99 protein-coding genes, 1 tRNA gene and 1 pseudogene (2 of these 101 running past the window's edge) are annotated in these 115,343 nt (G+C 73.1%); 36 read left to right on the top strand and 65 right to left on the bottom strand.

Annotated elements, in window-relative coordinates; all coding sequences use genetic code 11:
- The 5 genes from IGA62_RS17715 to IGA62_RS17695 form a co-directional block, all read right to left on the bottom strand.
- Positions 1–711 carry the 5' portion of an ABC transporter permease gene (locus IGA62_RS17715; RefSeq protein ID WP_145819774.1) on the bottom strand. It extends 90 nt beyond the left edge of the window, so only the first 711 of its 801 coding nucleotides appear in the window; it begins with the start codon at positions 709–711; its stop codon lies beyond the left edge, outside the window.
- A 233-nt stretch (positions 712–944) separates the two neighbouring features.
- Positions 945–1,859 (bottom strand): ABC transporter permease, encoded by a 915-nt coding sequence (locus tag IGA62_RS17710; RefSeq protein ID WP_186500036.1) that lies wholly within the window; start codon positions 1,857–1,859, stop codon positions 945–947.
- 40 nt (positions 1,860–1,899) lie between these two features.
- Entirely contained in the window at positions 1,900–3,054 is a 1,155-nt protein-coding gene (locus tag IGA62_RS17705; protein ID WP_145819776.1) for an ABC transporter ATP-binding protein, read from the bottom strand.
- Positions 3,051–4,235, bottom strand: coding sequence for a polyamine ABC transporter substrate-binding protein (locus tag IGA62_RS17700; RefSeq protein ID WP_145819778.1), 1,185 nt, complete (start codon positions 4,233–4,235; stop codon positions 3,051–3,053). The genes IGA62_RS17705 and IGA62_RS17700 overlap by 4 nt, the downstream gene beginning before the upstream one ends.
- A 266-nt stretch (positions 4,236–4,501) precedes the next feature.
- A complete protein-coding gene (locus tag IGA62_RS17695; protein ID WP_091457460.1) occupies positions 4,502–4,873 on the bottom strand; it encodes a DUF3499 domain-containing protein in 372 nt (123 codons plus the stop codon).
- Positions 4,874–5,070: 197 nt separating this feature from the next.
- On the opposite strand from IGA62_RS17695, the gene IGA62_RS17690 reads away from it, so the two are divergent.
- The gene (locus IGA62_RS17690; protein ID WP_088980571.1) at positions 5,071–5,520 is read left to right on the top strand and encodes a metallopeptidase family protein; all 450 of its coding nucleotides are present in this window, start codon (positions 5,071–5,073) and stop codon (positions 5,518–5,520) included.
- Between the two features lie 65 nt (positions 5,521–5,585).
- On the opposite strand, the gene IGA62_RS17685 is transcribed toward IGA62_RS17690, so the two are convergent.
- The 3 genes from IGA62_RS17685 to IGA62_RS17675 form a co-directional block, all read right to left on the bottom strand.
- A complete protein-coding gene (locus IGA62_RS17685; RefSeq protein WP_088980572.1) occupies positions 5,586–5,843 on the bottom strand; it encodes a WhiB family transcriptional regulator in 258 nt (85 codons plus the stop codon).
- A gap of 727 nt (positions 5,844–6,570) precedes the next feature.
- Positions 6,571–9,129, bottom strand: coding sequence for a bifunctional FO biosynthesis protein CofGH (locus IGA62_RS17680; RefSeq protein ID WP_145819780.1), 2,559 nt, complete (start codon positions 9,127–9,129; stop codon positions 6,571–6,573).
- Positions 9,130–9,425: 296 nt separating this feature from the next.
- On the bottom strand, positions 9,426–10,487 hold the full coding sequence (locus IGA62_RS17675) for a hypothetical protein (RefSeq protein WP_232624680.1): 1,062 nt from the start codon (positions 10,485–10,487) through the stop codon (positions 9,426–9,428).
- A 101-nt stretch (positions 10,488–10,588) separates the two neighbouring features.
- On the opposite strand from IGA62_RS17675, the gene cofD reads away from it, so the two are divergent.
- Positions 10,589–11,545, top strand: coding sequence for a 2-phospho-L-lactate transferase (gene cofD / locus IGA62_RS17670; RefSeq protein WP_145819782.1), 957 nt, complete (start codon positions 10,589–10,591; stop codon positions 11,543–11,545).
- Positions 11,542–12,630 (top strand): coenzyme F420-0:L-glutamate ligase, encoded by a 1,089-nt coding sequence (locus tag IGA62_RS17665; protein WP_145819784.1) that lies wholly within the window; start codon positions 11,542–11,544, stop codon positions 12,628–12,630. Before cofD ends, IGA62_RS17665 begins: the two co-directional genes overlap by 4 nt.
- A gap of 115 nt (positions 12,631–12,745) precedes the next feature.
- On the opposite strand, the gene IGA62_RS17660 is transcribed toward IGA62_RS17665, so the two are convergent.
- On the bottom strand, positions 12,746–13,747 hold the full coding sequence (locus IGA62_RS17660) for an ArsR/SmtB family transcription factor (RefSeq protein ID WP_145819786.1): 1,002 nt from the start codon (positions 13,745–13,747) through the stop codon (positions 12,746–12,748).
- A 200-nt stretch (positions 13,748–13,947) separates the two neighbouring features.
- Positions 13,948–14,991 carry a DUF4185 domain-containing protein gene (locus IGA62_RS17655; RefSeq protein WP_145819788.1) on the bottom strand — a complete coding sequence of 348 codons (1,044 nt, stop codon included), beginning with the start codon at positions 14,989–14,991 and terminating at the stop codon, positions 13,948–13,950.
- 39 nt (positions 14,992–15,030) lie between these two features.
- On the opposite strand from IGA62_RS17655, the gene IGA62_RS17650 reads away from it, so the two are divergent.
- A complete protein-coding gene (locus IGA62_RS17650) occupies positions 15,031–15,675 on the top strand; it encodes an NUDIX hydrolase (protein ID WP_145819790.1) in 645 nt (214 codons plus the stop codon).
- On the opposite strand, the gene IGA62_RS17645 is transcribed toward IGA62_RS17650, so the two are convergent.
- Positions 15,644–16,735 (bottom strand): mannose-1-phosphate guanylyltransferase, encoded by a 1,092-nt coding sequence (locus IGA62_RS17645; protein WP_145819792.1) that lies wholly within the window; start codon positions 16,733–16,735, stop codon positions 15,644–15,646. The genes IGA62_RS17650 and IGA62_RS17645 overlap by 32 nt on opposite strands.
- A gap of 78 nt (positions 16,736–16,813) precedes the next feature.
- A complete protein-coding gene (locus IGA62_RS17640) occupies positions 16,814–17,959 on the bottom strand; it encodes a glycosyltransferase family 4 protein (protein WP_145819794.1) in 1,146 nt (381 codons plus the stop codon).
- 137 nt (positions 17,960–18,096) lie between these two features.
- Here IGA62_RS17640 and IGA62_RS17635 point away from each other — a divergent pair, with 137 nt between their 5' ends.
- Positions 18,097–18,777 (top strand): TIGR03089 family protein, encoded by a 681-nt coding sequence (locus IGA62_RS17635; protein WP_145819796.1) that lies wholly within the window; start codon positions 18,097–18,099, stop codon positions 18,775–18,777.
- Between the two features lie 222 nt (positions 18,778–18,999).
- Here the strand turns inward: IGA62_RS17635 and IGA62_RS17630 are convergent, their stop codons facing one another.
- The 6 genes from IGA62_RS17630 to IGA62_RS17605 all read right to left on the bottom strand — a co-directional run bounded on the left by IGA62_RS17630 (position 19,000) and on the right by IGA62_RS17605 (position 25,690).
- Positions 19,000–19,662, bottom strand: a complete 663-nt coding sequence (locus tag IGA62_RS17630) for a hypothetical protein (RefSeq protein ID WP_145819798.1) — start codon at positions 19,660–19,662, stop codon at positions 19,000–19,002.
- On the bottom strand, positions 19,652–20,932 hold the full coding sequence (locus IGA62_RS17625; protein WP_145819801.1) for a hypothetical protein: 1,281 nt from the start codon (positions 20,930–20,932) through the stop codon (positions 19,652–19,654). Before IGA62_RS17625 ends, IGA62_RS17630 begins: the two co-directional genes overlap by 11 nt.
- Positions 20,929–21,672 carry an ATP-binding cassette domain-containing protein gene (locus IGA62_RS17620; protein ID WP_232624679.1) on the bottom strand — a complete coding sequence of 248 codons (744 nt, stop codon included), beginning with the start codon at positions 21,670–21,672 and terminating at the stop codon, positions 20,929–20,931. Before IGA62_RS17620 ends, IGA62_RS17625 begins: the two co-directional genes overlap by 4 nt.
- A gap of 797 nt (positions 21,673–22,469) precedes the next feature.
- Positions 22,470–22,670, bottom strand: coding sequence for a hypothetical protein (locus IGA62_RS17615; RefSeq protein ID WP_145819803.1), 201 nt, complete (start codon positions 22,668–22,670; stop codon positions 22,470–22,472).
- Between the two features lie 291 nt (positions 22,671–22,961).
- Positions 22,962–24,950: an acetoacetate--CoA ligase gene (locus IGA62_RS17610; protein ID WP_145819805.1), complete on the bottom strand. Its 1,989-nt coding sequence runs from the start codon at positions 24,948–24,950 to the stop codon at positions 22,962–22,964.
- A gap of 221 nt (positions 24,951–25,171) precedes the next feature.
- On the bottom strand, positions 25,172–25,690 hold the full coding sequence (locus IGA62_RS17605) for an acyl-CoA thioesterase (RefSeq protein ID WP_145819807.1): 519 nt from the start codon (positions 25,688–25,690) through the stop codon (positions 25,172–25,174).
- A gap of 23 nt (positions 25,691–25,713) precedes the next feature.
- Between IGA62_RS17605 and IGA62_RS17600 the strand changes: the two genes are divergently transcribed.
- From IGA62_RS17600 to IGA62_RS17585, 4 genes are all read left to right on the top strand, one after another.
- The gene (locus IGA62_RS17600; protein ID WP_145819809.1) at positions 25,714–26,361 is read left to right on the top strand and encodes a hypothetical protein; all 648 of its coding nucleotides are present in this window, start codon (positions 25,714–25,716) and stop codon (positions 26,359–26,361) included.
- Positions 26,362–26,540: 179 nt separating this feature from the next.
- Positions 26,541–27,380: a hypothetical protein gene (locus IGA62_RS17595; protein WP_145819811.1), complete on the top strand. Its 840-nt coding sequence runs from the start codon at positions 26,541–26,543 to the stop codon at positions 27,378–27,380.
- On the top strand, positions 27,377–28,327 hold the full coding sequence (locus IGA62_RS17590; protein ID WP_145819813.1) for a hypothetical protein: 951 nt from the start codon (positions 27,377–27,379) through the stop codon (positions 28,325–28,327). The genes IGA62_RS17595 and IGA62_RS17590 overlap by 4 nt, the downstream gene beginning before the upstream one ends.
- Positions 28,327–30,606: a BREX system ATP-binding domain-containing protein gene (locus tag IGA62_RS17585; protein ID WP_145819815.1), complete on the top strand. Its 2,280-nt coding sequence runs from the start codon at positions 28,327–28,329 to the stop codon at positions 30,604–30,606. The genes IGA62_RS17590 and IGA62_RS17585 overlap by 1 nt, the downstream gene beginning before the upstream one ends.
- On the opposite strand, the gene IGA62_RS17580 is transcribed toward IGA62_RS17585, so the two are convergent.
- The 4 genes from IGA62_RS17580 to IGA62_RS17565 form a co-directional block, all read right to left on the bottom strand.
- A complete protein-coding gene (locus tag IGA62_RS17580; RefSeq protein WP_145819817.1) occupies positions 30,587–31,723 on the bottom strand; it encodes a cation:proton antiporter in 1,137 nt (378 codons plus the stop codon). The two genes, IGA62_RS17585 and IGA62_RS17580, sit on opposite strands and share 20 nt — an antisense overlap.
- A 131-nt stretch (positions 31,724–31,854) precedes the next feature.
- Positions 31,855–33,021, bottom strand: coding sequence for a hypothetical protein (locus IGA62_RS17575; RefSeq protein ID WP_145819819.1), 1,167 nt, complete (start codon positions 33,019–33,021; stop codon positions 31,855–31,857).
- Positions 33,018–36,800: an FxSxx-COOH system tetratricopeptide repeat protein gene (gene fxsT, locus IGA62_RS17570; RefSeq protein WP_145819821.1), complete on the bottom strand. Its 3,783-nt coding sequence runs from the start codon at positions 36,798–36,800 to the stop codon at positions 33,018–33,020. Before fxsT ends, IGA62_RS17575 begins: the two co-directional genes overlap by 4 nt.
- A 27-nt stretch (positions 36,801–36,827) precedes the next feature.
- A complete protein-coding gene (locus tag IGA62_RS17565; RefSeq protein ID WP_145819823.1) occupies positions 36,828–37,076 on the bottom strand; it encodes a hypothetical protein in 249 nt (82 codons plus the stop codon).
- 170 nt (positions 37,077–37,246) lie between these two features.
- On the opposite strand from IGA62_RS17565, the gene IGA62_RS17560 reads away from it, so the two are divergent.
- Complete coding sequence (locus tag IGA62_RS17560; RefSeq protein WP_145819826.1) at positions 37,247–38,530, top strand: aKG-HExxH-type peptide beta-hydroxylase; 1,284 nt, start codon at positions 37,247–37,249, stop codon at positions 38,528–38,530.
- Here the strand turns inward: IGA62_RS17560 and IGA62_RS17555 are convergent.
- The gene (locus tag IGA62_RS17555; RefSeq protein ID WP_145819828.1) at positions 38,502–39,665 is read right to left on the bottom strand and encodes an acyl-CoA dehydrogenase family protein; all 1,164 of its coding nucleotides are present in this window, start codon (positions 39,663–39,665) and stop codon (positions 38,502–38,504) included. The genes IGA62_RS17560 and IGA62_RS17555 overlap by 29 nt on opposite strands.
- Before the next feature lie 244 nt (positions 39,666–39,909).
- On the opposite strand from IGA62_RS17555, the gene IGA62_RS17550 reads away from it, so the two are divergent.
- Together IGA62_RS17550 and IGA62_RS17545 are read left to right on the top strand one after the other, a co-directional pair.
- Positions 39,910–41,337, top strand: a complete 1,428-nt coding sequence (locus tag IGA62_RS17550; protein ID WP_145819830.1) for a UDP-glucose dehydrogenase family protein — start codon at positions 39,910–39,912, stop codon at positions 41,335–41,337.
- 195 nt (positions 41,338–41,532) lie between these two features.
- On the top strand, positions 41,533–46,467 hold the full coding sequence (locus IGA62_RS17545; RefSeq protein WP_145819832.1) for an SCO7613 C-terminal domain-containing membrane protein: 4,935 nt from the start codon (positions 41,533–41,535) through the stop codon (positions 46,465–46,467).
- 198 nt (positions 46,468–46,665) lie between these two features.
- On the opposite strand, the gene purE is transcribed toward IGA62_RS17545, so the two are convergent.
- The 3 genes from purE to IGA62_RS17530 all read right to left on the bottom strand — a co-directional run bounded on the left by purE (position 46,666) and on the right by IGA62_RS17530 (position 50,597).
- Positions 46,666–47,157, bottom strand: coding sequence for a 5-(carboxyamino)imidazole ribonucleotide mutase (gene purE, locus IGA62_RS17540; protein ID WP_145819834.1), 492 nt, complete (start codon positions 47,155–47,157; stop codon positions 46,666–46,668).
- A 53-nt stretch (positions 47,158–47,210) separates the two neighbouring features.
- Positions 47,211–48,371 (bottom strand): 5-(carboxyamino)imidazole ribonucleotide synthase, encoded by a 1,161-nt coding sequence (locus IGA62_RS17535; RefSeq protein ID WP_145819836.1) that lies wholly within the window; start codon positions 48,369–48,371, stop codon positions 47,211–47,213.
- Between the two features lie 174 nt (positions 48,372–48,545).
- Positions 48,546–50,597, bottom strand: coding sequence for a thioredoxin domain-containing protein (locus IGA62_RS17530; protein ID WP_145819838.1), 2,052 nt, complete (start codon positions 50,595–50,597; stop codon positions 48,546–48,548).
- A gap of 188 nt (positions 50,598–50,785) precedes the next feature.
- Here IGA62_RS17530 and IGA62_RS17525 point away from each other — a divergent pair, with 188 nt between their 5' ends.
- Positions 50,786–51,817, top strand: a complete 1,032-nt coding sequence (locus IGA62_RS17525; protein ID WP_145819840.1) for a phosphatidylinositol-specific phospholipase C domain-containing protein — start codon at positions 50,786–50,788, stop codon at positions 51,815–51,817.
- A 93-nt stretch (positions 51,818–51,910) separates the two neighbouring features.
- On the opposite strand, the gene IGA62_RS17520 is transcribed toward IGA62_RS17525, so the two are convergent.
- From IGA62_RS17520 to mca, 3 genes are all read right to left on the bottom strand, one after another.
- Entirely contained in the window at positions 51,911–54,442 is a 2,532-nt protein-coding gene (locus tag IGA62_RS17520) for a putative bifunctional diguanylate cyclase/phosphodiesterase (protein WP_145819842.1), read from the bottom strand.
- Positions 54,443–54,671: 229 nt separating this feature from the next.
- The gene (locus IGA62_RS17515) at positions 54,672–54,914 is read right to left on the bottom strand and encodes a hypothetical protein (protein WP_145819844.1); all 243 of its coding nucleotides are present in this window, start codon (positions 54,912–54,914) and stop codon (positions 54,672–54,674) included.
- A 48-nt stretch (positions 54,915–54,962) separates the two neighbouring features.
- Positions 54,963–55,844, bottom strand: a complete 882-nt coding sequence (mca, locus tag IGA62_RS17510; RefSeq protein ID WP_145819846.1) for a mycothiol conjugate amidase Mca — start codon at positions 55,842–55,844, stop codon at positions 54,963–54,965.
- A 205-nt stretch (positions 55,845–56,049) separates the two neighbouring features.
- Between mca and IGA62_RS17505 the strand changes: the two genes are divergently transcribed.
- Together IGA62_RS17505 and greA are read left to right on the top strand one after the other, a co-directional pair.
- Positions 56,050–56,484 carry a DUF4307 domain-containing protein gene (locus tag IGA62_RS17505; RefSeq protein ID WP_145819848.1) on the top strand — a complete coding sequence of 145 codons (435 nt, stop codon included), beginning with the start codon at positions 56,050–56,052 and terminating at the stop codon, positions 56,482–56,484.
- A gap of 131 nt (positions 56,485–56,615) precedes the next feature.
- Positions 56,616–57,116: a transcription elongation factor GreA gene (gene greA, locus IGA62_RS17500; protein WP_091457378.1), complete on the top strand. Its 501-nt coding sequence runs from the start codon at positions 56,616–56,618 to the stop codon at positions 57,114–57,116.
- A gap of 108 nt (positions 57,117–57,224) precedes the next feature.
- Here greA and ilvA read toward each other — a convergent pair whose 3' ends face one another.
- The 3 genes from ilvA to IGA62_RS17485 form a co-directional block, all read right to left on the bottom strand.
- Positions 57,225–58,445 carry a threonine ammonia-lyase gene (ilvA, locus tag IGA62_RS17495; protein ID WP_145819851.1) on the bottom strand — a complete coding sequence of 407 codons (1,221 nt, stop codon included), beginning with the start codon at positions 58,443–58,445 and terminating at the stop codon, positions 57,225–57,227.
- Positions 58,446–58,529: 84 nt separating this feature from the next.
- Positions 58,530–59,939 carry an amidase gene (locus IGA62_RS17490; RefSeq protein ID WP_145819853.1) on the bottom strand — a complete coding sequence of 470 codons (1,410 nt, stop codon included), beginning with the start codon at positions 59,937–59,939 and terminating at the stop codon, positions 58,530–58,532.
- A 16-nt stretch (positions 59,940–59,955) separates the two neighbouring features.
- The gene (locus IGA62_RS17485) at positions 59,956–61,098 is read right to left on the bottom strand and encodes a cystathionine gamma-synthase (RefSeq protein WP_145819855.1); all 1,143 of its coding nucleotides are present in this window, start codon (positions 61,096–61,098) and stop codon (positions 59,956–59,958) included.
- A gap of 92 nt (positions 61,099–61,190) precedes the next feature.
- Between IGA62_RS17485 and IGA62_RS17480 the strand changes: the two genes are divergently transcribed.
- On the top strand, positions 61,191–61,622 hold the full coding sequence (locus IGA62_RS17480) for an HIT family protein (protein ID WP_145819857.1): 432 nt from the start codon (positions 61,191–61,193) through the stop codon (positions 61,620–61,622).
- Here the strand turns inward: IGA62_RS17480 and IGA62_RS17475 are convergent.
- Positions 61,571–62,146 carry a GNAT family N-acetyltransferase gene (locus tag IGA62_RS17475; protein ID WP_186500037.1) on the bottom strand — a complete coding sequence of 192 codons (576 nt, stop codon included), beginning with the start codon at positions 62,144–62,146 and terminating at the stop codon, positions 61,571–61,573. The genes IGA62_RS17480 and IGA62_RS17475 overlap by 52 nt on opposite strands.
- Before the next feature lie 292 nt (positions 62,147–62,438).
- Here IGA62_RS17475 and msrA point away from each other — a divergent pair, with 292 nt between their 5' ends.
- The 6 genes from msrA (at position 62,439) to IGA62_RS17445 (ending at position 70,045) form a co-directional block, all read left to right on the top strand.
- A complete protein-coding gene (msrA, locus tag IGA62_RS17470) occupies positions 62,439–63,101 on the top strand; it encodes a peptide-methionine (S)-S-oxide reductase MsrA (RefSeq protein ID WP_145819861.1) in 663 nt (220 codons plus the stop codon).
- A 308-nt stretch (positions 63,102–63,409) separates the two neighbouring features.
- Positions 63,410–65,194 carry an N-acetylglutaminylglutamine amidotransferase gene (locus IGA62_RS17465; RefSeq protein WP_145819863.1) on the top strand — a complete coding sequence of 595 codons (1,785 nt, stop codon included), beginning with the start codon at positions 63,410–63,412 and terminating at the stop codon, positions 65,192–65,194.
- 2 nt (positions 65,195–65,196) lie between these two features.
- Positions 65,197–67,077 (top strand): N-acetylglutaminylglutamine synthetase, encoded by a 1,881-nt coding sequence (gene ngg, locus IGA62_RS17460; protein ID WP_145819865.1) that lies wholly within the window; start codon positions 65,197–65,199, stop codon positions 67,075–67,077.
- A complete protein-coding gene (locus tag IGA62_RS17455) occupies positions 67,074–68,279 on the top strand; it encodes an osmoprotectant NAGGN system M42 family peptidase (RefSeq protein WP_145819867.1) in 1,206 nt (401 codons plus the stop codon). Before ngg ends, IGA62_RS17455 begins: the two co-directional genes overlap by 4 nt.
- Before the next feature lie 318 nt (positions 68,280–68,597).
- Positions 68,598–69,530 (top strand): ribonuclease Z, encoded by a 933-nt coding sequence (locus tag IGA62_RS17450; RefSeq protein ID WP_145822163.1) that lies wholly within the window; start codon positions 68,598–68,600, stop codon positions 69,528–69,530.
- Positions 69,527–70,045 carry a GNAT family N-acetyltransferase gene (locus IGA62_RS17445; protein ID WP_145819869.1) on the top strand — a complete coding sequence of 173 codons (519 nt, stop codon included), beginning with the start codon at positions 69,527–69,529 and terminating at the stop codon, positions 70,043–70,045. The genes IGA62_RS17450 and IGA62_RS17445 overlap by 4 nt, the downstream gene beginning before the upstream one ends.
- Before the next feature lie 237 nt (positions 70,046–70,282).
- On the opposite strand, the gene IGA62_RS17440 is transcribed toward IGA62_RS17445, so the two are convergent.
- Entirely contained in the window at positions 70,283–70,537 is a 255-nt protein-coding gene (locus IGA62_RS17440) for a Txe/YoeB family addiction module toxin (protein ID WP_145819871.1), read from the bottom strand.
- Positions 70,534–70,818, bottom strand: coding sequence for a type II toxin-antitoxin system Phd/YefM family antitoxin (locus tag IGA62_RS17435; protein ID WP_145819873.1), 285 nt, complete (start codon positions 70,816–70,818; stop codon positions 70,534–70,536). The genes IGA62_RS17440 and IGA62_RS17435 overlap by 4 nt, the downstream gene beginning before the upstream one ends.
- A 164-nt stretch (positions 70,819–70,982) precedes the next feature.
- Between IGA62_RS17435 and IGA62_RS17430 the strand changes: the two are divergent.
- Positions 70,983–71,216 (top strand): annotated as a pseudogene (locus IGA62_RS17430) (HIT family protein); the annotation flags it as partial.
- Positions 71,217–71,360: 144 nt separating this feature from the next.
- On the opposite strand, the gene IGA62_RS17425 reads toward IGA62_RS17430, so the two are convergent.
- Together IGA62_RS17425 and IGA62_RS17420 are read right to left on the bottom strand one after the other, a co-directional pair.
- Positions 71,361–72,731, bottom strand: a complete 1,371-nt coding sequence (locus IGA62_RS17425) for a cystathionine beta-synthase (RefSeq protein ID WP_145819877.1) — start codon at positions 72,729–72,731, stop codon at positions 71,361–71,363.
- A 74-nt stretch (positions 72,732–72,805) separates the two neighbouring features.
- Complete coding sequence (locus IGA62_RS17420) at positions 72,806–73,162, bottom strand: YkvA family protein (RefSeq protein WP_145819879.1); 357 nt, start codon at positions 73,160–73,162, stop codon at positions 72,806–72,808.
- A 174-nt stretch (positions 73,163–73,336) separates the two neighbouring features.
- Between IGA62_RS17420 and IGA62_RS17415 the strand changes: the two genes are divergently transcribed.
- The 3 genes from IGA62_RS17415 (at position 73,337) to IGA62_RS17405 (ending at position 76,658) form a co-directional block, all read left to right on the top strand.
- Positions 73,337–74,506, top strand: coding sequence for an SGNH/GDSL hydrolase family protein (locus IGA62_RS17415; RefSeq protein ID WP_145819882.1), 1,170 nt, complete (start codon positions 73,337–73,339; stop codon positions 74,504–74,506).
- Complete coding sequence (locus IGA62_RS17410) at positions 74,503–75,306, top strand: SGNH/GDSL hydrolase family protein (RefSeq protein WP_145819884.1); 804 nt, start codon at positions 74,503–74,505, stop codon at positions 75,304–75,306. The genes IGA62_RS17415 and IGA62_RS17410 overlap by 4 nt, the downstream gene beginning before the upstream one ends.
- 89 nt (positions 75,307–75,395) lie before the next feature.
- A complete protein-coding gene (locus tag IGA62_RS17405; RefSeq protein WP_145819886.1) occupies positions 75,396–76,658 on the top strand; it encodes an acetyl-CoA C-acetyltransferase in 1,263 nt (420 codons plus the stop codon).
- 29 nt (positions 76,659–76,687) lie between these two features.
- Here IGA62_RS17405 and IGA62_RS17400 read toward each other — a convergent pair whose 3' ends face one another.
- The 3 genes from IGA62_RS17400 to IGA62_RS17390 form a co-directional block, all read right to left on the bottom strand.
- Positions 76,688–77,023: a hypothetical protein gene (locus IGA62_RS17400; protein WP_232624678.1), complete on the bottom strand. Its 336-nt coding sequence runs from the start codon at positions 77,021–77,023 to the stop codon at positions 76,688–76,690.
- A 263-nt stretch (positions 77,024–77,286) separates the two neighbouring features.
- Positions 77,287–78,117, bottom strand: coding sequence for a Bax inhibitor-1/YccA family protein (locus IGA62_RS17395; RefSeq protein WP_091457282.1), 831 nt, complete (start codon positions 78,115–78,117; stop codon positions 77,287–77,289).
- Between the two features lie 105 nt (positions 78,118–78,222).
- Positions 78,223–78,306 (bottom strand) — tRNA-Leu (locus IGA62_RS17390).
- A 104-nt stretch (positions 78,307–78,410) separates the two neighbouring features.
- Between IGA62_RS17390 and IGA62_RS17385 the strand changes: the two genes are divergently transcribed.
- The gene (locus IGA62_RS17385) at positions 78,411–80,207 is read left to right on the top strand and encodes a hypothetical protein (RefSeq protein ID WP_232624677.1); all 1,797 of its coding nucleotides are present in this window, start codon (positions 78,411–78,413) and stop codon (positions 80,205–80,207) included.
- 49 nt (positions 80,208–80,256) lie between these two features.
- On the opposite strand, the gene IGA62_RS17380 is transcribed toward IGA62_RS17385, so the two are convergent.
- The 14 genes from IGA62_RS17380 to eccB form a co-directional block, all read right to left on the bottom strand.
- Positions 80,257–81,588: an NAD(P)/FAD-dependent oxidoreductase gene (locus IGA62_RS17380; RefSeq protein WP_145819890.1), complete on the bottom strand. Its 1,332-nt coding sequence runs from the start codon at positions 81,586–81,588 to the stop codon at positions 80,257–80,259.
- 103 nt (positions 81,589–81,691) lie between these two features.
- Positions 81,692–82,252 carry a hypothetical protein gene (locus IGA62_RS17375; protein WP_145822165.1) on the bottom strand — a complete coding sequence of 187 codons (561 nt, stop codon included), beginning with the start codon at positions 82,250–82,252 and terminating at the stop codon, positions 81,692–81,694.
- A gap of 65 nt (positions 82,253–82,317) precedes the next feature.
- Positions 82,318–83,697: a DUF58 domain-containing protein gene (locus tag IGA62_RS17370; RefSeq protein ID WP_145819892.1), complete on the bottom strand. Its 1,380-nt coding sequence runs from the start codon at positions 83,695–83,697 to the stop codon at positions 82,318–82,320.
- Entirely contained in the window at positions 83,694–84,701 is a 1,008-nt protein-coding gene (locus tag IGA62_RS17365; RefSeq protein WP_145819894.1) for an AAA family ATPase, read from the bottom strand. The genes IGA62_RS17370 and IGA62_RS17365 overlap by 4 nt, the downstream gene beginning before the upstream one ends.
- Before the next feature lies 1 nt (position 84,702).
- On the bottom strand, positions 84,703–85,293 hold the full coding sequence (locus IGA62_RS17360) for a hypothetical protein (protein ID WP_145819896.1): 591 nt from the start codon (positions 85,291–85,293) through the stop codon (positions 84,703–84,705).
- A complete protein-coding gene (locus tag IGA62_RS17355) occupies positions 85,290–86,027 on the bottom strand; it encodes a DUF4129 domain-containing protein (protein WP_145822166.1) in 738 nt (245 codons plus the stop codon). The genes IGA62_RS17360 and IGA62_RS17355 overlap by 4 nt, the downstream gene beginning before the upstream one ends.
- 20 nt (positions 86,028–86,047) lie before the next feature.
- The gene (locus IGA62_RS17350; RefSeq protein ID WP_145822167.1) at positions 86,048–86,761 is read right to left on the bottom strand and encodes a uracil-DNA glycosylase; all 714 of its coding nucleotides are present in this window, start codon (positions 86,759–86,761) and stop codon (positions 86,048–86,050) included.
- Between the two features lie 19 nt (positions 86,762–86,780).
- Positions 86,781–87,467 (bottom strand): dienelactone hydrolase family protein, encoded by a 687-nt coding sequence (locus tag IGA62_RS17345; RefSeq protein WP_145819898.1) that lies wholly within the window; start codon positions 87,465–87,467, stop codon positions 86,781–86,783.
- A 140-nt stretch (positions 87,468–87,607) separates the two neighbouring features.
- Positions 87,608–88,228 carry an LppU/SCO3897 family protein gene (locus IGA62_RS30170; RefSeq protein ID WP_232624676.1) on the bottom strand — a complete coding sequence of 207 codons (621 nt, stop codon included), beginning with the start codon at positions 88,226–88,228 and terminating at the stop codon, positions 87,608–87,610.
- Between the two features lie 202 nt (positions 88,229–88,430).
- Positions 88,431–89,465, bottom strand: a complete 1,035-nt coding sequence (locus IGA62_RS17335; protein WP_145819900.1) for an HAAS signaling domain-containing protein — start codon at positions 89,463–89,465, stop codon at positions 88,431–88,433.
- Positions 89,462–89,794: a PadR family transcriptional regulator gene (locus IGA62_RS17330; RefSeq protein WP_091457254.1), complete on the bottom strand. Its 333-nt coding sequence runs from the start codon at positions 89,792–89,794 to the stop codon at positions 89,462–89,464. Before IGA62_RS17330 ends, IGA62_RS17335 begins: the two co-directional genes overlap by 4 nt.
- Positions 89,795–89,985: 191 nt before the next feature.
- The gene (locus tag IGA62_RS17325) at positions 89,986–91,218 is read right to left on the bottom strand and encodes a WXG100 family type VII secretion target (protein ID WP_145819902.1); all 1,233 of its coding nucleotides are present in this window, start codon (positions 91,216–91,218) and stop codon (positions 89,986–89,988) included.
- Positions 91,211–91,579, bottom strand: coding sequence for a hypothetical protein (locus IGA62_RS17320; protein WP_145819904.1), 369 nt, complete (start codon positions 91,577–91,579; stop codon positions 91,211–91,213). The genes IGA62_RS17325 and IGA62_RS17320 overlap by 8 nt, the downstream gene beginning before the upstream one ends.
- A 97-nt stretch (positions 91,580–91,676) precedes the next feature.
- Positions 91,677–93,257, bottom strand: coding sequence for a type VII secretion protein EccB (gene eccB / locus IGA62_RS17315; RefSeq protein ID WP_145819905.1), 1,581 nt, complete (start codon positions 93,255–93,257; stop codon positions 91,677–91,679).
- A 159-nt stretch (positions 93,258–93,416) separates the two neighbouring features.
- Between eccB and IGA62_RS17310 the strand changes: the two genes are divergently transcribed.
- The gene (locus tag IGA62_RS17310; RefSeq protein WP_145819907.1) at positions 93,417–94,577 is read left to right on the top strand and encodes a type VII secretion protein EccE; all 1,161 of its coding nucleotides are present in this window, start codon (positions 93,417–93,419) and stop codon (positions 94,575–94,577) included.
- Here IGA62_RS17310 and eccD read toward each other — a convergent pair.
- Complete coding sequence (gene eccD / locus IGA62_RS17305; RefSeq protein ID WP_232625097.1) at positions 94,567–95,955, bottom strand: type VII secretion integral membrane protein EccD; 1,389 nt, start codon at positions 95,953–95,955, stop codon at positions 94,567–94,569. The two genes, IGA62_RS17310 and eccD, sit on opposite strands and share 11 nt — an antisense overlap.
- A 172-nt stretch (positions 95,956–96,127) precedes the next feature.
- Between eccD and eccCa the strand changes: the two genes are divergently transcribed.
- Positions 96,128–100,084, top strand: coding sequence for a type VII secretion protein EccCa (eccCa, locus tag IGA62_RS17300; protein ID WP_145819909.1), 3,957 nt, complete (start codon positions 96,128–96,130; stop codon positions 100,082–100,084).
- A gap of 217 nt (positions 100,085–100,301) precedes the next feature.
- Here eccCa and IGA62_RS17295 read toward each other — a convergent pair whose 3' ends face one another.
- Genes IGA62_RS17295 through IGA62_RS17285 form a run of 3 tightly spaced genes read right to left on the bottom strand, consistent with a single transcriptional unit; the run spans position 100,302 to position 101,789 of the window.
- Positions 100,302–100,730, bottom strand: a complete 429-nt coding sequence (locus IGA62_RS17295) for a YbaB/EbfC family nucleoid-associated protein (RefSeq protein WP_091457233.1) — start codon at positions 100,728–100,730, stop codon at positions 100,302–100,304.
- A 32-nt stretch (positions 100,731–100,762) separates the two neighbouring features.
- Entirely contained in the window at positions 100,763–101,434 is a 672-nt protein-coding gene (locus IGA62_RS17290; RefSeq protein ID WP_145819911.1) for a WXG100 family type VII secretion target, read from the bottom strand.
- A 49-nt stretch (positions 101,435–101,483) separates the two neighbouring features.
- Positions 101,484–101,789 carry a hypothetical protein gene (locus IGA62_RS17285; RefSeq protein ID WP_091457225.1) on the bottom strand — a complete coding sequence of 102 codons (306 nt, stop codon included), beginning with the start codon at positions 101,787–101,789 and terminating at the stop codon, positions 101,484–101,486.
- 321 nt (positions 101,790–102,110) lie between these two features.
- Here IGA62_RS17285 and IGA62_RS17280 point away from each other — a divergent pair, with 321 nt between their 5' ends.
- The 5 genes from IGA62_RS17280 (at position 102,111) to IGA62_RS17260 (ending at position 106,155) form a co-directional block, all read left to right on the top strand.
- On the top strand, positions 102,111–102,419 hold the full coding sequence (locus tag IGA62_RS17280; protein WP_091457222.1) for a WXG100 family type VII secretion target: 309 nt from the start codon (positions 102,111–102,113) through the stop codon (positions 102,417–102,419).
- Between the two features lie 25 nt (positions 102,420–102,444).
- On the top strand, positions 102,445–102,723 hold the full coding sequence (locus IGA62_RS17275; RefSeq protein WP_091457218.1) for a WXG100 family type VII secretion target: 279 nt from the start codon (positions 102,445–102,447) through the stop codon (positions 102,721–102,723).
- 80 nt (positions 102,724–102,803) lie between these two features.
- Complete coding sequence (locus tag IGA62_RS17270; RefSeq protein ID WP_198501078.1) at positions 102,804–104,228, top strand: S8 family serine peptidase; 1,425 nt, start codon at positions 102,804–102,806, stop codon at positions 104,226–104,228.
- A 48-nt stretch (positions 104,229–104,276) separates the two neighbouring features.
- Entirely contained in the window at positions 104,277–104,837 is a 561-nt protein-coding gene (locus tag IGA62_RS17265; RefSeq protein ID WP_091457214.1) for a hypothetical protein, read from the top strand.
- 16 nt (positions 104,838–104,853) lie between these two features.
- On the top strand, positions 104,854–106,155 hold the full coding sequence (locus IGA62_RS17260; protein ID WP_145819913.1) for a WXG100 family type VII secretion target: 1,302 nt from the start codon (positions 104,854–104,856) through the stop codon (positions 106,153–106,155).
- Between the two features lie 124 nt (positions 106,156–106,279).
- On the opposite strand, the gene mycP (IGA62_RS17255) is transcribed toward IGA62_RS17260, so the two are convergent.
- Positions 106,280–107,545 (bottom strand): type VII secretion-associated serine protease mycosin, encoded by a 1,266-nt coding sequence (gene mycP, locus IGA62_RS17255; RefSeq protein ID WP_269780451.1) that lies wholly within the window; start codon positions 107,543–107,545, stop codon positions 106,280–106,282.
- A 134-nt stretch (positions 107,546–107,679) separates the two neighbouring features.
- On the opposite strand from mycP (IGA62_RS17255), the gene mycP (IGA62_RS17250) reads away from it, so the two are divergent.
- The gene (gene mycP / locus IGA62_RS17250; RefSeq protein ID WP_145819915.1) at positions 107,680–108,834 is read left to right on the top strand and encodes a type VII secretion-associated serine protease mycosin; all 1,155 of its coding nucleotides are present in this window, start codon (positions 107,680–107,682) and stop codon (positions 108,832–108,834) included.
- 176 nt (positions 108,835–109,010) lie between these two features.
- Here mycP (IGA62_RS17250) and IGA62_RS17245 read toward each other — a convergent pair whose 3' ends face one another.
- The 6 genes from IGA62_RS17245 to eno form a co-directional block, all read right to left on the bottom strand.
- On the bottom strand, positions 109,011–109,949 hold the full coding sequence (locus IGA62_RS17245; RefSeq protein WP_145822171.1) for a Ppx/GppA phosphatase family protein: 939 nt from the start codon (positions 109,947–109,949) through the stop codon (positions 109,011–109,013).
- A gap of 22 nt (positions 109,950–109,971) precedes the next feature.
- Positions 109,972–111,339: a hypothetical protein gene (locus IGA62_RS17240; protein ID WP_186500038.1), complete on the bottom strand. Its 1,368-nt coding sequence runs from the start codon at positions 111,337–111,339 to the stop codon at positions 109,972–109,974.
- A gap of 112 nt (positions 111,340–111,451) precedes the next feature.
- Positions 111,452–111,964 (bottom strand): amino-acid N-acetyltransferase, encoded by a 513-nt coding sequence (locus IGA62_RS17235; RefSeq protein ID WP_145819917.1) that lies wholly within the window; start codon positions 111,962–111,964, stop codon positions 111,452–111,454.
- Positions 111,961–112,518 carry a DUF501 domain-containing protein gene (locus tag IGA62_RS17230; protein WP_145822172.1) on the bottom strand — a complete coding sequence of 186 codons (558 nt, stop codon included), beginning with the start codon at positions 112,516–112,518 and terminating at the stop codon, positions 111,961–111,963. The genes IGA62_RS17235 and IGA62_RS17230 overlap by 4 nt, the downstream gene beginning before the upstream one ends.
- A 160-nt stretch (positions 112,519–112,678) precedes the next feature.
- Complete coding sequence (locus IGA62_RS17225; RefSeq protein WP_145822173.1) at positions 112,679–113,314, bottom strand: FtsB family cell division protein; 636 nt, start codon at positions 113,312–113,314, stop codon at positions 112,679–112,681.
- A 35-nt stretch (positions 113,315–113,349) separates the two neighbouring features.
- Positions 113,350–114,633 (bottom strand): phosphopyruvate hydratase, encoded by a 1,284-nt coding sequence (eno, locus tag IGA62_RS17220; protein ID WP_145819919.1) that lies wholly within the window; start codon positions 114,631–114,633, stop codon positions 113,350–113,352.
- Between the two features lie 218 nt (positions 114,634–114,851).
- Between eno and IGA62_RS17215 the strand changes: the two genes are divergently transcribed.
- On the top strand, positions 114,852–115,343 hold the 5' portion of the coding sequence (locus tag IGA62_RS17215) for a hypothetical protein (RefSeq protein WP_145819921.1). Its footprint extends 201 nt past the window's final position; only the first 492 of its 693 coding nucleotides appear in the window; it begins with the start codon at positions 114,852–114,854; its stop codon lies off the right edge, out of view.

The following is a 115,343-nucleotide window of genomic DNA, read 5'->3' as shown; positions in this document are numbered from 1 at the left end:
GTTGACCTGTGGCGGGATGCCCCGCTGGGCGGCGCCCCACACGTACATCGGAAAGGTGACCGTGGTCCCGGCGTTGAAGTTGGTGACGATGAAGTCGTCGAAGGAGAGGGAGAAGGCGAGCAGCGCGGCGGCGACGATCCCGGGCAGCGCCAACGGCAGGGTGACCCGGCGGAAGGTCTGCCACTCGCTGGCGTAGAGGTCCATCGCCGCCTCCTCCAGCCGCCGGTCCATTCCGGCGAGCCGCGCCTTGACCGTCACCACCACGAAGGACAGGCAGAACATGACGTGGGCGATGACGACGGTCCAGAAACCCTGTGGCACGCCGGCCGAGACGAAGAGGGCGAGCAGGGACGTCCCCATCACCAGCTCGGGGGTGGCCATCGGCAGGAAGATCAGCACGTCGACCGCGGACCGGCCACGGAACCGGTGCCGGGCCAGGGCGAACGCCATCAGCGTGCCGAGGACGGTGGCGGCCACCGTGGCGAGGAAGCCGATCTGCACGCTGCGGACCACCGCGTCGCACATCTCGACGCTGGCGCACGGGTTACGCCAGTTGTCGAGGGTGAACTCCTGGAAGTCGTAGGAGAGGCGGCTCGCCGGGCGGTTGAGCGACAGGGCGGCCACCACGACGACCGGCAGGAGCAGGTAGCCGAGGACGAGCAGGGCCAGGCCGACCACCCAGCGGTCGGCCAGCCAGCGACTCGCGCTCACCGGAGCCGACCTTCGATCGCGACTGCGGGGCTCCGCTGCGCTGCACTCCTCGCGCTTCACGGAGCCATCCCCCGATCGCGACTGCGGGGCTCCGCTGCGGTGCACTCCTCGCGCTTCACGGAGCCATCCCCCGATCGCGACTGCGGGGCTCCGCTGCGGTGCACTCCTCGCGCTTCACGGAGCCATCCCCCGATCGCGACTGCGGGGCTCCGCTGCGCTGCACTCCTCGCGCTTCACCGGGAATCCCCGGTGCGGCGCAGGTAGGTGAAGACCACCGCGAGGACGGCCGCCATCAGCAGGAACGACAGCGCGGCGCCCTGCGGGTAGTCCAGCCGGACCAGGAACGCCGAGTCGATCACGTTGCCGATCATGTACTCGTTCGGCGTGCCGAGCAGCTCCGCGTTGATGTAGTCGCCGCTGGCCGGGATGAAGAACAGCAGCGTCCCGGCGGTCAGGCCGGGCATGGACAGCGGCAGCACCACCCGGCGGAACGCCTGCACCGGTCCGGCGTACAGGTCGCTCGCCGCCTCCAGCAGCCGGGGGTCGAGCCGCTCCAGGCTCGCGTACAGCGGCAGCACCAGGAACGGCAGGAAGTTGTACGTCAGCCCGAGCACCACCGCGAACGGCGTGGCCAGCAGTCGCCCGTCGACGTCGAGGAGGCCGACGTCACGCAGCAGCCCGACCAGGGGACCGTGGTCCGACAGGATGGTCTTCCAGGCCAGCGTACGGACCAGGAAACTGGTGAACATCGGGGCGACCACGCACACCAGCAGGACGTTGCGCCAGCGTCCCGCCTTCCGGGCGATCGTGTACGCCAGCGGGTAGCCGAGCAGCAGCGCCAGCGCGCACGCGGCCCCGGCGTAGCCGAAGGAGCGTCCGAACTGCGGCCAGTAGGCCGCCACCGCGTCCGGATAGTTGCCGAACGCCCAGGTCATCGCGTACCCGGTGGCCAGCGAGCCGGCGGGGTCGTACAGGCTGGCGGCGGCGAGCTGGCCCAGCGGCACGATGAAGAAGACGACCAGCCAGGCCACCCCCGGCAGCAGGAGCAGGTAGGGCAGCAGCCGGTGCCGCCCGGGGCGGGTCGGGGCGGCCGGGCTGGTGCCGGTGGCCGGTCCGGCACCGCCCGGCAGGTGGACGAACGCGGTCACGGACGGACCCGGCGGGCACCGGTACGACGCGGCGAGCCGGTCACCGGGACACCGCCACCGGCTCGTCGCGCACCGTGCCGCTCCGCTCGGCCTCCCCGGGTACGCGGGGCAGCAGGAAGGCGTGCTCCGGCCGCCAGTACGCGACCACGGACGAGCCGACGGGGTGCCGTCCCTCGGTGCCGTTGTTGGCCGCGAAGACCGACAGTTCACCTCCCGCACCGGTGTGGACCTGGTACTGGGTGCTCACCCCGACGTAGGCGGCGTCGGCGACCACCCCGACGACGTGCTGGTGCCCGTCGGGCACCTCGTCGGTGGACGCGGCGAGGCGCAGCTTCTCCGGGCGTACCCCGAGGTGGACCGGGCCCCGGTCGGCGCGGGCGCGGGCGACGGGCACCGTGAAGCGCGCGCCGTGCGCGGTCACCGCGACCTCGCCCCGGGTCGGCCCGGCCGCCTCGGCGACGAGCAGGTTGGACTGGCCGAGGAAGTTCGCCACGAACACGGTGGCCGGGAACTCGTAGAGGTCAGCGGGGGCACCGACCTGTTCGATCCGCCCGGCGTTCATCACCGCGACCGTGTCGGCCATCGTCATGGCCTCCTCCTGGTCGTGGGTGACGTGGACGAAGGTCGTGCCGACCTCGGTCTGGATCCGCTTCAGTTCGCCCTGCATCTGCCGGCGCAGCCTGAGGTCGAGCGCGCCGAGGGGTTCGTCGAGCAGGAGCACCTGCGGCTGGTTGATCAGGGCGCGGGCCAGCGCGACCCGCTGCTGCTGCCCGCCGGAGAGCTCGGCGGGGCGACGCCGTCCGTACCCGTCGAGCTGCACCAGGCCGAGCATCCGCTCGACCGCAGGGCGGACCTGGCGGATGCCCCGTCGGCGCAGGCCGAAGGCGACGTTCTCGGCGACGTCCAGGTGCGGGAAGAGGGCGTAGCTCTGGAAGACGGTGTTGACCGGCCGCCGGTACGGCCGCAGCCGGGTGATGTCCTCCGCACCGAGGAGGACCTGACCGGCGGTCGGTTCCTCCAGCCCGGCGATCATGCGCAGGGTGGTGGTCTTGCCGGAGCCGGACGCCCCGAGCAGGGCGAAGAACGAACCCTGCGCGACGGCGAGGGTGAGGTCGTCGACGGCGGTGACGGCACCGAACCGCTTGGTCAGGTCGACCAGCCGCAGGTCACCGACAGGTGTCCCGGTCCCCATCACGCCCCGATGACCTGTTGGAACTTCGACTCGTACGTCTTCTCCTGCTCCTCGCTGAGCGCCATGAAGACGCCTGACTTCGCGAGCATCGCGTCGTCCGGGAAGATCAGCGGGTTGGCGGCCAGCTCCGGATCGATCTTCTCCATCTCCGCCTGCGCGCCCTGCACCGGGCAGATGTAGTTGACGTGGGCGGCGAGCTTCGCGGCGACCGCCGGCTGGTAGTAGTAGTTGATCAACTGTTCGGCGTTGGCCCGGTGGGTCGCCCGGTTCGGCACCAGCAGGTCGTCGGAGTACAGGATGGCACCGGAGTCCGGGACCACGAACCGGATCTTGTCGTTGTCGAAGCCGAGCTGGATGATGTCGCCGGACCAGCCGATGCAGGCGGCGATGTCACCCCGGGCGAGTTCCGGGGCGTAGTCGTTGCCGGTGAACCGGCGGATCTGCCCGCTGTCCACCGCCCGCTTCAGCGTGGCGAGGGCGTCGTCGAACTGCGCCTCGGTGAAGTTCGTCGGGTCGTGCCCCTTGGCCTGGAGCAGCAGTCCGATCGTGTCGCGCATCTCGCTGAGCGCGGTGACCCGGCCCTTGAGGTCGGGGCGGGTCAGCAGCTCGTCGAGGGTCCGGATCTCCCGGGTGACGCCGCCGTTGTAGGCGAGCCCGGCGAGGCCGGTCTGCCACGGCACGGCGAGCTGGTTCTCCGGGTCGAACGAGCGCCCCTTGAGCGACGGCAGCAGGTTCGCCTGGACGTTGGGCAGCTTCGCCGGGTCGAGCTTCTGGATCCAGCCGAGCCGGATCATCCGGGCGGCCATCCAGTCGGTCAGCACGATGAGGTCCCGGTCGATGCTCTGGCAGCCGGCGAGCTGGTTGCGCACCTTGCCGAAGAACTCGTTGTTGTCGTTGATGTCCTCGGTGTAGGTGACCTGGATCCCGGTCTCGGTCTGGAACGCGTCCAGGGTCGGTCGCTTCGACTCGTCGGCGGCGTCGACGTCCAGGTACTGCGGCCAGTTGGAGAAGATCAGCTTCTTCTCGCTGGCGGAGTGGTCCTCGCTGACACAGCCCTCATCGGTCTGCCGCGCCGCCTCGGTGCCGCAGCCGGCGAGGGCACCGCCTCCGGCGAGCAGCGCGGCCGAGCCGAGCGCACCGGAAAGCAGGCCACGCCGGGAGACCGTCCGGGGGTGACTACGCATGTGACGGCTCCTTGGGGTCGTCGTCGGCGAGGGGCGAGGGTGACCACCGTCCACCGGGAGGAAGTCCGCGATGACCAACCGCCAACAGGATAGTTCCGGCCCCGCGCGGCGGATCTCCGCCGTCCGCCGGGTCCGTCTGCGGGCTCCGTCGGCTCCACGACCCCGGCCCCTCGGCGTCCGTGCGCCCGGGGCCGGGGCGCGGCAGAGGACGGCGCGCGGGGAAAGACGGCGCGCGCGGGGAAGGACGGTGCGCGGGAGAGGGTGGGTCAGTGGGTGGGCGGGATGACGCGGAGGTGGCCCCGGCGCCCGGTCTGGGGCGTCTGGGGCTGGTCCTGGCGTGAGGGCTCCTGGGGCGGGCGGGGCGCGGGGCGCGCGGCCTCGCGGACCGCCTCGGCGAGGGCCACCAGGTCGTCGGTGGTGGGCGGAGGCGGTTCGAACTCACCCTCGTGCCGGACGACGTCCCAGCCCCGGGGGGCGGTGAGGTTCCGGGCGTGCGGCTCGCAGAGGTCGTACGTGTGCGGCTCGGCGAAGGCCGCGAGCGGACCGACGACGGCGGTCGACTCGTTGTAGACATAGGTCAATGTGGCGACCGCTTGCCGGGGGCAGCCGTTTCTGGAGCAGCGCCGTGGTGACCTCACGGCGGCAGGGTATCTCCATTACCGGGTCCGCCGCACTGGTTCACGGTGCGACACGCCCGTCACCGAGATCACAATTCGGCCGCCGGAGGCGCCGAGGGCGGGAGAGATCGCCGCACAACGGGCGCGACACACCCGGGCCGGCGCTCCCGGGAGTGCCGGAGCGGCAGGCCAGCGGGGATGGGGACTACCCTTGCCCCATGACCAGTCCGGAACACCGCCGCCCCGGCTCCGGTCGGCGGGTGCACCGCGACCGGCACGGCCGCGGTCTGCGCGGGCGGCTGGTCCCGGCGACCGTCCCGCTGGCGCGGACGAAGGCGGAGGTCTTCGACGACCTGGTGCTGGACACGGTGGAGACGTTGGAGCGCCGCTTCGCCAAGGAACTGGCCGGGGTCGAGTTCGCCGTCGAGGACGTGCCCCCGGATCTCAACGTCTACGACTCGGACGTGCTGGAGGACGGGGAGGTACCCCTCGCCCGACTGCTGCCGGGGCGTCCCGGCCGGCAGGAGATCCCGCCGCGGATCGTGCTCTACCGACGTCCACTGGAGTTCCGCGCGATGGACCGGGAGGATCTCGCCGATCTGGTCCACGATGTCATCATCGAGCAGGTCGCGAATCTGCTCGGGGTCGACCCCGACGAACTGGCCTGAGTGGTCGACTCGCCGGTCCACCGGGGGCCGGACCGGGCGGCCCCCACCGCCCGGCACGGAAATCGTCAGGCCACCCGCCGCTTGAGCTTGCGGCGCTCCCGCTCGGAGAGCCCACCCCAGATCCCGAACCGCTCGTCATGACCGAGCGCGTACTCCAGGCACTCCGTCTTGACCTCGCATCGGGAACAGATTCGCTTCGCCTCGCGGGTCGAGCCGCCCTTCTCGGGGAAGAACGCCTCCGGATCGGTCTGCGAGCACAGCGCCCGCTCCTGCCACTCCGGCGCGTTTCCGAGCAGGTCGGCCACCTCAAGCTGGCCGTCCATCGAATGCCTCCTTGTCGCGCACCGGCGTCATCGCCGCTGCAACCCCCACGCGGAAAGGCGCGTTTGTCCCTCCGGTACCGATTTGCTGCGCTCGGTGTAGACAACCCCATTCAAATTACACGCGTGTAATGCGTGCGCCGTCAAGCCGAACTTGATAATGGAGTCGCCCTCCCGACACGCTCCGGACGGCCATCCGCGCCGCCCGACCCCGCAACCTGCCCTATCGATTCAGACCCCTGAGGAGTAACGCCCTCTCCGGCGAGTTGGCCGAGATTTCTCCCGTGGCGCTCCACCGTCCGGCCCGGACCGCGCCGCCGACGAGGACGGTCGGAGAACCCGTACCAAGATCAGCGATCTTGGTGGGGCACAGGTTAACGCGACTTCCGCGACACCGCCCGTCGAGGCCCCGGCCGGTACTCACGCGCAGCCCACCATGTGGACGGATGCTTCGGACCCGCACCGCATCCGACAGCACGAGTTCCCTGCTGATGGCGACCGTTTTCCGGGCCGGATCCGGGCCGGGCCAAGCTGGCGTGAGACGCGCTTCGTCCCACATAGTGGTACGGACCATCCGGAGAGCGGGTCGGCACGCCGACAGCGGACCGTCCCGCGCGGGAATACCGTCGTTCAGATTTCCCGTCCAGAACGGATGACGAGGCGCACGACCTTCCCGGCCTCCCCTTCCCGGCGGTGCCGTAACCGTCGCCGGCCCGGGAAGGTTCACCAGTCAGGACGGTCGACCGTAGGCCGTGCTCCGCCGCCGGGCCGGACGACCCGCCGCGGCGGCGATCGCGCGCAACTGTTCCTCGGTACGCGCCGACCCGTTGCCGGAGCCGGCCATCCGGGAAATCGTCTCCTCCATCAACGTGCCACCCAGGTCGTTGCAGCCGCCGCGCAGCATCGCCACCGTGCCCTCGTCGCCGAGTTTCACCCAGGAGCACTGGATGTTGCCGATCCGACCGTGCAGCAGCAGCCGGGCCATCGCGTGCACCACCCGGTTCTCCCGCCAGGTCGGGCCGGGGCGGGCGATGCCGGCGAGGTAGATCGGCGCGTTGGTGTGGACGAACGGCAGCGCCACGAACTCGGTGAACCCGCCGGTGCGGTCCTGCACCCCGGCCAGCACCCGGAAGTGGGCCAGCCAGTGCGCCGGGTGGTCGACGTGGCCGTACATCATCGTGGAGCTGGACCGGATGCCCAGCTCGTGGGCGGTGGTCACCACCTCGACCCAGGCGGCGGTGGGCAGTTTTCCCTTGGTGAGCACCCAGCGCACCTCGTCGTCGAGGATCTCCGCGGCGGTGCCCGGGATGGTGTCCAGACCGGCCTCGCGCAGCTGCCCCAGCCAGTCCCGGATGGACACGCCCGCCTTCGCCGCGGCGGTGACCACCTCCATCGGGGAGAAGGCGTGCACGTGCATCCCCGGCACCCGTTGCTTGATCGCCCGGACCAGGTCCGGGTAGACGCTCACCGGCAGCTTCGGATCGATGCCGCCCTGCATGCAGACCTCGGTCGCGCCGGCCGCCCATGCCTCCTCGGCCCGGTCGGCCACCTGCCCGACGGAGAGGCGGTAGGCGTCGGCGTCCCGCTCACGCTGGGCGAACGCACAGAACCGGCAGCCCACATAGCAGACGTTCGAGAAGTTGATGTTGCGGTTGACCACGTAGGTCACGTCGTCGCCGACGGTGTCGCGGCGCACGTCGTCGGCGAGCCGGCAGAGCGCGTCCAGCGCCGCGCCGTCCGCCGCGAACAGCGCCAGCGCCGCGTCGGCGTGCCGGGGGTCGAGCAGCGCCGCCGGATCGTCGGCGGCCAGCCGCAGTCCGGTACGCAGGTCCGCGTCGCCGCCTGCGGCGGTGACCGCCGCGGTGACCCGGGTGGCGACCTGCGCCCAGTCGCCGTAGACGCTGTCGAAGTCGCCCCGCCGGTCGCCGGTCCGGCCGGTGGTGTCGATGGTGGCGTGCAGGTCGACCCGCCCGCCGTTGGTCTCCTCCGGCTCCTGCCACGGCAGGCCCACCGGGCGGACCGCCTCGACGGCGAGCCCGGTCTCCGGGTCGGCGAGAGCGGTCACGTGCGGCAGCAGGCGCGGATCCAGCCACGGGTCACCGGCCCGGACGTACTCCGGGTAGACCGTCAACCGCTCGCGCAACGTGAACCCGGCGGCGGCCGTGTGCTTGGCCAGCTCGTCGAGCTGCGGCCAGGGGCGCTCCGGGTTGACGTGGTCCGGAGTCACCGGGGAGACCCCGCCCCAGTCGTCGATTCCGGCCCGCAGCAGCAGGTCGTACTCGCCGGCGATGAGGTTCGGCGGAGCCTGGATGCGGGCCTTCGGGCCGAGCAGCACCCGGGCCACCGCCACCGTGGCGGCGAGGTCGTGCAGCTCCGCGTCGGGCATGCCGCGCATCGCGGTGTCCGGCTTGGCGCGGAAGTTCTGCACGATCACCTCCTGGAGGTGGCCGTACTCGCGCTGCGCCCGCCGGATCGCGAACAGCGCGTCCACCCGCTCGGCGAGGGTCTCGCCGATGCCGATCAGGATGCCGGTGGTGAACGGGACCCCGACCCGCCCGGCGTCGTCGAGCACCCGCAGCCGCACCGCCGGCTCCTTGTCCGGCGAGCCGAAGTGCGGGCCCCCGGGCTCCGACCAGAGCCGGGTGGCGGTGGTCTCCAGCATCATGCCCATGCTCGGCGCGACCGGCTTGAGCCGTTGCAGCTCCGACCAGGAGAGCACGCCCGGGTTCAGGTGCGGCAGCAGCCCGGTCTCCTCGAGCACCGCCACCGCGCAGGCCCGCAGATAGTCCAGAGTGGAGTCGTAGCCGCGCTCGTCGAGCCACCGCCGGGCCGCCGGCCAACGCTCCTCGGGCCGGTCGCCGAGGGTGAAGAGGGCCTCCTTGCAGCCCTGCGCCGCGCCCTCGCGGGCGATCGCCAGCACCTCGTCCCGGTCGAGGAAGGCCGCCGGGAGCCGGTGCGGGACGGTGGCGAAGGTGCAGTAGTGGCAGCGGTCCCGACAGAGCCGGGTCAACGGGACGAAGACCTTCTTGGAGAAGGTGATCACACCGGGACGGCCAGCCTCGCGCAGCCCGGCGTCGCGGATGCCGGCGGCGACGGCGAACAGTTCCGCCAGGGCGTCGCCGCGAGCGGTCAGCAGTGCGACCGCCTCGTCGACGTCCAGCGCCCGGCCGGTCGACGCGCGGCGCAGGGCTCGGTGCACGCCCGTCCCGGTCACCGTGGGCGCGGTGGCCGACCCGCCGGCCACCCTGTCCGCCCCGCCGGTCGCGCCCGCCTCGGTGTCCTCCCGCATTCCACAACCCTATTCCGGTTCGCTTCCCCGGCCACGCCGTCCTCCCCCACCACGTCGCACCGGTCGGAGGCCGCACCGGGCCCGGAGCCGCACAGAGGTCCCGGACGTCCCGGGCCGGTCGAGGTGCGGAGCCGCACAAGGCCCGGGGCCGGTCGAGGTCCGGGACCCGAACAAGGCCCGGGGCCGGTCGAGGCCCGGGACCCGAACGAGGTCCGGGGCCGGTCGAGGTCCGGTGGGACGTCGACCGGCCCCGATCGGGCCGCGACAGCGGGAGGTGCGTCAGATGGAACCGGGGATCAGCGGGCCTCGGATCCGGGGTCGCGCGGAACGGCCTGGGTACGGTCACCGTCCGCACCCGGCGCGACGACCTGGGTACGGTCGCTGTCCGCGCCCGACCCGACGACCTGGGTACGGTCGCTGTCGTCCCCCGTGGCCGGGGCCGGGGTGGACTCGGTCGCCTGACGCGGAATCGCCTGCGTCGGGTCGGCCGACGGCGGCTGCCCGAAGGGGGGCGCGGACGGGGTACCACCGGCCGGGGCCGGAGCGAAGCTGCCCGTCGGCGCGGCACCGTACGACGGGGTCGTGCCGCCGAAGGGCGGCGGGGTGCCCGGCTGACCGAACGGCGGAGCGGACTGCGGTGCGGCGCCGAACGGCGGAGCCGACTGCGGCGCGGCGCCGAACGGCGGAGCGGACTGGGGGTTCGGCTGGCCGTACGGCGGGGCCGGGTAGCCGGGCTGGGCACCGTACTGGCCGGGCTGCGTGCCGTACTGGCCGGGCTGCGCCGGGTAGGTCGGGTAGCCCTGCTGCTGTTGCTGCTGCGGCCAGCCCGGCTGGGGCTGCCCGTACACGCCCGGCTGCGGCTTCGGCTTGGGGACGTGGTACTGCGCCCGCCACACCTTGTGCACCACGACCGCGGCGACCGCGAGCACCGCCAGGAAGGCGACCGACTCCAGCAGGAGCAGGAAGGCGTTGCCGACCTCGCCCTCGGCGAGCTGGCCGATCACGCCGATCAGGAAGGCCAGTACGCCGAGCAGGGCGCTCACCGCGTACTCGACGAGGGCGATCAGGGTGATCTGCTTGGCCTTCGACACCGCCGGCAGGACGTGGGTGGCGAGCAGGAACGCCAGCACCGGCAGGACGATCGCCTCGACGCCGAGGAAGGTGTGGACGGCGCCCACCGCGCGGCCGGTCAGGGTGCTGTACTCGGACATCGGCACCAGCAGCCGGATCAACCCGACGAAGAGCAGCACTGCGTTCGCGCCGAGGAGCACGAGGGCGACGAGTTCGCGGAGTGGTTTGGTGTGCTGGGCGGCCTGCGGCGCGTCGGGAGGCGACGCGGGCTCGGCGGGGCTGGTCAAGGGGCTCCCCCTCTTCGGGCGATGTCGGACAGGTGCGACGTGAGCCTAGTCTCTCCGGACCAGGCCCGATCGACGACGTCACGTGCGCGAGGATGGTCGGCATGCGCATCGTGGTTCTGGCCGGTGGCATCGGGGGGGCCCGATTCCTGCTCGGCGTCCGGGCGTACGCCCGTGAGGTGGGTGCCGAGGTGACCGCCGTGGTCAACGTCGGCGACGACCTCTACCTGCACGGACTCAAAATCTGCCCGGATCTGGACAGCGTGCTCTACACCCTCGGTGGGGGCGCGGACCCCCAGCGCGGCTGGGGGCGGGCCGACGAGACCTGGACGGTGAAGACGGAACTCGCCGCGTACGGAGCGGAGCCGACCTGGTTCGGCCTCGGCGACCGGGACATCGCCACGCACCTGGTCCGCACCAACATGATCAACGGCGGGTACCCGCTCTCCGCCGTCACCGCGGCGCTGGCCACCCGCTGGCAGCCGGGCGTACGCCTGCTGCCGGCGACCGACGACCGCCTGGAGACCCACGCGGTGGTCGACCTCGACGGCGGCCAACGGGCAATCCACTTCCAGGAGTGGTGGGTACGGCACCGGGCCGAGATCCCCACGCACCGGTTCGTCTTCGTCGGCGCGGAGAGCGCGAAGCCGGCGCCCGGGGTCCTCGACGCGCTCGGTGCGGCCGACCTGGTGCTGGTCGCGCCGAGCAACCCGGTGGTGAGCATCGCACCGGTCCTTGCGGTACCGGGGCTGCGGGAGGCGGTGGCCGCCACCCCCGGACGGGTGGTCGGGGTCTCGCCGATCATCGGCGGCGCGCCGGTGCGCGGGATGGCCGACCGGTGTCTGGCCGTGCTCGACGTGGAGTGCAGCGCCGCCGGGGTGGGTCGCCTCTACGGCGGGCGACGCTCCGGCGGGCTGCTGGACGGCTGGCTGGTCGCCCCGGAGGACGAGGGCGCGACGGTCCCGGAGGTGGCGGTACGCGCGGTGCCGTTGTGGATGACCGACGAGGCGACGACGGCGGAGATGGTCCGCGCCGCCGTGGAGTTGGCGGGGCTGGCATGAGGTTGGAGATCCTGCCGGTGCTCGGGATCGGCGACGTGACCGCCGGCGACGACCTGGCCGCGCTGATCGCGACCGCCGCGCCGTGGTTGCGCGACGGCGACGTGCTCGTGGTGACCAGCAAGATCGTCTCGAAGGCGGAGGGCCGGCTGGTCGACGTCCCGGCGGACGGGCCGGAGCGCTTCGCCGCCCGGGACGAGGTGCTCGCCGCCGAGACCGCCCGGGTGGTGGCGACCCGGGGAGCCACCCGGATCGTGCAGACGCACCACGGTTTCGTGCTGGCCTCGGCCGGCATCGACGCGTCCAACGTGGAGAAGACCCGGCTGGTGCTGCTCCCCGAGGACCCGGACGCCTCGGCCCGCGCGCTGCGCGCGGCCCTGCGGGAGCGGTACGACGTGGACGTCGCGGTGATCGTCAGCGACACCATGGGTCGCCCCTGGCGCAACGGCCTGACCGACGTGGCACTCGGTGTCGCCGGCCTGCCCGCCATCCGCGACCACCGGGGCGAGATCGACCCGTACGGCAACGAGCTGCACGTCACCCAGATGGCGGTGGTCGACGAGCTGGCCGGCGCGGGTGAGCTGATCAAGGGCAAGTGCGACCAGGTGCCGGTGGCGGTGGTGCGCGGCTACCTCACCGGCGGGGGCGCGGCGGACGGGCCGGGCGCACGGGCACTGGTCCGGGACGCCGAGCAGGATCTCTTCGCGCTCGGTACGGCCGAGGCGAAGGTCGCCGGCATGCTCGCCGCCGCCACGCTGGCCGACGGCCCCGGCCCGGAGCCGGCCGACCCGGCCGCGGTGCGCCGGGCGATCGACGCGGTGGCCGACTCGCTCGCGCCCGGCACGGTCTTCACCCTGGTCACCGACGAGGAGGCACGCGCCGTGCTGACGGCCGCCGTCCCCGGCTGGCCGGCGACGGCGACCGGACTGGTCCTCGGCGAGGCGGCTCCCCCGGTCAGCCAACCGGACCTGGTGCGGTTCGGTGCCGACACGCAGCGACTGCGGGCCGCGCTGGCCGCCCACGGGGTGCCGTCGCTGCTGCTGCCGCCCCCGGCCGACAGCACCGCCAGCGCCGCCCTGGCAATCTGAGGCGCACCACCTGGTTGGTAGCAGGGGTCCCTTGTTACCCATTAATGGGTAACAAGGGACCCCTGCTACCTCCGCGACGCACTCCCAGCGCGACCCGGCCCGGCGGGCGGGCGGCTCAGCCGTCGAGCACGGCGCGGCCGAGCGGGGTCAGCGTGTGCAGGACCGTGTTGCGGTCCCGGTGGCTGACCAGCAGGCCGGCGTTGCGCAGCACGGTGGTGTGCTGGCTGACCGCGGCCGGGGAGATGTCCAGTCGGCGGGCCACCTCGCCGGTGGTCAGCCCGGCGTCGCTGGCCTCCAGCACCGCCGCCCGGGTCCGGCCGAGCAGGGCGGCGAGCGCCGTCCGGCCGTCGCCGCCGGTCGGTCCGCCGGCCGGTCCGGTGGCCGGGACGAGCGCGCCGAGCCGGTCCACCGGGTAGACCAGCACCGGCGGCCGGGTCGGGTCGAGGAGGGCGACCGGGGTCCGGGCACAGAAGAAGGAAGGCACCAGCAGCAGCCCGCGCCCGTCGAGGTGCAGCTCCCGGCTGGCCGGGTAGTCGGGCACCTCCAGCACCCCGGACTCCCAGCGCATCGCCGGGCGCAGGCTCTCCAGCAGCCCCTCCGCGCCGCCGTCGAGCATGGCCCGGGCCCGACGGGTACGGTCGGCCTCCACCGCCGCCTGGATCCGACCCCAGTACGGGCGCAGCGCCAACGACCGGTACCGCTGCAACGATTCGGCGAGGTGGTGCAACGCCTCCGGCTCGCCCCGGGCCAGCGCGGCGGCCGGGGCGGGCAGTTCCCGTCCGCCCGCCAGTGTGGTCAGGTCCCGCCGGAGCAGTTCCGGCGAGGTGGCCCGGACCGCGTCCAGCCCGGCCTCGAACCCGTCGACGCTCTGGTACGGCGTGAGGAAGTCGGGAAAGTAGCCCCTCGGCGGGTTGAGGGCGAGCAGCAGACGCAGCCGGTCGGCGTCCTGTTCCCGGCGCAACCGGGCGGCGACGGCGCGCCGCCACCCGTTGACCAGCGGGTCGGCATGGCGCTCCTGCAACAGGTGCAGGCTGAGGACCAGTTCCCACAGCGGGTCCGCCGAGGGCGCCACCCGGGTCCGGAGGACGTCCTCGCGGGAGAAGTGGATTGTCAGCATTGCCAGCGCTCCCGTGAACGCCGGACAGCGCTTACCGTCCGGCGAACGTCTGCACTGTACCGGCCGTGATCTCGGCTTTTAAGTGTGAGCTGAAAAGCATCGACGTCCGGTAACCACTTCGGCATGCTGGTGTGCGGCCGGGCGACGGCACGAGGGTCTGCGGCCATCGCGTCCGCAGGGACGTCGCCCGGCCCCGGGGCTCATCCACGCTCCCAGAGCGCTACCCGGTGGTCCTCGTCGGTGACGTAGAAGCACCGGCCGTCCGTCTCGGCGATGCCCTCCACGTGGTGGAACGGGGCCAGGTCGGCGACGAGTTCGCCAGGGATCAGGTGGTGGGGCTCCACCGGCAGCCGGAACCGGACGTGCCGTGAGGTCACCTCGCCGCCGTGCGGGTAGTCGTCGAGCAGCACCGACCCCTTGCCGAGCGCGTCGATGGAGCCGATCACCGCCGTGTAGCCGCCGTCGTCGGTCGAAGCGAGGGCCCGGAAGCCGGTGAGCACCCCGGGCGGGGTCACCCCGGTCAGCGCGTACGCCCGCACCGCCCGGGGCCAGGCCCGGGGCTCGGCGAACATGTCCGCCACCCCGGTCACCTCGACCAGGATCGGCTCGCCGTCGGTCGTGACCGGGAAACGGAGCCCGAGCAGGACGGAGCCGGTCGGGGTGAACGCGGCGCCCTCGACGTTCAGCGGCAGGTCCCCCTCGGCCAACCGGCTCACCCAACGCTTGGCCCGGGAGGTGCCCCGGGCCAGTGTCTCCACGATGAACCGGGTGCGGACCTGCTCCCCCGGCGGCAGGGTGGCCAGGTCGGCGGCGACGAGCGCGTCGTTGATCACCCGGTGCAGCCGGAACGAGTTGCGGACCACTCGCACCGGCAGCGGGGCGTCGGGGGTCGCGTCGTCCTCGCGGAACCGGGCGACGAAGGCCCGGCGGGGACGCAGCGGTCCGCCCTTGGAGCCGAAGTGCGAGCCGAAGACGTAGACCCAGCCGTCGTGGTGGGCCAGGGCCTCACCGTCCTCGGTACGACGGTTCTCCGCTCCGGCGTCGGCGCGTACGTGCTCGGCGGTCCACTTACCGTCCTCCCGCTCCAGCAGCAGGGCCAGACACTCCTCCACCGGCCCCTCGTCCAGCACGGTCCAGAAGCCCCGGCGTGCCCCGTACCGGCGCAGCAGCGCGGCGGAGCGGACCGGCAGCAGATCGCTCGCCTCGTTACCGGCGACGACGAATTCCAGCAGCTCAAGTGTCACCCGGCCAGGGTAGAGACCGGGTGCTCGTAGAGTGTCCGGATGCCCGACGCCCGTGACGACACCACCGCCCCGCGCACCGACCCGACGCCGTCCGGCGACACCGCCGGGTCCGGCGACACCGCCGCCGCCCTGCACGCCGACACCACCGCGGTGCTGACCCGCTGGGAGCCGACCAGCCCGGCCGCCGCCGAGGCCCGCGACCGTACGCTCGCACTGCTCGCCGCCGGGCCGGTGGCGGTGACCCGGGCGCACCGCCCCGGTCACGTCACCGCGAGCGTGCTGATCGTCGACGCCACCGGCGAGCGGCTGCTGTTCTGCCTGCACGGCAAGTTCAAGCAGTGGGTGCAGCTCGGCGGGCACTGCGAGCCGACCGACCGGACGCTGGCCGGCGCCGCCCTGCGTGAGGCGACCGAGGAGTCCGGCATCGCCGGCCTGCGGATCGACCCCGTCCCGATCGACGTGGACATCCACCCGGTGCCCTGTCAGGGCGGCTCGTTCCACCACGACGTCCGGTTCGCGGTGGTCGCCCCGCCGGGGGCGGTGGAGCGGGTCAGCGACGAGTCCGACGCGCTGGGCTGGTTCCCGCCGGACCGGTTGCCCATCCCCCGGCTCGGCGGGGTCGACCAGCTCCTCGCCCCGGGGCTGGCCGCGCTCAGACGTGGCCTTCTTCGCCCCGCTCCTTGAGGTCGTCGACGAGCTTCTTGACGTCCTGGGCCCGGTCGCGGGGGCAGACCAGCACGGCGTCGTGGGTGTCCACCACGATGAGGTCCCGGACGCCGAGCGCGGCGACGAGCCGGCCGGACTGGGCCACCACCACCAGGTCGTCGCTGTCGTGCAGCAGTACGCCCGGCTTGGTGTCGCCGCCGAGCACCACGTTGCCCCGCTCGTCGGCGGGGAGCACCTCGCCGAGCGTGTGGAAGTCGCCGACGTCGTTCCACCCGAAGTCGCCGGGGACGGTGGCGACCCGCCCGGCGGTGGCCGCGCCCTCCATCACCGCGTAGTCGACGGAGATCTTCGGCAGCGTCGGCCAGACCGTGCCGAGCACGTCGTCCTGCTCGGGGGTGCCCCAGGCGGCGGCGATGGCGGAGATCCCGGCGTGCAGGGCCGGCTGCTGCCGGGCCAGCTCGGCGAGGAAGACGTCCACCCGCCAGACGAACATGCTCGCGTTCCACAGGTGCCGGCCGGAGCGCAGGTACGCCTCGGCCACCGCGGCCTCCGGCTTCTCCTTGAACTCGACGACCGGGCGCAGCGGCCCGCCGTCGACCGGGTCGCCGGTCTCCAGGTAGCCGTAGCCGGTCTCCGCCCGGGTGGGGGTGATGCCGACCGTCATGAGCAGGCCGCGCTCCGCGCCGCGTACCGCCTCGCGGACCGTGTCCGCCCAGCGGTCCGGCTGCCCGATCAGGTGGTCGGCCGCGAACGATCCCATCACCGCCTCCGGGTCGCGCGCCGCGATCACGGCAGCGGCGAGCGCGATGGCCGCGCACGAGTCCCGGGGCGAGGGCTCCACCAGGATGTTCTCCTCCGGCAGGCCGGTGAGCTGCCGGGCCACCGCCGCGACGTGCGCGGCTCCGGTGACCACGAGGGTCCGCTCGGCTGTGGTGAGCGGCGCGAGCCGGTCCACGGTGGCCTGGAGCAGTGACCGGGTGGAACCGGTGAGCGGGTGGAGGAACTTGGGATGCCCGGCACGGGACAGCGGCCACAACCTCGTGCCGCTGCCTCCCGCCGGAATGACGGCGTAGAGCATCAGCACATCATGCCCGAACCGCCACGGGACGGACGCCTGCCGCACCGACCCGGTCGTCGCGCAGGAAGGGCGGACCGGTCAGGACCGGGCCCGGGTCCACGCCGCGATGTGCACCTCGGCGCTGGACTCCCAGGTGAACTCCTTGGCCCGGTCGAAGCCGGCCTTGGCCAGCGCCAGCCGGCGGGACTCGTCGTCGAGCAGGGCGGCCAGGTCGGTGGCGATCTGGTCCGGGTCCTCGCTGGTGTAGGCGACCGCGTCGCCGCCCACCTCGGGCAGGGAGAGCCGGGGCGTGGTCAGCACCGGGGCGGCGCAGGCCATCGCCTCCAGGATCGGCAGGCCGAAGCCCTCACCGTACGAGGGGTAGGCGGCGACCAGCGCCCCGCCGAGGAAGCCGGGCAGGTCGGCGTAGCGCAGGTAGCCGGGGCGGAGCAGGCGCAGGTGCGACGGGACCTCGGCCACCGCGCGGTCGATGTCGTCGTCGTGCCCCTGGCCGCCGGCCACCACCAGGGCCGGCGGGTCGGCCCGGTCGGCCACCGCCCGGGCCCAGCCCCGGATCAGATTGGGTACGTTCTTGCGTGGCTCCTTCGCGCCGAGGAAGGCGACGTAGCTGCTGGAGCCGAGGCCGAGCCGGGCGCGGACCCGGGCCTTCTCCTCGTCGCTCGGGGCGTGGAAGGCCGCGTGGTCGACACCGTGGTACGCCACGTCGATCCGGGTCGGGTCGGCGTCGAGGAGGCGGATCAGCTCGTCGCGGGTCGCCTTGCTCGGCACGATCACCCGGCTGGCACGCCGCAGCGACGTCTTGATCGCACTGCGGAAGAAGGTGCGCCGGGACTTGTCGTAGTGCTCCGGCTCGGTGAAGAACGTCGCGTCGTGCAGGGTCACCGTGACCGGGCAGCCGGCCCGCAGCGGGCAGGTGTAGAAGGGCGAGTGCAACACCTGCGCACCGACCTGCTGGGCCAGCATCGGCAGGCCGGTCTGCTCCCAGGCGAGCCGGGCCGGCCGGTGGGCCACCGCGGCCGGCGCGGGGATGACCTCGGCACCCGGCAGCATCCGGGCGTAGCGCTCCTGGTCGGTGCGGAGACTCACCACGGCCAGGTCCACCCCCGAACCGGTGACCTTGCCGAGGGCTCCGAGCAGACCATCGACGTATCTACCGACGCCCCCACGGTCGGCGGGGACACTCGTGGCGTCGATGAGCACGCGGGGCGGGCGACCGGCGGTCACGGGGCAACTCCTTTGTGGGGAACAACACTCGGTGCAAGCCTACGCCGCCGGCCGCCCGCCGCGGTGACTGCGACCCGACGCTCGGACGGTCTCGAGTTGGCGTCGAGTGCGGATGGCGGGGGCGTATCGTTCGCCCGATGGCCGATGACATTCCCCGGGTCTTCGCCGACGCGATCGCGGCCGACCCGACCCGACCCCTGCTGACCTGGTACGACGACGCCACCGGGGAACGCACCGAACTCTCCGGGGCGACGTTGGCGAACTGGGTGGCGAAGACCGCCAACCTGCTCGTCGACGATGTGGCCGCCGGCCCCGGGAGCGCTGCCGGCGTGCTGCTCCCGCCGCACTGGCAGACCGCCGCCGTGCTGCTCGGCTGCTGGTCGGCAGGATTGACGGTGGCCGGGGAGCCGGGGCCGGTGGACGTGCTCTTCGCCGCCGCCGACCGGGTCGCCGAGGCGGACGCCTGGTCGGCCGGGGAGCGCTACGCGCTGGCGCTCGCCCCGTTCGCCCTGCCGCTGCGCGAGGTGCCGGCCGGCTTCGCCGACTACGTGGTCGAGGTGCGCGTGCACGGCGACCACTTCGCCCCGTACCCGGGCGGGGGTGCCGAGCTGGTGGCCCGCGCGGCGCACCGCGCGGAAGAACTCGGCCTCGCCCCCGGTGACCGCGTGCTGGTCGACGCGGCCCGCCACCCGGAGCCGGTGGACTGGCTGCTCGCCCCGCTGAGCGTGGGGGCGAGCGTGGTGCTCTGCGGCAACCTCGACCCGACCCGCGTCGAGTCCCGCCTGACGTCGGAGAAGGTCACCCGGTCGCTGGCCTGACGCCCCCTGGCCGGTCAACGGGGCAGCCGCCGGGCGCAGTCGCCGTCGTGGCCGGCCGCGAGCAGGCATCGCCGGCCGGCGGCCATCCGTCGGTCACAGAACACCCGATGCCGTACGCAGGTGATGATGGGTGCATGGCTCCGTTCGTGCAGGCCAACACTGGCTGCTGGCGATCACCGACAAGTTCGAGAGGGTGCTGGTCGACAACCTTCCGATCCGTAGTCAAGACCCTCTGACCCCTCGGAGGAATTGGGTGACGCGATGTATCCGCCAGGGTGAGAGGGCGTACGCCGTAAGACCGGCCGTCAACAGGATGCCTGCGAGAACCATGCTTGGCAGGTGACCAACCGGATGGGCGGTGAATTCCCACCAGCGGTAAGTCCGGCCGGTTCGGTCGTGTCCCCAGTAGAGCAACACACACATGACCGCTGACGGCAACACCCAGGAATAGCTCCAAGCCAGCACCCGTCCGGAGACAAGGGCCAGGCCGAACCAGGCCAGCAGCGCCCGGACGATCACGGGTGCCACGGCCACGTCCATTCCTACCGTTGCAGCGGTGAGGATGCACGCACTGGAGATCGCGAGGGCACCCCAGAGTACGAAGCAGCGAGTCCGGTGGTACGGCAGGCCTGCGGCCGCCTCAAGCGCCTGAAGCGGGCTGGCCAGTGTGAGGACAGGCAGCAAGCCTGACCCGACGGCTAGCAGCCGCCAGATCGGAACCTGCGACCCCCCGGAGTCGGTGGCAGCCGGGGTGGACGCCTCAAGCGACCCCCAGCCCCCGACGACGACTCCTATGACGATCATCGCGGCCAGCAACCATCGCCAGTTGCGGGTCATGAGATAGGCGCCAATCACCCACAGACGCAGCTTGGCTTCAAGCGGCATTGCAGTAACGGTTCTTCTCTTCGGCGATGAGCTTGATCACCCACCCAGCTTGATCTTGCTCGGACTTGCGCTGAGCAGTTTGGCGACCAACCGACCAGGCTGCCTGGAGATCGCTCGGAGCGTTCGTGCTGTAATCGTGCGTTCCTCCACCGGCCAGCCGCCACTCCAGCCAGGCGTGAAGCTGGTCCCAACGGTGGTCGGGATCCGGCTGCGTCCGGTGACCGCAGTCGGCGAACGTACTGTCCAGAATCGCCGCTGCTATCCCGCGCGCCAGGGCCCATCGGCTTCCCGTCGATATGTCAAACTCTGGAGGGAACGCCCCTGGAAGCTCGACCTCGATTTCCTCGTCGATCCATTCGGTCGAGCCAGAAAGCGCGTAGTCTACAACCCGTTCAGGCGCTGGCAACTGGACGGGAAGCGCAGCCAAACGGCGGTCCAGGTCCTGAATCATAGGTACATACTTTGCATGCTCAGGCCACAGGCAGTATTCCATCACACCCTGGATGCAGAGTGGCTTTGCGACGGGAGCACGGTGACCGACCACGCTTGTATTTACGAATGAAGTGACGGTGCCGACGAGAGCTAGCAGCGCCACCCACACCCACCGCCCAAACGAGCCTCGCCAATCCGCCCTCCAAGGAAGCGCGCAGACCACTGCAGCGAAGAGGAGAACGGCGGCAAGTCGCACCCCGACAGCGCCGAACCGGACTTCCATCCAGGGCGGCCCTGACATGACCGCCGCTCCAGCGGTGCTGGCGAGAAACGCCGCCCCGATGAACCAGCTGAGCGCGGCGCAAACGGCGGCCAGCAGCGGTGTGAGTAATCGACCCACCAGCCAACCCCAGGCCGTTCCGAAGACGATCATCGCAGCACCGATCAGCACGTACTCGAAGTATATTCCGACGCCGGGTGGAAATAGTTTTACTGCCGTGGCCACAAACCCGGCGATGACCACAATCAGGTATGGCGAGGCCAGCCACAGCAGTGCCGCGGTGAATCGGGACAACTCGATGACGAATGGCCTAATCGCGGCAGCAGCCGCTTGCTCATGCAGGCCTCGGCTTTCCACTCTGGCAGCGATCAAAGCGGCGACACCAGCGGCAAAAATGCTGAGGAAGACAGCGCTTACCTGAACGGCTGCACCGGACTCGGGCCAGATGCCGATCCAGAATCTGTTGCGACCAAAAAGAATGACGATGCCCAGGAGAGCCAGCGGGATGAATCCCATTCGGGCGATGCTGAACCGCATTTGCAGCCACAGTGCGCTCACCGGTTGCGGCCCTCCTCCGGCAGGAGGCTTACGTAGGCCCGTTCCAATGGGGTATGGCCTGGGGCGGACGGATCGTCCAACGCCTTGAGTTCATCGGTGAGGCCCGCGAAGCGAATCTTTCCTTCGTGCATGACGACGATGCGATCACAGACGGCATCCACGTCGTCGATGAGGTGGGTGCTTAGCAGTATGGTAGTATCGGTCAGTCCGGCAATGATGTCTCGAAACCGAAAGCGCTGCTGGGGATCGAGGCCCACCGTCGGTTCATCGAGCACGACGAAACGCGGCTTCCCGACGACCGCCCAAGCGATGGCCGCCCGCTGGCGCATTCCGCCGGACAAGCTGCCCATCTTTTTCCTGGCCTCGTTGGCCAGTCCGACGTGATCAAGTGCGGTTGCCGACGCGCTCGACCAATCGCGCGGCGGTATGCCGCGAAGCCAGGCCCCGTACCGTACGAAATCCCGGACCCGCATGCCGGGCTCGTATCCGAATCGCTGCGGGAGGAACCCAATCTGCCGCCTGGCCGCCCTTGCTTCAGCTTCCGACTTCACCTCCCGCCCGTCAATCGTCAGGCGCCCTTCGCGGGGCGGCTGCACGGTGGCGAGGGTCCGCAACAGGGTAGTTTTGCCAGCGCCATTCGGCCCGAGCAACGCTGTGACCCCCGGCTGAAGTTCGAGGTCGAGGGAACGAAAGACAATGTGACGTCCGTAACCTTGGCCGAGCTGCTTGGCAGTGATCAAGATGAGCCTTTCATACGTGCACGGACGCTGATGCTGTCGAGACACCGAAGACCGGAACCGCCTCGGCGGCTCCGGTCGGTCAGCTTCGGCAAGAATGGCGAGTTACTGAACTAGCCCGCTATCCCCTGAACCAGGTCGTAACCATCCAGACGTCGTTCAGGCAGTCCTCTCCGTCGTAACTCGCCGTGCTGCCCTGGAGTCGGTACTTTTCCACATCCTTGTCGTCCGACCAAGTGCAGTCGGCGGTGGACTTGTAGGTACCCGTTGGCAGCAGCGCCGCCACTACCACACTCCTGGTTCCAGTCGGTGTCCCAGAAGACCCCGTAGCAGTTGTTGGTCTTGTTGCCGTACTCGGCTGCCCATGCGGGAGCTGCCAAAATGCTACCCGCGCCGCCGACCAACATAAGCACCATAGCGCTCTTCGCGATTCCGCGTACCACGTTCCGGCCAGACAAGTAATCCTCCTTGTTAGTTGGAGTGGCCGCAACTAACCCGAAGCGTCCCCCGAGCACTGTCACGCACCGTTCGCCGCATCCAGCTGCCAGCGATCGATACGCTGTCACGACGATCACTTCAGCGTGACCCCTCTATCACCCTCCGCGCAAGAGCCTAACGTCGTAGCGCGCCTAGGATGCCAAGCCCGAGGCCGAAAGTAGCCATGAAGGCGGCACCGGCAAACAGCGCCGCCCCGGCCGCTGAAGAGCCGACGCCGGTTTCCGGCATTGCGGCCACGAGCACCGCAAAGAGTGATGCGAGTCACGCAGCAAGAATCCACCCATGAATCGTGCTTAAGCGTTTCACAGGGCTTTCCTGTCGGTGAGGACAATGGTTCCGACGGTGAGGTGCCGACCGAAGGCGGTCCGGACGTGGGAGCCGTCGATCACCGCCCGCGACATGTCCAACTGGCCACTGGCGCGGAGCATGCTTAGCAACACCTCGTGCAGCCGCTGCCAGACGCCCGTGTCGTGCCGGTCCCGCAGCCTGCGCCAGTAGGTCATTCCCGACCCGAATCCGACCTCTTGGGGCAGGTACTCGAAGGGATCGCGGTGTCGAACACGAACAAGATCCTGCACAGCACCTTGCGCCCGGGGTAGCGGTACCGCCTGGTGGGCGCGGTTGCAGCAGCGACGCGACCTCGGCCCACAGGTCGTCCGAGACGATCCACGGCGGCTGCTGACCCTTCCTCGCCTTGAGACAGCACGATCCTCACATCCCGAGGACACGCCCACCGTCATTCCGTCAGGAGAGTTAGCGAAACGCCGCCGGCGGGCACTCCGAGGGGCGGCAGCTCAGCCGACGGTGGCGTCCTCGTCGCTCACGCGACGTTGAGCGAAGGCGGCGAACGCGGTCAGTGACTCCGGGTTGGCCAGCGCCCCCTTGGCGGCAGCGGAGTCCACCGGCGTACCGGTGAGGATCTTCTTCACCGGCACCTCCAGCTTCTTGGCCGACAGGGTGCGCGGCACCGCCCGCACCTGGTGGATCTCATCGGGCACGTGCCGGGGGGAGAGCGCGGTCCGCAGCTCGCGGGCGATCTCCTTCCGCAGGTCGTCGTCCAGCTCCCGCCCCTCGGCGAGCACCACGAAGAGCAGCAGCTCGCCGGGGCCGCCGTCGGCGTCCTCCAGGTGCACCACCACCGAGTCGACGACCTCGTCCAGCCCCTCGACCACCGAGTAGAACTCGGCGGTGCCGAGCCGGACGCCGCCCCGGTTGAGGGTGGCATCCGAGCGGCCGGTGATCACGCAGCCGCCCCGGGAGTTGACGGTGATCCAGTCGCCGTGCCGCCACACGCCCGGGTAGAAGTCGAAGTACGCCTCCCGGTAGCGCTTGCCGTCCGGGTCGTTCCAGAACCCGACCGGCATGCTCGGCATCGGCGCGGTGATCACCAGCTCGCCCAGCTCACCGATGACCGGGCTGCCGTCGGCCGAGCGCGCCTCGACCTTCGTGCCGAGCGCGCGGCAGGCGATCTCCCCGGGGTACACCGGCAGCAGCGGCACGCCACCGACGAAGCCGGTGCAGACGTCCGTGCCGCCGGAGAGCGACTGGAGCTGGAGCGTCTCGCCGACGGCCTCGTACACCCAGGTGAAGCCCTCGGGCGGCAGCGGCGCGCCGGTGGAGCCGAGCCCGCGCAGCGTGGAGAGGTCTGCCACCTCCTTCGGCACCAGGCCGGCCTTGCGGCAGGCCAGCAGGAACGGCGGGGAGGTGCCGAGGTACGTCATGCCGGTCTCCTCGGCCAGCCGCCACAGCGCGCCGAGATCCGGGTGGCCCGGGTTGCCGTCGAAGAGCACGATCGCCGCGCCGACCGCCGGCCCGGAGACGAGGAAGTTCCACATCATCCAGCCGGTGGTGGTGAACCAGAAGAACCGGTCGCCCGGACCGAGGTCGTGGTGCAGGGCGAGCATCTTCAGGTGTTCCAGCAGGATGCCGCCGTGGCCGTGCACGATCGGCTTGGGCAGGCCGGTGGTGCCGGAGGAGTAGAGCACGTAGAGCGGGTGGTCGAACGCCACCGGGGTGAAGGTCAGCGGCTCGTCGGTCTCGGCGGCCAGCTCGGCCCAGCCGATCGCCCCCTCGGGCGGCGAGCCGGCCGGGTCGAGGTACGGAATCGCGACGGTGTGCCGCAGCGACGGCAGGGCAGCCCGGATGGCGGCCACCTCGCCCCGCCGGTCGACCGGCTTGTCGCCGTACCGGTAGCCGTCCACGGCGACCAGGACCGTCGGCTCGATCTGCTGCCAGCGGTCGGTGACGCTGCGGGTGCCGAACTCGGGGGCGCAGGACGAGAAGACCGCGCCGAGGCTGGTGGTGGCGAGCATCAACACGAACGTCTCGGGGATGTTCGGGGCGTACGCGGCCACCCGGTCGCCGGTGCCGACACCGAGCCGGCGCAGCCCGGCGGCCACCCGGCGGACCTGTTCGCGCAGGCCGGCGGCGGTCAGCGTCTGCGGGGCGCGGGTCTGCCCGTGCGCGATCACCACCGGGGCGTCGTCGGCCAGGCCGGGCATCCGCAGTACGTGCTCGGCGTAGTTGAGGGTGGCGCCGGGGAACCAGCGCGCCCCGGGCATGGTGGCGTCGGCCAACACATCGGTGGCCGGGGTGTGGGAGATCACCTGGAAGTAGTCCCAGATCGAGCCCCAGAACGCCGACAGGTCGGTGACCGACCACTGCCACAGCTCGTGGTAGTCGGTGAACTCCAGCCCCCGCTCGGCCCTCAGCCAGCGCAGGTAGTCGCCGATCCGGGACCGCTCGAGTACGTCCGCCGGCGGCGTCCAGAGCACGTCAGGCACGGTTCCATCCCTCCCCGCGACCCGTCACGACGCTGTGCGTGGGCCGTGACGCCATCTTGCCCTACCTCAACCCCACCATTCTCCGCCGCCATCGCCTTGATCGACGTGTGCGCATCCCACATAAAGTGCATGCAGGGGTCCCCGGTTACCGCTTTTTGTCGAACAAGGGGCCCCTGCAGACACCTCAGTGAGCGGGCGGGCGGGCGGGCGGGAAGGCGCGGTCAGTTCTCCCGGTGGGCCTGGATGGCGCGGCGACGGGCCAGCCGGTGCGCCCGCCGGATCTCCGCCTCCCGGAACCGGCGTTCGTCCTCCGGGGTCTCGGGCAGCACCGGACGGACCGGACGCGGCGCGCCGCCCACGTCGACGGCGACGAAGACCAGGTAGGCGGTGGCGACGGGGACCGGCTCGTCCTCGGCCGAGTCCCACCGTTCGGCGACGACCCGGACGCCCACCTCCATCGAGCTGTGCCCGGTCCAGTTGACCTGGGCGTGGGCGTGCACGAGGTCACCCACCCGGACCGGCTCGGCGAAGACGATCTCGTCGATCGCGGCGGTGACCGCCGTGCCACCGCTGTGCCGGGCCGCCGCCGCCCCGGCGACGTCGTCGACGAACTTCATCAGGACGCCGCCGTGCACGGTGCCGTAGAGGTTGACGTCCACGGCGGTCATGATCCGGCTCAGGGTGACCCGGGAGTAGGAGGTCGCCTTGCCCGGGGGCGCGGCGGTGGGGTGCTCGGTCATGACGAAGACGGTACGGTGCGCGGATGCGACATCTCTGGAGCTTCCTCGCCGGTCTGGTGGTGGCACCGGTCACCTGGGTACTGGTCGCCCTCGGTCAGGACGGATCAGGCCGGACGATCGACCGCTGGGTGGAGTTGGGTACGTTCAACACGGCCAACCTGATCGAGCCGGCGGTGTACCTCGGGGTCGCCGGCCTCCTGTTCGGGCTGGTCGGCATGCTGCGGGTCTCGCCGCTGGGGCCACTCGTCGCCGGGCTGCTGCTGGTCGCCCCGTACGTCGGCATGTTGGTCGCGCCGTTCGACGTGCGCGACCAGGTACCGGCCGACTGGAAGGTGTTCGGCGACCCGCTGCCGTTGCTGCTGCCGGTGCGCAACGGCACGCTCTTCCTGATCGGCGTCGCGCTGCTGATGGCCGTGTTCAGCGGGGGGCGCTGGCGACGCTGGCCCCGGCCGGTTCCCGCCCCGGTCGCGGAGACCGGACCGGTAACGGAGGAGCCGGCCTTCGCCCTGACCGACTTCGACAACCCGGCCCGCCCGGACGAGCGGGACACTGCCCCGCTCAGCCTCGGCTACCCGGACGAGCCGCCCACCGATCCGCTGCCCCGGCGCACCGCTGGCGCGTCGCCCTGGTCCCAGCCACCCGGGGCGGGCCAACGCGACGACACCGCCTGACCCGGGCCCCGGCCGGACGACGCCGACCGGCACGGGCCACGTAGGACGACGCGACCGACGACACCGGCTGGCCCGGTCTCGGCCACCGTCCCCAGTGGACGGACGGACGCCCGCCCGGTCGGATCTCCGGCCGGGCGGGCGGTACCCCGGCCGGCCGTCGTTTACTACAGTCAGCCGCTATGCGAGTGCCATCCGTCATCGGCCGGCGGGCGGTGGCCGTCACGGTGGCCTCCGCCCTGGTCGTCGCGGTGGTCGCCGGTGTCTGGGCGTACCGGCGGCACCGGGCGGGCACGGTCGACGACGCCGCCGCCGTCTGGTGTCTGGCTGCCGACCGGCGTCCCGCCCTGGTCCAGGCCGCCCGCAGCCTCGGGGTGGTCCGTCCCGAGTCGACCGTCGAGCGGTTGGGCTGGCCGGGCGGGGGCGGCGGCGCGGAGCGGTGGCGCGGCGAGCGCCCGGCGGACTTCGCCCGGACCTGCCGGGCGCTGATCGGCGCCGAGCAGCGGGTGCCGTCGGGTGGTGGTTCGTCGCCCTGGTCCGGCTTCACCCCCGCGCTGCTCCTCGCCGTGGTCAGCGCCGCGTTGGCCGCCTGGTTCAGCCGGCGGTCGGCCGTGGCGGGTGCCCGGCGGGTCGAGGCCGAGGAGCTGCGGGCCGCGGCCCGCGCCTACCGGGTGGCGGTCGAGCGACTGCTGCGCGAACTGGAACAGCGGCGTCCCGGGGTGGCCCCGGACGAGGGCGAGGTGCAGGACCGGCGGCTGGAGCTGGCGACCCGGCTGCGGGCGGTGGCGGCGGCGCACCGGCGTTGGCCGTTGCCGCGTGCGCTGGGCGAGACGCTCGACCGGGAGCCGCTCGGCGCGGGCCTGGCGGCGCGGTGGACCGCCCGGCCCCCGCAGGAGCGGTCCGGCTGGGCCGCCGAGACGCGGGGGGCACTGGGCCGACTGGAGGCGGAGGTGGCACAGGTGGCAGAGGTGATGCAGGAGCCGGGCCTGTTCCGGACGCGGACCTCGGCGGGCCGGCGATGACCGGGGTGATCAGCCGCCGGCACGAGCCGGCCGAGAAGGTGCCGACGAACCCGTTCGCGGTGCCGGGACTGATGCGGGACGTGGACCCGCTCAACCCGGTCCGCAACGACGGGCACCTGTCGCTCTACGTGCCGGTGGACAACACCGAGACGGCCTTCGCGCGCTGCCGGGAGGAGTTCCGGGACGCGTCGTACCTGGTCGACACCGGACGCCTCGTGGTGGTCACCGGCGACCGGGGATGCGGCAAGACCGCCCTGATCAACCGCTGCGCGTACTGGCTGCGGGAGCAGTTGTCCACTGTCGGCCTGCGGGGCGAGATCGTGGACGTGACCCGGCAGGCCCGGGAGAACGAGCCGATGGCCGAGCGGCGCGCCAAGGTGTGCCGGGCACTGGTCGACACGGTGTTCCAGCGGCAGCTGTTCACCTCGGAACTGGCCCACCAGATGCGCGAGCAACCCGACGACGCGTACTTCAACCTGGCCAGCTGCCTCCCGACGGACCTGGTGCTGATCGTGCTGCTGCCCCGCTCGGCGGACCTGACCGAGGAGCTGGTCACCTACGCCACCGACGCCCGGGCCCAGATCGTGTTCTTCGGCGAGACGTCGTACCAGTTGCCGGACGAGCGCCGCCAGCGGCTCGACCACGCCGGCCACGCCCCGCCGGTCTACCTGGAGGTGGGTGGGCTGCGGGAACACGACGCGGCCCGGTTCGCCGAACAGCGCCTCGGTGCCGTGCCCGACGGGGAGCTGCCCCGGGTCGATCCGAAGGCTCTTGACGACTACACGACGTTCCGTCGACATGTGTCCATCGGTGAGGTGCAGCGGCTACTCTACGGCATGTACGAGAAACTCCGCGTACAAGCTGACCGACCGGACGAGGTGACCTACCAGCACATCAGTCAACACTTTTTGAGTATCGCCGTGAGTCTGCTGGAGAATCCGCGCTGATGGACGCCTTCGACCACCTGGACCTGAGCGGTGAGGTGAATCCTTATCCGTCGAGCGCCGTCGCCCAGATCGCGGACGCGGGGTCGACCTCGGTCACGATCCCGACCGTCGCCGTCCGGCGGGCCGTCAACGCCATGGACGCCTACCTGTCCACCGTCCGGGCCCGTCCGGAGACCCCGTCGGGGCAGGTGCTGGCGATCGTCGGCGACTACGGCACCGGCAAGACCCACCTCGCCTCGTACCTGATCCGGCACGCCGCCACCAGCCTGGGCGGGGCGGTGCAGTCGGTGCACCTGAACGCCCCGCCGGACACGTTCGTCTCGCTCTACCGGGCCTTCGCCGACAAGCTGGCCGAGCGGCGCGAGCTGGTCCACGAACGGGTCCGCAGCCTCTATGCCGAGATCCTCGCCGACGAGCTGCGCGCCTCCTCGGCGACCGCGCCGGTGGCCGAGCAGCTGCGCGCCGGGGCGATCGACCCGGTCGCGCTGGTGGAGATGTTCGGGCTGATGGAGAGTGCCTTCCTGCGGCAGCTGCGGGAACGGCTCCGGGAGGTCACCGACAACGCCGAGTTCAGCCAGGCGCTCACCCTGCTGCTGCGCGGCGGTTTCGAGGACGCGGTCTGGGAGTGGTTCAGCGGCGCGGCCCCGTCCGACGTGCTCCGCGAGCGGGGCATCACCGAGGCGATCACCAGCAGCGAAGCCACCGCCCTCCAGGCGATGGGGGTCTTCGCCCTGCTCATCGGGCACGGCGACCATCCGTTCGTGGTGGTGATCGACGAACTTGACCAACTACTCACCGCCGCCGGCCGGCGCTCCGCGATCGACGCGTTCAAGGAGATGCTGCGCGTCTTCGCCGCCTCCAACACCTTCCTGATCCTGGCCGGGCTGCCCGACCTGCTCAGCTCCCTGCGGCGGGACGTCCGCGACCGGATCACCGAGCACATCACGATGTCCCCGCTGACCGCCGCCGAGGTCCAGGACTACGTCCTGACCCGGCAGGGCGGCCAGCTGGAGCCGTTCACCGAGCAGACGATCGCGCAGATCGTCGACCTGACCAACGGGGTGCCGCGTCAGGTGATCTCGCTCTGCCACCGGCTCTGGCGACGCGCGCACGACCAGCAGGCGCTGGTCACGCCCCCGATGGTCCGGCAGACCGCGCGGGAGATCTACGACGCCGGCAACGCGCAGAACGTCCGCGCCGAGATCCGCCAGGTCCTGGTCGGCACCGGGTACGACACGTACGTACCCGACCATTTCCTGGACAGCGGCACGGACAGCCGGGTGGACTACTGGGTGCCGGTCGGGTCGAACGAGGTGGGCTGCGCCATCCTGCTCTCCGAGCCGCTGCTCGACGAGACCGACATCGCCGCCCTCGAACGCCGGTGCCGGTCGATCCGCGCGCACCGCGACTGCGAGCTGCTGCTGGTCGCGCTGGAGCCGCCTCCCGCCCGGTACGGTCAGCGGCTGCGCGAGGCGGTCGGCCGGGAGCCGTTGACCTACCACCCCCGTTCCTTCGTCGACCAGTTCGCGCTGGAGTTCAAGGCGATGGCGACCCGGCTGGAGGAGCGGTACCCGCAGGAGGGGCCGCTCGCCGCGGTCGCGCCGCACCTGACCCGGCTCGACCGGCGGCAGTCGGCCACCCAGCACCTGCTGACCGTGCTGACCGGCTCGCTGGAGGAGTTACGGGGTCGCAACGACCGGCAGCTCGCCGCGATCTACCGGGAGCTGCACGAGATCCAGCGCGGGCTTCCCACCGCCGGTGGCGAGCGTCGCGGGCACATCGCCGTCGTCGCGAACCTGCCCCCGCCGGTGGTCGCCCTCTTCGACGCCGCCTTCTCCGCGGTCGACCTGCTCACCCCGGCCCAGGAACTGCTGCGCCGGGCCTTCCAGGAGGACGAGGGCGGGCGCGGGGCCCGGCAGTCGGTACGGGCCCGGATGCGTACCTCGGAGGTGCACGCCGCCACCGGGGTCACCGCTCTGCTGACCTCGCTGATCGAGGCGTTCGGGCACGCCGTGGTCGAGTGGTACCGGTCGGTGGACCAGCCACCGGGCAGCGGGCTGACCGCGCGGCACCGGGAACGGCTGACCGCGATCTGCCAGATCTTCGACGTCGTCTACGAGTACCTCCCCCTCTACCAGTACCAGCTGCGCAGCCTGCGGGGCATGGTCGGCTACCCGGTGCCCGGCCGGCAGCAGCAGGAGGCGGAGGACATCCTCGGCGACTTCAGCTCCCGGGTCCGGGAGGAGCTGCTGGCCGCGCTCACCCCCGTCGAGGGCTGAGCGGCGGCGCGAGCGGCGGCACCGGCGGATCGGCCGCCGGCACCGGCCACCGGTACGCCTCGCGCAGCCCGTTGGTGAGGGCGTGCAGCACGTTGATGGTGAGGATGGCCGGGGCGACCACCGCCACCGTGCCGACGAACTGCCGCTCCAGCACCAACGCGAGGATGATCGCGGTGATCCCGTTCTGCTGGCCGAGCAGCACGTCGACGCGGTCGGAGCGGGGCAGCCGCCACCCGATCAGCACGGCCACCAGGGCGTGCGCGCCGACCGCCGCGAGGCCCAGCACCACACCGGCCAGCGGGCTGATCCCGCCGACCAGGACCAGCCCCAACGCGAAGCTGGCGGCCAGGAACGCCCCCTGGGTGAGCCGGTCCAGCACGACCCCGAGCGGCGGCCGGTAGAACAGCCCGGCCACGGCGATGGCCAGCATGAGGAACTGCCAGACCGCCACGGCGGCGAGAGCGGCCAGGGCCGCGATCTGGAGGGCGGTCACCAGCCGGCCGGGGCGTACCCAGCGGCGCAGCCGCTCGGTACCCCACCAGACGAGCGCGGCCACCGCGGCCAGGGCCAGATTCTGTGCCAGGGAGAGCCCGAACGACTCGAACCCGGTGTGCGGGGCCGCCGGAGCCGCCGCCGGATCTGCGGGCACCAGCGGCCATACCCAGGCGGCCGCGTACACGGTCAGCAGGACGGTGATCGGGTCGTCGAACGACGCCCACGCCGACAGGATCGTCCTGGCCTGGGCGGACATCCGGGACTGGAGGCGCGCGGCGGCGAACGAGACCGGGTCGATCTGGGCGACCGCGACGCCGAGCACGAGGTACGCCGGCTCCCGGAAGGCCAGGTACATCACCGCCGAGATCAACGCGGCCTTGACCACCACACCGCCGGTGATGGCGAACACGACCAGGCGGACGTTGCGGCGGGCGGCCCCCAGGTCGATGCCGTACGTGCTGGCGTAGAGGCCGACGGCGAGCAGCGTCCCGGCGAGCGTGAGGTACGTGTCCGAGCGGTACGTCCCGACCCAGTCCCGGTGCTCGGCGAGCAGCCAGCCGAGCGCTGCCACCAGCACGAACGTGCCGGTACGCGCCAGCGACGGCAGGACCGCCTCGCGCACCGGCGCTTCCCGTCCGGGCCGGTCGGCAGCCGGCCGGGACGGTCGCCACCGGCGGCGGACCCGGGGCACAGTGCCTCCCCGCCCGGAGCGCGTGCCCCGGGGCAGCCGGGCCGTCCGGAGCGGCACCCGCGTCACCCGTCGAGTCGACGGGCGAGCCGGGCCGCCTTCTCGTCGGCGGCCCAGACCAGGTGCTGGTCCAGGGTGACCCCGAGCAGGTAGCGGTCCAGCCCGACCGGGTAGCAGAACAGGGACCCCTGCTCGACGTCGAGCACGAGCCGGCGGACCCGGGAGCCGAGGGCCAGGTGGGTGGCCCGGACCAGGGTGCGCAGGTGGACGTCGATGCGCTGCCCGAGCAGGGCGTAGAGGTGTCGACGCCGCTGCGGGGTGATGTCGTCGAAGAAGCGGGTCAGCCGGGGGTCGTCCAGGACGTCCTCGGCGGCCTCCACCCGGCCGGCCCGGCAGACGGCGACGTAGTGCAGGTCGTCGACGCTGAGGTGGCGGCGGCAGGTCGCGGCGAGCTGGTCCGGCGCGGGCCGTCCCACCCGACGCCGTGTCGGCGGCACGCCCACCGACGACCCGGTCTCCGCCAGGGCCGCGTCCTCCGGGGCCGCGTCGTCCGGGTCCACCGGGGACGCGGGCGGGCCGGAACTCGGCCGGACGTCCCGGATGCCGGAGTTGAGCAGCGGCTCGTTCAGCCCGAGCCAGCCGCCGTAGTCGGTGCGTTGCTGGCTGACCATCTCCCGCATCCGGTTGGCCAGCTCGGCCAGCTCGATGTCGGCGGCGCGGACGGACGGGTCCTGCGGCGGAAGCTGGTCGGGGGTGCCGCTGGACCAGCCCAGCGCCACCAGGAACTGCTCCCGCAGCACGGAGAGGCTGAACAGGGCACCCCGCTCGGTGTGCAGCAGGAGTCGCACGAGGTCGCCGCTGCACACCGGGCGGAGCTGGTCGTCCAGGTCGGTCATCACGTGCACCACGTCCCGGCCGATGAGCTGCCGCTCGTCGACGGTCAGGCCGAGCGGGCCGTGCGGGCCAGCCGGCTCCCACGCGTCGAGGGCGAAGTCGCAGGTCCCGGTGCGGTAGCGGGCCAGGTGGGAGATGCTGCCCACCTCTTCCATCAGCTCCCCGCACAGTCCGAGGGACGGCGGACGTCGGTCGCCGAGGTGCGTGCCGAGCGTGACGGTGACCCGCCGCCGGGGCGCGTCCCCGCCGGGGGTGGCAGGTGCGCCCGACGGGGCCGGACGATCGGCCGGCGGGGTGGTTCCGGTGGCCGGCGCGTCGGCCGGCGTCTGCCCGCTCATGTCTCCGGCACCTCCATGTCGACGAAGTCGAAGGAAACCCCGCTCTCGCGGCTCTGGCCGGTGACCTCGCCCGCGCTGACCACCGTCGCCAGCGCCCGGCGGGCGCTACGCAGGCACGGGTGGTCCGGCCCGAGGAAGTCCCGCCCCTGCTCGACGGCCGTCCGTAGCAGGTCCTCGGCCGCCGCCGGCCCGCCGACCGCGGCGACGACGGTGGCCTGGTTGACCAGCGCGCCGATCGCCCACGGGTGCGGTTCGCCGAGCGTGGCGGTGAGCCCGGCCGCCGCCTTCTCCGCGTCGGCCACCGCCTGGTCGAGCCGGCCCTGGGCACGCAGCACGACCGCGCGCAGGCTGCGGCAGATGTGCGTGAAGGGATGCGCGGGGCCGAGGTCGTGCTCGTACCCGGCGAGGCTCTCCTCGATCAGCCGCGTCGCGTGCTCGCCGTCCCGGGCCAGGTGGTAGTCGACGGCGAGGCTGAGCCGGCAGGACCGGGTCAGCGGGTTCTGCTCCCCGACCAGTCGCCGGAGGGCGAGGTACGCCCGGCCGTTGAGTTTCCTCGCCTGGTCGAGCTGGCCGCGTCGCCGCTCGGTGACCGCGCGGTTGCGCAGGATCCGCAGCAGGAGGGTGTCCTCGTCACCGCGACCCCGCCCGCCCCGCCGCCGGTACGCCTCGGCGAGCAGTCGGCGGGCCTCCTCCAGGTCGCCCAAATCCCGTCGGAAGCTGCCGATGTCACTGATCAGCCAGAGGGTGTCCGCGTTGTGCCCGCCGAAGAGCCGCGCCCGGCGGTCCCGGGCCCGTTCCGCGACCCGCAGCGCCTCGTCGGTCCGTCCGGCCAGGTGGAACGAGTTGGCCAGATTGTGCGCCGCGATCAGGGTCTCCGGGTGGTCGTTGCCGAACTGGTCCCGGAAGCCACGCCAGGTGGCCTGGTCCTCGACCAGCGCGGCCCGGAACTGGCCCAGCCCGCGCAGGTCACCGGCCAGGCCCCGGCGGGTCACCAGGACCCACGGATGGTCGGGGCCGAACAGGGCCGTTCCCTCGCGCAGCGCCGTCCGGCTCAGCTCCAGCGCCTCCGCGCCGTGACCGAGCGATCGGGTGACGTCGGCCAGCCGGGTGGCGAGGCGCAGGGTGAACCGGTCCTGCCAGCCGTGGCGGGCCAGCCACCGGTCGAGCGCCCGACGCCACCGGCGCAGCGCGTCCGGGGCCTCTCCGTCGCCCCGGGCGATGAGATGTTCGAGCTGTTCGACCAGCCACCGCCGGACCTCGTCGGGACCGTCCACGTCGAGCGCGCCGGAGCTGATCAGGTGCCGGTGCAGCTCGCGTCGGACCGGTGAGTCGGCGGCGATCGTCCGGGGCGCGGCGTCGGCGAGGCCGAGAAGGAACTGGCCGCGCCGCGTCTCACGCTCCTGGTCGGACATACCGGCCAGGACGGTCGCCTGCACGGCCGGGTGCATCCGCACCACGCCACCCCGTCCCCAGGCGACCTCCACCAGCCGGAACCGGACCGCCGCCGCCAGCGCCCGGTCCATCTCCCACCCGTCGGCGCGCAGCATCGCGCCGTCCGCGTCGGAGAGGCCGCGCGCGACCTGCGCCCGCATCGGTCGCGACCCGAGGATCGACAGGGAGAGCCCCAGTGGGGAGGCAAAGGCGCACATCTGCGCCACCACGACCGCGACCCGCCCGCTGAAGTCCTCCTGCATAAGGGCCATCGCCACGCGCACGATCCTGGCGGCGGCGGGCTCCCCGGCCGGCTCGGCGACCGCCGCGCAGAACGCCGGCACCGCGGTGTCGGCACCACGGGAGTCGGCGACCGCGTGCGCCGAGCTGAGCAGGACGCCGGCCTGCCCGAGCAGGCCCGAGGCGAGCCGCAGGTCGAGCGGGGACGCCCCGACCGTCTCCACCACCGCCGTCGCCGGCACCCGGGAGAGCCCGCGCACCCGTGCGGTGAGCAGGCGCACGGCGTCCGCCTCCACAAGGTCGCCCACGGTGACGGTCACCGCGCCCGGCGTCGGATCGGCGTCGGACCGGCGGGTCAGCACGACGTGGCCGGAGCCGCCCGGCAGCAGGTCGGACAGCTCCTCGTTCCCCGCGCCGTCGTAGACGACCAGCCACTGCCCGCTGCGCCGGCCCAGCTCGTGCAGGACCTCCTGGACCGGGTTGCCGCGCGGCTCGACGCCCAGTTCGGCGGCGAGTTCGGTCAACGCGGCCCGGACGTCGTGCAGCCCGCCCGCGGCGATCCAGACGATCAGGTCGTAGTCCCAGCGGAAGCGGTGCGCGTACTCGCCGACGAGGCTGGTCTTGCCCACGGCGGCCGGTCCGGTCACCACGACCGGCCGCCCCGGTGGACCGGCCAGCAGCAGGTCACGCAGCTCGGCCAGTTCCCGGTCCCGGCCGACGAAGAGGCGGGGCCGGGCCGGCAGCTGGAACTCCCGGGGCGCTTCCTCCCGGCCGCCGGGGAAACCCGGCCGCCAGGGCCGTTCGGTCGGCACCGGACGGATCCCGGCCAGCCCGAGCGTGCCGCGCAGCCGTTCGCGGGCCTGCTCCTCGGTGCACCCGGTCAGGTCGATCCCCCGGACGTCCTCGTGCGGCAGGGCGTCGACGGTGGCCGGGCCGGTCCGGGCGACGAGCAGTTCGGTCTCCGGGTCGGCACGCACCGCGCCGACCACACCGTCGCGCCACTGTTCCTCCGAGTCGTCCGCCGGAACCACCGCCAGCACGGTCGTCCGGCCGGTGGGACGTCGGCGTTCGTCGTCCGGGGGCCACGGCTGGGCCCGGACGCCCACCGCCGCCAGTTCGGCACGGAGCCAGTCCGCCCAGGGCCGCTGGCGCGCCGGGTAAGCCAGCTGGATCTCACTCTGGTCGTCGGCGGCCTGCCGACCCAGTCCGTACCGGTAGCGGATGCGCAACGACTCCGGCTCGGGCCCGGCGGTGCCGAGCGCGCCGTCGGTGACCAGCCGCAGCAGGTCACCGTACGCGGCGAGCAGCCGGTCCCGGTGGGGCGAGGGCTCCAGCAGCGGGGCGAGCGTCTGCCCGGTCGCGCTTCCGGGCACCTCCACCAGGGCCATCCCGAACGACGCGGCGGAGTCGTCGAGCGCGGCCCCCAGCCCCCGGCGGATGGTGTCCCGCCGCTGTGCGGCGCGGGCCGGGTCGGGCTCGTCGACGGCGGTGGCCACACCGACCAGCCGGACCCCGGCGGGCGCGGCCCGGTGCACCTGCCGGGCCAGCGCGGCCACCTCGGGCAGCCGGGGATAGCGGTACGGGAAGCAGATCACCACCGCCTCGCAGAGCACCGCCGCCCAGCGGCCCACCGTCGGGTCGGTGTCGACCGGATCGAGGAGGACGACGTCGTACTCGGTGCGGCGCAGTTGCCGGCGCAGCTCGGTGAAGGAGGCGTCGTCGGGCTCCTCCGGCGGCCACGGGGTGGACTCGGGCATCCAGACCACGTCGAGCCGGCCGGGCGGGGCCGCGTACCGGCGCAGGACGGGTTGTTCGGCGAACTGCCGGGCCGGCCCCACCGAGGCGGGGAAGAGCGACCGGGCCAGTTCCGTCGGAAGCTGGTCGGCGACCGGCCCCTCGTCGGTGTGGAACATGCGCAGGTGCTCGTGCACCCGCACGGTGCCCCGGCCCGCGTCGACGACGAGCACCCGGCGGCCGGTCCGGGCCAGGATCCAGGCCAGGTTGCTGACCAGGTTGGTCCGCCCGGTCCGGCTGGTCGGCGCCAGGAAGGCGACCACGCTGGCCCCGGTCGGACCACTGTCCGACCGGGACGGTACCGGTCCGGTCATCGCGGCTCCGACCCGTCCGGACGGCGGTCACCCGTCATGTCCATCCCTCTCCATTCGGTCGGTCCCCACTCGCCTCCGCCCGGTGGCCGGCGCGACCCCCGGGTCGCTGGTCTGGTTGGGGAACCACAGGAAGTGCCCACGGGGTTCGCCGGTCTCGTCGATGAGCCGCCGCAACGACTGCCGCAGCAGTTTCCGGGGCAGGGCGTCGAGATCCGACGGGTCCAGGTCCTCCGCCTTGAGAAGGTCGGATATCAGGGGGCGGTCATGACTGCTCATCCTTTCCGGCATGCTTCGCCCCACCTTCGATCTGTCGAGAACCACACCGTAAGCAGCACAGCCAGCGCTCCGCCAGTAACATATCGTAGCGTTCATCGATATTCAGCTGTCAGTTCGGGGGAACGGTGCGTGACCCGGCACGGTCGTCGCGGCACGCCGACCGGCACGTGATGGCTCCCGAAACGTTCCTGGCGCTGGCCCGGGGCGGTGGCGGGCGGTCCGCCGTCCGGGTTCTGCTGGCCGCCCAGTACAGCCGGAACCTGTTGACGCTGCGTGAACTCGTCGAGCGGTGCGCCGATCTCGGCCACCCGCACACCGGCACCGTCCGGCAGGCCTGGCGGCTGCTCGGCGGGCTCCGCCGGACCGACCCGGACGCGGTACGGCGGGTGCTGACGTACCCCAGCGTGAGCGCCTGGGCGGCGGAGACCCTCGCCCGGTTGGCGCCGACGGACGCGGACGCCGTGGGCGGTGATCCGCGTGGCGGCGGGTGGCCGGCCATGCTCGCGCCGGTCGCCGTGGCGGCGGCCCGCCGTGCCGGGGTGCCGGCCACCGTCGGGTTTCCGACACCACCCGGATCGGCGTTCCCGCTGCCCACGGTCGGTCACATCCGGCTCGCCACGGGCGGCCCGGCGAACGTCGCGCTGGCGGTCACGCCGCACGGCGTGACCGTCGACGGCGTGCCGCCGCGTCCCGGCACGGGCTGGTGGCCGGTGCCCCGGCTGCACGCCGGTGGCGGACTGGACCTGCGGCTGGACGACCTCTGGTCGCTCTCCCGCCCGGCCACCCCGGTGCGCCCCGACGAGGCGGCCCGGTGGCGGACAGCGCTCGCCCCGGGCTGGCGGCTGCTCGCCACCGGCCACCGGGGGTACGCCGACGAGCTGGCCGCGGCGGTCGCCATGGTCATGCCGCTGTCGCCCGGAGCGGCCGAGCTGACCGGTACCGGCGCGCCGGCGGAGGCCGGGGCGGCCCTGATCAGTGGGACGTTCCCGGCCGGCGTGGGCTGTGTCGCGCTCTCCGGCGGCGGGGACGCCGCGACCACGGCGGCGACCCTGGTGCACGAGCTGGCCCACAACAAGCTCGCCGCGTTGGAGAACCTCTTCCCGCTCCTGCGGCCCGGCGACGACGTCCGGCTCCCCGCGCCCTGGCGGGTCGGGCCGCGTCCGCTGCCGGCACTGCTCCAGGGCCTCTACGCGCACGTCAGCGTGGCCCGGTTCTGGCGTCGCCAGCAGCGCCACGAGTCGCGGCCGGACGGGCTGCGCCGGGCCCGGACGGAGTTCCGCCGGACCCGGGCCGCCTGTCGGGAGGTCGCCGAGCTGCTGCTCGCCGGTGACCGGCTCACCCCGCACGGTCGAATGCTGGTCGAGCACCTGCACCGGGTGGTCGACACCGACCGGCCGCCCGGACGGCGACCGGTCGGTGCGTCGGTCAGTCGCGCAGGAGCTGGCGGGCCATGACGATGCGCTGCACCTGGTTGGTGCCCTCGTAGATCTGGGTGATCTTGGCGTCCCGCATCATCCGCTCGACCGGGTAGTCCCGGGTGTAGCCGTAACCGCCGAGCAGCTGCACCGCGTCGGTGGTGACCTCCATGGCGACGTCGGAGGCGAAACACTTCGCCGCCGCGCCGAAGTAGGTCAGGTCGGCGTCGCCGCGCTCGGAACGGGCGGCGGCGGCGTAGGTGAGCTGCCGGGCCGCCTCCAACTTCATGCCCATGTCGGCGAGCATGAACTGGATGCCCTGGAACTCCGCCACCGGCTTGCCGAACTGCTTGCGCTCCTTGACGTACCCCTTGGCGTAGTCGAGCGCGCCCTGCGCGATGCCGAGCGCCTGGGCGGCGATGGTGACCCGGGTGTGGTCCAGGGTCTTCATCGCGGTGGCGAAGCCGGTGCCCTCGGCACCGATGATCCGGTCGGCCGGGATGCGCACCTGGTCGAAGTAGACCTCGCGGGTGGGCGAGCCCTTGACGCCGAGCTTCTTCTCCGGCGCGCCGAAGCTGACCCCCGGGTCCGACTTCTCCACCACGAAGGCGGAGATCCCCCGGGACCGGGCTGTGGGATCGGTCACGGCGAATACCGTGTAGTACTCCGAGACGCCCGCGTTGGTGATCCACCGCTTGACCCCGTTGAGCACCCAGTGATCCCCGTCACGTACGGCCCGGGTGGTCATCGAGGCCGCGTCGCTGCCCGCCTCCGGCTCGGAGAGGCAGTACGAGAACATCGCCTCCCCGGCGGCGACCGGGGTCAGGTAGCGCCGCTTGAGCTCCTCGGAGCCGGCCAGCAGCAGCGGCATGGTGCCCAGCTTGTTGACCGCCGGGATCAGCGAGGACGAGGCACACGCGCGGGCCACCTCCTCGATCACGATGGCCGTGGCCAGCGCGTCCGCGCCGGCACCACCGTACTCGGCCGGGATGTGCGGGGCGTGGAAGTCGGCGGCCCGCAGGGCGTCGTACGACGCCTTCGGGAACTCGCCGGTCTCGTCGGCCTCCGCGGCGTGCGGGGCGACCTTCGCCTCACAGACCTCCCGGACCGCCTCCCGGATCGCCTCGTGCTCCTCGGGCAACCGGTAGACGTCGAACGACTGCTCTGCGGCCATGTTGGCCCCTCCCCTTCGCCGCTATCATGCGCAGACCGTGGCTTCGTGGGCCACGGACCACGCAGACTGAAGGATAGCGACCAGGGTTCAGGTGATCCCTACCGGCGCGTAGGCTCCTGGCTCAACGGCCCCCACAGAGCCAGCGGACCATGAAGACGACAAAATTGTCACTCGGTGCCCGGCCAGGCGCCGCAGCCGATTGCGACGCGACGAAGCGCCGCCAGCGCGAGCGGAGAAGACAGGCGTGACGATCCCGTACCCGAACACCCAGCCGATGCCGGCCATCCCGGCGGTGACTCCCCCCTCCGGTGCCCCGCGGCCCCGGGTCACCTTCCTCGGCACCGGCTACCTCGGTGCGACGTACGCCATCTGCTATGCCGAGCTCGGTTACGACGTGCTCGGCTACGACGTCGACGTGGACAAGATCGCCAAGCTGAACGCCGGTGAGGTGCCGATCCACGAGCCCGGCCTGGACGAGCTGCTCAAGCGCAACCTGGCCGCCGGTCGGCTGCGGTTCAGCACCGACATCGCCGAGACCGCCGAGTTCGGCGACGTGCACTTCATCTGCGTGGGCACCCCGCAGCGCGCCGACGGCCTCGGCGCCGACCTCACCTACGTGGAGGCGTCGGTGAGCAGCCTGGCCCAGCACCTCACCCGGAAGGCACTGATCGTCGGCAAGTCGACCGTGCCGGTCGGCACGGCCGAGTGGGTCGAGCAGTTGGTCGGCAAGCACAGCTCGCCCGACCTGGGCGTCGAGGTGGCGTGGAGCCCGGAGTTCCTCCAGGAGGGATTCGCCGTCGACGACGTGCTGCGTCCCAACCGGATCGTGGTCGGGGTGAAGAGCGAGTGGGCCAACGGCATGCTCTACGCCGCCCACAAGGGCGTCTTCGACCTGGCCGCCACCGAGGACCGTGAGGTGCCGTTGGTGGTCACCGACTTCGCCACCGCCGAGCTGGTCAAGGTCGCCGCGAACGCCTTCCTCGCCACCAAGATCTCCTTCATCAACGCGATGGCCGAGGTCTGTGAGGTCGCCGGTGGCGACGTCACCCAGCTCGCCCGGGCCATCGGGTACGACCCGCGGATCGGCAACCGCTTCCTCCAGGCCGGTCTCGGCTTCGGTGGCGCGTGCCTGCCCAAGGACATCCGCGCGTTCCAGGCGCGGGCCCAGGAACTGGGCGCGGGCGAGGCGCTGCGCTTCCTGCACGAGGTCGACCTGATCAACCTGCGTCGCCGCAGCCGGGTGCTGCAACTCAGCGCCGACCTGCTCGGCCGCCGGTACGGCCCGGCCGGACCGGACCTCACCGGCACCCGGATCGCGGTGCTCGGGGCCACCTTCAAGCCCAACACCGACGACGTCCGCGACGCCCCGGCGCTCGCCGTCGCCGCGCTGCTCGGCAAGGCCGGCGCGGACGTCCGCGTCTACGACCCGGAGGGCATGGAGAACGCCCGCCGGGCCATGCCCGAACTCAGCTACCAGCCGAGCATGAACGAGGCGGTGACCGGGGCCGACCTGGTCTGCGTCCTCACCGAGTGGGCCGACTTCCGCAACGCCGACCCGGTCGTCCTCGGCGAACTCGTCGCCGAGCGCCGGGTGGTGGACGGCCGCAACTGCCTGGACTCGGCCCTCTGGATCCAGGCCGGCTGGGAGTACCGGGGCATGGGTCGCCCCTGACGCCTGACCCTGGTCGGAGCACCTCCGACCAGGTGACCGGGGCCGGTCGGGGAGCACTCTCCGCGACCGGCCCCGCGCCTGTCCGCGACTTTTCTGGCCGCGATGCGGCGACAACTGTCGAAATCCGTGCCGGGTTTGGGCATGCTGCCACAGTGGGATTCCACAGTGCGGGGCGACCGGGCGGAGGAGTTGTTCGTGGCTAGCTTCCAGTGCGCCTCGTGTGGTCGGGAGATCAAGCCGGCACGCCGCTGTCCGGTGTGCGGGGCTGAGCAACCACAGTGGGCGGCCCACATCGCCGAGGTCGAACGGTCCATCGCGGAGATGAAGGCGCGGGACGCCGAGATCGCCCGTGAGCAGCGGCAGATCGCCCAGAAGATGCAGGCGGCGCTCTTCCAGCGGGACATCCTCGCGCACGCCGGCGAGGAGAAGCTGAAACAGGCCACCAAGACCCGCCGGGTGCTCCGTCGCCGTGGCCCGCGCCGGCCCCCCGGCGCACCGGCCGGGGACTCCACAGGTGTCCCGACCGGGGGCTCCACCGGCGCCCCGCCCCGGGTGCCCCGCCAGGGCAACCGACCGCCGGACGACCCGCCGACCACCACCACCGCCACCTGGCTCGACGCGGACGACCCGGAGCATCCGCCGGAGGCGTCCTCGCGGGAGGTGCAGAACATCCCGCTCGGCTTGGGTGCGCTGCTGATCGGCGTCGCCGCGGTGGTCTTCGCGGGCGTGGCGACGTCCTCGATGGACGCGCTGGCCCGGCTGCTCATCCTCCTCGCCGCGACCACACTGATGCTGCTCGCCGCGCCTGCGGTCGCGCGGCGGTCGCTGGTGTCCACGGCCGAGACCATCGCCGCGGTCGGGTTGATCCTGGTACCGCTGGACGGGTACGCGCTCCACGCCGTGGCCGGGTCCGGCGCGGACGCGGTACCCGGCACGGTCTTCGCCGGCCTCGTCTTCGCGGTCACCGCCGGAGTCGGCTACGGCTACGCCCGCTGGACCGGCCTGCGGGTGCCCCGGTTCGCCGCCGTGCTCGCCGTGCAACCGGTGCTGCCCCTGCTCGCCTCCGGGCTGGTGCGGGGGGCCACCGGGTGGGCACTGGTCTTCACCGTGGTCGCCGCGATCGACCTCTGGCTGGCCCGTTCCCCACTGACCACCGAGCGCCCGGTCGTCCCGTCACCGGTCGCCGCCGACCGGAGCCGGGCCGCGACCCGGCCGGAGGGTGCCCCCGAGGAGGCCGACGAGGTCTTCAGCGACCCGTCGACGAACACCGGAGCCTTCCGGGCCGGTGTCCGGCCGGCGGCCCCGGCCCGACCGGTGCCCTGGCTGGCGGAGCTGGCCTGGGCGCTGCACGCCGTGGCGCTCGCCCTCGCCCTGGCGTACGCGGTCACCGCGCTGCTACGCGCGGACACCCTGCCGGCCACGCTCGGCGCGGCGGTCGTGCTCCTGCTGGCCGCCGGGGTGACCCTGGTCGGGACGATGGCGGTACGCCGCCCGCCCCTGCCCGATCTCGGGGCCGCGATCGCCACCCTCGCCGTGATCGGTGCGCTGAGCCGGGTCGCCGCGGTCGCCCTGCCCGGCCAGGTGATCCTGCTGATCTCCCTGGTGATCGCCCTGACCAGCCTCGCCGTCCGGGCCGTACCGGCGGCGATCCGGCGCGGGCCACAGCTCGCCTCGGCGGTGGCCCTGACCGTCACCGGGCTGTTCGTCGGGTCCGGTGCGCTGTACGCCGGGCTCGCCCCGGTCAACGCGGCGCTGCCCGCCTGGGCCGCCGACCTCGACCGCTACCCGGCCGTCCTCGCCGAGGCCGCCGGCCCGGTCGGTTGGCAGCTCGCCACCAGCGCGCTGCTGCTCACCGTCGCGGCGGTGCTCGCGCTCCCGGGGGAGATCCGGCGGGAGTTCGCGGTGACCGGGACCGCCGTGACCGCGTTGGCCGTACCCGCCTCGTTCGGGCTGGGCTGGGCCGTCGCACCGTGGCCGCTGGTGCTCACCGCCATCGGTCTCGGTCTGGTCGGGCTCTCCGCCCGCACCGTCCGGGCCGCCCGGGCGCATGTCGGCGCCGCCGCCGTGGTCGGGCTCGCCGGTGCCGGCGCGTCGCTGGCCCGGCCGGCGCTCACCGCCGCCGTGCTGCTCGCCCTCTTCGCGGGCGGGGTACTGGTGACCCTCGCCCCCCGGGTCCGGGTCGCCTCGGCGGCGGCAGCGGACACCATCACCGCCTGGGCGGCCGGCGGCGCGGCGTTCGCCCTGCCCGGGGCGGTGGCCGCCTTCGTCGCCGCGCTGACCCCCGCCGGTCCGGTGCTCACCCCGGCCGCCCTGCGGGAGGTCACCGTCCCGATCCTCGCCTCCAGTTTCCTGGCCGTCTGCGTCACGCTCGGCTACTCGGCGATCGTCCAGGTGTCGCAACGGGAGATCAGTCCGCCGCTGGCGGTGGGCGCCGGGCTGGGCGCGGTGATCGTCGCGGGGGCGGCCTTCGTCGCCCCCGGCGCCACCTCCGCCGACGCCTGGGTCGCGGCGTTGCTGCTCGCCGCCGCGCTGCTGCTCTTCCTCGCGCCGGCCATCGACGCCCGGGGCCGGGCCGACCTCGCCCTCGACGGCTCCGACTTCGCCGCGGCGGCGGCCACCGCCGCGCTCGTCGCCACCCTGCTGCGGATCGCGGCGGTGCTCGCCCCCGGTGCGCAACTGGTGGTCGCGGCGGCGCTGGTGCTGCTGGTCGCGGTCGCCGCCCGGACACTGCCGGACGAGTGGCGGCGGGGTCCGGTCCTGGGCATGGCGGTGGCCGGGGCGATCGTCGCCGCGCTGGCCGGCTGGATGGCGCTGCGGGGCGGGTTCGGAGTGATCGCGGTACCCGGGCCGATCTGGGCCGGTGACCTGACCGGTTGGCCGGCCGCGCCCACCGGCGGCACCACCGCGCAGGCTCCGGTCGCGCTGGTCCTGCTCGGCGTCGCCGCCGCGATCCTCCTGCCCGAACCATGGAAGCACGACGTCTCCGGCGCGGCGGCGGTGCTGGCCACCATCGGCGCGGCCGCCGCGTTCGACCTGCCCTGGTGGTCGCCGGTGCTGGTCGGCGGCACGGTCGCCACCGTCTTCGGGATGGCCGCCGTCGCGGCGGCCGATCCACGGGCCGCGCTCTCCCGGGCCACCGTGGCCGCCCTGGTGGCGCTGCACGGGGTGGGCGCGGGGCTGGTCCGGCCCTGGACCACCGCACTGGCACTGAGCATCGTGGTGCTGGTCGGGGCGACGGTCGCCGGGCTGGCCCGGACGTTCGCCGCCCGGCAGGTCGAGCGGATCGAGACCACCGGCATGCCGCCACACCTGGCCACCATCGGCGGCCTCGGCACGGCGGCGGCCCTGCTCGCCCTGCCCGGTGTGGTCGCCGCCCTGGCCGCCGAGGCCGGGCACGGCCCCGAGGTGCTGCTCACCGCAGCGCTGGCCGCGTCCAGCATCGGCCTGGCCGCGGTGGCCGCCCTCCGGCGGCGGGTGCCGCAGTACCTGCCGTACGCGAGCTTCGGCATCGCCGCCGGAGCCACGGTCAGTGCGCTCGCCGCGATCCCCACCGGCCTGCCGGTCGGGGTCTTCGCGGCGGCGGCGGCCCTGCTCGGGGTCCTCGCCGAACTGGTCCGGGCCGCCACGGTGCCACCGGCCACCTCGGCCCAGCCGGTCGGGCGCTGGGCGGTGCTGGTCGACGGGGCGCTGCGCCGGATGCCGGACCGGCTCGCCGACCGGCGCTGGCGGGTCAGCCCGGCGGCCGGCGCGCTCGCCGCCGCCACCCTGCCGGTCGCGCTGGCCGTGATTTCGATCGCGCCGGCCCTGGTGGTCGCGTTGGTCGAGCCGTACGGGACGCTGTCGCAGGTCTGGGACGGGCCGCCGCCACAGCTGTTCACCCCGCCGGCCGAGGCGGCCGACCCGACCCACGTGCTGACCGCCCTGCTGCTCACCATCTGCGCGGCGCTCGGCGCGACCGCGTTCAGCGGCGGACAGTACTTCCGGGCGGTCCCGGTGGTGCTGCCCGGCCTGGCGGTCACCGTGCTCATCACGCCGATCGCGTTCGGCCTGGGCTGGCCGCAGACCACCCTGGCCGCGCTGGCGGTGTTCACCCTGGCGATGCTCGGGCTGGCGCTGACCCCGCCACCGCCCCTGGTCGAGCGGGCCCGGTCGCTGCGCTGGACCCGGGCGCTGACCTTCGGCATCGGGCTCGCCGGTGGCGGGGCGGGGCTGGCCGGCAGCCTCGCCACCCGGGACCTCACCGTCTTCACCCTCGCCGGGGCGGTCGCGGTCGGGACGGTCGCGGCGCTGTTCGGCAGCACCGAGCGGGCCCGCATCCTCGGCTGGCTGTTCGCCTCGCTGATGGCCCAACTGCTGGTCCTCACCATCGGCCTGGTCGCCGGGCTCGCGCCGGTCTGGTCGGCGTTCGGGGTGCTGACGGTCGGCGCGGCACTCCAGGTGTTCGCCGCCCGCCTGCCCCGGCTGCGCCGGCCGGAGGCGCACCGCGAGGCGGCGACCGTGGAGTGGAGCGGGTACGCCGCCGCGCTGATCGCGCTGGCCCTGGCCTTCGACTCGCCACGGCACATCGCCGCCCTGCTCGCCGGCTGGGGCGCGGTGCTCGGGGTGGCCGCCACCCGGCCGGGTCGCCGCCCGGCCGAGCGACGCATCCTGTTCTGGTCGGTGGTGGCCTGCGAGATCGTCGCCTGGTGGATCCTGATGCGGGTCGCCGACGTGGCGCTTCCCGAGGCGTACACCCTGCCGTTCGCGGCGCTCGCCCTGCTGGTCGGGATGATGGAGCTGCGGGAGCGACCGGATCTGAGCAGCTGGGTGGCGTACGGGCCGGCGCTGGTCGCCGCGTTCGTGCCGACCCTGGCGATGGTGCTGGCCACCGACTCCAGCATGCTCCGGCAGGTGCTCCTGCTGCTCGGCGCGGTGGCCGTGCTGGTCTGGGGTTCGATGACCCAGCAGCAGGCCCCGGTGATCGTCGGGGCGGTGGTCACCGGCATCGCCGCCCTGCATGCGCTGTTCAGCCTCGGGCCGTGGCTGGTGCTGCTCCTGGTCGGCCTGGTGCTGCTCGTGCTGGGCGCGAGCAACGAGCGACGCCGCCGCGCCCAGGACCGTCTCCAGACCGCCCTACGCGGCATGCGCTGACCCGGCCGCACCGCCCTGCCCTGCCCTGAGGCTCCCCGCCGCCCGGCTGGGGGTGGTAGGACCCGCCCCGGCTGGGGTGGTAGGAGGGGTCCCCTGTTACCGCTTTTTGAGTAGCAGGGGACCCCTGCAACCACGTGTCGAAGAACAGACGAGGTCCGGCGGGCACCGTGACCGGGGTGTGCTCAGCCCGGGGTGTGCTCAGCCCAGCGAGGCGCGGAGCGCGGCTTCCTTCTCGGCGACCAACTGCTCCAGCCCGGCCTGGTACGCCGTCATCCGCTCCCGCAGGACCGGGTCGGCGGCGGCGAGGATACGCACGGCGAGCAGGCCGGCATTGCGCGCACCGCCGATGGACACGGCGGCCACCGGCACGCCGGCCGGCATCTGCACGATGGAGAGCAGGGAGTCCATCCCGTCGAGGTGCTTCAACGGCACCGGCACGCCGATCACCGGCAGCGGGGTGGCGGAGGCGACCATGCCCGGCAGGTGGGCGGCACCGCCGGCCCCGGCGATGATCACCTTCAGCCCCCGGTCGACGGCGGAGCGGGCGTACTCGATCATCTTGACCGGGGTCCGGTGCGCGGAGACCACGCCCACCTCGTACGCCACGCCGAACTCGTCGAGCGCCTCGGCGGCGGCCCGCATGGTCGGCCAGTCCGAGTCGCTGCCCATGATCAGCCCGACGGTACTCACGCTGGCCTTCCCTTCGTTGGCGGGAGCGGGGCCGACGAACTCGCCCCGCGCGGTCACTGGTGGCCCTCGCGCAGCCAACGGGCGGCCCGCGCGGCCCGCGCCCGTACGTCGTCGAGGTCGTCACCGAGCACCGTGACGTGCCCGATCTTCCGGCCCGGTCGGACCTGCTTGCCGTAGAGGTGCACCTTCGCGCCCGGCTCGGCGGCGAAGAGGTGGTGCAGCCGCTCGTCGATCCCCATGCCACCGGGCTCGCCGCCGAGCACGTTCGCCATCACCACGACCGGCGCGGTGAGCGAGGTGTCCCCCATCGGGTAGTCGAGGACCGCCCGCAGGTGCTGCTCGAACTGCGAGGTCCGGGCGCCCTCGATGGTCCAGTGCCCGGAGTTGTGCGGCCGCATCGCCAACTCGTTGACCACCAGCCCGGTCGGGGTCTCGAAGAGTTCCACGGCGAGTAGGCCGACCACGCCGAGCGCGGTGGCCAGATCGATGGCGAGCTGCCCCGCGGCGATCGCCAGCTCCTCCGGCAGGTCGGGCGCGGGGGCCAGCACCTCGGCGCAGATGCCGTCGCGCTGCACCGTCTCCACCACCGGATAGACGGCCACCTGCCCGAACGGCGAGCGGGCCACCTGCACGGCCAGCTCGCGGCGCAGCCGTACGCGCTCCTCGACGATCAGCGGGGTGCCGGCGGCGAGCAACGTGCCGGCCAGCTCGGCGGCCTGGTCCGGGTCCTCGACCAGCCAGACACCCCGGCCGTCGTAGCCGCCCCGGGCCGCCTTGAGGACCACCGGCCAGCCGGCGCCGGTGCCGAAGTCGACCAGGTCGCCCGGGACGGTGACCGGTCGCCAAGCGGGGACCGGGGCGCCCAGCGCGCTGAGCTTCTCCCGCATGACCTGCTTGTCCTGGGCGTGGACCAGCGCGTCGGCCGGCGGGTAGAGCGTCACCCCCTCGTCGGCCAGGGCGCGGATGTGCCCGGTGGGCACGTGCTCGTGGTCGAAGGTGACCACGTCGCAGCCCTTGGCGAAGGTGCGCAGCGCCGCCAGGTCGGTGTGATCGCCGTACTGCACATCGGCGGCGACCAGGGCCGCGCCGTCGTCGGGGGCGAGGGCGAGCACGCGCAGTGACTGGCCGAGGGCGATCGCGGCCTGGTGGGTCATCCGGGCCAGCTGGCCACCGCCCACCATGCCGACAACGGGGAGACCGGTACGGGAGTCCATAGCGGCGCCCAGCCTATCCGGGCGGTCCGAGGTGCCGGCAGTCGCCGCCGGTCGGGGGTTTGCAGGGGGCCCCTGCTACACAAAAAGCGGTAACAGGGGGCCCCTCCTTCCACCTCGACCGGGTGCGGGGCAGCACGCCCTCAGGCCGGGTGCGGCACCGGTGCGTGGGGCGGGCTACCGGGCTGGTCGGGTGAGTTGGGTCACGAGGTCGTCGACGGTGGTCACCGGGCGTTGGCAGACGAAGCCCCGGCAGACGTAGGCGGTGGCACGGCCGTCGAGCATCGGCCGGTCGGCGAGCAACGGCACTCCGGGCTGGTCCGGTCGGCCGGCGACGACCACCGCCCCGGGCGGGGCGTGCCGGTACGCGGCGGCGACCAGCGGGTCCCCGGCCGGGTCGTCGGTGACCACGGCGATCTCGTACGGCCCGGAGAGCAGCGCCTCGCCGACGCCTGCCGCGTACCCGGTGAACCGGGCGTGCCGGCCGACCAGCGGGGCGACGGTCGCCAGCGCGGCCTCGGCCGCCTCCCGGTAGCGGGTCTCGCCGGTCAGCGCGGCGTAGTCGACCAGCGCCGCGACGATCGCCGACCGGCCGGAGGGGGTGGCGTTGTCGGTCGGGTCGGCGGGCCTGGTGACCAGGCGCTCGGCGTCGTCGGCGGTGTCGTAGAAGCCGCCGCCGGGCGCGGCGAACCGGGCCAGCGCGGTGTCCAGCAACTGCCCGGCCAGCTCCAGCCATCGTCCTTCGCCGGTGAGCTGGTGCATCGCGCAGAACGCCTCGGCCACGCAGCCGTAGTCCTCCAGCACACCGGCCGGCTGGCCGACCACGCCGTCGCGGGAGACCCGGCGCAGCCGGCCGTCGACGAGGTGTACGCCGGCGAGGTGCTCGGCCGCGTCCCGCATCGCGCCGTCGGCGACGATGGTCACGCCCTCCAGCAGGTTGTCCTCCCCGTCCGCACCGCTGGCGCCCCGGGTCTCGACCAGGCGGACGAACTCCGCGATCGCGGTGATCGCGAGGCCGTTCCAGGCGGCCACCACCTTGTCGTCGCGGGTGGGCTGGGGTCGGGTGTCCCGGGCGGCGAGCAGCCGGCGGACCACGTCCTGCCAGCGGGCGCGTACCGCCGGGTCGGCGTCGTCGACGTCGCGGGCCAGCCGCAGCACGCTCGTGCCGCCCTCGAAGGTGCCGGCGGACGTGACCCCGAACAGGTCGGCGGCGAAGCGGCCGTCGTCCTCGCCGAGCACCTCGACCAGTTGGGCCGGCGTCCAGACGTAGGTGAGTCCCTCGACGCCGTCGGTGTCCGCGTCGAGCGCGGAGGCGAACCCCTCGCCGGGCCGGTGCAGTTCGTCGGCGAGGAACCGGGCGACGTCCCGGGCCACCCGGGCGGCGAGCGGGTCGTCGGTGAGTCGCCAGAGCTGGGTGTACGCCCGCAGCAGCAGGGCGTTGTCGTAGAGCATCTTCTCGAAGTGCGGCACGGTCCAGTGCCCGTCCACCGAGTACCGGGCGAATCCGCCGGCGAGCTGGTCGTGGAGGCCGCCCCGGGCCATCGCCTCACAGGTGTGCCGGACGATCTCCAGCGACTGCCGGGAGCCGGTGCGCTGGTGGTGCCGGAGCAGGAAGAGCAGGTTCATGTGCGGCGGGAACTTCGGCGCGCCGCCGAAGCCGCCGTTCGTGGCGTCGTACTCCTGGGCGAGCTGGTCGGCGGCGGCGTCGAGCAGGTCGGCGGTGAGCGGGGTGGTGGGGCCGCCGACGGCCTGGGCGCCGCCGATCGCCTCGACCACCGCGGCCCCCTGCCGGAGTACGGCGTCGCGCTGCTCCCGCCAGGCGGTGCCGACCGATTCGAGCAGCCGGAGGAAGTTCGGCCGGGGGAAGTAGGTGCCGCAGAAGAACGGGGTGCCGTCCGGCGTGGCGAAGACCGTCATCGGCCAGCCGCCCTGCCCGGTCATCGCCTGGGTGGCGGTCATGTAGACCGCGTCGACGTCCGGGCGCTCCTCGCGGTCCACCTTGATCGCCACGAAGCCCTCGTTGAGCAGGCGGCCGACGGTCTCGTCCTCGAACGACTCGTGGGCCATGACGTGGCACCAGTGGCAGGCCGAGTAGCCGACCGAGACGAGCACCGGCACGTCCCGCCGTTTCGCCTCGGCGAACGCCTCGTCGCACCAGGGCCACCAGTCGACCGGGTTGCCGGCGTGCTGGAGGAGGTAGGGACTGGTGGCTTCGGCGAGTCGGTTCACCGGACGACCATAGCCAGCGACCGGCGGCCCGACGTCCCCGTCCTCGGAGGAACGCCCCACCTGGGACCGCGACCGCGGGTCTCCGCGAGTCGGTCGGGGTGGTCCGGGGGCTTCCCCTGGGACACATTCATCGACTTTCATCAGTGCATGCCCGGCGACCGTCGCCGGTCTCCCCCAAGGAGGCACGCATGCGCGGATCCCGTCCCCGGTCGGTGCTCACGTCCGTCGCCCTGGTCGCGACGCTGCTCGTCACCGGCTCCCCCGCCACCGCCGCCGACCCGACCACCCGGGTCTCGGCCGCCACCACCGTCGGCACCCACAACGCGTACGAGCAGGACACGTACACCTACCTGGCGCAGGCGCTCGACGCCCGGCCCGGCATGATCGAGCTGGACGTCTGGCCGGACATCATCACCAGGCAGTGGCGGGTCAGCCACTCCAACCCGCTCGGCAACGCCAACAACTGCGTCGCCGCGACCAGCGCCGACCAGCTCTACACCGGCACCCGGAACAAGAACCTCGAACACTGCCTGGACAACATCCGGCTCTGGCTGGCCGCCCACCCGGACGCCGGCCCGCTGCACCTGAAGCTGGAACTGAAGACCGGCTTCAGCAGCCGTACCGGGCAGGGGCCGGTGCAGCTCGACGCGGTGCTCGCCGCCCGGCTGGGCAGCCGGGTCTACCGCCCCGCCGAGCTGCGCGGCGGACACGCCTCGCTGGACGCCGCCGCCCGAGCCGACGCCTGGCCGACCCGGCAGCAGCTCGCCGGCCGGGTGATCGTCCACCTGATCCCCGGCACGGTCGAGCAGGGCAATCCGACCGACACCCTGTGGACCGACATCGAGTACGCCCGCCACCTCAACGCGCTGGCCGCCGCCGGCACCCTGGCCAGCGCCCAGGCGTTCCCGGCCGTGCACAAGGCCCAGGCCGGCGACCCCCGCACCCGGTACGCCGACACCACCCTGCGCCCCTGGTTCGTGATCTTCGACGGGGACGCCACGGCGTACGTCACCGGCGGGATCGACACCTCCTGGTACGACAACAACCACTACCTGCTGGTGATGACCGACGCGCAGAACGTCCCGCCCGCCGTGGGCGACACCGACCCGGTCGCCGCCCGCGCCCGCGTCGCCGAACTGGCCGCGCGGCACGCCAGCGTCGCCTCCGCCGACTGGGCCGCCATCCCCGAGGTCGTCGACGACGTCCTCGACCGGGGCTGACCCGAAGCGGGGCGAAGCGATCGTTGTCGCGTCAGCTGTGGGACACGCCGCAGCCACGCCTGCTGGCGCGACAACGAGGAGCCGAGGAACCCCTCAGGAGGCCCCGTCGGCGCGGAGCGGGAAGACGTTCGCGGTGGCGTTGTCCAGCAGCGAGCCGAGCACCGTGGAGATCTTGTCGGCGGGCATCGGCTTGAAGAAGTGGTAGCCCTGGGCGGCGGTGCAGCCCAGCTCGGCCAGGGCGAGCCGCTGCTCGGCGGTCTCCACCCCCTCGGCGACCACCCGTAGCCCCAGCTCGTGGGCGAGCCCGACGGTGGTCCGGACGATCGCCGCCGCCTCCGGTGAGTCGGCCATCCGGATCACGAAGGAGCGGTCGACCTTCAGCTCGTCGACCGGCACCCGGGTCAGGAAGGTCAGCGACGAGAAACCGGTGCCGAAGTCGTCCACGGCGATCTGCACGCCCATCCCGCGCAGCGCGGCGAGAACCTCGTCGATCACCTCCAGCTCGCTCATCACCACCGTCTCGGTGATCTCCAGGACGAGCCGGCGTGGTGGCACGTCGTGCCGGCGCAGCGCCTCGGCGATCTCGGCGGGGAGGCGGGGATCGAGCAGACTGCGCGCCGAGAGGTTCACCGAGATCGGCACGTCCAACCCGTCCCGGGCCCAGTCGGCGGCGATGGCCAGCGCCTTGTCCAACACGTACCGGGTGAAGGCGCCGAGCTGTTCACTGTGCTCGACCGGGCCGATGAAGTCGGCGGGGGTGAGCAGACCCCGGCGCGGGTGCAGCCAGCGGACCAGCGCCTCCACTCCGGTCGGCGCGCCGGTGGCCAGGTCGACCGCCGGTTGCAGGGCGAGGTGGAGCTGGTCGTCGACGGCCAGCGCCTCGCGCAGTTCGGCCAGCAGGGTCAACTGGTCGGTGCTGGCGTCGTCCCGGGAGCTGTCGTACGGGGCGACGCTTCCACCGCCCTTCTTCGCCTGGTACATCGCGATATCGGCCCGGCGCAGCAGCTCGGCCAGGTCGGCGGTGCCGGCGCCGGCCACCACCACCCCGACCGACACCTCGGTCGACATCCGCACCCCGGCCACCTCGGCCGGCGCGGCGAGCCGCTCCACGATCTCCCGGGCCCGGCGCAGCGCGTACGCCATCGGGGCACTGCCGTGGTCCACCACCGGTAGGGCGGTCGTCAGCAGCGCGAACTCGTCGCCGCCGAGCCGACCGAGCAGGTCACCGGGGCGGACCAGGGAACCCAGCCGGTTCGCGGTCAGTTGGAGCAGGTGGTCGCCGGCACCGTGCCCGAGCGTGTCGTTGACCTCCTTGAAGTGGTTGACGTCCAGCAGCAGCAACGCCACCGGCTGACCGTGCGCGAGCTGCCGCAACGCCTCGTCACCCCCAGAGAGCAGGGCGGCCCGGTTGACCAGTCCGGTGAGCGGGTCGTGCACCGCGTCGTACGACGACCGCGCGGTGATCCGACGCAGCTCCCGGTGGGTCGCCGCGTCGTGCAGCGCGGCGGCCAGCGCGTCGGCGAAGGCGGTGAAGGCGTCCTGTTCGGAGTCGGTCGGTCCGGTCGAACCGGCGAGGCGGATCCGCAGCTCGCCGACGCGGGTCGCGCCGACGGCGAGAGTACGGGCCAGCTCGTGCCCGGTGGCCGACGCGGGCTCCGGCGCGGCACCGTCCCGCTCGGTCACCCGGCCGCCGACGTCCCCCCGGTACCGTCGCCACCGGCCGTCGTCCCGGACCACGTGCACGTCGACCAGTTCGGCCCGGAAGAGGGTGAGCCCACCGGTGACCGCAGCCGTGGCCACGCTCCGCTCGTCGAGCTGGTTGAGCGTCCCGGTGGTCTCGGCGAGCGTCCGCCACGTGCGGCGTTCGTCCTCGGCGCGCAGCCGGTGCCGGTAGGTCTGCTGGAGCAGCCAGCACGGTGGCGGCAGGAGCAGCAGCCAGCGCGGGTCGAGGCGGATCAGCGCGATGACCAGCAGTCCGATCACGACGTTGCCGACGAACATCAGCAGCTTGCCGCGAAGCGCCGCGAGCAGCGGCGGGGCGACGGTGGTGTCGTGCCGCAGGGCGAGGGCGAGGCCGCCGAGCGCGGCGCTGGCCAGCAGGTACGTGGCCGCACCGGCGAGCAGGGCGAGGGCGAGGCTCGGGGTGGGCGGGGCGAGGAACGGCTGCCCGAGAGCGGTGGTGACCACCACGGCGGTGGCGGTGGCGGTGGTGACGGTGGCCACTATCCGGACGAGGTCCACGATGGAACGCCGGTCGGTCAGCAGCGACAGCAGACCCCAGGTGACCGTCGTGCCGACCAGCGCGGCCGCCGGGAGCCAGCCGGCCGGGGCCAGGTACAGGGAGGCGATCAGGGCGGCCTCGCCCCAGGTGATGCTGACCATCCCGGCGACGGCCCGGAACCGGAGCCGGGCCAGCTGGGCGGTGCCGAACACCACGACGGCGATGCCGAACCGGGCCAGCGGGGGCAGCGAGTCGTCCGGGGAGAGCCGGGCGGGGACGGCGAACCCGGCCACGGCGGCGGTCAGCGCGGCCAGCAGGAGCACACCGATGAGCAGGCGGACCCGGGTCGGGGTGTCCCGGAGGCCGAGCCGGTCCGGCGCCCGGCGGCCCGGATCGGAGATCACGGTGCTGCTCCGTCCGGCCGCTCTCCGGCCCGTCGGCGGGCAGCCGGTGCTGTCCTGGTCACTGGCGCCCCCCTCCCGCGCACGGCTCGGGGGCTGATGGTCCCCCGGCGGAAGGCTAAGCCAAACCGGGGGACCGCAACAGGGGGCGACGCCCCCGTTTGACCCGGATCATGCCCGGAAGAACGCCTTGCGGTGCTGCTGGCACCCGCGCTGAGCGTTCGTCGGGTTTCTACTGTGACGTGGACCGTTCTGTCGGATCAACGACTGCCTCGCTCTTCGCGACGTCCGTCGACGCTCCCTGGTCCGGGAACCGGTCCGGCAGGCGCCGCAGGCGGGCGTTCATGTTGCGGATCAGCAGCACGGTGGCGGCGCCGAGGATCAGGATGAGGAACAGGCCCATCGGGCCGGCGAGACCACCGGTACGGGTGTCCCCGAAGTTGTTCTGGGCGAGCACCTGCGCGGCGGTCAGCATGGGTTTCCTCCGGTCTGCGGACTACGACCAGGGTAGCCCCACGAACGGTCAACAGGCATGGGCCCTCTCCCGTACCCCGGCGAAAAGGTCCGACTCGGGCAGCGCGCTGTCGACCAGGGAACGGGCCAGGATGAAGTCCTCGGTCGGCCAGGCGCGGCGTTGCAGGTCCATCGGGACGTGGAACCAGAACCCGTCCGGGTCGACCTGGGTGGCGTGGGCACGCAGCGCGTCGTCGCGGACCGGGAAGTAGTCCGCGCACTCGACCCGGGTGGTGACCCGGGGGCCCTTGTCCTCCCGGTCCTCCCAGCGCTCCAGCCACTGCGCGTACGGGGACTCCAGGCCGGCCTCGACCATCGCCTCGTGCAGGGCGGTGACCTTGCTCTTGGAGAAGCCCATGTCGTAGTAGAGCTTCAGCGGCTGCCAGGGGTCGCCGAGGTCCGGGTAGCGCTCCGGGTCACCGGCCGCCTCGAAGGCCGCGACGCTGATCTTGTGGCACATGATGTGGTCGGGGTGCGGGTACCCGCCGTCCTCGTCGTACGTGGTCACCACGTGCGGCTTGAACTCGCGCATCAGCCGGACCAGCGCGCCGGCCGCCACCTCGACGTCCTCGAGGGCGAAGCACCCCTCCGGCAACGGCGGCAGCGGGTCGCCCTCGGGCAGCCCCGAGTCCACGAAGCCCAGCCAGGCCTGCTCGACACCGAGGATAGCCCGCGCCGCGTCCATCTCGGCCCGCCGGACCTCGCCGATGTTGGCCCAGACCTCCGGCCGGTCCAGCTTGGGGTTCAACACGCTTCCGCGTTCCCCTCCGGTACACGTCACGATCAGCACGTCCACCCCCTCGGCGACGTACTTGGCCGTGGTCGCGGCGCCCTTGCTCGACTCGTCGTCGGGATGGGCGTGGACGGCCATGAGACGCAGTTGCTCTGCCAAAGCCGCACTCCTCGTCTGTGCCCGACACCGGACCCCACGGACCGGGCGGGTGAGCTGCCGATATCTCCACCAGCCCCGGTGACCGGCTGCCGACCTGTCAGCATGGGCACTGACCTGCCAACATCGCAGCGTGGACGGGCTGAGAGGATGGACCAGGCCCATTCTTCCCGAAGCCTGTGACGACGATGCCAGGAGATGCCCACCGGTGACCGAGACGCACGCCACAACTACACCGGGTGCACCGGTATTCCCGCCCGGCCGGTACGGTCGGCGCCGGAATCCCGGCCGGCGTCGCCCGTGGCTGACCGCGGTGCTGCTGGCGGTCGCGCTCGCCGCCTCCGGACTGGTCACGTTCCGCCTCTACCAGCAGTACGGCGACCCGACCTACGACGCCCAGGTGATCACCTACACCGACATCACCGACAACCAGGTGGTGGTGGCGTTCCGGGTCACCGTGCCGCCCGGTGGGTCGGCGGTCTGCCTGCTGCGGGCCCGCGACGTCGACGGCGCGGAGGTGGCCCGCGAACAGGTGACGGTGACCGCCCCGGGCGACGAGCGGAGCATCACCACCCGGCACCGGCTGGCCACGTCCGCCCGCCCGTTCATCGGCGAGGTCGTGCGCTGCCGACCATCGTCCTGAGCTGCGGAAACGCTTCCACGCAGCGGCACCGGGCGGTCACCGGCGGTATTCGTCGCCCCGGAGCCGGGTGCGGCACTGGTAACTTGGTAGTTCACCTGTCAGCCAGCCACGCACAATCGAGGAGAACGCCTGTGTCCACCACTGGCAACGAGGCGCCCGCCACCTGGCTGTCCCAGGACGCGTACGACCGCCTGAAGGCCGAACTCGACGAGCTGATCGCCAACCGCCCGGCGATGGCTGCGGAGATCAACGCCCGGCGCGAGGAGGGCGACCTGCGGGAGAACGGTGGCTACCACGCCGCCCGCGAGGAGCAGGGCAAGCAGGAGGGGCGCATCCGCTATCTCCAGGAGTTCCTGCGCACCGCCCAGGTCGGTGAGGCACCCAGCGCCGACGTGGTGACGCCCGGCATGGTCGTGACGATCTACTTCGACGACGACGCCGACGACAGCGAGACCTTCCTGCTCGGCTCGCGGGAGATCGCGTCCACCACGGAGCTGACCGTCTACAGCCCGGAGTCGGCCCTCGGGAGGGCCATCCTGGGCGCGCGCTCCGGGCAGGCCGTCACCTACACCGCGCCCAGCGGCGCGGACATCAAGGTGACCGTCGTCTCGTTCGAGCCGTTCACCGGCTGACCGACCCTCCCCCACACCGTCCACCGGGGCGTGTGGCCCACACGGGCCGCACGCCCCGACGGTTTCCACGCCCGCCCCCGAGGCGGCGCACGCCACGTCTGCCCAGCTTCACGCCTCCGGGGCGGCGAAGACCTGGTAGCCGTTGGCCCGCAGGGCACTGATCAGCGTGTCGGAGTGGTCGGCGCCCCGGGTCTCCACCGAGAGCGCCACCTCCACCTCGCCGAGTCGCAGGTGCGGGTGGACCCGCTGGTGCACCACGTCCACCACGTTGGCGCGGTGTTCGGCGATCTGGGTCAGCAGGGAGGCCAGCTGCCCGGGGCGGTCCACGCACCGGACGGTGATCCGCAGGAAGCGACCGGCTGCGGCGAGGCCGCGCTCGATCACCCGCAGCATCAGCAGCGGGTCGATGTTCCCGCCGGATAGCACCGCCACCGTCGGCGCGCCCACCTCGACCGCACCGGCGAGCAGTGCCGCCACCCCGACCGCACCGGCCGGCTCCACCACCTGCTTGTTCCGTTCCAGCAGCATCAGCAGCGCCCGGGAGATGTCCTCGTCGCCCACCGTGACCACCTCGTCGACGAGCTTGTGCACGTGGGTGAAGGTGAGGTCACCGGGACGGCCGACCGCGATGCCGTCGGCGATGGTGCTGAACGCCGGCAGGCGCACCGGCTCCCCGGCCGCCAGCGAGGGCGGGAACGCCGCCGCCCCGGCCGCCTGCACCCCGACCACCCGTACGTCGGGACGGAGCGCGCGGGCCACCACGGCGATCCCGGAGACCAGGCCACCCCCGCCCACGCCGGTGACGATGGTCCCCACCTCCGGGCACTGCTCCAGGATCTCCAGCGCCACCGTGCCCTGCCCGGCGATCACGTCCGGGTGGTCGAAGGGGTGGATGAACACCGCCCCGGTCCGCTCGGCGAAGGTCTGTGCCGCCACCAGGGACTCGTCCACGGTCGCGCCGACGAGCTGCACCTGCGCGCCGTACCCCTTGGTCGCCGCCACCTTGGGCAGCGGCGCGTTCACCGGCATGAAGACGGTGGCGGTGGTGCCGAGCAGGCCGGCGGCGAGCGCCACGCCCTGCGCGTGGTTGCCGGCGCTGGCGGCGACCACGCCCCGGGCCCGCTCCGCCGCGCTGAGCCGGGCGATCCGCACGTACGCGCCCCGCACCTTGTACGACCCGGCGCGTTGCAGGTGCTCGCACTTGAGCCAGATGGGCCCGCCCAGCGCGGCGGTGAGCGGGCGGGAGGGCTCCATCGGGGTGGCCCGGGTGACCCCGGCCAGCAGTTCCCGCGCTGCCTGGACGTCGGCGAGGCCGACCAGCTCCGTCATGCCCTGATGGTGCCACCTGCTCCTGGGGACGGCATCGCGGACGGTGGCCCCGGCCCGTTGTCGGGGCCGGCCCACACTGGACGACTACGCGGCGGCCGGCGATCCCGTCCCGACGCGCGGGTACCCGGGGGCATGCCGCGCCCAGGGCGCCTGCATCTCGAACTGCCCGGCCACACCGAGCAGCAGCAGCTCGGAGCCGGGCGGGCCGACCAGCTGCACCGCCACCGGCAGGCCGTCGGGACGCCGCCCGACCGGCACCACCAGCGCCGGCAGGCCGGCGATGTTCCACGGCGCGGCGTACGGGGCGTACCGGATGCTGGTGCTCATGTTCGACCGCCAGGACCGGCCCGACCAGGTCTGCGCTGCCGGCGGCGCGCTGGCCAGCGCGGGGGTGAGCAGCAGGTCGACCGAGTGGTCGGTGAAGAAGCCGATCGACCGTTCGCGCCAGGCGTCCCGGTCGGCCTGGCGGACGTATCCCCGGCGCTGCGCCCACTCCCCCAGGGCGACGTGCCGCCGGCTGCGCCGCTGGAGGTGCCGGCGTTCCAGGCCACCGGCCCGGACGTCGACGGCGGCGGCGGCGAGCCAGGTCGCGACGCCCTTGAGCCCGAGCGCGGTCGGGTACACCGGGTCGGCCGGCACGGTGTCGTGGCCGGCGGCGGCGAGCAGCCGGCCGGCGGCGGCCACCGCGTCCCGGTTGGGGTGGTCGGCGGCGATACCGCGCACCGGCGAGCGCAGCGAGACACCCACCCGCAGCCGCTGCGGGGGCACCAGCTTCTCCTGGGGACGGCCGGCGAGCACCTGGAAGCCCACCGCCGCGTCGGCGACCGTGGTGGTCAGCATGCCGTGCTCGGCCAGCCCGAACCAGTCCTCCGCGCCGAGCTGCCAGGGCACCACACCCCGACCGGGCTTGAGCCCGACCAGGCCGCAGCAGGCCGCCGGGATGCGGATCGAGCCGAGACCGTCGTTGGCGTGCGCGATCGGCACCAGTCCGGCGGCCACCGCCGCGGCGGCACCGCCGGACGAGCCACCCGGCGTCCGGCCCGGGTCCCACGGGTTGCGGGTGACGGCCGTCTCGTCGTCGGTCACCGCCCACAACCCGAGTTCCGGCATCCGGGTGACGCCGAGGATGACCGCGCCCGCGCCGCGCAGCCGGCGGACCACCTCGTGGTCGCTCTCCGCGACCGGGGTACGCACGGCGGCCGAGCCCCGCCAGGTGGGCAGGCCGGCGACCGGCGTGTTCTCCTTGACCGCGACCGGCACCCCGGCCAGCGGCAGGTTCGCCAGGTCCTCCTGCTCGTCGACCTTCTCCGCCTCGGTGATCGCCTCCCCGCCGCGTACCGTGCGGAACGCGGCGAGGTCGGCGTCGGCCCGGGCGATGTGGTCGAGGTGGTCGGCGACCACCTGGGTCGCCGAGACGTCCCCCCGGCGTACGCCCCGGGCGATCTGCTTCGCGGTCGCCCCGACCCAGGTCGGCATGATGTCCTGCACGGCCACCCTCCCCAGCCAGCGGTCAGCCCAGCGCCTGCTCCAGATCGGCGAGCAGGTCGTCGACCGTCTCGATGCCGACAGACAGTCGCACGAGATCGCCGGGAACTTCAAGCGGCGAGCCGGCGGCACTTGCGTGTGTCATCCGGCCCGGGTGCTCGATCAGGGATTCCACCCCGCCGAGGGACTCGGCGAGGACGAAGAGCCGGGCGCGGTTGCAGATCTCGACCGCGTGCTCCTCGCCACCGGTGGCCCGGAAGGAGATCATGCCGCCGAACCGGCGCATCTGCTTGGCGGCCACCTCGTGGCCGGGGTGCGACGGCAGGCCGGGGTAGATCACCTCGGCCACCTTCGCGTGCCCGTCCAGATAGGCGGCGATCCGCTCGGCGTTGTCGCAGTGCCGGTCCATCCGGACGCCGAGGGTCTTGACGCCGCGCAGGGTGAGCCAGGCGTCGAACGGGCCGTTGACCGCGCCCATCGCGTTCTGGTGGTAGCGCAGCTGCTCGCCCAGCTCCCGGTCGGCCGCGACGAGGGCGCCACCGACCACGTCGGAGTGACCGCCGACGTACTTGGTGGTGGAGTGCACCACCACGTCCGCGCCGTGCGCGATGGGCTGCTGGAGGTACGGCGAGGCGAAGGTGTTGTCGACCACCAGCAGCGCCCCGGCGTCGTGCGCGACCCCGGCCAGCGCGGCGATGTCGGCGATGCCGAGCAGCGGGTTGGTCGGCGTCTCCACCCAGACGATCTTCGTGCTGCCGGGGCGGATCGCCGCCCGTACGGCGTCCGGGTCGGAGACCTTCGCCGGGGTGTACGCCAGCCCCCAGCGCTCGGCGACCTTCGCGAAGAGCCGGTACGTGCCGCCGTACGCGTCGTCCGGGATGACCACGTGGTCGCCCGGCTTGCAGACGGTCCGCAGCACGGTGTCCTCGGCAGCCAGGCCGCTGGCGAAGGCGAGGCCGACCGGGCCGCCCTCGAGCGCGGCGAGGCACTCCTGGAGGGCGTCGCGGGTCGGGTTGCCGGACCGGCTGTACTCGTAACCCAGCCGGGGCGCACCGACGGCGTCCTGGGCGTAGGTGCTGGTCTGATAGATCGGTGGGATCACCGCGCCGGTGCGGGCCTCCGGGTCCTGGCCGGCGTGGATCGCGAGCGTCTCGAAACCGTGGTTCATTCCCGACAGGCTAGTGCCCCGGCCGATACGCGATCCGTGAAGTGCGCCGCGCGGCCCGGCCCGGCGGCCACGTGAGGCATTAGCCTGCCCGGATGAGCGGGTGCGTGTTCTGCGGCATCGTGGCCGGTACGGTACCGGCGTTCCGGGTCACCGACGAGGCGGACGGGGTGGCGTTCCTGGACACCCGGCCGGTGTTCCGGGGGCACGTGCTGGTGGCGCCCCGGGCCCACCTGGTGACCCTGGCCGACCTGCCGGCGGAGTCCATCGCCGGGTACTTCGGGCTGGTCCGCCGGCTCGCCGTGGCGGTCGAGGCCGGGCTGGGCGCGGACGGCACCTTCGTGGCGATGAACAACCGGGTCTCCCAGTCGGTGCCGCACCTGCACACCCACGTGGTGCCCCGGACGAAGGGGGACGGGTTGCGCGGCTTCTTCTGGCCCCGGACGCGTTACACCGACGACGCCGAGGCGCAGTCCTACGCCGACCGCGTCGCGGCGGCTCTCTCCTCCGGCCCTGGTCGGGTGTAGCGGGTGATCCAGAGGCCGGGGACGGGTTCGGCGTCACCGAGCACCACGAAGCCGAACGACTCGTAGAGCGCCCGCGCCGGCCGGTTCGCCCGGCCGGTGGCGACGACCACGGTACGGCCGCCGGCCCGGGTCAGCACCTCACCGACCAGCATCCGGCCGACGCCGCGCCGGTGGACGGCCGGGTCGACCACGAGCCGGTCGATGTCGACCGTCGCCGCGTCCTCCGTCCAGGCCACCGCGCCGACCAGGCGACCTCCACCGGACCCGCCGGCCGCCGCGTCGTCGGCCGCCGTGTGATCGGTTGCCACGCGGTCGGCCACCTCGTCTTCGGTCGCCGCGTCATCGGCGAAGGCGACGAGCCAGCGCAGGGGCGCGGCGCGAAGCTCGTCGAGGGTCTCCCTCAGCGTGGGGATGCGGTCGTCGCCGATCAGCACCGCCTCCACCGCGTACGCGGCCCGCTGCACCCGCAGCAGCGACCGCGCCACCGCCTCGTCCGTGCCCGGCTCCATCTCCCTGATCTCCATCAGCGGAGATGGTGGCAGCGATCGGCTGGTCGGGGCAGCGGTTTTTCCCGCCGGGGTCAGCGGGGGCAGCCCTGGCCGGGGCGGGCGCACAGGTGTCCCGCCCTCCGGCCGGGCGGGCGCACGGACGGGGCAGCTCGACAGGAGGTCGGACCCGAATGTTCCCCCCGCCCGACGCCGACGCGGTGAGCGGTTCGTCGCCTGGACCGCCCGTGATCGCCTGACCGGCGGCTGAACGGGTAAGGACGGGGGACCCGCCGGCGTTGCAGGATAGACAGATACGAGAGGAGTCATCGTGTTCCTGCGCCGCATGAAGGCCGAAATGATCACGCCCGACCAGGCCCTGCCCGGCCGCCCCCTGGCGATGCCGGTCAGCGACCGGCACGAGGTGCTCGGCACCCCGCTGAAGGGCCCGTTCCCCGAGGGCGCGCAGGTGGCGGTCTTCGGGATGGGCTGCTTCTGGGGCGCGGAGCGCCTGTTCTGGGGCCTCCCCGGCGTGATCACCACCTCCGTCGGGTACGCGGGCGGCTACACCCCGAACCCGACGTACGAGGAGGTCTGCTCCGGTCGTACCGGGCACGCCGAGGTGGTCCAGGTGGTCTACGACCCCACGACGATCGCGTACGAGGACCTGCTCAAGGTCTTCTGGGAGAACCACGACCCGACCCAGGGCATGCGCCAGGGCAACGACGTCGGCACCCAGTACCGGTCGACCATCTACACCACCAGCGACGAGCAGGCCGCCACCGCGAAGGCCTCCCGGGACGCGTTCGCCCCGATCGTGGCCCGTGCCGGCCGGGGTGAGATCACCACGGAGATCGACCAGCTCGGCGACTATTTCTTTGCTGAGGACTACCACCAGCAGTACCTCGCCCCGACGAAGAACCCGAACGGCTACTGCAACCACGGCCCCAACGGGATGAGCTGCCCGGTCGGCGTGGCCCGCACCAGCGGCTGACCGCAGCCCTGCCCACGACGTACGGGAGGGGTACGGCGACCGGCGTGGTTCACGCCCAGCTGGTCGTCGTGCCCGTCCCGGCGACCGCTCCTCGACGTTCAGCGGGCACCTGTCGACCGCCGGACGCAGGCTGAGGTCTTGTTCACAACAGTGCGCGGGCACAAAAGGGTCACTCCTCCCCTGCGGGACACGGAAACTCCGTAGATCCACTCCAGCCCGCACGGGGCGCGGCATTCTAGCAACTGGCCACCCGAAGGGCTATCAGCTCAACAGGCGATGCGCTGCCACCTCTGGCACCATCGGTTGGCATGTGCGGACTGGCTGGGGAGCTTCGTCGGGACGGCTCACGTGCCGACGTCACGGCGGTGGAGCGGATGGCGGCGACCATGCACGACCGGGGCCCCGACGACAGCGGCGTCTGGTCGCAGGGGCCGGTCGCCCTGGGCCACCGTCGCCTCAAGATCATCGACCTGTCGGCGGCGAGCGGGCAGCCGCTGGTCGACTCGGCCGCCGGGCTGACCGGCGTCTTCAACGGCTGCGTCTACAACTACCGGGAGCTGCGCGCCGAGCTCCAGGCCAAGGGACACGTCTTCTTCTCCTCGGGCGACACCGAGGTGGTGCTCAAGGCGTACGCCGAGTGGGGCGACGACTTCGTCGACCACCTGGTCGGCATGTTCGCCGTGGCGATCACCGAACGGGCCACCGGTCGCCTGGTGCTGGCCCGGGACCGGCTCGGCATCAAGCCGCTCTACCTGGCCGAGACCCCCGACCGGGTCCGGTTCGCCAGCACCCTGCCCGCCCTGCTGGCCGGTGGCGGGATCGACACCACGGTCGACCCGGTCGCGCTCGCGCACTACCTGAGCTTCCACAGCATCGTGCCACCGCCCCGGACCATCCTGCGCGGCGTGGCCAAGCTGCCCCCGGCCACCGTCCGGGTGTACGAGCCGGACGGCCGGGTCACCGAGCGGGTCTACTGGGATCCGTCGTTCACCCGCCACCCGGACCGGGCCGGCTGGTCCGAGCGGGACTGGCAGGACGCCCTCCACGAGTCGCTCACCACCGCCGTCCGGCGACGCATGGTCGCCGACGTGCCGGTGGGGGTGCTCCTCTCCGGCGGCCTGGACTCCAGCCTGGTGGTGGCGCTCCTCGCCGAGCAGGGGCAGCGCGGCCTGGCCACCTTCTCCATCGGCTTCGAGGCGGTCGGCGGCCGGGAGGGCGACGAGTTCCGCTACTCCGACCTGATCGCGAAGACCTTCGACACCGACCACCACCAGATCCGGGTCGCGACGAACGACCTCGTCCCGCCGCTGGAGGCGGCCGTGGCGGCGATGAGCGAGCCGATGGTCAGCCACGACTGCGTGGCGTTCTACCTGCTCAGCGAGACCGTCGCCCGGCACGTCAAGGTGGTCCAGTCCGGGCAGGGCGCGGACGAGATCCTCGGCGGCTACCACTGGTACCCGCCGCTGGCCGGCGTCGACCGGGCGGCCGCTCTCGACACGTACGCGAAGGCGTTCTTCGACCGGGACGCGGCCGGACTGGCCCGGGTGGTCAACCCGGACCGGTTGGCCGACGGTGACCCGGCGCGCGAGTTCGTGGCCGCGCACCTGGGCCGGGTGGGCGCGGACACCGCGGTCGACGCGGGCCTGCGGATCGACACCCAGATCATGCTCACCGACGATCCGGTGAAGCGGGTCGACAACATGACGATGGCGCACGGCCTGGAGGCCCGGGTCCCCTTCCTGGACCACGAGTTCGTCGAGCTCGCCGCGAGCTGCCCACCCGAGCTGAAGCTCGCCCAGGGCGGCAAGGGCGTGCTCAAGGAGATCGGCCGTCGGGTGCTGCCCTGGGAGGTCATCGACCGCCCGAAGGGCTACTTCCCGGTGCCCGGCCTCACCCACCTCGAGGGCAAGGTCCTCGACCGGGTCCGCGACGCGCTGCACGCCCCGGAGGCTCGCCGCCGCGACCTGTTCCGCGCCGACTACGTCGACGCCCTCCTCACCGACCCGAACGCCGAACTCACCCCGTTGAACGGAAACAAGCTGTGGCAGCTCGGACTCCTGGAAATGTGGCTCCAGAGCCACGGAATCGCCTGACCGTGACCGAGACCCTGGCGACGGGGGCGGCCCTGACCGAGGGGCAGCGGGCCCGGATGGCCCGGCGACGGGAGCGGGTCGGGCCGGGCGGTGACCCGGTCGCCCCCGGCGAGCCCGCCGGCCGGTCGACCGACCCGGATGCTGTCCCGCCCGCCGGTCGTACCGACGTGGTGCTCGACTGCGGCTGGGGGCGGCTGGTCTTCGGCCAGACGTTCCGCGACCCGGCCGACGTCGCCGACGTGCTCCGCTCGGAGGCCGCCGGTTCCCGGGACATCTGCATCTACCTGCGCGACCCGCACGTGCTGGTCTCCCGGCTGCACGACGAGCTGTTCATCGACCCGTCGCTGACCTACCGGCTGCCGCTGAGCCCGGACGCGGCCCCCGGTCCCGGCCCGATCGGTGGCGAGCCGGCCGCCGACGGTGGCGCGGACCTGCCGGGGCTGCGTGTCCGCCAGCTCCGCGACGCGGCGGACGCCGACGCGGTGAACCGGATCTACGCCAGCAACGGGATGGTCACCGCCCCGGTGGACGTGCTGGTCGCCAACGCCGCCACCCCGTCCTTCCTGCACCTGGTCGCCGAGTCGGCCACCGGGGAGATCGTCGGCACGATCACCGGCGTCGACCACGTCGAGGTCTTCGACGACCCGGACAACGGCGCGAGCCTGTGGTGCCTGACCGTGGACTTCAACCACGCCCCGCCCGGTACCGGCCAGGCCCTCCTGACCGAGCTGGCCGCCCGGCTCACCGACCGGGGTCGGGCCTTCGTCGACCTGTCGGTGCTGGCGGAGAACGACGGGGCGATCCGCCTCTACGAGCGGCTGGGTTTCTACCGCACCGCCACGCTCTGCGTGAAGCGGAAGAACCCGATCAACGAGCGACTTTTCCTGCCGTCCCTGCCCGCCGGCTACGACGAGCTGAACCCGTACGCCCGGATCGTCGCCGACGAGGCGATGCGCCGGGGAATCCGGGTGGAGGTGACCGACCCGGCCTGGGGCGAGCTGCGGCTGACCAGCGGCGGGCGGACCATCCTGACCCGCGAGTCGCTCTCCGAGCTGACCTCGGCGGTGGCGATGAGCCGCTGCGACGACAAGCGGGTGACCCGGCGGATCCTCACCGAGGCCGGACTGAGCGTGCCGCGTGGCCGGACGGCCACCGGGGACGACGCGGACGAGGCGTTCCTGGCCGAGATCGGCGCGGTGGTGGTCAAACCGGCCCGGGGTGAGCAGGGCAACGGCATCACCGTCGGGGTGCGGGCCCCGGAGGCGCTGCGCACGGCCGTCGAACTGGCCCGGCGGTACTGCCCGGACGTGCTGATCGAGGAACTGCGCGCCGGTGCGGACCTGCGGGTGGTGGTGATCGACCACGAGGTGGTCGCGGCGGCCGTCCGCCAGCCCGCCTCGATCACCGGCGACGGGGTGCACGACGTCACCGAGCTGATCGAGCGGCAGAGCCGCCGCCGGGCCGCCGCCACCGGCGGCGAGTCCCGCATCCCGATCGACGACATGACCCGCGAGGTGGTCGCCGAGGCCGGGTACGGCATGCACGACGTGCTCCCCGAGGGCAGGATGATCGCCGTCCGGCGGACCGCCAACCTGCACACCGGCGGCACCATCCACGACGTGACCGGCGACCTGCACCCGGAGATCGCCGAGGCGTGCGTGGCCGCCACCCGGGCGCTGGACATCCCGGTCACCGGGCTGGACCTGCTGGTCACCGCCCCGGACCAGCCGGAACACGTGTTCATCGAGGCGAACGAGCGGCCGGGACTGGCCAACCACGAGCCCCAACCGACCGCCGAGCGCTTCGTCGACCTGCTGTTCCCGGGCACCCGGGCACCGCACCGGCTCTGGTCCCCGGCGGGTACGGCATCCTCGACGGCATGACCGAACGTCGTCCCGCCCCGCTTCCGCTCGACCTGGACTACCTGCGGCAGGTGCTGCTGGAACTCCTGGAGATCCCCAGCCCGTCGGGGCGTACCGACCACGTGCAGCAGTACGTCGGCGAGCGGCTCTCCGCGCTCGGCATCACGTCCACGCTGACCCGGCGGGGCGCACTGAGCGCCTGCCTGCCCGGCCCCCGCTCCACCGGGGCGGACCGGGCGATCGTGGTGCACACCGACACGATCGGCGGGATGGTGAAGCGGCTGAAGGAGAACGGCCGGCTGGAGCTGAAGTCGATCGGTACGCACAGCGCCCGCTTCGCCGAGGGCGCCCACGTACGGATCTTCACCGACGACCTGGACCGGGTGATCACCGGCCAGGTGCTGCCGCTGAAGGCGAGCGGCCACCGCTACAACGAGGCGGTCGACCTCCAGGGCGTCGGCTGGGAGCAGGTGGAGGTCCGGGTCGACGAGCCGGTCGAGGACATCGCCGGGCTGCGGGCGCTCGGCATCGACGCGGGCGACTTCGTGGCGTTCCTGCCCAACCCGACGATCACCCCGAGTGGCTTCGTCAAGTCCCGCCACCTGGACGACAAGGCCGGCGTGGCGGCGGTGCTGACCGCGCTCAAGGCGATGGTCGACGCGGGCGTCCAGCCCCGGGTCTCCGCGCACCTGCTGGTCACCGTCACCGAGGAGATCGGGCACGGGGCGAGCCACGGCCTCGACCCGGATGTCGCGGAGATCGTCTCGGTGGACGCGGCGGTGGTCGCCCCGGGGCAGCAGTCCCGGGAGACCGCGGCGACCCTGGCGATGGGCGACGGGGTCGGCCCGTTCGACTACCACCTGACCCGCAACCTCGCCTCGATCGCCGCCGAGCACGGCGTCGACCTGGTCCGGGACGTCTTCGACTACTACCGCTCGGACGTGGCGGCGGCGGTCGAGGCGGGCGCGCACGCCCGGGTGGCGCTGCTCGGCTTCGGGGTGGACGCCACCCACGGCCACGAGCGCACCCACCTGGACGGCCTGCGCCACCTGACCCAGCTGCTCTGCCTCTACCTCCAGAGCGACCTGGTCTTCCCGGAGTGGGACGCCGAGCCCGAGGGCGACCTGGCCGACTTCCCGTCGCTGGCGGTGCAGCCGGCGTCCGAGGAGGGGCCGCGCGAGGGGCCGATCGGCATCGCCGACCCTGCCCCGCACCCGTCCTGACCTGCGTCGGCAGCAGGTGACGTAAAACCGTTGCCGCCGGCGTCGGGAAGTGGATAGCGTGGCGGTACACGGGAAGGGAGGTGATCCGAAGCTTTGTGTAGTTATCGGACTCGTGAGGTGGCTGTCCGCTAGCCGCTGTCCTTGACAGTCGACTGTCCGCCCTCCGGGGCGGGCGTGCAAGATCGTCGAGACCGTGTGGCAGCGGTGCGGCGAAACCACAACAGCCACCCGACCCCCGGGGTGCCGGCCCAGTCCAGCCGGTCCGCGCGCCAGCGCGGAAGCCCCGGGGGTCGCTTCATGTCCGCAGGGAGGCCCACGGTGTCGATGCGCGAGCTGACGGTGCTCGGCACCGCCAGCCAGACGCCGACGCGGCAGCGCAACCACAACGGGTACGTGCTGCGCTGGGACGACGAGGTGATCCTCTTCGACCCGGGCGAGGGGAGCCAGCGGCAGCTCCTGCACACCACGGTCACCGCCACCGACCTGACCCGGATCTGCGTCACCCACTTCCACGGCGACCACAGTCTCGGGCTACCCGGCATCATCCAGCGCCTCTCCCTGGACCGGGTGCCGCACCCGGTGGCGGTGCACTTCCCGGCCGGCGGCGCGGAGTACTTCGCCCGGCTCCGGTACGCCACCAGCTTCCACGAGACCGCCGAGCTGGCCTGCGAGCCGGTCGCCGCCGACGGGCAGCGGATCGCGCTGCGCGGTGGCCACACCCTGACCGCCCGCCGGCTGCGCCACCCGATCGAGACGTACGGCTACCAGCTGGTCGAACCGGACGGCTGCCGGATGCTCCCGGAGCGGCTGGCCGCGTACGGCATCGGGGGCCCGGCCGTCGGGGAGCTGATCCGCGTCGGCCACCTGGACGTCGGCGGACGCCGCGTGCACCGCGACGAGGTCGCCGTGCCCCGGCCCGGCCAGCGGTTCGCCTTCGTGATGGACACCGGGCTCTGCGACGCGGTGTACGCGCTCGCCGAGCACGCCGACCTGCTGGTGATCGAGTCGACCTTCCTCGACTCGGAGGCCGCGCTCGCCGCCGAGGTCGGGCACCTCACCGCCGCCCAGGCCGCGCGGGTCGCGACCGAGTCGGGGGTACGCCGGCTCGTGCTCACCCACTTCTCCCAGCGGTACGCCGACCCGGCCCGGTTCGCCGCCGAGGCCCGCGAGCACTTCACCGGGGACCTGGTGATCGCCGAGGACCTGGCGACGGTCGCGGTGCCGCCCCGGCGGGTAGCCTCGCCGGGGTGACGCTCACTCTCCGCCACGCTGTCGCCGACGACCTGATGGCGGTCGGCAGCCTGCACCAGCGTTCCCGGGTCGCCGCCTACTCCCCGTTCCTGCCGCCGGAGGCGCTGGCCGCCCCGACGCCGGAGGGAATGGGGCTCTACTGGGTGGAGCGCTGGTCGTACGAGCGGGACGACCACCTGATGACCGTCGCCGAGCGGGACGGCCGGCTGGTCGGCTTCACCTACGTCGGCCCGGACGAGCTGGACGGCGTGGTCGACCCGCAGGCGGCGATGCTCCGGGCCATCCACCTGGAGCCCACCGAACAGGGCCGGGGCACCGGTCGGACGCTGATGCGCGACGCTCTGCGCACGATGCGGTCGTGGGAGCGGAGCCGGGCCACCCTCTGGGTGCTCCGGGACAACGCGCACGCCCGCCGCTTCTACGAGCGCGGCGGCTGGGCGCCGGACGGCCGGGAACGCGACGAGCGATTCGGCCCCGTCGTCACCGCCCAAGTCCGCTACGCCCGCCCCCTCTGACTGTGCGGTGGGAGCCCGGAGCAGGGACTTCTAATCCCAAGGCTGCGGGTTCACGCCCCACCAGTGCAATGACCTGCGGTTTCTAGATGGCTGATGGACCATTGCGCGAACCGTACCGGCACCGTGGCGTGTCGACACCAGGGCCACCCGACAGGTCGACCGGCGGTGAGGGTGGGCATCAGGCGTCCCTTGCGCGCTCGGGTGACGTGAGCCCTGGCCGGGCCGGCTGATTCGTGCTCATTCGTAGTGATAGCGGCACTGCGCTATCTGCACCGTGTCATCGACGATCCGGTACACCAGGCGGTGTTCCTGGTCGATTCGTCTCGACCAGAATCCCGACCAGTTGCCGCGGAGTTGCTCCGGTTTGCCGATGCCCTGGTGGCCGTTGCGTCGAATGTCCTCGATCAGGGCGTTCACCCGCTTGAGCATCTGGCGATCCCGTTGCCAGGTCAGATAGTCCTCCCAGCCCCGGCTGGCGAACTGGACCTTCACGCTGCCGACGCCTCGCCCGAGCCGGCGTTGGGATCGATCAGGTCGTGCATCTCCCCACCCCCGTTGCGCAACTCTTCGACGGCTTCGTTCAGACGGCGCGCGTTGGCGGGGCTGGCCATCAGGTATGCCGTCTCCTTCAGCGACTCGTACTCACGTAGCGAGATGATGACGGCGGCCTCACGGCCGGAGCGGGTGACCACGATTTCCTCGGCATCGTCCACGACATGGTCAAGCATCTTTGCCAGGTTCTGCCGGACTTCTGAGTAGGGAACGATGCGCATGATGCCTCCCAACGTGACGTACAAGAAATTGTACAACCCAATAGGTTCCCTGGCAGGTGAGCCCCCACGTCTGGCCTTGGGTGCCGATCAAGCGCTGGAGCGAAGCGGGTGTAGGGGGAGTGGCTCGCCGGTGATGGTCGCGGGGTTCGCCTGGTGATGCCGCGCCGGTGCACATCGTCGTGGCGCCGAAGCGTCATGTGCCATCTCTCATTGACCTCGGCGGTGCCACTGAGGATCTCTTGCATCGCGTTCTAGAGGTGGTCCGTCACGCCGCCGCCCGCGTCGAGCGGGAGCAGGGTGCCTGCCGAGTGCCGACCAACCTCGGCCGATACCAACACTCCGAACATCTGCACTTCCACGTCTGTAGCGGGCAGCCCTCCCGGCCCGATCCTGCATAGAGCGTGGGCCACGAGCGGTCTGCATCCAGAGCGCTTGGCAGCGGCTTTGGACGTGCGTCTCAACGTCGGTTTCGTGCCCGGAGACGCAGCACGGCCTGAACTGGGTGGCAACCGGCCTGCCCTGGGACAGGCCGGTTGCCATGCTCAGCGGGCGCCGAGGTGGGCCAGCAGGTCCTGCCGGGTGAGCACGCCCTTGGGCTTGCCGTCGATCAGCACCAGCGCGGCGTCGGACTTCTCCAGCAGGGCCACCGCCTCGCTGACCGGCTGCCCGCCGCCGACCATCGGCAGCGGCTCACCCATGTGCCGCTCGATGGTGTCGTGCAGGTGGGCCTGGCCGGTGAAGAGCGCGTCGAGCAGGTCCTTCTCGGCGATCGAACCGGCCACCTCGCCGGTCACCACCGGCGGCTCGGCCTTGAGCACCGGCAGCTGGGAGACGCCGTACTCGCGCATGTAGTCGATCGCGTCCCGGACCGTCTCGGTGGGGTGCACGTGCACCAGCTCGGGGAGCCTGCTCGGCTTGGCGGCGAGCGCGTCGGCGACCGTCGGCTCGTCACCGCTGGCCGTCAGGAAGCCGTACCGGGCCATCCAGGCGTCGTTGAAGATCTTCGACAGGTAACCCTTGCCGCTGTCCGGCAGGAGCACCACGACCACGTCGTCCGGGCCGGCGTCGCGGGCCACCTCCAGGGCGGCCACCACGGCCATACCGCAGGAGCCGCCGACCAGCAGCCCCTCCTCCCGGGCCAGCCGCCGGGTCATCTCGAAGGACGCCTTGTCGGAGACCTCGATGATCTGGTCGGCGACGGACTTGTCGTACGTCTCCGGCCAGAAGTCCTCACCGACCCCCTCGACCAGGTACGGCCGGCCGGTGCCGCCGGAGTAGACCGAGCCCTCCGGGTCCGCGCCGATCACCTTCACCCGCCCCTCGGACGCCTCCTTCAGGTAGCGCCCGATACCGGAGATGGTGCCGCCGGTGCCGACGCCGGCCACGAAGTGGGTCAGCCCGCCGCCGGTCTGCTTCCACAGCTCCGGGCCGGTGGTCTCGTAGTGCGAACGCGGGTTGGCCGGGTTGCTGTACTGGTTGGGCTTCCACGCGCCGGGGATCTCCCGGGCCAGCCGGTCGGAGACGTTGTAGTAGGAGCGGGGGTCCTCCGGGGCGACCGCCGTCGGGCAGACCACCACCTCGGCCCCGTACGCCCGCAGCACGTCCTGCTTGTCCTGGCTGACCTTGTCCGGGCAGACGAAGACGCACCGGTAGCCCTTGAGCTGCGCCACGAGGGCCAGCCCGACGCCGGTGTTGCCGCTGGTCGGCTCGACGATGGTGCCACCCGGCTTCAGGATCCCGGCGGCCTCGGCATCCTCCACCATCCGCATCGCGATCCGGTCCTTCACCGACCCGCCGGGGTTGAGGTACTCCACCTTCGCCAACACGGTGGCCTGGATGCCGGCGGTGACGTTGCGGAGCTTCACCAGCGGAGTGTTGCCGATCAGCTCGACGACGTTGTCGTAGTACTGCACCTCGTTGTGCCCTTCTCCTCCGGTGCCGGCAGCGGCGCCGGGCGACGGTTGGTCGACGCCCAGGGTACGTGGCGTCAGGACAGGACACTCCCAGGGACCACGGACGCGCGGCGGGCCTCCCACTCCAGGAACCGCTCCGTCTCGGCCAGCACGCTGCCGGCCAGCCAGGTGACCATCACCGCGTCGTCGACCAGGCCGAGGACGGCCAGGAACATCTCCGGTACCAGGTCGACCGGGGAGACGACGTACGCCGCCGCCGCCGTCATCAGCGCCAGCCGGAGGCCGCCGTCGTACTCGCCACGCGCGGTGGCCTTGATCATCCGGGGCAGCGCCGCCAGCCGGGCACCCAGGGACGGGCCACCCCGCGCCCCCGCCATCAGCGCCCGGGCCAGCGCGGCGAACGCCGCGCTCCGCTTCAACGTCCTCGCCATGTCAGTGCCCCTCTCTCCTCGACCAGCGTGCCGGGCCGGCGCAACCGCCGCCGCGACGACCGGCCCGGACGGCCGGCGGTCGATGGATGACGTACCCAGAATGTCCCGCTGCCAGGCACCGGAGCGCCATCGCGGGGACAGCGACGTGTCGCTCCCGCGCGGTACTGTCGGCTCATGGAGGAGGTGGCTGGATCCGTCGTACCCACCGGTACGCGCTGGCGACGCGCCCGGCAGGTCGTCCGCTACACGGCGATCGGCGCGGGTGCCACGGCGGCGGCCTTCGCCACCACCACCGGCATCCTCCTCGGCCAGGCGAAGCAGGCCCGCCGGACGATCCCGATGGCCGAGGCGCCGCCACCCCGCTGCGACGGCGTCTACGGCCCCAAGCTCCCCGGCCCGCCGCTCACCATGGTGATCCTCGGCGACTCCTCCGCCGCCGGCTACGGCGTGCACCGGCGCCGGGAGACCCTCGGCGCGCTGCTCGCCACCGGCCTGTCCCGTCGGCTGCACCGGCCGGTGCGGTTGCACCGGTTCGCTGTCGTCGGCAGTCTCTCGGCGGGGCTGAAACACCAGGTCGAGGCCGCCCTCGAGAAGCAGCCGGACCTCGCGGTCATCCTGGTCGGCGGCAACGACGTCACCAACCGCACCCCGCCGGCCGTCGCGGTGCGCTATCTCACCGACGCGGTCCGCGACCTGCGCGCGGCCGGCGCGGAGGTGGTCGTCGGCACCTGCCCCGACCTCGGCACGATCCAGCCGATCCAGCCGCCGCTGCGCTGGTTGGCCCGGCGCTGGGGTCGGCAGCTCGCCGCCGCCCAGACGGTCGCGGTGGTCGAGGCCGGTGGCTGGACGGTCTCCCTCGGTGACCTGCTCGGCCCCCGGTTCGCGGCGGAGCCGGGCCGGATGTTCGCGTGGGACCGGTTCCATCCGTCCGCCGAGGGGTACGCGGTCGCCGCGTCGGCGCTGCTGCCGACGGTCCTCTCGGCGCTCGGCGCGGGCCAGGACCGCCGGCCGGCACTGACCCGGGGCGAGGGTGTACGGTCGCTGCCGCAGGCGGCGCAGGAGGCCGTCCGGAACCCGGGCACCGAGGTCAGCGGCACCCAGGTCAGCGGGCGCGACCGGGGCCCCGCCGGGCGCTGGGCGCAACTGCGGCGGCGGGCCTTCGTCGCGGTTGGCGCGCTTCCCGCCCACGCGGGTGAGCCGGTGCCGCACCCCGCCGCCGACGCGGTCCCGCCGTCCGGCACACCACGGGCGGACGGCGTGGTCCGACCGGCGCAGAGCCCCGAGACAGGCGACGCGGTCCGACCGGCCGGGGGCACGGAGACAGCAGTGGAGGGACGATCATGAACGAGCGGAACACCCGCACCGAACGGGCGGCCCGCATGGGCCGGGTCGCGGCCCTCTCCCTGCTGGCCGGCACAGTGGGCGGCGCGGCCGTCCTGGCCGGGGAGGCCTTCGTCGCCCGCACCCGCCGGTACGCCGAGCCGGAACTCGGTCTCGCCCTACGGGCGACGGTCGGTTCGACGGACGCACCCCCGCTGCGGCTGGTCCTGCTCGGTGACTCGGCCGCCCTCGGTGTCGGCGTGCAGGAGTTCGACGAGACGGTCGGCGGCCAGTTGGCCCACCTGCTCGCCGAGGGGCCGGCCGGCCGACGGGTGCACCTCTCCAGCGTCGGGGTCTCCGGATCCCGCTCCACCGACCTGGCCACCCAGGTGGCCCGGGCTCTGCTCGGGGCCCGCCCGGACGTGGCGGTGATCCTGATCGGGGCGAACGACGCGACGACCCTGCGCCGGCCGTCCGACGCGGCGGCGTACCTGGGCGGCGCGGTTCGCCGACTGTGCGACGCCGGGGTGGAGGTCGTGGTCGGCACCTGCCCCGACCTCGGCGCGGTCCGGGCCGTCGCCCCGCCGCTGCGCCAGGTGATCGGCTGGTCCGGGCGGCGCACCGCGCGGGCGCAGACCGTGGCGGTGCTGGAGGCCGGCGGCACGGTGGTGGATCTCGCCGCCGAGACCGGGGCGGTCTTCCGGGCCGACGCCGGCACGCTCTGCCACGACGGGTACCACCCCTCCGCCGACGGGTACCGGGTCTGGGCGCACGCGCTGCTCCCGGCGGTGGCCGCCGCCGCGGCCGTCGCCTCGTCCCGCTGAGCCCGGCGTACGGTCTCGACGGGTGCCGAGTCCGTGGTGCGACGTGCGCCACATTCCACCGCAAGTTACCGACGGGTTAACGTTGGCTCATGCCGACTGAGTCGTCCCGCGACGCCGTCATCGTCGCCACCGCCCGCTCCCCCATCGGCCGGGCGCACAAGGGTTCCCTCCGCGATGTCCGCTCGGACGACCTCGCGGCGACCATCGTCCGGGCCGCGCTGGACAAGGTCCCGCAGCTCGACGCACGCGAGATCGACGACCTCTACCTGGGTTGCGGCCTGCCCGGCGGTGAGCAGGGCTTCAACATGGCCCGCGTGGTCGCCACCCTGCTCGGGCTGGACACCCTGCCCGGCGCGACCCTCACCCGGTACTGCGCCTCCTCCCTCCAGACCACCCGGATGGCGATGCACGCGATCCGGGCCGGCGAGGGGGACGTGTTCGTCTCCGCCGGGGTCGAGTGCGTCTCCCGGTACGCCCGGGGCAACTCCGACGCCCTGCCGCCGGAGGCGCAGGCGCTGGTCGGCGGGGGCTGGGAGAACCCGCGCTTCGCGGCGGCCCAGGAGCGTTCGGTCCGGCGGGCGGCCGGCGGCGCGGAGGTCTGGTCCGACCCGCGCGAGGCCGGTGAGCTGCCCGACATCTACCTCGCCATGGGGCAGACCGCGGAGAACCTGGCCCAGGCGTACGACGTGACCCGCGCCGACATGGACTCCTTCGGCGTCCGCAGCCAGAACCTCGCCGAGAAGGCGATCGCCGACGGCTTCTGGGCCCGGGAGATCACCCCGGTCACCACCCCGGACGGCACGGTGGTCAGCACCGACGACGGGCCCCGTCCCGGGGTGACCCTGGAGGGCGTGTCCGGGTTGAAGCCGGTGTTCCGCCCGGACGGCCGGATCACCGCCGGCAACTGCTGCCCGCTCAACGACGGGGCCGCCGCAGTGGTGATCATGAGCGCCCAGCGGGCCCGGGACCTGGGCATCACCCCGCTGGCCCGGATCGTCTCCACCGGCGTCACCGCGCTCTCCCCGGAGATCATGGGGCTCGGCCCGGTCGAAGCGAGCCGGCAGGCGCTGAAGCGGGCCGGCATGACCATCGACGACGTCGACCTGGTGGAGATCAACGAGGCGTTCGCCGCCCAGGTGATCCCCTCGTACCGGCAGCTGGACATCCCCCTGGAGAAGCTGAACGTGATGGGCGGCGCGATCGCCGTCGGGCACCCGTTCGGCATGACCGGGGCCCGGATCACCGGCACCCTGCTCAACGCCCTCGACTGGCACGACAAGTCGATCGGCCTGGAGACCATGTGCGTCGGCGGCGGCCAGGGCATGGCGATGGTCCTCGAACGCCTCTCCTGACGTCGACACGCAGGCGCTGAGCGGTCGCCTCAGAGTGCGGTCCGGGTCGCCGTCACCTCGGCGGCGGCCCAGGCCAGCGCCTCGGGCGCGGGGGTCGCGGCGACCAGGTCGGCGGCGACCACCCGGAGCTGGTCGGGCAGGGCGAGGTCGTTGTCCAGCCGGGGCACGGTGCGTCGCGGCTGGCCCTCGGCGTCGGCGGCCAGGTTGGCGACCTCCTGCACGAGCTTGTGCACCAGGTCGGCACGGGAGACGTTGCCGTCGGTGGTCAGCGCCGACCACCGGGGCGGCTGCCAGTGCCCGACCTGCCGGACCAGCAGCTCCACCGCCTGCTCCAGCTCGGTGTTCGGGCCCGGGTCGCCGGACACCGGGTTCACCGGGCACCGGCCTGGTCCACCGGGTACGCCCCGGCCTGCGCGCTGCTCACCGGAGGGAGTCTACGGCCGCGCCGACGGCCACGGACGCGGTCGGTCCGGGTCCTGCGGCCGGTCGGTCCGGGTCCTGCGGCGGATCGGGGCGACCGGCGGGTCGGGTGCGACCGGATCCACTCGTCCCGGCCCCCGCGACGACGGTGCGCCCGCCCCCGGAGTCGGGGACGGGCGCACCGGTCGATCGACTGTTGACTGACTGCTCAGTCGTCGCCCTGGAAGTAGCTCAGCAGGCGCAGGATCTCGATGTAGAGCCAGACCAGGCTGACCAGGATGCCGAAGGCGGCCACCCAGGAGTAGCGCTGGGGCAGCCCCATCCGGATGCCCTCCTCGACCTCGTGGAAGCTCAGCACGAAGCTGAGCGAGGCCACCACGATGCAGACCAGGCTGAAGCCGATGGCCAGCGGGCTGCCGTCCCGCAGGCCGGTCTCGATGCCGAACAGCGCCAGCACCAGGTTGACCAGCATCACCGCGAAGAGGCCGACCATCACCGCGATCATGCCGCGCACGAACTTCGGGGTGGCCCGGATGACGCGCGCCTTGTAGAGCATGGCCATCAGGAAGAACACGCCGAAGGTGGCGGTGGTGGCCTGGAGCACGATGCCGTCGTAGAGCGACTCGAAGGCCTTGCTCACCATGCCGACGAACACGCCCTCGACGACCGCGTACGTGACGACGAGCGCCGGGTTGGCCATCCGGGAGAAGGAGATGATCATGCCGAGCACAAGGCCGACGACGGCGGCCCCGATCCACGCGACACCGACCAGCGCGTCGGGCACGAGCACCCAGGCGGCCGCGGCGGAGGCACCGAGGATGCCGAGGAGCAGGACGGTCTTGACCACGACGTCGTCGAGCGACATCGGCGTCACGGTGGGCGGTGCGGCCGGGTAACCGGGGGCCGCCGGGTAGCCCGCACCCGGGTACTGCTGGGGGTAACCGGGCTGACCGTACGGCCCGGCCGGGGCGTACCCGGCCGCCCGCTCCCGCTCGGCCGCCTGGCCGAGCCGGGCGAGCACCGGGTTCGAGGTCTTCACTTTCAGCCTCCCTCAGGGGGTCGATGCACGGTGAACGTGCCTGTCCAGGGTAAACCGCCGGGCCGACCTCTTGGTGATCACCAGGCTGAAGGGAAGCTGAGAGTCTGGTGCCCGGGGCGGGGGTCGAACCCGCACGCCTTGCGGCAGCCGCTTTTAAGGCGGCCGTGTCTGCCTTTCCACCACCCGGGCGGGTGACCCACCGGCGCGTCGACACGCGGCAGTGCAGTGTCACGGTAGCCGGTCTCGCCGAACCCGGCGTACCCCGATACCTCCCCGGCACTATGGTCGAGGCCGTGAGCAGCGCAGCCTGTGCCGACCAGGACGCCGGGCCCGGCCGGGACGCCACCCCGGCCGTCGACACGGTGTCCGCCTCCCGGCGGGCCCGGCTCGTCGCCGCGGCCCACCGGAACCGGGTCGACCTGCTGGTCGGTCTGGGCTTCCTGGTCCTCGCCGGAGTGCTCACCCACGGGCTCTGGCCGGACCCGTCCGGCCGGACGCTGGCGCTCAACCCGGAGGACCAGACCCTCTACGAGTTCTTCCTGGCCGTCGACTCCCGTGCGCTCCTCGGTGACCTCGGTCTGCTCACCGACCGGCTCAACGCCCCCGACGGGGTCAACCTGATGGCCAACACCTCGGTCATCGCGCTCGGGGTGCTCTTCGCCCCGGTCACCCTGGCCTTCGGCGCGCCGACCACGTTCGCGCTGCTCGCCGGCCTGAACCTGGCCGGCACCGCGATCGCCTGGTATGCGCTCTACGTCCGGGTACTGCGGGCCGGCCGGCTGGCCGCCGCGATCGGCGCCGGCCTCTGCGGCTTCGGGCCGGGCATCGTGTCGCAGACCAACAGCCACCTGCACATGACCGCGCAGTGGCTGGTCCCGGTGATCGTCTGGCTGGTCGTCCGGATGCTGCGGGACCAGCGGCTGGTCGTCTCCGCCCTGGGGCTGGCCGTCGTGGTGGTCACGCAGGTCTTCGTCGGCGAGGAGGTGCTGTTCCTCGCCGCGCTGACCCTGGCGGTGATGACCGTCGCCTACGCCGCCGCCGACCGGCGACTCGCCCGGCGTACGTTCCCGGGTTTCGCCGCGGGGATGCTGCTCGCCACCGGAGTCGCCCTGGTCGCGCTCGCCTACCCGCTGTGGTTCCAGTTCGCCGGGCCGCAGGGCGTGGCCGACGGCATGTTCAGCCCGTACTACTTCTCGGCCGACCTGACGAGCTGGTGGACGTTCTCGCCGCTCTCGGTCGCCGGCGACGACTCGGCGGCCCGGCTCACCACCGGTCCCGCCGAGTACAACACCTTCCTGGGCTGGCCGCTGCTGCTGGTCGGCGCGGCCTGCGCGGTCTGGCTGCGTCGGCAGCCGCTGGCGGTCGCCTGCGTGGTCGGCACGCTGGTCATGGGCGCTCTGTCGCTCGGGCCGGACGTGGTGGTCGACGGGGAGCGGACCGGTGTTCCGGGACCGTACCGGTTCCTGCTCGACGTGCCGGTGGTGGACGGCGCGCTGCCGATGCGCTTCGCGCTGGCGGTGCTCCCGCTGCTGGCCACCGTGTTGGTGCTCGCCGTCGACCGGGCGTGGCACGCCGGGGGTCGCTGGCGCGTGGTCGTCCCGGCCGCCGTGGTGGCGGCGCTGCTGCCGGCGGCACCGACCCCGCTGGCCACCGAGGACCGGCCGCCGGTGCCGGAGTTCATCACCGCCGGGCACTGGCGTGACTGCGTACGCCCCGGCGGGGTGCTGGTGCCGGTGCCCGCGCCCACCCCGAAGGAGCCCTGGCCGATGCGCTGGGCGGTGGCGGCGGACGCGGAGTTCGCCCTGCCCGAGGGGTTTTTCATCGGCCCGTACGGACGGGACGGCACGGCGGCGATGGGCACGTACAAGCGGCCCACGTCGGCGCTGCTGGCGGAGGTGGCCCGGCACGGCGAGCAGCCGGTGGTCAGCGAGGGGCAGCGCCGGCAGGCGGCCCGGGACATCGCCTTCTGGAACGCGTCCTGCCTGGTGCTCGCCGCCGACGAGCGGCACGCCGAGAGCCTGCGCGGCACGCTGGAGCAGCTCTACGGCCCGGCGACCCGGGTCGCCGACGCCTGGACCTGGCGCTTCTGATCGACGTCCCGCCGTCGTTGGGTGGTGGCAGCCCTCCTACCACGCCACCTCAGGCGCGCGGGCTGCCCACCGGCTGGGACGCCTCGACGAACTCCTCGCGCGGTTCGTGCAGCTGGCCGAGCGCGACGACCTCCCGACGGAGGAAGAACGCCAGCGTCCAGTCGACCACCACGCGCACCTTGCGGTTCAGCGAGGGGATGCGGCTCATGTGGTACGTCCGGTGCATGAACCACGCCGGCCAGCCGGTCATCTTGATGCCGTACACCTGGGCGACGCCCTTGTACAGGCCGAGGCTGGCCACGCTGCCCGCGTGCTTGTGCCGGTAGTTGACCGGTTCCCGACCCCGGATCACCGCAGCGATGTTGTCGGCCATCCGGGTGGCCTGCCGCACCGCGTGCTGCGCGCTCGGCGAGCAGTACGTCCCGGGCGGGCCGGTCAGGTCGGGCACCGCCGCGCAGTCACCGGCCGACCAGGCGCCCTCGACGACCCGGTCGGAGTCGACCACCTGGAGGGTGGGCAGACAGGTGACCCGCCGCCGCTCGTCGCGGGGAAGGTCGGTGGCGTCCAGCAGCGGCGACGGCTTCACGCCGGCGGTCCAGACGATGGTGTCGGAGGGGAAGCTGTCGCCGTCGGAGAGCGTGACCACCCCGTCGACGCAGGACTCCAGGCGGGTGTCCAGCCGGATGTCCATGTTCCGCTTGAGCAGCTGCTGGACCGTGTACGCGCCCATGTCCCGGTCGACCTCGGGCAGCACCCGCTGGGTCGCCTCGACCAGCACCCAGCGCATGTCCGCCGGGGTCAGCTCCGGGTAGTACTTCAGCGCGTCCCGGGCCATGTCCTCCATCTCGGCCAGCGCCTCGATGCCGGCGTACCCACCGCCGACGAAGACGAAGGTCAGCGCGCGACGGCGCACGTCCGGGTCGGTGGTGGCCGCGGCCACGTCCAACCGGTCGAGGACGTGGTTGCGCAGGTAGATGGCCTCGCCGATGGTCTTGAAGCCGATCCCGTGCTCGTGCAGGCCGGGAATCGGCAGGGTCCGGGAGACCGACCCGGGGGCGACGATCACGTGGTCGTACCGGATCTCCCGGACCGGACCGGTGATCGGTTGGATCGTCGCGGTCCTGCGGGAGTGCTCGATCCGGGTCACCGCGCCCGCGACGATGGTGCACTTACGCAACTCCCGCCGCAGCGGCACGACACTGTGCCGCGGGGAGATGTTGCCGGCCGCCGCTTCCGGAAGGAAGGGCTGGTAGGTCATGTGCGGCTGCGGGTCGACGACGATGACCTCGGCCTCACGGGAGCTCAGCTTCTTCGCCAGGCGCAGGGCCGCGTACAGCCCGACGTGCCCGGCGCCTACCACAAGGATCCGCTTCGGGTTCACGTCTTCCATCTTTCCCCGACCGACCGGAGTAATCCCGTTCGCGGCCCTTCTCTGTGACGGAGCACCCCCTGTGACCTGCGTGACCATCGCGCTCCCGCCGGTGTCACCGGCGGCGCAGCAGCCACCCCAGCAACGCCGTCACCACGACCGCGACGCCGAGTCCGCCGATCGTCACCGGCAGCATCCCCCGGTCCCCGCCGACCCCGGCGACGGTCAGCAGCAGCACTCCGGCGACCCCGGCGACGAGGACCACCCCGGCGGTACGGGTCAGCCAGCGAGCCACCAGCGCCGGGTCCACCACGGCGTCGTACGGCAGCAGTGCGGCCAGCGCGCAGAGGTTGTGCCCCAGGTAGAGCAGGGCGGTCAGCAGCAGCAGTCGCCACAGCGCGATCGGTTCCCCCTGGTCGAACGTGCCGTAGAGCCAGCCGGCGACGGTGACCAGGGCGGCGAACGTCGGCCAGAACCGCCGTGGCCCGAGCGCGGGCAGCAGCGCGGTCACCAGCAGCGCCGGCAGGGCGTCGCCGAACCAGACGTCGACCGGGAACGCCACCGTGAAGCCGACCAGCACGGTGAGGAACACGCCTACCCGGACCAGGAACGGCAGCAGGGTGGCCCGGCGGGCCGCGTGCCGTGCCGCCCGCACCCGGTCGACGACCTGTCCCACCGCGCTCACCGGAGCCGCCTTCCGTTCGCGACTGCGGGACTCCGCTGGCGCTACATTCCTCGCGCTCACCGGTTGCCTGCCCGGGGGGCGGTGGCGAGGCGGGCCACGTCCCGGAGCACCTGGTCCAGGCTGCCGGCACCGGCCCAGCGCACCACCGGTACGCCGTGCTCGCGCAACTGCTCGACCATCACGTCCCGGTCCAGTCGCCAGAGCCGGAACGCCACCTCGGCCCAGTCCCGCCGGCCGCCCGGCGGGGGCAGGTCGGCGGGGAGGGTGTCCACCGCCACCACGAATCGACCGGAGCGGGCGAGCTGGGCGAGCATCTGCGCGGACCGCTCCTGCAACAGCGGGGTGAGCACCACCACGAGCGCGTCCGAGGAGAGCAACTGCGGGCCGAAGACCTGGTCGTCCGCCTCGTCCGGCCAGGACTCGGCGCGTACGTCGAGCAGCCACTCCAGCACGGTGAGGTACTGCCGACGGCCGGTGGCGGGACGCAGCCGTCGCGCGGTCGGGCCGAACTCCAGCATCGCCACCCGGTCGCCCCGGTGCAGGTAGTGCTCGCCGATCGCGGCGGCGGCCCGGACCGTGGTGTCCAGCACCGAGGCGGTGCCGTTGATGCCGCCGGAGCGCCCCGCCTCGGCGAGCACGTCGAGCAGGAGCACCACCTCGGCGTCCCGGTCGGAGAGGGTCGCCGCGACGTGCAGCTGCTTCGCCCGTAACGAGACCCGCCAGTCGATCCGGCGGAGCCGGTCACCGGGGGTGAAGACGCGCACCCCGGCCAGCTCGCCGCCCTCGCCGGGGCGGCGGGAGTGGTGCGCGCCGACCAGTCCGGCGGCCCGGGGCATCGCCTCGACCGCCTCGAACGGCTCGGTCTTCGGGTACACCGTCAGCCGGGCCGGTTCGGCCACGACCACCCGGGAGACCAGCAGCCCGTCGGCGGTGGCGGCCCGGGCGCCGGCCGGGCCGACCGGGTGCCGCCCCCAGCGCAGCGCGGTGCCGGCCAGCGTCAGGTCGACCGCCTCACCAGCCGGGACGAAGGTGGCGAAGGGTCGGTCGGCGGGCCCCTGGTGCGGGGCCTCCGCGTCGAACCCGGACCGCTCGACGCGCAGCCACGGCGACACCCGGGTCCGGACCACCGCCAGGTCGTAGCCGACCCGGTCGGGGTTGCCCACCGTCACCGTCGCGGTGAGGTCACCGCCCTCGACGAGGTGCCCCTCGGCCGCCTGCGGCCAGACCTGCGGCGGGGCGGCCGGCCGGCGGCGCAGCGCGTACGCGGTGCCGAGCGCGAACGGGGCGGCCAGCACCACCAGGTCGACCCGGCCGAGCACCACTCCGGCAACCAGCAGCAGGCCGGTGAGCAGCACCGCCCGGCCGAGCGCCGGTGTCGGCACCCAGGCGGACGGGGTCTGCGGATCCGGGGGCGACCCGGCGGGCGTACCGGTCAACGTCCGCCCCGACCGGCGGCGTAGCTGGGCAGCGCGCCACTGGCCGGCGCCGGGGTGGCGTCGAGGACCTCGCCCACGACGAACGACGGGTCGACGCGGCGCAGCCACATCTCCGGGCGGAGCGTGATCCGGTGTGCGAGGGCCGGCACCGCGACGTCCTTGACGTCCTCCGGCACGACGTAGTCACGGCCGCCGAACGCGGCCCGGGCCCGGGCCAGCAGCAGCAGCGCCAGCGATCCGCGCGGCGACGCACCGACCAGCACGGACGGGTGGTCGCGGGTGGCCGCGGTCAGCTCGACGATGTACCGGCCGACGGAGTCCTCGACCGCCACGTCCTCCAGGGCGGCCTGCATGGCACGCAGCGTCGTCGCGTCGACGACCGGCTTGATCTCCGCCTCCTCGCGGCGGCGGGCCATCCGCCGGCGCAGCACCTCCCACTCCTCCTCGCGCTCCGGGTAGCCGAAGGAGACCCGGAGCAGGAACCGGTCGAGCTGCGCCTCGGGCAGGGGGTACGTGCCCTCGTACTCGATCGGGTTGGCGGTGGCGAGCACGTGGAACGGCTCGTCCAACCGGTAGGTGACGCCCTCCACCGAGACCTGCTTCTCCTGCATCGCCTCCAGCAGCGCGGACTGGGTCTTCGGCGGGGTCCGGTTGATCTCGTCGGCGAGAAGCAGGTTGGTGAAGAGCGGACCGGCCCGGAAGGTGAAGTCGCCGCTGCGCTGGTCGTAGAGGAAGGACCCGGTGACGTCGGCGGGCAGCAGGTCGGGGGTGAACTGCAACCGACGGAAGTCCAGGCCGAGGGCCTGGGCGAAGGAGCGCGCGGTGAGCGTCTTGCCCAGCCCCGGCAGGTCCTCCAGCAGCACGTGCCCACCGGCCAGGATTCCGGCGAGGACCAGCTCCAACGCGTCGCGCTTGCCGACCACGACCGAGCCCACCGCGTCGAGCACCGCGCGGGCCAGCCGGCCGGCCTCGGCGGGCGTGACGTTCCGGTCCACGTCGTTCATCTCAGATCTTCTCCAGTTCGGCGACGATCGCCGCGAGATCGCGCGGCGACGGGGGGCGGCGGCCGGGTGCGGCGAGGAAGATCCAGAGCCGCTCGCCCAGCAGGGCACGGGCACGGGCCGGATCGGCGTCGCGGGTCACGCCGTGCCGTTGCCGCAGTCGTTCGTCGGCCAGCTCGGTGATCCGGGGCAGGACGACCCGGGTGAACCGCTCCGGTTGACTGGTGGCCCACTCCAGGGGCAGCGCCCAGCCGTCCACGGCGGCGCGCAGCGCGTCCCCGGCGGGAGGTGGGGCGTCGTCACCGGGCACCGGCGCGCCCCGGCGGTGCGACGGCGGCGGGGCGAGCCGGCCGGTGACCGTCCGGACGCCGAGGAGGGCGAGCACCCCGGCCACCAGCACCGGCAACGAGACGGTGAAGCCGATCGCGCGGAGCACGGCGACCAGCACCGCCGTGGCCGCGCCGGTGACCACCACCGTCCGTAGCAGCCAGCGCAGCCAGCCGCCCCGGCGTCGCTCCGGCCGGCCGACCGGTTCCTCCTCGAACCGGAGCAGGTCGTCGATGCTCGCGCCGCCGCGCGGGGCCGACTCGCTCACGTCGGCACCTCGTCGGCGAAGACGGTCAGCTCGGCCCGGATCCGGCGCAGCGCCGCACGGGCCTGGTCGCGCATCCGGTCGTCCACGGTGCGGGTGTCGTACCGGGCGGACCGGTAGACCTGCGCGAACTCGGCCAGCACATCGGCGCTGACGATCGCCGGGACACCGCTGTCGGTGTCCCCGCGCAACAAGCGGGTGACCAGGTCGGTCGGGGTGTCACCGGCCCGCCGGGACACGCCGGCGGTCGCGGCGGCCTCCTCCAGCCGCACCCAGCAGGCGATCACGACGGTGCGCGGGTCGGTGGACCGGTCGTCCAGCTCGATCAGGCCGGCGTCGAGCGCGGCGACCACGTCCCGGGCGGTCCCCTCGGCTGACCGGCGGGGTCGCGCGGCGGGCAGTCCGCGCCGGTTGGTCCGGCGCAGGGCACCGCGTACCACCGTCCAGAGCGCGTAGCCGAGGGCGAGCAGGGCGGTCACCCCCAGCAGCACGACCGCGGCGGTGGTGACCCAGCCGGGGATGCGCGCGGCGGTCTCGCGGGCCGCCTCCCGGGGCTCGACCGGGAACGACGGGGAGGGCTGTGCCTCCGGGTACTCCGGAATGAACGGGACGTTCTCCGCAGCGGGTGGGATTCTGGTCGCACCGAGCGCGGAGTGCGCGGCGGCAACCGCGACGACGGCGAGCAGCACGGCCACGGCCAGGACCGGCCACCATCGGCGCAGCACGCTGAAATCCATCGTCACCGCCCCACACAGTGTCAGTCCACCCCGGCCACCTGCTTCGCCCGGGTGAACACCTCGTCCAGCATCTGTGGTGTGAGCCGTCCGGTGAAGGTGTTCTGCTGGCTGACGTGGTAGCAGCCCAGCACCTCCGGTACGGCCGTGCCGGACCAGTGTGCCCCATGGCCGAACGCCGGTCGCGGGCTGGGCGGCCGGACGCCGTACACCGCGTGCAGCGCCGGCCACCACGCGGCCCAGGCGAACGCACCCAGCGCGACCACGACGCGCAACGTGGGCCGGATCAGGTCGAGTTCGCGGTGCAGCCAGGGCGCGCAGGTGTCCCGCTCGCCGGGGGTGGGTTTGTTGTCCGGCGGGGCACAGCGCACCGCGGAGAAGATCCGGGTCGCCCGTAGGGTCAGCCCGTCGTCCCGGGCGAGGCTGGTCGGTTGGTTGGCCAGTCCGGCCCGGTGCAGCGCGGCGAAGAGGACGTCCCCGGAACGGTCCCCGGTGAAGATCCGCCCGGTGCGGTTGCCGCCGTGCGCGGCGGGGGCGAGGCCGAGGATCGCGATGCGGGCGTCGGAAACGCCGAGGCCGGGCACCGGTCGACCCCAGTACTCCTGGTCCCGGAAGGCCGCCCGCTTCGTCCGGGCCACCTCCTCCCGCCAGGCGACCAGGCGCGGGCAGGCGAAGCACCCGCCGATCGCGCCGTCGAGGTCGGGCAGGTCGGCCGCCCGCCGTGCGCGGGCGGCCACCTCCTCGGCGGTACGGGCCTCAGCCAAGCCGGCTCCGGAAGAGTTCGAGGGTACGGGCCCAGGCGCTGGCGGCGGCCCACTGGTCGAAGACCTCCGGCCGGTCGTCGTTGAAGAACGAGTGCGCGGTACCCGGGTAGTCGTGGAGGACGCAGGTGCCACCGGCGGACTCGATCGCCTGGCGGGCGGTCTGGACCCCCTCGGCGGCGGAGGTGCCGTCCGCCTCGGCGCAGTGGATGACCGCCGCCTTGCCGGCGTAGTCGGCCCACTCGGGGCGCATCTTCTCCCAGGGCAGGACGGGATAGAAGCCGGCGGTGGCGACGATCCGCTCGGAGATGGTCGCGGACCAGAGCGCCAGGCTGCCCCCGGCGCAGAAGCCCGCACAGCCGATCCCGCCGGTGACCTCGGGACGGTCGGCGAGGTAACCGGCCGCGGCGGCGATGTCGGTCGCCGCGTCGTCCATCCGCAGTGCCGTCATCAGCCGCTTCGCCTCGTCCGCGTCGTCGGTCGAGGCACCGTGGTAGAGGTCCGGCGCGAACGCCACGAACCCGGCCTCGGCGAACCGGTCGGCGACCGCGGTGATGTGCGGGACGAGACCCCACCGCTCCTGGATGACGATGACCGCCGGGCTGGTCGCACCGCCGGAGGGTATCGCGAGGTAGCCCTCACCCGTCGCACCGTCGTGGCGGTAGGTCACCATCTCGCCCATCGGGCATCCTCCTAGCGGTCAGTCATCGTTGGCTGGTCGCGCGGTTACCTGCCGGTAGCGTGCCACGCGCCGGCCGCCCGGGGAAGACACCGACGGAGTGGGATTCACCTCCTGTTCAACCGCTCCGGGGATCCAACGGCTCAGCGGTGGGGCACCAGGCAGAGCAGGTACCCGGTGCCGCCGGGCGGGATGCTGCTGTAGGTGTAGTAGGTACCGCCCTCGGCGACGAACGGCTCGCACTGGCGGCCGTCGCGCACCTGCTCCTCGGTCTGCCCGTCGAGCCGCCCGACCACGTCGTACGCGGCGTCCGGAGAGGCGCAGGCGACCACCCGCGCCTCCGCGGCCCGGCGCTGCCCGCCCTCGGCCACGTCGGGCAGCGGGGCCAGGCAGTCCCCCACCCGGGCGTCGGCGGTCCGGTCCGGGGTCAGCAGGCGGTCCGCGACGTCGTACCGCAGCCCGACGGTGACGAGCGCGCCCACCAGCACGGCGACCGCCCCGAGCGTGACCAGCACCCGCAGCAGCGGGTGCCACCCTCCCCGGGCCGGCTCGTCGTCCGCCGGCTCAGCCTCGTCGTCCGCCGACTCAGCCTCGGCGTCCGCCGGATCGGGCTCGGCGTCCGCCGGATCGGGCTCGGTGTCGGCACGGTCGGCGCCGTCGGTCGGGACGACGTCGACCGGGGTGACGCCGGTCCGGGCAGCGGTCGGCCCTCCTCCGGCGCTCTCGTCCTCGGTCGAGGCGGGGGGCACGGCCTGCTCGGTCACGGGCGGTCCTTCCAGGAAGATCGACAGCGAAACGGTAACGACGTGACACCGCTCGCGCTGTCCCCCGGAACGTGACCTCCGTCCCTTGTGGAGCCGCCCTCCGGTCGGCTCCACGGGACCTCACAGCTCCACCGGACCTACCGGCTCCAGGGGCCTCCTGGCTGCGCCCTGGACCTGTCCCCCGTGCCACGGACCTGTCGGCTCACCCGGCGGGACGGGACTCCGTCGAGGTCGGGGTCGGGGCATCGCTCGGGGTCGCCGGGCCGCTCGGGCTCGCCGGGTCGCCCGGCGACGCCGTACCGCTCGGCGTGGCGTCCGGTCGCACCGCACCGCCCGGGGCGGCGTCCGGCGTCGCGGTCGGGCCGGTGGGCGTCGGATCCGGCGTACGGAACTGGAACGGGGCCCGCTCCGGGCAGTACGGGTACGGCTGTCGCATCGGGTCCTCGATCGGCTCGGGGCCCGACTCCCGGCAGCCCGGCCAGCCGAGCCGGATCGGAGTGCCGTTCTGGTCGAAGAGGCGGGCGTCCCGCACCAGCCGGCCCTCGCTGTCGTACACGAAGACGTCCTGGATGTGCGAGTACTGGTCGTCCACGGACACCGAGTCGTAGCCGTCGTACCCGCCCCAACGGGCCCGGCCGTCGACGGTGGTGACCCCGACCAGGCCGAAGAGGACCAGCCCCAGCGAGCCGGCGAGCACCAGTCGGCGCGGCCACCGGGAGAGCCGGTCGGCGTTGCGGCCGAGCCAGAGCGAGCCGACCACGCACCCGGCCAGGAGCACCAGGCCGCCCAGGTCGCTTCCACCGAGCCGGGGCAGCACCCCCGTGCTGCCACTGGTGGCCACGGCCACCAGCATCGCGGCGAGGTAGGCCCGGACCAGCCACCAGGCGGGGCGGAGCAGTCTCAGGTAGTCCGAGGCTGCGGCGTACCCCAGCGGCGGCCCGAGCCGGACGTCGAGGACGCGCAGCCGGGCACGGAGCCCGACCACGAGGCCGGCGACCCGCTGGTCCAGGTTGCGTCCGGGGTGCACCGGGGCACCGGCAGCGGCCCGCAGCTCCGCCGCGTACGCCTCGGGCTCCCCGAGCCGGTCGACCAGCGAGCCCCCGCTCTCGGCGGCGACCTCGGCGAGGTGCTCCGGAAGGTCCTCGGTCAACTCGTCCCGCCGCGCCGGGGGCAGGTCGGCCAGCGCGGCCCGGACCCGCTCGACGTACGCCGTGATCTCCTGCTCCATGACGGTCATGCCGCCGTCCCCCGATCGTCGAGCAGTGCGTCCATGGTGGTGGCGAACGAGCGCCAGAGCTTGCCGGACCGGCGCAACTGGTCCCGCCCGGCCGCGTTCAGTGAGTAGTACTTCCGGTGCGGACCGGACTCGCTCGGCACGACGTAGGCGGTCAGCAGGCCAGCCGCGAAGAGTCGCCGCAGCGTGCCGTAGACCGAGGCGTCCCCGACCTCCTCCAGCCCGGCCGCGCGCAGCCTGCGCAGGATGTCGTAGCCGTAGCCGTCCTCCTCCCGGAGCACGGCGAGGACCGCGAGATCCAGTACGCCCTTGAGGAGCTGGGTGGTGTCCACGCGCCGCACACTACTGTGCGATACACAGTAGGGTCAACCGAGGCTTCCGGGCAACGCTTCGGAGCAGGTCGTTCCCGCCGCACCGGCGGTCGGCAGGGCCCGCCGTCGAGGAGGCGCGACCCGCCGGACGTGCGACGGCGGAGGCGCGATCCGCCGGATCCACCGGTGGTCGCGCCTCCGCCGTCGTTGACTCAGTTGTCGTCCGGCCCGAGGACCGCAGGGGTGGCTTCCGCGCCACCCCGCCAGTCCATGTCGTCCTCGGTCAGCCAGGTGCTACGGGTGCCGGGCTCGTCGTCGTCCCCGCCAGACATGGGCGCACCACCGAGCACACCGGGGCGCAGCGCCCCGGCCGCACCCGGCCGCCCGGCGCCGGCCCGGCCTCCGCCGACCGCCGCCCTGCTCTCCAGCCCGGTGCCACCGCCCGCGGGACGGGCCACCGGGGAGGAACCAGCACCACCGGCACCGGCGGCCAGCGCACCGGCACCGAGCACCCCACCTGCCGGTACCACGGTCGAGGAGCCCCACGACGGGCCACCACCCGCGCCGGAGGTCCGGGTGCCGCCCGCCGTGCTCGCCACCATGCCGCCCGCCCCGGCCGCCCACCCGGCGAGCAGTGCCCCACTCCCGAGGGACGGACCGGCCCCGGCCAGCGAGGTGCCCGCACCCGGATCGGTCGGCGCGTCGAGGTCGGGATCCGGGTCCCGCGACAAGCCGCCCCCCTCGAAGTCGGCGTGCCCGACCGGGCGCACGCCGTCGGCCCGGCTGGTGCCGGTGTGCGCCGGGGAACCGGTGTCCGGCGCGCTGGTCGGCGTGGTCGCGCCCGGCCCGCTGCGCGGGTTGTACGAGGTCTCGTCCACCCCACCCGGGGTGTCCACCGGCGGCGGGGGTGGTGGGGTCCACCGGTCGAAGGTGGAGAGGTCGTAGCTGGCGGCCAGCTCGGCCACCACCTTCACCATCCGCTGGTGCGCCTTCTCCTTCTCCTCCTGGTCCTGCAGGTGCCCGGCGATCGCCCCGATGACCGCCCCGCCCGGACCGAAGAGCGCGCCCTTCGCGGCGCCGCCGATCGTCTTGTCGTGGTCGTCGGTCTCCTCCGGGCTCTCGGCCTGCCGCTGGGCCGTCCGCAACGGCCCCGACATCAGCGACAGCCCCTCGTGGACCGAGCCCATCCCGCTGGCCAGCTTGGTCGAGTACTGGACCACGAGCCCGACCCGGCGCTGGAACTCGTCGCCGGCGTCGCCGCTCCACGTCCGGTCGAGGGCGTCGAGGTCCTCCCGCAGGGCGCGACCGAGCCCGTCGACCGTGTCCTTCATCGAACTCCACGCGGTGGCGAGGGTGTCGATCTGCTCGGCGTCGCCAGCCTGCACGCCCTGGTACAGCTGCTCGTGGCTGACCGGCTGGTAGCGCTGTACGTACTCGTCAGACACGCGGAGTCCCCTCCAGGCCGAGCGGATCGTCGACGCCGCCGAGAACCCTGGCGATGTCGGCGGCGTTGGCCTTGTTCCGCGCCTCGGTCGTGCGGTAGTTGTCGAGAATCTTCTGGGTCGCCTCCTGCACCGCCACCAGGGAGCGCCGGAGCCGTTTCACGCGGTCGACGTACCGGGTGTGCAGGTCGGTGTACTGCCGCGTGCTGCTGACCGCGTCGGCGAACGCGCCGAGCGCGGGCGGCCGGCACTGCAGTTCGGTGTTCAGTTTCTTGAGCAGTTGGTCGGCCTCGGTGATCCGACCGGCCAGGCGCCGGTGGAAATCCTCCAAGGACAGTACGTCGACCCTGGTCTTCGTACCCATGCAGCATCCCCGTGGTCGTCGTGGGTCTCGTCGCGGGCCTCAGCGTAGTTGACCGAGGCACGTCAGGCGACCCGGCCGTCCGGCTGGGCTGCCTGCGCTAACCGTCACCCGGCTCGTCGCTGGGCGACGGGGAGGAGTCGGAGGTGGGTTCGGCGGATCTGCTGGGTTCGCTCTCCCCCGGACCGTCGTCCCCCGTGGACTCGCCGGTCGGCCGCGGGCTGGGGGATCCGGACGGTGTGGGCTGCCCGGAGCGGGTGGCGGAGGGCGTGCCCGGGTCGAAGTAGTCGCGGGCCGCGTCGCGTTCCAAAGCCGGCCCGATGGGGATCAGGGCCAGCAGCGAGGCCGGGACGGCGAGCGGGGTCACCCCGCCGTAGCCGAGGGCGGCCATCGCGTCGCCGGAGCGGGTGCCGAGGGGGTAACGGATCCCCTGGGAGGTGACCAGGTAGACGGTGGAGGCAGCCGCCCCCTGCCCGCCCTCGCCGACTCCGGGCATCGCCTGCACCAGGGCGCCCTTGCCACCCGGCACGACCACCCGCTCCGCCGTCCGGACGGCGTCCCGGTCACCTTGACGCACCTCGATCGAGCCGGGCGCGGACGGCGACAGCTCCGGCGGCGTACGGTCGAACACCTCGACCGTCGTGGTGCGCTCGCCCGCCGGACCCGCCCGGTACGTCGCGCAGACCGACGCCCGGAGCAGCCCCGCCTGTCGCAACTCGGGCAGCTTCTGCGGCATGCCCTCCTCCTCGAGGCGCTGGTCGCTGAGCGCCCGGCCCGCCTGCTCCGGGGTGATGTCCGTGACCTCGCCCCCGTCCTTGCGCAACAGCAACGCGGTGATCTCGCCGATCGGCACCAGGCCGTCCCGGGTCAGCACGTAGTGCTGGTCGGCGGCGCGGAAGATCTGCCCGACCCGGGACGCCCCGGTACCGACCTCCAACCGGCTGCGCTCGTTGTCCCCGGAGAGGATCGGCGCCCTCAACCGCGGCCCGGCCGGCACCGCGTTGATCAGTTGCTGACCGACCTCGATCGGCCGGACGGAGGTCATCCTCAGTGCGGCGATCGCCGCATCGCCACCGATGATCTGCATCCGGGTGTTGCGGGACAGCAGGTAGCGCCGGCTGCCGGCCGCGACCAGGATCGCCTGGTCGCCGAGGGGCGAGCCACCGGAGAGCTGTTGGTTGACGACCAGCCGGGTGGTCGACCGGCGCGTGTTGGCGGTGTCCGGCGTGTTGCAGACCGACCAGGGCAGGCCGACCAGCGCCGACCGGTCCGGCAGGTCGTCGGGGGCGCCGACGATGCCGACCATCCGGCCACGGGGGCGTTCCCGGATGGACGCCTGGGACATCGACCGGACCGGCGCGGTGGCGTCGCCGAGGATCAGGCGGGCCGACGCGTAGTTCAACGTCGGGTACAGCCGCCCGTCGACGAAGACGTAGGTCGCCCCGGTCTCCTTCTCGATCACCAGGGTGTTCGGCTCGAGCGGGGCACCACCCTTGGTGACCAGGCCGTACACGCCCGCGCCGGCGAGCACGATCGCCGCGACCATGGCGCTGCCGAAGACCGCCAGGCCCAACCGTCGCATCGGCAGGTCGGTCGTCTCCGGATCGCCCGACAGCAGGGCCGAGACGATGCGGCGGGTGACGAACCGGTACGCCTGAACCTGGTCACGGCGCGTCCGCATGCACTACCTCCGGCAGGGGTGGGGGCTCCCGGACGAACAGGTCCGAGGGCCGTTCCGGGCTTCCCTACGATAAGGGCCCCCCACCGACGACGGGATTCGCCGTCCGTACACCGGCGGCGGACGTCGGGGCGACCGGCGATCCAGAGGAGGAACACAGCGATGACCCAGGTAGAAGCGACGCGCGGTCGCACGGTGGTCGCGCGGGCCGACCGGCCCCGCCGTGGCCGGCTCGGTCCGGTGGCCGTGGGCCAGCTCGTCGTCCTGGAGGTCGGCGTGCTGACCGTGGGCGCGGCGTCGGAGGGGCAGGTCTGGGTGACCGGTGTGGTGGCCGCGCTGGTGCTCCTGGTGGTGCTGGCGACCTTCGCCCGGCGGGGCGGCCGCTGGTGGTACGAGGACCGCGCCCTGCGTCGCCGGCTGCGGCGGCGGGAGCGGGCCGCCCGACGGGCCGCGCTGTCCCCGGCGACGGCCGATCCGCGCCTGTCCGCGCTGGCCCCGGACCTGACCGTCACCGGGTTCGAGGACCGGGGCAACCGGCTGGGTCTGGGGCAGGACGACCAGGGCTGGTTCGTGGCCTGCGTGGTCACGCTGCCGGGCGGAACGGCCGGGCCGCTGCCCGGAGCGGCGATCGACCAGGTGGTGCGCGTGCTGGCCGGGTCGACCGGGCCGGCCTCGTCCACCCAGTTGGTCGCACGCAGCCTGGTCTGGTACCCGAACCCGGGTCGACCGGCCGCCTACCGCCGGGACGTCTGGGTGGCTGCCCGCCTCCGGGTCGCGGACGCCCGCACCGAGGCGGTCAACCGGGGTGGCGGCATCGACGGCGTACGACGGACCATGGCGGCGGCCGCGGGCCGGATCGGCAAGGCCCTCACCGGCGCGGGGCTGGCCTACCGGATGCTCGACCCGGACGAGCTGGCGGCGGCCCTGCTCACCGCGGCCGGGCTCGACGTGGCACCCGATTCGCAGGTGGAGAGCTGGACGGGCCTGGCGGGCCGGGGCTGGACGCAGCGCTGCCTGGAGCTGCGCGGCCGGCCGGAGGCCCCGGTCGGCGCGCTGGCCGACGCGGTGACCGCCATCCCGGTGATGTCGCACACCCTGTCCGTGACGATCAACTCGGGCGGCCGGGTCGGCGTCCCGCTGCTCCGGGTCGCCTCCCCGGACAGCCGCGCCGCCGACCTGTTGAAGACGGTCCAGGACGTGGCGCGGCGGCACTCGTTCGTCCCCCGCCAGCTCGACGGGTGGCACGGGCCGGCGGCCTACGCGTGCGCGCCGGTCGCCGTGACGGACACGGCGACCGGCAGCGTCGCACTGGTCACGGGTTGATGTTGACGATCCAGCCGTACAGGCCGCAGACCCACGCGGCCAGCGGCACCACCGCGACGATCAAGAGGATCTCCAGGATGTCCAGCACCCGCCCCCACACCGGGGAGATGTGCTTGCCGGCCACGGCCAGCCCGTAGACCAGGCTGACGACCGCCACCACCACCAGAGCGCCGAGCAGCACCCCGAGGCGCAGCAGCGCCGACAGCTGGGTGAAGGTCGCCGCCGTCGTCAGCGCCAGGCCGAGGGAACCGGCGACCAGCACCGGGATCCGCTGGAGCCGGCTGGCGAGCGGCCGGGCGCGCAGCAGCGAGAGCAGGGCCAGCACCGCGCAGAGCAGCACGGCCGGCAGCCGGCCGTCGATGGCGAGGACCACCTCGCCGCCGAGCACGACGATCGAGACCGTCCACAGCAGCCCGGTGAGGAACTGGTCCGCCCGGTCGCTGAGGGCGAGCAGCTGCCGGCTGTCGAACGACTCGTCGTCTGACCTGAGATCGTCCGGGCCGGTGGGAATGGACGGGACGGGCAGCCGGGCCAGCCGGTAGGCCGTCATCGGCAACGCGGGCAGCACCGCGAACGCGACCGTGGCCAGCAGCGCGGCTGCCGCGGCGGCGTCCACCCCGAAGGCGAGGCAGACCGTCGCGGCGAGCCCGAGGGCGGCACCGACCGCCGTGGCGCCGAGGAACAGCGGCGCACGGTCCCCCACCGCCACCGCGGCCACCGCACCGAAGACGAGCAGGGCGGTGGCGGCGAGCAGCACGTGCGGAGCGCCGACCTCGGTCGGCCGCCGGTCGCCGGCGAGCAGGAGCAGGCCGCCGACACCGGCGTACGCCAGGCTCACCAGGGCCAGCGCCGTGCCGGTCCGGCTGTCCCCCACCGCCCGGGAGAGCACCGTCGCGGTGCCCAGGACCACGATCGCCACCCCCAGGGCGACCAGTGCCCCGGGAAGTTGCGGCGGGCCGGCGAGGAGCGCCACGGCCGCACCGCCGAGCAGCGCCACCGAGGCGAACAGGACGGAAAACCGCCGGGTCGTGGCGAGCTGCCAGCCGCCCGGCCGCCGGTTGGTGGCGGTCGCCACCGCGTCGACCACGTCGTCGAAGACGACCTCCGGGCTCGTCGCGTCCCGGGGGTTGAAGTACAGCACCTCACCGTCGCGCACCCCGAGCTGGCTCGCCGTCCGGCCGCCGTCGAGCGGTTGCCCGCCCAGCCGCGCCAGGGTCCAGCCGCCGTGCGCCACGCCCTGGTCGGCGAGATCCTCTCCGGCGTACCGGAGCAGGGTGGGCAGCAGATCAGCCAGGGGTACGTCGGACGGTAGGGCGAGATCCATCCGGGTTCTCGGCGCCACGATGGTGACCCGGCTCAGTTCGCCGGTCCCCGTCATCGTCACCAGGGCCTCCTCGCACTCGCTCGTAACCGGCGGTGACCGAGGGACGTCACCGCCTCCCCGCACCATGCCCAGGGGAGATTACCTACGGGGACCGGCACGTACGATGCCACCTGACGTGTCCCGTCCCGGGTAGCCGGACGTCATGCGCGATCGGGGGAGTTACGACGTGAGCACGGTGGTCTTCCGACGCCCTCCGCGAAAGGCCGGCCCGACCCTGCCGCGCGGTGAGGTGCTCCTGGAGTCCCCACCGGAGCTGCCGGAGCAGACGCCCCGCGGCCTGGGCCAGTTGCTGATGATCCTGCCGATGCTCTGCGGCGTCGGCGCGATGGCGTTCCTCTACGCCGGGCGTTCCGGCGGGACGATGACCTGGATCGCGGGTGGCCTGTTCGGCGTGTCGATGCTCGGCATGTTCCTCGGCTCGATGAGCAACGGTGGCAACGACAAGGCCGAGCTGAACGCCGAGCGACGCGACTACATGCGGTATCTCACCCAGGTGCGCCGGAAGACCCGGCGCGCGGCGGAACAGCAGCGGGACGCCATGCGGTGGCGGCATCCGGAGCCGGACGCCCTCTGGTCGATCGCGGCGTCGCGCCGGCTGTGGGAGCGCCGGACCACCGAGGACGACTTCGGCGAGGCGCGGATCGCCACCGGGCCGCAGCGGCTGGCGGTGCAGATCGTGCCGCCGGAGACCAAGCCGGTGGAGGACCTGGAGCCGATGAGCGCGATCGCGCTGCGCCGGTTCGTCCGTACCCACTCCACCGTGCCGGACCTGCCCACCGCGCTGTCGGTACGGTCGTTCAGCCGGGTGGCGCTGCGCGGTGAGCGCGAGGCGGTGCTCGGGCTGACCCGGGCGGTGCTGGGCCAGCTCGTCACCTTCCACGCCCCCGACGACCTGATCCTGGCGGTGGTCGCGGCACCTGACCGGCACCCGACCTGGGACTGGGTGAAGTGGCTGCCGCACGCGCAGCACCACAGCCGGGCCGACGCGGCCGGTGCGCGGCGGCTGGTCTTCACCAGCCTCGCCGAGGCGGAGCAGGCCCTGTCCAACGAGCTGGCCAGCCGCCCGAGGTTCAGCCGGGAGGCGAAGCCGTTCACCAACGGGCCGCACGTCGTCGTCGTCCTGGACGGCGGCGAGGTCCCGGCGACCTGCCAGCTCATCGGGATGGGGCTGCTCGGCACCACCGTCGTCGACCTCTCCGGCGCGGTGCCCCGCGACGTCGGCCGCTGGCTGATCTGCCTGGACGTCACCGACGGCTCCGGGTTGGACCTGGTCCAGGGGAAGTCCACCTCCCGGCTGGGCCGCCCGGACCAGCTCGGCGAGGTCGCCGCGGAGGGGCTGGCCCGGCAGATCGCGCCCTACCGGCTGTCCCGGCAGACGGTCAGCGAGGAGCCACTGGCCCGCAGCATGGAACTGCCGGACCTGCTGGGCATCGGGGACGCCGCCGGCGTGGACGTCCGGCAGACGTGGCGTCCCCGGGCGCACCGCGAGCGGCTGCGCATCCCGCTCGGGGTGGGCCCCGAGGGCAACGTGGTGGAGGTCGACTTCAAGGAGTCGGCGCACGAGGGCATGGGCCCGCACGGCCTGGTCATCGGCGCCACCGGCTCCGGCAAGAGCGAGCTGCTGCGGACGGTGGTCGCCGGCCTGGCGGTCACCCACTCCTCGGAGGAGCTTAACTTCGTCCTGGTCGACTTCAAGGGTGGCGCCACGTTCGCCTCCCTGGACGTCCTGCCGCACACCAGCGCCGTGATCACCAACCTCGCCGACGAGTTGACGCTGGTCGACCGGATGCGCGACGCGCTCGCCGGCGAGATGAACCGGCGGCAGGAGGTGCTGCGCGCGGCGGGCAACTACATCTCCCGGTACGAGTACGAGAAGGCACGGGCCGCCGGCGAACCGCTGGAGCCGATGCCCAGCCTGATGATCATCTGCGACGAGTTCAGCGAACTGCTCGCCGCCAAGCCGGACTTCATCGACCTGTTCGTGATGATCGGCCGGCTCGGCCGCTCGCTCGGCGTCCACCTGCTCCTGGCCAGCCAGCGGCTGGAGGAGGGGAAGCTGCGCGGCCTGGACACGCACCTGTCGTACCGGATCGGCCTGCGGACCTTCTCGGCGGTGGAGAGCCGGATCGTGCTCGGTGTGCCCGACGCCTACGAGCTGCCCAGCGCGCCCGGCCACGGCTACCTGAAGTCGGACACCGCCACCATGCTGCGGTTCCGGGCCGCCTACGTGTCCGGCCCGTACCGCGCCCCCGGTCGCCGGAACGTCACCTCGCAGGCCGCCCTCCAGCGCAGCGTCGTGCCGTACGGGGTGGACTTCGTCCCGGTCCAGCGGATCGAGACCCCGGTGGAGGCCACCGGGCCGGAGGAGCCGGCCGAGTCGGGCAAGGTGACCACCATGCTCGACGTGATCACCGAGCGGCTCCGGGGGCAGGGCACCCCGGCGCACCAGGTGTGGCTGCCGCCGCTGGGGGCACCGCCCAGCCTGGGCGAGCTGTACGGCACGTTGACCGTGGACCCGAGATTGGGGTTGACGGTGCCCGGGTGGACCGGACGCGGGCAGCTCACCGTGCCGGTCGGTGTGGTGGACCGGCCGTACGAGCAGCGCCGGGACGCGATGATGGTGGAGCTGGCCGGCTCGGGCGGCAACGTGGTGATCGTGGGTGCGCCGCTGAGCGGCAAGAGCACCATGCTGCGGTCGATGCTGGCGTCACTGGCGCTCAGCCACACCCCACGCGAGGTGCAGTTCTTCTGCCTCGACTTCGGTGGTGGAGCGCTGCGCAGCCTGGAACGGCTGCCGCACATGGCGGGCGTGGCGCGACGCCGGGACGTCGAGGCGGTCCGCCGTACGGTCGCCGAGGTGGTCACCATCATCGACGAACGGGAGGCCCGGTTCGCCCAGCACGGCATCGACTCGGTGGCCAGCTACCGGCGCCGCCGGGCGGCCGGTGAGTTCGCCGACGACCCGTTCGGCGACGTCTTCCTGGTCGTCGACGGGTGGCACACGCTGCGCCAGGAGTACGAGGAGCTGGAGCAGACCATCACCAACCTCGCCGGCCGGGGGCTCGGGTTCGGCATCCACGTGGTGCTCACCGCGGCCCGCTGGGCGGAGATCCGCATCAACATGCGGGACCTGCTCGGCACCAAGCTGGAGCTGCGGCTCGGTGACCCGACCGAGTCCGAGATCGACCGGCGGGCGGCGGTCAACGTGCCGCCGAAGTCCCCCGGACGTGGCCTGACCCCCACCAAGTTGCAGTTCCTCGCCGCGGTGTCCCGGATCGACGGCCGGAACGCGATCGACGACCTGACCGAGGCGTCGGTCGCCCTGGCCGAGCAGGTGGCGGCGGCCTGGCCGGGAGCGCCCGCGCCGAAGGTCCGGCTGCTCCCCCGCAAGCTGCCGGTGACCGAGCTGGCCCGGGTCGTGGACCGCTCCGCGCCCGGCGTGCCGATCGGGGTCAACGAGTCGGCACTGGCCCCGGTCTACCTGGACCTGGCCAGCGAACCGCACCTGACCGTCTTCGGCGACGTCGAGTGCGGCAAGACGAACCTGCTGCGGCTGATCGCCCGGGGCATCGTCGAGCGGTACACCCCGGCCGAGGCCCGACTGGTCATCGCCGACTACCGCCGGGGCCTGCTGGGTGCCGTCGAGGGCGACCACCTGCTCGAGTTCGCCCCGTCCAACCAGGTGTTCGCCCAGGGGCTCGGGTCGATCCGGAGCGCACTGCAGAACCGGCTGCCCGGGGCGGACGTCACCACCGCCCAGCTGCGCGACCGGAGCTGGTGGAAGGGACCGGACCTGTACATCCTGGTCGACGACTACGACCTGGTCGCCTCCGGCGGCAACAACCCGCTCAGCGCGCTGCACGAGCTGCTGCCGCAGGCCCGCGACATCGGGCTGCACCTGATCGTCACCCGTCGGGCCGGCGGGGTCGCGCGGGCCCTCTACGAGCCGGTCCTGCAACGCCTGCGCGAGCTGGACTCGCCGGGCCTGCTGATGTCCGGCAACCGGGAGGAGGGGGCGGTCTTCGGAACGCTGCGCCCGAGCCCGCAGCCGCCCGGTCGGGGCACGCTGGTGCGCCGGCGCGACGGTCAGCAGCTGATCCAGACCGCCTGGTGCGAACCGTGACATACGCCGAGAGGGCCCGCCGGTCGGCGGGCCCTCTCGGTCTGACGAACCACGGACGCGGATCCGGCGGGTGACCGTCGGTCCCGCCGGCCGGGGCTGCTACCGGCGCTTCCGGTCCTTCTGGACCCACCACACGCCGAGCAGCACCAGACCCATGAACAGCAGGATCCACATCGCCAGGAACAGCAGGTCGCCCACGGGTGCCCCTTCCGGCCGCTCAGCGGCGGCTGTTGAACCGGCTGGCCTGCACGATCGCGTCGTTGACCGAACGCGACACGGCCTCCAGCATCCCGTCCATGTTCTTGCGGATGTCCCGGGCCTCGCCGAGCACGTCGCCCAGGTCGGAGGTGCCCAGCGTGTCGGACATGGCCTTGGCGACCGCCTCCTGCACACCCCGCTGGGCACCGTTGAACGCCTCGGTGATCAGCTCGGCGAGGGTGTAGGAGTCCAGTCGCATCGCCCGCGAGTTGATCTCCAGCTGACGGAGCGTGCCGTCCGCCCCCAGCTCGACCGAGACCATCCCGTCCTCGGTGTCGTATCGGCTGGTGACCTCGGCCAGCAGCGTCTCCACCTCGGACAGCTGTTGCATGCGCTGCTCGCTGTCGCGCAGGATGCGCTCCAGGTCGTCCACGTTCGGGGTGTTCATCGCAGGCTCTTTCGACGTCGTGGCGGGTACGGTCAGCCGCCCTGGACCTCGAAGCGCCGGGGCGCCTCGTAGTCGATGCGGATCTGCTCGAAGTCCGGCGCGGTGGGGATGCTGCCGCCCTTGGAATCCAGGTTGATCTTCCCGTAGGCGACCGCGGCCAGCATGGCCGCGACGGCCGTGATCAGACCGCCGAGCAGGACGGCGACCTTGGCGGAGAGCGCGGCCAGGGTCAACCCGACCATCTCGATCATCACCCGGGCGGCGGCCGAGGTGTACGGGATGAACAGCAGTATCACCAGGCCGATCAGGATGACCAGGCAGGCGCCCGCGAAGGCCAGCAGGGCCACGAACGAGACCATGTACGCGTTCGAGACGGTGTCCAACGTGCTGGCGATGTCGCTGGCGGCGGTCCGGAACTGCTCGATCTCGCCCTTGAAGTTGGTCAGCGAGTCGGCGAACGCGTCCTTGTCGTCGGCCGTCCAGTCGTCACCCTTGCCGAGCGCGTTGTCCAGGTGGGTGGCGAACGTGCCGAGGTCGTTCGCGATCTCCTTCCAACTGGCTGCCGCGTCGGACATGTCGTTCGGATTCGCCGCCATGGTGCCCACGGCGATCACGGCGATGACCGCGGTCTTCGCGATCTTCGCGTTCGCCTCGACCGCTGTCTTCACGGCCGCGAACATCACGGCATTGACGACGCTGACCATGCTCGGCTCCCCGTCTCACTCTGCTGCTTCGTCAGGACCGGTCGCCCCGTCACGTGGTCACGACCGTGTTCGCGTTCTCGGCCCTGATCCAGGTGTCCCGGGCCGTCGCCAGCTCGTCGAGGTAGTCGTCGACGGTCTCGCGGATCTCGTTCAGCGCCGTCGAGGCCTTCTCCCGGGCGTCGCCGTACGCCATGGCGAGCGGAATGCCGATGACGCCGAAGTGCGGGAAACCGATCTCGGTGTCCGCGAGCTTCGCCTTGATCGCGTCGACACCGTTCGGACCGGAGAGGGCGTTCCTGCGCATGTGCTCCCGGATCGCCTCGATCGCTTCGGACGAGATGTGCTTGCTGGTCATCCGGGGTCGCTCCTTCGTCGACGGCCTGCGGGCGGCACGGGGCGAACTGTAGCAAAGACGCTCCTCGACGCCTTCCCCGTGACCTGCGGACGATGGTCGTCCCCTGATCTCCGCCCCGAATGGACACGCACGGTCCGGGCCCGGTCACCGAGCGACCAACCCGGCTCCCGACCGTCGTGAACAGGTGCGTTCCGGGCTACACCGCGTGGACTCCGTGGGTTACCGTCTGGGCGGAAGTGTCCGTCGGTGGGGTGTGACCGCTCTACCGCGGGGGGAGTCGCGGCGCGTCAAGCCGCCACAGAAGACGGAAGGGTGTGAAGCATGGCGTTCGAGGTCGAAGCTGCGACCCTGCATACCGCCGCGAGTGACGTGCGCTCCACGCGCAGCGAGGTCGACGGTGAGCTGAAGAAGCTGTGGAACGTCGTCGACGACCTGGCCATGGCCTGGAAGGGCGGGGCGTCGACGGGTTTCCAGCAGCTGATGCAGCGGTGGAACGAGGACACCAGCAAGCTGCTGACGGCGATGGACAACATCGCCGACCTGCTCGACAAGTCGGGCACCACGCACCAGGTGAACGACGAAGAGCAGCAGCAGATGCTGGACAAGTTCCACGCTGCCCTCAACCCGTGACCAGGCGACCGCAGAGGGGTACATCGTGACGATCAAGGTTGACTACGCGGTCCTCGAGGCCAGCAACGCGCAGATGCAGACCATCTCGCGAACCATCGACGAGAAGCTGGACACGCTCCGGCAGATGCTCAGCAAGCTCCAGTGGGACGGTGAGGACCGGGTCTCCTACGAGCAGCACCAGACCCAGTGGGACACCGCCGTCCGGGATATCAACAAGATCCTGAACGACATCGGCGGGGCGGTGGGCATCGCCCGCGAGAACTACGTGTCCACCGAGATGAGCAACTCGAAGATGTGGCACTGAGATAATCGCCAGCGCGGCTCCGGTCCGGTCCGACCGGCCGGAGCCGCACTGTGTCGGGTGGTCGGCGTCCGGGGAGAACGATGCGTTGGAGAGACGGCGTCCGCGCGGGCCGGCGGGCCGCAGCGGGGCTGCTGGCCGTACTGGTCGCCACCGGCACCGGTGTGCTGGCCACTCCCCCGGCGGCTCGCGCCGAGACCGTCCGCGGGCACCAGTGGTACCTGGACACCCTGCGGATCCCCCAGGCGCACAAACTCAGCAAGGGCAGCGGCGTCACCGTCGCGGTTGTCGACGGTGGGGTGGACGCCTCCCACCCGGACCTGCGCGGCCAGGTCCTGCCGGGCCACGGGATCGGCGGCGACGCCGCCGGCGACGGCCGCCGGGACGCCAACCGGATCGGGCACGGTACCGGCATGGCGGGCCTGATCGCCGGCCGCGGCGGGGGCACCGACCGCCTCCTGGGCATCGCCCCGGCGGCGAAGATCCTGCCGGTGTCCATCGGGGCGCGGTTCGATCCGGGCGAGCTGCCCACGGCGATCCGCTGGGCGGTGGACAACGGCGCGGACGTCGTCAACCTGTCCCTCGGCACCCCCGGCCGACCCGACCGCGCCGAACTCGACGCGATCCGGTACGCCCTGGACAAGGACGTCGTCGTGGTCGCCTCGGCCGGCAACCGGGAGCAGGGTGACACGGCCGTCACGTCACCGGCCAACATCCCCGGCGTCGTCGCGGTCTCCGGTCTCGCCCGCAGCGGTGTGCACTTCGACGGATCGGTCCGGGGTGCCGAGGTGGTGCTGGCCGCCCCGCAGGAGCGGATCATCAGCCCCCGCCCGTACGCGGTCTCGAAGAACGGCTACGGCCTGACCAGTGGCACCAGCGACTCCGCCGCCATCGTCTCCGGGGTGGCCGCGCTGGTGCGGTCCCGCTACCCGGATCTCGACGCGGCCAATGTGGTCAACCGGTTGATCCGGACCGCCGAGGACGAGGGCCGGCCGGGCCGGGACGACCTCTACGGCTTCGGTGCCGTGGACCCGGTGGCCGCGCTCAGTGGCACGGTGCCGGCGGTACGCGGCAACCCGCTGGTGGCACCGGCGGCGGCCGACCCGGCGGAAGCACCCACCGACGAGGCGGACGAGCGGGGCATCTACGGCTTCGGCGTGACGAACAAGGCCGGCGCGGCGCTCCAGGTCGGCCTCTGCCTGGCGGTGGTCGTCGGCGTGATCGTCCTCATCGTGCTGGCCCGCCGGTCCGCGCGGCGACGGACCGATGCCGGTCCACCCGGCCTCCCGCCGCCCGCTGGCTGGCCGCCGCCCGGTCCTCCGCCGCCCGGTGGTTGGCCACCGCCCGGCCCGGCGTGGCACCCGCCGTCCGGCCAGCACCCGGGGTACCCGCCGGCGCCCCCCACCGCCCACCCGCACGCCGCGCCGGTGCCCGGTTCGGCTCAGCCGCCCGCCGGGCCGGTGCCCCCGGTCCAGGCCGCACCACCGCGCACCGACGTGGACCGCTAGCGTCCACGGCCGAGCGGGACGACACGACAGCCAACGGGGAGGACACGGATGACTGACAGAACTTCACAGCCGGATCAGGTCGAGGTGGACACCCCGCGAATCCCGCTGTCGCCGACCCTTCCGGTCAGCATCAACGGCTTCGGCATGGACAACGTCAACCGCGCCGAGACGCCGTCGGACCTGGTCGCCGGCCCGAACGAGGCCGGCGTCAAGACCGAGTGGGACGCGTCCAGCCTGGACGGCGCGATCCGGTGGCTGGAGTCGCACGCCTCCTACCTGCGCCGGCTCTACCACGGCATGGCCGACATCCAGGACCTGATGGGTGGCGCCGGCGCGGCCGCCGCCACGGGCATGCCGTCCGGCGTGAGCGGGGTCCAGAAGAGCCCGCTGGGAGGTTTCACCTGGGCGGGCCGGTTGACCCAGAAGCACGCCAACCTCTACACCGGCACCGAGTCGGGAGTGCTCGACCTGGCCAACCGGCTGGAGGACGCGGTCGAGGTGCTGCGGAAGGTCAAGGAGAACTACCAGACGGCGGAGCGGGCCAACGAGATGACCGCCGAGCAGATCAGACAGATCTTCGCGGACGCCGCCTCCGGCGGCGAGAGCTAGGGCGGGAGCGGGCCTGATGGGTGTCAGTTGGGAAGAGATGTGCCAGCAGGTCGTCATCGACGGCCGGCCCGGTGACGTGGCCAGCGCCGCCCTCGGGTGGACGGAACTGCTGAAGAACCTGCGCAGCGTCAAGGAGAGCCTGGAGAAGAACACCGCGGACCTGGGGGCGGTCTGGAAGGGACCGGCGTTCGACGCGTTCAAGACGCACATCGACGGGGTCGCCAAGACCACCGGGCAACTGATCGACGACGCCGAGGAGGGCGACGGCATCGTCCACTCCCTGAACGCCGCCGCGGACCGGCTGACCGAGGCGCAGCGGGAGTTCCCGATCCCGGCTTCGTGCGTCAACGACGTGCTGGAGGCCCGCAACGGGCACCTCACCATCGGCGTCGGCTTCTTCGAGGCGAAGGTGGCCCCGGACTTCCTCGGCCTGCTGGATCCGATCGCCGGGCTGGCCGACTGGCTCAACGACCGCACCGACGAGGCCGCCCAGGTCTACGAGCGGGTCAACAACCAGTACCAGGGCCAGGCCGGCACGATGCCGGGCGAGACGAGCGCGCTCCCGACCCAGCAGAACCCCAACCTGGAGACCCCGAACCTGAACACCGGCGGCGGTGGAGGGGGCACGGGTTCGGTGCCGTCGCTGCCCGGCGGCCCCGGCACGGGCCGGCCGCCCGGCACGCCGGATGTGCCGTCGACGACCAACCCCGACCTGTCCACGCCCAACCCGGACCTCGACCGGGATCCCGACCACAACCTGCCCGACACGACCACGCCCGGCCTCGACACCTCCCCGCCCGGCACGGTCGACGTCGACGAGGAGCAGTACGGTTCCGGGCTGGCCAGCGCCGGCCCGACGACCGGTGTCGGTGGTGGAGGTCTGCCGAGCACGGCCGGCCTGGGCAGCGGGGGCGGTCTCGGCGGCGGGGCCGGCTCGGGGTCGGTTCCCGGTGGCGGCGCGCTCGGCCGTCCCGTCGCGACGATGATGCCGCCGATGATGGGTGGCGGTGCCGCTGGCGCCGGCAAGGGCGGCGGCCGGGGCGCCGGCGGAAAGCTCGGTGCGGGCGGTCGCCTGGGCGCGGGCATGGCGCCCGGCATGCTCGGCGGGGCCGGTGGCGCGGGTGGCCGGGGCGCCGGCGGAGGCCGGGGTACCGGTGCGACGGCCACCGGGGCGCGGGGCGCTGGAGGCCGGGGTGGCCTGGTCGGCGGTGCCGGTGCCGGCTACGGCGAGGACGAGGCCACCCGGAGCACCTGGCTCGACGAGGACGAGGACGTCTGGGGCGCGGACGGCGACAGCCTGCCGGGCATCCTGCGCTGAGGTGGTAGCAGGGGTCCCTTGTTACCGCATTCTGCGGAGCAGGGGGCCCCTGCAAACACCCGGGCGGTAGAGCGGAAGGCGCCCGGAGGTGGCGGTTGGGCAGGCTGCGCGTGGGGTGCCGGGATCAGGGCATCGTCGGTTCGGGGGCCACGTCGTCCGGCGCTTCCAGTGGCCTCCGGCCGGGCCGCCAGCCCCGCCGCCGTCCCAACCGGACGACCGGCCGGGAGACCAGCAGGACGACGGCGAGGAGCACGCCGATCGCGGCAGCCCAGATCGCCACGACCCGTTCCCGCGCCCACGGGTCGGTCACCGGCGTCGGTTCGGCCATCGCCCCCAGCGGCGGATCGCTGCGCGTGCCGAGCAGGTTGCTGACCGCCCGGTACGGGTTGACCACTCCGTGCCCAACCTGGTCGTTGCGACCCTCCGGCGGGGCGTCCGCGGTACGGGCCAGCCGGCTGGCGATCTGCGCCGGGCTGAGTTCGGGGTGCGCCGCGCGGACCAGTGCCGCCACCCCGGAGACGTACGCTGCCGCGAAACTGGTGCCGCCCTCGGGCTCGGTGAGCCACCCGCTACCGCCGGGTGCCGGGGCGACGATGTTGTGCCCGGGCGCGGCGATGTCGACGTAGTCGCCGCTGATCGAGGTGCCGACGTGACCCCCCTGCTCGTCGACGCCGGCGACGGCGATCACCCCGGGATAGCCGGCCGGGTAGGCGGGCTGCTCCCGTTGCTGCTGCTGGTTGCCGGCGGCGGCGACCACCACGACGTCGTTGTCCAGGGCGTACTCGACGGCGGCGGCCAGTTGCGGGGTGGGCAGGGTCTCCAGCGACAGGTTGATGACCTCGGCGTCGTTGTCGACCGCGTACCGGATGGCCTGGGCGATCTGGCCGGGCAGGCTCTCGTCGTTGGTGCGCCGGGTGTCCGGCAACACGCGCAGCGGCAGAATCCGGGCGGACGGCGCGATGCCGGTGAAGGGCGTCCCGGCCTCCGCCCGGCCGGCGATGATGCCCGCCACCATGGTCCCGTGGCCGGCCAGGTCGCACTGCCCGTCGTGCTGCGGCAGGCCGCTGAAGTCGCGGCCGTCACGGACCCGTCCCCGCAGGGCCGGATGGGTGGCCGAGACACCGGAGTCGATGACGGCGACCAGGACGCCGCTGCCACGGGTCATCCGCCAGGCTGCCGACGGTTCCAACCGCCGTAGCGGCCACGGCGTCGCCGTGGGCGCGCGTTCGCCGGACGGGCCGCACTTGGGCGCGGCGCGACCCGGAGTCGGGGGTACGACGAGGGTCGCCAGCAGCGCGACCACGGCACCGCAGAGCACCGCCCGCCACCGGGCCGGTCCTCGCGTGGCACCCGCCCGGAGCGGGCGGCGGTTCCCGGAGCGTCCGTGCACGGGAGCCAGGTTACCGAGGTGGCCCCCGGGCCGGGCGGTCGGGCGGGCGGGGCACGCGTCGGGGGCGGAGCGATCCGGTCACCGTCCGATAGGGTCACCGGCGACCAGGCGTGCCGATCGATGAGGAGAGACGAATGAGTGCGCGGCTGTCGGCCCTGTGCCGGAGAGTCCTGGCTGTCGCGGCCGGGCTCGCGCTGACCGCCGTCGGGACGCCGGTGCCCGCCGGGGCCGCGGTGCCCCCGCTGGAGCGGCAGTGGCACCTGGACGCGCTGCGGGTCGGCGAGGCACACCGGATCTCCACCGGTGAGGGCGTCACCGTCGCGGTCATCGACACCGGGGTGTACGCGGAACACCCCGACCTGGCCGGCCGGGTCCTCGACGGCACGCGACTGATCGGCCGGGACGACAAGGGCAAGGTCGACGAACGCAACCACGGGACCGGGGTGGCCGGGCTGATCGCCGCGCGGGGCGGCGGCCGCGGTCGCGCCCTGGGCATCGCCCCGGGGGCGAGGATCCTGCCGGTGACCGTCGCGACGAACACCTTCGCCGGCAGCAACCTGCCGGAGGGCATCCGGTACGCGGTCGACCACGGCGCGACGGTCGTCAACATCTCCAACGGCGGCCCCACGACCAGCTCCGCCCTCACCGACGCGGTGCGGTACGCGCAGTCGAAGGACGTCGTGGTGGTCGCCGCCGCGGGCAACGCCGAGCAGGGTGACACCGGGGTGCTCTATCCGGCGCGACTTCCCGGGGTGATCGCGGTCGGCGCCACCGGCCGGGACGGCGAGCCGTGGTCGGGCGGGACCCGGGGCGAGCAGATCGCCATCACCGCCCCCGGGGTGGACGTCTCCACCACCGCCGGCCGGTGGTCGGATCTGACCGAGGGCGGCTACGTCACCGTGGACGGTACGAGCGCGGCGGCGCCGCTGGTGGCCGGGGCGGCGGCGCTGATCCGGGCGCGCTATCCCGAGGCAAGCGCGGCGGAGGTGGTCAACCGGCTCGTGTCCACCGCCCGGGACGCCGGGCCGCCCGGCCGGGACGACCGGTACGGCTTCGGTGGGCTCGACCTGGTCCGAGCACTGACCGCCGACGTGCCCCCGGTCGACGCGAACCCGCTGGGTGCGGTGCCGGCGGCAGCTTCGGAGGAGACCACGGCGCAGGAGAGCGGCGGCCTCGACCTCGGGCCGCTCGTCCCGGTCGTGATCGGGCTGCTGGTGGTGGCGGCCCTGGTGGTGCTGGTCGTCGTGCTGCTGGTGATCCGCCGGAGCAACCGTCCAACCAGCCACTAGGCGAACGGCCCGATCGGACACGACCGCACGGGATCGGGTCCACTTCGCTCGACCCCGGTGCAACGGTTGACGAACGCCGCCGGGAGCTGCCGACGCCGACGGGCCCCGTTCCCCTTCCGCAAATCCACACAGACCCCGCCCGGGATGCCCGGATTCGCCCGACAGGTCGGAAGCCTCTAGCAACCGGGCAGCATGCTCCAGGCGATGCCGTCGAGGATGTCGTGCTCGCTGGCGACCAGCGCGGACATCCCGGCGCGTTCCATGATCACGCGGAGCACCAGAGCGCCGGCCCCGATCACGTCCGCCCGGCCCGGGTGCATCACCGGGATCTCCAGCCGCTGGGCGCGCGTCCTGCCGAGCAGGTCGGCGGTCACCCCGGCCACCGTCTCGTACGACACCCGGGCGTGGTGGATCCGCTCCGGGGCGTACTCGTGCAGGCCCTCGGCGATGGCGACCACGGTGGTGACCGAACCGGCGAGCCCGACCAGGGTGGCGGCCCGCCGCCCCGGCACGACGGTGAGCGCGCGGTCCACCGCCGCCGCGACGTCCGCCTCGGCGGCGGCCACCTCCGCCGGGGTCGGCGGGTCGCCGTGCAGGTGCCGCTCGGTCATCCGGACGCAGCCGATGTCCACCGAGATCGCCGCCTCGACGCCGTCCTCACGGGTGCCGAGGACGAACTCGGTGGATCCGCCACCGATGTCGACCACCAGATACGGCGCTTCGGCGTCGGTCGGCAGCCCACGCACGGCGCCGGTGAAGGAGAGCCGGGCCTCCTCGTCGCCGGTGACCACCTCCGGTGCGACGCCGAGGGTCCGTTCCACCATGGCCCGGAAGTCGGCGGCGTTCGAGGCGTCCCGGGAGGCGGAGGTGGCGCACATCCGCACCCGGTCCACGCCCTGCTTCTCGATCTCCGCCGCGTACCCGGCCAGCGCGACGCGGGTCCGCTCGATCGCCTCGGGGGCGAGCCGGCCGGTCTGGTCCACCCCCTGACCGAGCCGGACGATCTCGAGCCGCCGGGTGATGTCGGTCAGGGGTGCCGTCGGGCCGGCCGAAGCGTCCGGCAGGTCGGCGATCAGGAGTCGGATCGAGTTGGTGCCGCAGTCGATGGCCGCCACGCGCGTCGTCACGGCAGCAACCCTACGGCAGCGGCCGGGCCGGTGCCGGCGGCCCGGCCGGGGTGGGCGGCGGGTTCGGCGGCGGGCCGGCCCCGGCAGCCGGCGTACCGGTCCGGGTGGGTGGCGGGCCGGCCACGGCGGCCGGCGTGCCGGTCCGTCGGCGTCGCCACCGGAGCAGCAGGGCCGGCAGCCACGGCACGACGCCCACCGCGACCAGCAGGGACAGCAGCGGCAGCCGCCACCAGAGCGGGACACCGGCCGGCAGCGACGGTTGGGACGTGGTGTCGGGCACCCACGGGCGGGCGGTCTTGGCCCAGGCCATGAATGCGTCCCCGATCGGCATCGCCCCGAGGGCGTACCGCTTCGTCCACGGCGTCTGCACCGGCACCCCGGCCAGCTCGCCGTAGTTCGCCAGCGCCCCGGCCAGTCGGTGGTCGCCGTGCCGCTGGGCCGCCCCGAGGGTGACCACGGTGGCCGAAAGGCTCACCCCGAGCAGCAGCGGACCCGAGTCGACGTCCCCCGGGCCGTCCAGCCCCTCCGGGTACTCCCGCACCGCCGGGCCCAGCCCGAGTGGCGTGGCCAGGTAGCGGTCCCGGAACGCGCGGTACTGCTGCCGGGCGAAGATCGGGTCGATCTCGGGCAGGAACCGGTGGATGACGCTCTGCGAGGTGCCCCGGGCCACCTCGGCCGGAGCGCCGGTGACCGGGTCGACCCGATGCGGCATCAGTCCGGTACGCGGGTCCAGCCGCTGCCGGACCCCGTCGAGCCACCGGTCGGTGGTGCCCTGGAAGCGGGGCGGCAGCAGCGTGTCGTGCAGCCGTAGCGAGGCCACCGCCACGGTGGAGTCCACCGGCCACGCCTGCTGCGGATAGGCGGCCAGGTACGGCGTGGTCGACGCGTCGAAGGCCGCGCCGAGCGCGGCGGACGTCTCGGCGAAGCGGCGCACCTCGGCCGGGTCGCGACGGTCCGCCGGGCGCAGGGCGAGCACCCCGCCGCGCAGCCAGTTCGTCCAGCCCTGGTGGAACACCCCGTACGGCGGGGTGAGCGCCGGGTCGAACGGGGCCACCCCGGCGGGCGACTCCAGCCGGGCCAACGCCCAGCGGGCCTCCCGCGACGACTCCTCCCGGCGCGCGGGCTCGCGCATGCCCAGCTCCACCCGGGCGAGTCCGTAGAGGACGTGCGCGAAGAAGTACCCCTCGGGGAAGAGCGTCTGGGCGTCCTCGCCCGCGCCGTCGTCGAGGGCGGCCCGCAGGAAGGCCAGTTGCCGGGCCACTCCGGGCGGCTCGCCACCCGCAGCGGTGGCCGGCGCGACCAGGCGGACCACCCCGACCAGGGCGACCAGGCTCACCAGTGCCCCGACCAGCCCGGCCAGCCGACGAAGGACGATCATGCGGACCAGAGTGCCTGTGCTGGTCAAGCGCTGGGGTGTTTGCAGGGGACCCCTGCTCGACAAAATGCGGTAACAGGGGACCCCTGCAAACACCCAAGGCGGTCAGAGGCGGTCAGAGGCGCAGCAGCATCCGGGTGTTGCCGAGGGTGTTCGGCTTGACCCGTTCCAGGTCGAGGAACTCCGCCACACCCTCGTCGTACGAGCGCAGCAGCTGCTCGTAGACCGGCTGCGGGACCGGCGCGCCGTCGATCGCCTCGAACCCGAACGAGCCGAAGAACCGGGTCTCGAAGGTCAGCACGAAGATCCGTCCCACGCCCAGCTCGCGGGCTCCGTCGATCAGGTCGGCGACGATCCGGTGGCCGAGCTGCCGGCCCCGGCATGCCGGGTCCACCGCGACCGTCCGGATCTCGGCCAGGTCCTCCCACATCACGTGCAGCGCGCCGCAGCCCACCACGGTGCCGTCGACGACCCGTTCGGCGACCCGGAACTCCTGCACGTCCTCGTAGAGGGTGACGGTGGCCTTGCTGAGCAGCCGCCGATCGTCGGTGTACGTGTCCACCAGGCGGCGGATGCCCCGCACGTCCGACGTACGCGCCCGCCGGACGGCGAACTCCTCGCTGCTCATTCGTCCGCCGGCACGTCCACGCACGGCCCGGCGGCCCACCACCGTTCCACCAGCGCCAACGTCTCGTCGCCGAACGGGTTCACCCCCGGCCCCGCGCCGAGCGCGTGCCCGAGGTGCACGTGCAGGCACTTCACCCGTCCCGGCATGCCCCCGGCGGAGATGCCGGCGATCTCCGGCACCTGGCCGATCGCCTCCCGCCGGGCGAGGTAGTCCTCGTGGGCGGCCCGGTAGCGGGCGGCCAGCTCCGGGTCGGTGGCGAGCCGCTCGGCCATCTCCTTCATCAGCCCGGCCGACTCCAGCCGGCTGCACGCCACCGTGGCCCGGGGACAGGTCAGGTAGAACAGGGTCGGGAACGGGGTGCCGTCGGCGAGCCGGGGGGTGGTCTCCACCACGTCGGGCAGGCCGCACGGGCAGCGGTGGGCCACCGCGCGGGTGCCCCGGGGCGGGCGTCCGAGCTGGGCGGCCACCGCCGCCAGGTCGGCCTCGGTCGCCGGCTCCCGCTTCGGCGGGGGTACGGAGTCCGCCGCCGGCTCCGGCGGGGGTACGAGTGTCACGGTCGTCATCTCTCGTCGGTGCTGTTCGGTCGTCCGGGCGACCAGGTCGAGGCCGGGCCCGGTGTCGTGGGTCGCACGCCCGGCGTCCCGGGGTCACCCGTCCGGGCGTTCGGCGGTTTCCGGGGGCTCGCCCCGTCCGGTGGTCGGGTCCATCCCGGGCTCACTTGTCGGGGCGCTCGGCGTTGGCCGCCTCGATGCTCGACCAGAGGGTGTCGTACCACGGGTCGTCGCTGCGCGGACGCTCGGACCGGGGCGGCAGCGGACCGGTCCCCTGGTCGGCCGGGGCCTGGCCCTTCAGCACCACCACCAGCGTCTCGCCGGGGCGGCCCATGAAGAACCGCTCCCGGGCCTGGGTCTCGATGTAGGCCGGGTCCTGCCACTTGGCCGCCTCGACGGAGAGCTCCTCGATCAGCTCCCGCTGGGCGGCCTGGGCCGCCTCCATCCGCTCGATGTCGGCCTGCTGGTCGAGGTAGACCCGGACCGGGTAGGTGTAGCCGAGGGCGAGCGCGATGAGCACCGCGAAGAGCACGGTGGCCCGCCCGGTGAAGCGTCGGGGACGGGGTGCGGTGAGCCGCTTGACGGTGCCACCGGCGGCCTTCCGGCGGGCCGCCGCGGGGCGGCTCGCGGAGCGTACGCCCTCGGCACCCCGGGCGGCGCCCGGAGCGCGACCGGCGGTGCCGCGCGACTCGGCGCGGACGCCATCCCGGCTGGTGGTCCGCACGCGGGCCCCACCGGGCCGGCCGGGATGACCCGGCCGGCGGACGGGGCGCCCGCCCGGTGTGCGGCGCGGCTGCATCGTCGTCACACCCCTCCCCGACGCATCAGCGCCCGTCAGGCGGAACGGTAGCGCGGGAAGGCACCCGCACCGGCGTACCGCGCCGCGTCCGCCAGCTCCTCCTCGATCCGGAGGAGCTGGTTGTACTTGGCGACCCGGTCCGAGCGGGCCGGGGCGCCGGTCTTGATCTGGCCGCAGCCGGTGGCCACCGCCAGGTCGGCGATGGTGGTGTCCTCGGTCTCGCCGGAGCGGTGGCTCATCATGCACTTGAAACCGGCCCGGTGGGCCAGGTCGACCGCGTCGAGGGTCTCGGTGAGCGAGCCGATCTGGTTGACCTTGACGAGCACCGCGTTCGCGGCCTTCTCGGCGATGCCCCGGGCGATGCGCTGCGGGTTGGTGACGAACAGGTCGTCGCCGACGATCTGGACCCGGTCGCCGAGCGCGGCGGTCAGGGTGGCCCAGCCGCTCCAGTCGTCCTCGGCCAGCGGGTCCTCGATCGACACGATCGGGTAGTCGCCGGCGAGCTTGGCGTAGTAGTTGCTCATCTCCTCGGCGCTCTTCGGCGAGCCCTCGAAGGTGTAGGTGCCGTTGTCGAAGAACTCCGTCGCGGCCACGTCCAGGGCGAAGACGATGTCGGTGCCGAGCCGGTAGCCGGCCTTCTCGACCGCCTCGGCGATCAGGTCCAGCGCGGCGGCGTTGGTGGGCAGGTTCGGCGCGAAGCCGCCCTCGTCGCCGAGGCCGGTGGAGAGGCCCTGCTTCTTCAGCACGGACTTGAGCGCGTGGTAGACCTCCGCGCCCGAGCGCACCGCCTCACGGAAGCTGGGTGCCCCGATCGGGGCGATCATGAACTCCTGGACGTCGACGTTCGAGTCGGCGTGCGCGCCACCGTTGAGGATGTTCATCATCGGCACCGGCAGCAGGTGCGCGTTCGGGCCGCCCAGGTAGCGGAAGAGGCTCAGCTCGGCGCTGCCGGCCGCGGCCTTGGCCACCGCGAGCGAGACGCCGAGGATGGCGTTCGCGCCCAGCTCGGACTTGTTGTCCGTGCCGTCGATGTCGAGCATCTTCTGGTCGATCAGCCGCTGCTCGCTGGCCTCGTAGCCGACGAGCTGGTCGACGATCTTGTCCTCGATGTTCGCGACCGCCTTCTCGACACCCTTGCCCAGGTAGCGGTCGGAGTCACCGTCGCGCAGTTCGATCGCCTCGAAAGCGCCGGTGGAGGCGCCGGAGGGCACCGCGGCGCGGGCCACCGTGCCGTCGTCCAGGCCGACCTCGACCTCGACGGTCGGGTTGCCCCGCGAGTCGAGAATCTCCCGGGCGACGATTCCCTCGATGGTTGCCACTGAGTCGCTCCTCGTTGTTCGTGTGAGAGTGTCCGGTCCGGTAGGGCCGCGACGGTGCGGCTGAGGCAGACGTTGAACGCAGCGTATCGGGCGACGCTCGTGGGCACCGCGTCGCCCGTGTACCACCGGTGGCGGTTCCGACGGACATTCCCGGATTCTCACGGCTCAACCGGCAACCGGTTTGCGATCGGTGGACCCGATCGGCAAGGCTGAGCATCATGCCCGCCGCCTCGACTGTTCTTCGCGTGCTCGCCGTACCGGTCATCGCGTCGCTCACCGTCACGGGTTGCCAGGCCCTCGACGACACCGGACGCGTGATCGGCCGGGGCGACCTCGTCAACGAACTGGCCGCCCGGCTGGACAGCGCACACGAGTTGACCTACTCCGCCGAGTACCAGCTTCCCGGCGGTCGCACCGTGTCGATCGCCCAGTCCCAGGACCCGGTCCGCACCGCCTACACGTACCCCGGTGGCAAGATCAGCGTCAACGCCGAGTCCCTCGCCACCTGCCAGACCACCGGCAAGCCGGTGTGCACGCTCACCCTGCCGCCGACCCCGGCCAGCCGTCCCTCGGTCGCCGTCTTCACCGAGGCCGAGCGGCAGGGCATGGTCACCCCGCCGGCGGTCATGGGGCTGCTGACCACCGCCGCCCTCGACCCGGACGCGGTGATCGAGCAGAGCGACACCACGCTGGCCGGGCACCCGGCCACC

The organism is Micromonospora sagamiensis, assembly GCF_014680085.1.
Taxonomy (GTDB): domain Bacteria; phylum Actinomycetota; class Actinomycetes; order Mycobacteriales; family Micromonosporaceae; genus Micromonospora; species Micromonospora inyonensis.
This window is presented reverse-complemented; position numbering and strand designations above follow the sequence as displayed.

Bases quoted from the DNA above. Each gene is read 5' to 3' on its own strand.
- IGA62_RS17260 (WP_145819913.1), top strand. From the start codon at position 104,854: ATGGGTGTCAGTTGGGAAGAGATGTGCCAGCAGGTCGTCATCGACGGC.
- cofD (WP_145819782.1), top strand. From the start codon at position 10,589: ATGCGCATCGTGGTTCTGGCCGGTGGCATCGGGGGGGCCCGATTCCTG.
- IGA62_RS17265 (WP_091457214.1), top strand. From the start codon at position 104,277: ATGACTGACAGAACTTCACAGCCGGATCAGGTCGAGGTGGACACCCCG.
- IGA62_RS17690 (WP_088980571.1), top strand. From the start codon at position 5,071: ATGACCAGTCCGGAACACCGCCGCCCCGGCTCCGGTCGGCGGGTGCAC.
- IGA62_RS17560 (WP_145819826.1), top strand. From the start codon at position 37,247: ATGGCTCCCGAAACGTTCCTGGCGCTGGCCCGGGGCGGTGGCGGGCGG.
- IGA62_RS17280 (WP_091457222.1), top strand. From the start codon at position 102,111: ATGGCGTTCGAGGTCGAAGCTGCGACCCTGCATACCGCCGCGAGTGAC.
- IGA62_RS17575 (WP_145819819.1), bottom strand. From the start codon at position 33,021: ATGAGCGGGCAGACGCCGGCCGACGCGCCGGCCACCGGAACCACCCCG.
- IGA62_RS17680 (WP_145819780.1), bottom strand. From the start codon at position 9,129: ATGCGGGAGGACACCGAGGCGGGCGCGACCGGCGGGGCGGACAGGGTG.
- IGA62_RS17630 (WP_145819798.1), bottom strand. From the start codon at position 19,662: ATGCCGCTTGAAGCCAAGCTGCGTCTGTGGGTGATTGGCGCCTATCTC.
- IGA62_RS17285 (WP_091457225.1), bottom strand. From the start codon at position 101,789: ATGACCAGCAAGCACATCTCGTCCGAAGCGATCGAGGCGATCCGGGAG.
- IGA62_RS17405 (WP_145819886.1), top strand. From the start codon at position 75,396: ATGCCGACTGAGTCGTCCCGCGACGCCGTCATCGTCGCCACCGCCCGC.
- IGA62_RS17420 (WP_145819879.1), bottom strand. From the start codon at position 73,162: ATGGCGAGGACGTTGAAGCGGAGCGCGGCGTTCGCCGCGCTGGCCCGG.
- IGA62_RS17475 (WP_186500037.1), bottom strand. From the start codon at position 62,146: ATGGAGATCAGGGAGATGGAGCCGGGCACGGACGAGGCGGTGGCGCGG.
- IGA62_RS17565 (WP_145819823.1), bottom strand. From the start codon at position 37,076: ATGAGCAGTCATGACCGCCCCCTGATATCCGACCTTCTCAAGGCGGAG.
- IGA62_RS17635 (WP_145819796.1), top strand. From the start codon at position 18,097: ATGGCCGATGACATTCCCCGGGTCTTCGCCGACGCGATCGCGGCCGAC.
- IGA62_RS17650 (WP_145819790.1), top strand. From the start codon at position 15,031: ATGCCCGACGCCCGTGACGACACCACCGCCCCGCGCACCGACCCGACG.
- IGA62_RS17485 (WP_145819855.1), bottom strand. From the start codon at position 61,098: ATGAACCACGGTTTCGAGACGCTCGCGATCCACGCCGGCCAGGACCCG.
- IGA62_RS17295 (WP_091457233.1), bottom strand. From the start codon at position 100,730: ATGAACACCCCGAACGTGGACGACCTGGAGCGCATCCTGCGCGACAGC.
- IGA62_RS17590 (WP_145819813.1), top strand. From the start codon at position 27,377: ATGACCGGGGTGATCAGCCGCCGGCACGAGCCGGCCGAGAAGGTGCCG.
- IGA62_RS17515 (WP_145819844.1), bottom strand. From the start codon at position 54,914: ATGCTGACCGCCGCGCAGGTGCTCGCCCAGAACAACTTCGGGGACACC.
- IGA62_RS17455 (WP_145819867.1), top strand. From the start codon at position 67,074: ATGACCGAACGTCGTCCCGCCCCGCTTCCGCTCGACCTGGACTACCTG.
- IGA62_RS17465 (WP_145819863.1), top strand. From the start codon at position 63,410: ATGTGCGGACTGGCTGGGGAGCTTCGTCGGGACGGCTCACGTGCCGAC.
- IGA62_RS17605 (WP_145819807.1), bottom strand. From the start codon at position 25,690: ATGACCGAGCACCCCACCGCCGCGCCCCCGGGCAAGGCGACCTCCTAC.
- mycP (WP_145819915.1), top strand. From the start codon at position 107,680: ATGAGTGCGCGGCTGTCGGCCCTGTGCCGGAGAGTCCTGGCTGTCGCG.
- IGA62_RS17595 (WP_145819811.1), top strand. From the start codon at position 26,541: ATGCGAGTGCCATCCGTCATCGGCCGGCGGGCGGTGGCCGTCACGGTG.
- IGA62_RS17700 (WP_145819778.1), bottom strand. From the start codon at position 4,235: ATGCGTAGTCACCCCCGGACGGTCTCCCGGCGTGGCCTGCTTTCCGGT.
- IGA62_RS17665 (WP_145819784.1), top strand. From the start codon at position 11,542: ATGAGGTTGGAGATCCTGCCGGTGCTCGGGATCGGCGACGTGACCGCC.
- IGA62_RS17410 (WP_145819884.1), top strand. From the start codon at position 74,503: ATGAACGAGCGGAACACCCGCACCGAACGGGCGGCCCGCATGGGCCGG.
- IGA62_RS17555 (WP_145819828.1), bottom strand. From the start codon at position 39,665: ATGGCCGCAGAGCAGTCGTTCGACGTCTACCGGTTGCCCGAGGAGCAC.
- eccB (WP_145819905.1), bottom strand. From the start codon at position 93,257: ATGCGGACGCGCCGTGACCAGGTTCAGGCGTACCGGTTCGTCACCCGC.
- IGA62_RS17290 (WP_145819911.1), bottom strand. From the start codon at position 101,434: ATGGTCAGCGTCGTCAATGCCGTGATGTTCGCGGCCGTGAAGACAGCG.
- IGA62_RS17225 (WP_145822173.1), bottom strand. From the start codon at position 113,314: ATGCAGCCGCGCCGCACACCGGGCGGGCGCCCCGTCCGCCGGCCGGGT.
- IGA62_RS17535 (WP_145819836.1), bottom strand. From the start codon at position 48,371: ATGGACTCCCGTACCGGTCTCCCCGTTGTCGGCATGGTGGGCGGTGGC.
- IGA62_RS17600 (WP_145819809.1), top strand. From the start codon at position 25,714: ATGCGACATCTCTGGAGCTTCCTCGCCGGTCTGGTGGTGGCACCGGTC.
- IGA62_RS17240 (WP_186500038.1), bottom strand. From the start codon at position 111,339: ATGATCGTCCTTCGTCGGCTGGCCGGGCTGGTCGGGGCACTGGTGAGC.
- IGA62_RS17355 (WP_145822166.1), bottom strand. From the start codon at position 86,027: ATGGATTTCAGCGTGCTGCGCCGATGGTGGCCGGTCCTGGCCGTGGCC.
- ilvA (WP_145819851.1), bottom strand. From the start codon at position 58,445: ATGACGGAGCTGGTCGGCCTCGCCGACGTCCAGGCAGCGCGGGAACTG.
- IGA62_RS17345 (WP_145819898.1), bottom strand. From the start codon at position 87,467: ATGGGCGAGATGGTGACCTACCGCCACGACGGTGCGACGGGTGAGGGC.
- IGA62_RS17660 (WP_145819786.1), bottom strand. From the start codon at position 13,747: ATGCTGACAATCCACTTCTCCCGCGAGGACGTCCTCCGGACCCGGGTG.
- IGA62_RS17310 (WP_145819907.1), top strand. From the start codon at position 93,417: ATGACCCAGGTAGAAGCGACGCGCGGTCGCACGGTGGTCGCGCGGGCC.
- IGA62_RS17525 (WP_145819840.1), top strand. From the start codon at position 50,786: ATGCGCGGATCCCGTCCCCGGTCGGTGCTCACGTCCGTCGCCCTGGTC.
- IGA62_RS17235 (WP_145819917.1), bottom strand. From the start codon at position 111,964: ATGAGCAGCGAGGAGTTCGCCGTCCGGCGGGCGCGTACGTCGGACGTG.
- eccD (WP_232625097.1), bottom strand. From the start codon at position 95,955: ATGACGGGGACCGGCGAACTGAGCCGGGTCACCATCGTGGCGCCGAGA.
- IGA62_RS17435 (WP_145819873.1), bottom strand. From the start codon at position 70,818: ATGCGCATCGTTCCCTACTCAGAAGTCCGGCAGAACCTGGCAAAGATG.
- IGA62_RS17365 (WP_145819894.1), bottom strand. From the start codon at position 84,701: ATGAACGACGTGGACCGGAACGTCACGCCCGCCGAGGCCGGCCGGCTG.
- IGA62_RS17270 (WP_198501078.1), top strand. From the start codon at position 102,804: ATGCGTTGGAGAGACGGCGTCCGCGCGGGCCGGCGGGCCGCAGCGGGG.
- IGA62_RS17615 (WP_145819803.1), bottom strand. From the start codon at position 22,670: ATGACCTACTGGCGCAGGCTGCGGGACCGGCACGACACGGGCGTCTGG.
- IGA62_RS17645 (WP_145819792.1), bottom strand. From the start codon at position 16,735: ATGCTCTACGCCGTCATTCCGGCGGGAGGCAGCGGCACGAGGTTGTGG.
- IGA62_RS17585 (WP_145819815.1), top strand. From the start codon at position 28,327: ATGGACGCCTTCGACCACCTGGACCTGAGCGGTGAGGTGAATCCTTAT.
- IGA62_RS17335 (WP_145819900.1), bottom strand. From the start codon at position 89,465: ATGACCGTCATGGAGCAGGAGATCACGGCGTACGTCGAGCGGGTCCGG.
- IGA62_RS17320 (WP_145819904.1), bottom strand. From the start codon at position 91,579: ATGGGTACGAAGACCAGGGTCGACGTACTGTCCTTGGAGGATTTCCAC.
- fxsT (WP_145819821.1), bottom strand. From the start codon at position 36,800: ATGACCGGACCGGTACCGTCCCGGTCGGACAGTGGTCCGACCGGGGCC.
- IGA62_RS17480 (WP_145819857.1), top strand. From the start codon at position 61,191: ATGAGCGGGTGCGTGTTCTGCGGCATCGTGGCCGGTACGGTACCGGCG.
- IGA62_RS17685 (WP_088980572.1), bottom strand. From the start codon at position 5,843: ATGGACGGCCAGCTTGAGGTGGCCGACCTGCTCGGAAACGCGCCGGAG.
- IGA62_RS17415 (WP_145819882.1), top strand. From the start codon at position 73,337: ATGGAGGAGGTGGCTGGATCCGTCGTACCCACCGGTACGCGCTGGCGA.